Below are 106,540 nucleotides of genomic sequence, written 5' to 3' on the forward strand. Positions count from 1 at the left end.
GTCCTAAATGGGCTTTAACGAGTAGTTTTACCAGTGGGAGCGAGTAGTCTTTAACTACTCATTCGTGACCACTAAAAGGAGGATTAAATTGAGAGATCAGATTTTAACTACAGTGCTTTTAATACCAGGCATTTTGCTTGGCCTTACTTTTCATGAGTTTGCCCATGCATATGTTGCTGATAAATTAGGAGATAAAACTCCAAGATTCCAAGGAAGACTAACACTCAATCCTCTTGTGCATATTGACGTAATAGGATTTATTATGATATTGATAGTTCATTTTGGATGGGCAAAGCCGGTTCAAACTAATCCTAGCGCTTATAAAAATTATTATAAAGATGACTTAAAGGTTTCAATAGCTGGACCACTAGCAAACTTGGTAATAGCCTTTCTATCTGCCTTAGTTTTAGCACTATATATTAAACTTAATATAAATTTAAGTCCAAATTTAAATACAATAATCTACTCTATATTATATTTATCTGTGGATATGAACTGCATGCTGTTTGTATTAAATTTAATACCAATACCTGGTTTTGATGGTTTTCATATATTAAGAGATCTATTTCCAAAGCTGTTTTATAATTTCTCTGACAAAATATATCAATACCAATTTATTATTATGATAGTTTTCCTTGTAAGTCCATTATCAACATACATTATTCAAAAACCAGCCGATTTTATTGGCAATTTAATAATTAATATCGTAAGCAGGATTTAACATGGAAACTTGGATTATTTTAAGCAAGTTATTTATAATAATATATATTTTGTTAAAGGCCTTTTTTATGGCGAATGCCATTAATTCATCCTTTATACTAGTATTTTTATGTTATATATGCATAACTATGTTTATGTATATAATTAAGAACAGGCCAATGAAGATTTTATTGGCTTTTTGTTCTTTAATATTATTATTTATAAGTTATAAATTTATAAATAATTTATTTATTTTGCTAATTCCTTTAGGACTTTATGAAGTATTCTCTATTTATTATAAGAATTTTATGATTATAGCACACATATTAAGTATTATACAGATTTTTTTCCTAAAGGAAAGTTTTATCCCCGAATATATTTTAATATTGCTGTTAAGCTGCCTTATTAATTTACTTTCCATTAGAAGCTATAAAAAGATAAATGATTTATTGAAGACGGGAAATGAACTTAGGGATAAGAATTATAATTTGAATTATAATTTGAGCAAAAATTTAGATTATAAGAATCAAATAAAATATATGTCCCAGTTAGAAGAGAGAAATAAGATTGCCCAGGAAATACATGATAAAATTGGGCACACTATTGCTGGAAGCTTAATGCAATTAGAGGCAGCCAAAGTTTTACTTCAAAGGGATAAAACCGAAGCAGAACATATACTGCAAAATTCTATAGACACCTTAAGGGTTGGAATGGATAATATAAGAGTTACCTTAAGAAATGTTAAGCCTCCTATAGAGCAGCTTGGAATAAACAAAATCAAACTTATTTTAGATGAGTTTATGCTTTCTAGTAATATTATTGGAGTATTATATGTTAAAGGGGACTTAGAGATAATTACAAACCTGCAGTGGAAGGTTCTGCAGGAGAATATTTTAGAGGCTTTAACAAATATAATAAAGCATTCTAAGGCCACTAAGGTAAGTGTAAATATCGAAGTATTAAATAAATATATTAAGTGTGAAGTTAAAGACAATGGAATAGGTGCAAATAAGCTTATTAAGGGTATTGGAATAATTGGCTTTGAAGAAAGGACAGAAGGTGCTGGTGGTAAAGTTATTATAGACGGGTCAGCTGGATTTTCTGTTATTTTTTTATTGCCAGTTAAAATTTAATTCTGTTGAAAGGTGTGATTATTTTGGCCATAAGGCTTTTAATTGCTGACGATGATTCACTCATAAGAGAAAGTTTAAAAATTATTCTAAGCATGGATGAAGCCTTTGAGGTGGCAGCTTGTGTAGAAAACGGCCAAAAGGCAGTGGAGTATTGCTTAAATGATAATATAGATATAGCCTTATTAGATGTACGAATGCCTGTTATGAATGGAGTACAAGCAGTAAAAGAGATATCCTTAAAAACTAAGACAAAAACAATAATATTAACAACCTTTGACGATGATGAATTCATTTTTGAAGCAGTAAAAAACGGAGCAAAGGGTTATCTTCTTAAGAATAATTCTCCTGATAGAATAAAAGAAGCAATAAATATGGTTTATGCAGGAAATTCTGTAATACAAGATATTGTCTTAGAAAAACTTAAAGAAGGATTAAATGTAAAGAAGAGAAAATTTGATGAAAGCTTATTTTCTGAAAGAGAACTGCAAATAATGAAACTAATTTCAAAGGGCTTTTCTAATAAGGAAATTTCAAAGAGTCTTTATATCTCTGAGGGGACAGTTAAAAACTATATCACTTCTATTCTAGACAAAACAGGACTTTCTCATAGAACACAAATTGCTATTTACTATATGGGATAATGGCATCCATATGATTAATTACTTATATGACTTTCGTCATAGCTAAAAGTGACTTCCTACACTTACTAGGAGGTCTTTTTTTATATATTATAATATTATAGTTTATTTAATGAGGTGGTTTATCATGAAGATTTTACAAATAGAAGGCTTAGTTAAAATGTTTGGGGACGTAGCTGCAGTTGATAAGGTAAATTTTAGTATTGAAGAAGGGGAAATCTTTGGACTTCTAGGACCTAACGGTGCAGGTAAAAGTACAATTATAAATATTATAGCTGGACTTCTTAATATGAATTCTGGAAGTATTGAAGTCTTGGGGCAAAACATTAGTAAGCATGGTATAGACATTAAAAGAAATTTAGGGGTAGTACCTCAGGATATTGCAATTTACGAAGATCTTTCGGCCTTTGAGAATGTGAAGTTCTTTGCAAGTCTTTATGGTCTTAAAGGTAAGGAATTAAGGGAAAGAGCTGAGGAAGCACTGGATTTTGTGGGGTTAAAGGACAAATTAAAGGGCCTGCCTAATGCGTTCTCTGGTGGTATGAAACGAAGACTAAATATAGCTTGTGCTATTGCCCATAGACCAAAGCTAATAATTATGGATGAACCTACAGTGGGAATAGATCCTCAGTCAAGGAATCATATTCTGCAGTCAGTTAAAAGGCTAAACGAGATGGGCTGCACAATAATATATACTTCACACTATATGGAGGAAGTTGAAGAAATCTGCACTATGGTAGCGATAATGGATCATGGTAAGGTAATAGCAGAAGGAACAAAGGAAGAATTAAAGTCAATAATTACAGATTCTAATACAGTTGCAATTACTGTAAGTGATGCTTCTAAAGTAAGAGAAGAAAAGCTTAAAGAAATACAAGGAGTAAAAACAGTAGAAATAGATGAGAACACAATAAAAATAAGCAGTGAAAAAGAATTAAATAATCTAGATAAACTTATTTTATATTTTACTTCAAATAAGATTAATATCAAAAATATTGAAAGTAAGGTTCCAGATCTTGAAACGGTATTCCTAACCCTAACTGGCAGAAAGCTGAGGGATTAGGATATGAATATAATAAAAATAATAATAAAAGATATAAAACACAACTTAAGAAATAGAGGAGCTATGATACTGATGGTGCTGTTCCCCATTGTATTAATGAGCATTTTAGGCTTAGCTCTTTCAGGGGTTTTCGAAGGAGAAAAAATTAATTTAGATACAAAAGTAATATATTCTAGCACGGGTAATGGAAATTTAGAAAAGGCTTTCGAAGGTTTTGAAAGCAATCTAAAGAATATAGGCGTACAATTTGTGAAAACAAATAGCGAAGATGAAGGAATTAAAAATGTTAAAGATGCTACTTATAACGCCTATATAAAAATTGATGAAAATGCAAATAAGTTGACTTTATACAAAAATAATAGATTTGATTTTTCAGCAGGGCTTATTGAAAGCTCCTTAAGTTCCTTTGTAGACAGATATAATTTATATTATGAAATCTCAAAGGTGAATCCATTGGCTTTAAATGAGATAGTAAGCAGCAAAACAAATTCAGAACTTGTAAAAACAGTAGGCCTAGAAAAGAATAGAACACCTAGAGCAAAAGATTATTACGCAGTTACCATGTTAACTCTTATAATATTATACAGCTCCATGACAGCTTCCTATGGGATTACAAAGGAGAGAGTAAGAAAAACCTATAACAGGGTGCTTATTAGTCCAATAAATAGATATGAGTTTTTTATAGGAAAATTATTTGGAAGCGTCATATTAACAATATTCCAAATGATTGTTGTAGTATTATTCAGTAAATATGTTTTAAATGCATATTTAGGGGAGAACATGCTAACATTCGGATTAATTATATTATCCGAGATAATTATGGCTGTTAGCTTAGGACAAGGGATTGCCTTCTTAGTGAAAAATGAAACAGCTGTAAGCGGGCTTTTAAATGCTATAATCCCTATTATTGTACTACTTGGCGGTGGGTATTTTCCACTTGAACAGTTTGGAAGCAATATACTAACAACTGTTGCAAAAATTTCACCATTGAAATGGATCAATGATGCACTATTCAAAGTAATATATGGCAATGACTTTAGTAAGGTACTTCCAGCCATTCTTATTAATTTAATGGTAGCAGTAGTTTTCTTAATGGCAGCTTCAATAAAATATAGAGAGGAGAAAGTGTCTTGAGAAATTCAATATTAGTAGCTATAAATACCTTAAAGATGATATTTTTAAAGAAAAGTAACTTAATAGTCATTTTAATAATACCTATAGCTAGTGTCATGATTTCCCTAGCACTCTATTCTAATGCAGGATCAAGAAATATTAGATTGGGAATAAGTGATGAGGAAAATTCAGTATTATCTAGAAATTTAATAGAAGACCTAAAAGGGAGCGATAAATACACAATTACAAATATAAGTAGTAGCAATATTAATAGTTCAGTGGTAGATGGAAAAGTAGATTGCATTTTAGTAATTCCTAGTGATTTCAGCAAAAGTATTTATAACAAAAGTTTTAAGGAAATTCAATTGATCACTTTGAAAGGAGAAGATACTACTGTCTGGATAAAAAACAGCCTGGAAATATATATCCAAAACCTTCTTGACATTAGTACAGCTTCAAAAGGTAATATTGAAGCCTTTAATAAGATTTACAGCCAATATAAAAATAATGGTGTACTTATAGAAAAAGCTGCGGTTAAGGATCAGTTTCGTAGTAAAGCAGTTACCTTACAGAGTTTAGGGTTTTTGGTAATGTTTATGATGCTTGGTGCAACCACAACCTCTAATTTAATTTTAAAGGAAAAGAGAGATAGGACCTATTATAGAATACTCTCCTCTCCAGTTAATTCTAAAAACTATTTAATTGGGAATATGCTTGCTAATTTATTAATTATGGCCATACAGGCTTCAGTGGTTGTATTATTTACGGTTAAAATATTTAAGGTTGAAACCTATGTGCCTTCTGTAGAGCTTATTTTAATTTTACTATGCTTTGGACTTGTAGCCATTGGTCTTGGAATCTTAATTGTAGCCTTTACTGAAGATACTTCTCAAGCAGGTGGATTGTCCACACTTATAATTACACCAACCTGCATGCTTGGAGGATGTTTCTGGAATACTAATTTGATGCCCACAGCCGTTCAAAAGGTATCTAACTTTATGCCACAAAAATGGGCTCTTTCAGCAATAACTAAGCTTCAAGCTGGAAATAGTTTTAGTGAGGTATTGATAAATATAGCGATTTTACTTGCCTTTGCCTGCACCTTTCTCTTAATTGGAATTTACAAGTTAAGAATTAATAAAGAAATAAAAACTTTTATTTAAACTTACTCGCTTCCGTTCAAACTACTCGTCAAAGTCCATTTAGACCTTTGGCTACGCCCACTGGGAAATCTGACGCACTCGTTCCCACTCGTAGATTGCCCGTAAAAGGTCATTTAGACCTTTTACCTCTTTTTTAAAAAATAAATAGCTTTGATGCAAAATATTATATATAATAAAGTATGAAAAAACATAAAATATTGAACTAAATATATATTACTGGAGGATCTATGAGACTAAGGAAGAAATGGTGGGCAAGGCCTGAACTAGAAAGCAGCGAGTATTTTATTACAAAGCCAATGGAATACTGCGGCTCTTGGAATCAGGTTTTTGGAAACAATAATGAAATACATTTAGAATTAGGTTGTGGAATGGGAGGCTTTATAAGCCAAAAAGCAAAGCTTAACCCGAATAATAATTATGTAGCTATAGATTTGAAGGATGAGGTTTTAATAAATACATTAAAAAAAGTATTAGATGCTGAGGTCACAAATGTAAGAATTATTCCACTAAATATTCAGCTAATAGAAGGAGTATTTTCAAAGAACGAGATTTCAAAAATATATATTAATTTTTGCAACCCATGGCCTAAGGATAGGCATAAAAAGCGAAGATTAACACATACAAGATTTCTTACGGAATATAAGAAATTTCTAAAACCGAACTCCGAAATATGGTTTAAAACAGACGATACAGAGCTTTTTGAAGAATCTATAGAATACTTTAAAGAATGCGGCTTTGACATTAAATATTTAACCTATGATCTTCATAACAGTGATTTTACTGAAAATATAGTAACAGAATACGAAGAAAAGTTTACTTCAAAGGGTATGAAGACTATGTTTTTAATTGGAAAGCTGAAGTAGTCTAATTAAGACACTTATCTATGTCATCAATAATCATTTAAGTATAGTTCATCCACATTAGAGTCCAATAAAGGATTACAGTGTGGATTTTTTTTACATAATGACAAATGTCATTATTAAAAAGTAATTTATCTACCCTTTTTAAATACTTCAGATATATGACTAAATATAGTAACTGGTTTAATATAGTAACTTTTTGTATATAATTACCGTATTAAAATGTGCTTATGAGTTAAAAAAATTTTTTTTTTAATGTTAAAATGTTTTAAAAGAGGGGATTAGATTGAAAGGAAATGCAATTGTTATAGCTGCTATCTTTATGTTTATACTTGGAGGCTGCGGCAAGAGTCAATTAAGTCCAACAACCAGCAGTAGTAAAGGTGAGCTATCAAAGGATGTTTACTATACTACTAGTGGATATTCAGCTGAACTAAGTGATAACTATCTGGTAGTGCAGGAAAAAGGTCTTAGAATAATAGACTTAAACACTAAAAAAATTATAAAAGAAATTGAAATACCGAATAATTATGTGTTAGGTTATGACATAGACGGCACAAAGGTTGTATGGTCTGCTTTTAATAACAAATCAGAAATTGGAAAAGATCCCTATTATGATGAAACTGCTAATTCCAATATATTTTTATATGACATCAGTACGGGAAGCACAAGGCAAATAACAACAAATGCTTCAGGACAGATTATGCCTAAGGTATGGGGTGATTATATAGTTTGGCAGGATAATAGAAATGATAGTGTTAAAGATATGAATCCTGAATGGGATATATATTTATACACCATATCCTCTAGAGAAGAAAAATTAATATCGACAGCACCCGGAATACACACTAATCCAAGTATAAATGATAATAAAGTTGTGTGGGAAGACGGAAGAAACTTTAAGGGCAAGAAAGAACTGAGATGGGGAGGTAATGTACCTGAAAATAATACGGATATTTATATGTATGATATAAAAACCGGTAAAGAAGAAGCTATAGCCACAGGAGCCCTTCAGGAATGTAATCCAACAATATATGGAAATTATATCGCCTGGGAAGATAGAAACACAAATGGCTTTGTAGCAGAAATATACCTCTATGACTTAAATAAAAAAGAGAAAATTAGAGTTACCAAGGATAAATTTAACCAGTCCCAGCCTAAGCTCTTTGATAAGTATCTGGTTTGGACAGATGAAAGAAACGGAACTTCTACTAATGATGTTTATGCAAACGGCAAAGAACCTAATTCTGATATATTCCTATATGACATTGAAGCAAGAAAAGAATATCTGATGACTGGAAAAGAACCGCAGATAATGCCTGCAATATCCGAGAACTATTTAGCCTATATAACATCTAGGCAGGTTAATGCTGAAGTACAAGTAATAAAATACAGATGATTTTTAATTATATACAAAGGGTATGCCAAATGTGATGGTATACCCTTTGTTTTAAATATAAATTTATTTAAATATTATTATATTAATCTACTATATACTTAGGTTCTAATTTAATAGGTTGATAAGATAGCTTTGCCTTCCTTAATCCTTCTTTACCTAGGTCTTGTTCTCTGTTTATAAAGGGAACCTCAGAAAAGTAATTTTCAATAAAGGTTTTATTTATATATGTATATAATCCATTAATTTCAGCATCAGCTTTTTCTATATGAATAATGGCCATATTCTCATTTATTTTTTCGCCTATAGTAAAGGCAGAAAGCTTATCAGCCACATAAACAGCCATACCGATAAAATCAAGCTTATCTTTATTTAGTAAAATTTCCTTAATAGCATTGAGTTCAAATTTTAAATAGCCCTTACAATCATTTAATTTACACCACTTACAGGCCGCATTAATACAATCTTCGATGTTGTTTCCATTTATCTCTTCGGCACGGAAGCTATTATTTTTAATAAAATTATTATAGTGATTTTTTTTACCATGTAGTTTTTTACCGGAAAGAGAAATTAGCTTTGAACTTTCATATATATAATCAAAGTTAGCTCTGTCTTCTTGGACAGTGAATTTTTCACCATATATTTCCTTAAGATCTTCTATAAAAGGAGCTTCTGCATCTCTAAATAAATATTTCAAATTTAAACAAGTCTTTTCATTTTCTAATGTATCAACAATAGTCCTTAAATTTTCTTTTGTATATCCAATTGGTTGCATAAAGTGATAGTCACTATAAAAATCTTTCTTTTTAATGATTAGTGCATCCTTATAAATAGCATATTGGATATCTAAACCATCTCGCCAAATAAATAAATTTGTATAGGAATATTCGCAGGTTAAAAAGTTATAGGGCTTTAAATATTTATCAAAAAGTTCCTTGTCCTCAAGAGTTAGAGGCTTAAAATCTAGCATATTAATCCTCCTTGCCATGCTAATTCTACACGTAACAATTATTAATTGTTACGATCCTTATTATGTTTGTTCTATACGCAGCAATATTAATTATTAATTAAATTGCATCTATTATTAGCTATAAATAATAATTATGTTTTCATACTAATTATAAAATATATTAAAAAAGTTTACAAATTTTATATATGGATAATTTATTAACAATTATATTATTATCTATTACTATATAAGTTATTATTTATTATTGGATTAAGACTTAAATAAAAACTGTGTACTGTTGACAACACAAGTAAGATATAATAAGTTTAAATTAATAATAATTTTACAGATATATTTTACATTTAGTTATTTATAACTAGAGGAAGAATGGGCTGCAAAGTATCTACCATTCTTCATTTATAATTTATTATTAAAGACAAGGAGCAAAAAAATATGATAAAGGTAGTAGCAAGAAAATTAGTTAATGAAGGTAAAATCGAAGAGGTCAAAGCCTTATATGAGCAATTAGTAGAGGAATCCAGAAAAGAGAAAGGCTGCATAAAATATGAGTTATATCAAGACGAAAGTGATCCTCGGGTGCTAGCTGTAATAGAAGAATGGGAAAGTAAGGATGCCTTAAATAAGCATAAGAAATCAGAGCATTATACAACATTAGTTCCTATGATAGGTAAACTTACAGCAAATAAGCCAGATATCAATATATATAATAAAATAATCTAGAAACTAATGTGAGCAAGACAAAAAACAATTTAATAAATTAATTTAGGAGCAAAAATGAATATCTATCTTTTAAGGCATGGAGAAACTGAGGAAAATAAAAATAGATTTTATTATGGAAAATTAGATGTTAGCTTAAATGACAAGGGAAAAACACAAGCTCTTAAAGCTAGGGAATTTTTAGAAGAAGTAAATTTTAATAAAGTTTATACAAGTGAAAGGCTAAGAACAAAAGAAACTGCAAGCTTAGTTGCTCGTAAAGGCTTAAATAAATTTGTTGCAGATAAAAGAATAAATGAAATGGATTTTGGTGAGTTTGAAGGGAAAGACTATAAAGAAATTCAAAAACTTTATCCTAAGGAATATGAATCCTGGAGCCGTGACTGGAAGGAATTTTCACCTCCAGGGGGAGAGAGCTATTTAGAGGTTTATAATAGGGTAAAGGAATTCATGGAAGAGCTTTTAAGGGAGCAAAGTGAAAATGTTTTAGTAGTAACTCATGGAGGCATAATTAGAACAATTTTATGTTATGTACTTGGGGGAAACTTAGAAAACTTTTGGAAATTCAGCTCCAAGAATTGCGATATAAGTTTAATAAAGTATGAGTATGGAAATATTTTCATAGACAGTATTACTCATATGAAATAAGGGGTTGGAGATTTTGATTAAGTATTTTAACAATTTTTTGCTTATGCTTCAGTTTTTAACAAGAATTCCTGTAAATATAAATTTAGAATGTAAACAAGATAATTTTAAGAAGGCAGCCTTTTATCTGCCTATAATTGGATTAATAGTCGGTGGTATTGAATGGACAGCCTATTATATATTAAATATTTTTCTGCCAGCAAACATAAATGCAGTATTAGTTTTTATTATGTCTGTGCTAATTACAGGTGCCCTCCACATAGATGGATTAGGAGATACCTGCGATGGCTTTTATGCCTTTAAGGGCAAGGACAGAATAATTGAAATAATGAAAGATAGCAGAATAGGCAGCTATGCTTGTATTGCTATAGTTGTGGATATACTATTAAAAGTATCCTCGCTAACCTATATAATTGAAAATAAGCTAGGATTTATTATTATTTTGGCCCCTATAATTGGAAGGCTTTCTATAATATTTATTTCTTTAATAGGAAAGACTGCTAAAAGTACTGGCTCTGGTAATCTATTTATTGGGAATATGAGTAGAACAATAGTAATCTTTGCTGCTTTACTTTCTTTTGTAATTAGTATAATACTTATTGGTGTTACTAATTCTGCAATCATTTTTTTAATTTCCTTTATAGTTACTGTATTAGTAAATAAGTATAGTGAAAGCAAAATTAACGGTATTACTGGTGATCTTCTTGGTGCCAATAATGAATTAGTAGAAATCTTTGTACTTATTACATGTATAGCTGTAAATGTATTAAGCAAAAGATAATATAATGTTATATTATTAATATAACCGACTTAAATTTTATAATTATTTAACTGGAGAATAACAAATGAAACTAAGAAAAGTTAGAGACTTAAGTTTAGTTGATTTAGATAATAAAACAACCTTGGTAATTGCCTGTGACAGTTGTGGAGGCATTGGCATGAAGGAAGGAGATGCTTTAAAGGTTCCGCCTTTATTCGTTGGAAAATTTGCAGCCAGAGTACCTCTACTAGAAGTTTTAAGTACAGGAGCTGAGGTTATGGTTATTACTAACAATGTATGCAATGAGATGGAACCTACAGGTAAAGAAATGATTAGAGGTATTAGTGAAGAACTAGCTGAAGCTTATATTGATGATGCTGTGCTTACAGGAAGTACAGAAGAAAATTTTAAAACTATTTCTACTGCAGTGGGTGTTACAGTAATGGGATTAGTGCCTAATAATCTATTAAGGGTAAATACAGCTGCGGCGGGTTCTTATGTTATAAGCATAGGGCTTCCTAAAGTAGGAGATGAAATTAATTACCTTAAGGATGATGAAATTATTACATATTTACACTTAAAAACCTTGCTTGGTTTAAATTATGTATATGAAATTATACCAGTTGGTTCAAAAGGAATTGCTTATGAATGTGAGCAAATGGCTTTATATAACAATCTTAAATTTAATTTTGAAAAAAATCTTAATGTAAATATACAAAAATCCAGCGGACCTGCAACATGCGTAATAGCAGCTGTGAAAGCAGATTCTATTGGTGAAATTAATGAAATTGTACCAAATGTAAATATTATAGGAAGGCTGATGTAAATGCTTAAGAGTAAGGTAGCTCTCATAACAGGTGGCTCAAGAGGTATTGGAAGGAGCATAGCTATAGAACTAGTTAAAGCTGGTGCTGCTGTAGTTATAAGCTTTAGTAAGAACGAAGCAGAAGCTGAGGAAACTTTAAAGCTAATAAAAGAAATTGGAGGCTTTGGAAAGAGCGTTAAAGGAGATGTAAGTATATATAAGGATGCAGCTTATATGATTGATTTTACCATTAAGAGTTTTGGTAGTATTGATATACTGATAAATAACGCAGGAATTTCTCATGTAGGCTTATTTATGGATATGCAGGAAAGTGAGTGGAATAAGCTTTTTGATGTGGATTTAAAGGGAGTTATAAATTGCTCTCATTATGCACTGCAGCACATGGTAAGACAAGAAAGGGGAAATATAATTAACATTTCTTCAATATGGGGTAGTTCTGGTGCCTCCTGCGAAGCAATATATTCTGCAGCTAAAGGTGCCGTTAATAGCTTCACTAAGGCACTAGCAAAGGAAATGGCTCCTTCTAAAATCAGGGTGAATGCCATTGCACCAGGGGTAATAAATACTGAAATGAATAATTGGCTTACAATGGAAGAAAGAAAAGACTTAACACGTGAAATTCCTATGCAGCGCTTTGGAAGTCCGGAGGATATTGGTAAACTGGCAGTATTTCTAGCAAGTGATGATGCCAATTACATAACTGGCCAAATTATAACTGTAGATGGCGGCTTTATATAATAATTGATTTCTAAAAGAAGAAAATATAATCCACAGCAATATAATATATACATTGCTGTGGATTTTGTTTATTTTACATCTATAAACAAATTTACCTGTTTCTCAATACCATAATTTATAGAGGTTTTAAAGCAATAGCTGCTGCCTTCAAAATCAAAATCATTAAAATAAAGTTTTATATTCTGGTTGCTATTTTGTGAAACTAATATGTTACCTGAATCATTTATTGATGGATAAAAGGCTACATTATTTCCATTTTGTAAAGAGGCATTACTTAAATTCATGCTTATATCTTCGCTTGTTTTATTGCTTATACCTATATCCAATATAGAAGTACTGTTTAATAACTCTATGCTGTTTACAGTAATATTTATTTTAGAATTATCAATGGAAGCCTTGGGATCTAAGGTAAAAAGGAGGTGAAAGTTCTCAATATTAGGTTTAGACTTATCCTTATTTTTACCTTTACCTTTTCCATTACTATTATTGCCTTCGTTATTATCATTATTATCATTACTTTGAACATCATTAAGAGTAGTCGGACTATTTTTGTATAGAATTCCTCTAGTTATAATATCTTTATCTTGAACTGATTTAGTATTTTTTGTTCCATTATTAGACTCAGCTATGTTGGCTTTGTTACCAGCATTATTTGCTGAGGAGCTTTTAAGATTCTTGGTATTTAATAAAAAATAGGTAGTACTTAAAACTATAATTAAAAGCAAAATTCCAGCAAAAAGTATTGGAAGCTTCTTATTATGCTTAGTCTTAATTAATTGAGTTTCTAAAATGGTCTTGTCCTCTAAATTAGGAGGAGAAATATATTTAGTTTTTATGTAATCATCCATTAAAAGCATTTCCTTAAACTCAGCCATGGACTTAAAGCGATTTTCAGGTATTGCAGCAGTGGATTTATCTATAAGCTTAATTAACTTTACATCTTGGATTTCCCCCTTTTCAAAAAGAGTCTTAACATCTTCAGATGACTTCAATGTTTTTCCAGAAGCTAAGTAATAAAGGGTAGCTCCTAAGGAATAAATATCCGTTTGAATATTTGATTGAACGTTATATAGCTGTTCTGGAGCCATGTAGCCCTTAGAACCTAACAGCAAAGTATCCTTATCTTTATTCTCTTTGTAAGTCCTAGCAATTCCAAAGTCAACAAGTACAACTTTTCCATCCTCTTTAATCATAATGTTTGAAGGCTTTAAATCCCTATAAATTATAGGAGGAGTAAAGCTGTGAAGATACTCTAAAATATTACATAGCTGCAGTGCAATGGCTTTAACGCTTTCTGAAGCTAGTGACCCCTTTTCTTCAACTAAATCCATTAGATTCTTACCATCTATGTAGTCTTCAACCATGTATAAATTATCATTTTCATAGAATATGTCTATTATTCTTGGAATTCCAGGATGATTCAAATTTTTTAAAATGTTAGGCTCTGCTAAAAAGTCTATTTTATCCTTCCATTCACTTAGAACTTCCTTAATTGCCCAAAGATTACCTAAGCGATTATTTCTGCACAGATATACTACGCCCATACCGCCCTTTCCTAGAATATCTATTATCTCATATTTTCCATCCAGGATATAACCTGCATTTAGCATTGTAATCACCTCAAATATATTACAAAGTTCATATAAAAGTGTATAGTTAAAAAGAAATTTTATCTACAGGAAATTTATAGTATAAAAAGTTACAACTTATTCCACATTTGAATAATATAAATAATAAGGACTGGAATATAAATTTATATAGGGAATATTTTATTGTAAATGAAAATATAGAAATATTATAACATATTAAGAAAGGAGTTGGACTGTATTGGGACAAAGAAGAAAACCTGCGGTGATTTCAGATGTAAAAGTAGAAAGCCCTGGTCTAAATCTCACATATCCTAAAGTAAGTGAGCTAAAGCATAAAAGCGCTGAAGCCGGAATTAATAGATATATTAAGAAGGAAGTCCATAGAATACTAAAGGAAAATGGCTATGGAAGTGATGAAAATAAAAAATTTACTGGAGGATATTTAGTTAAGCTTAATAAAAGAGGAACTTTATGTATTATAATGGAAATTTTTATTCATATAAAGGGTGAAGCAAGGGGTACAACTATTAGAAGACCAATTAATGTAAGCTTGAAGGATTCTAGAGTCTATCACATTGATGACTTATTTTCTAGAAGGATTAAGAAATATAAATTTATAGGTATAATTAATGAATTTATTAAACAGCATATTAAAATGAAAAATATAAATCTTACAAAAGAATTTGAAGGGATTAAATCAGATCAAGACTACTATTTAACTGAGGACTCTCTGGTAATATTTTTTGAAATGGGTGAATATACAGCAGTTGAATTTGGATTTCCAGAGGTTACTATTGAGTTTTCAAGTATATTAGACATTGTAAATAATAAAGGACCTATTGGAAGATTGTTAAGAGATAATGATGATAGTATAAATGAAGAAACAGCAGACGAATAATTGTCTGCTGTTTAAAATTTAGAGTTTTCTATCATCAATATTATTAAGATAAGCTTCTATATTGCCAATAACTGAAGCAATGCAGCCATTTTCAAAAGGGGAAACTAAATCAGCAAGTTTAACTAGTTCTAAAAATGATGCACTTCCACCAGCCTTACATAGTCTTAAATAATCAGACCAAGCCTTTTCTCTATTTTCTGAGGCCTTATTAAAAAATTGGAAGGCACAAATTTGGGCTAAGGTGTAATCTATATAGTAAAAAGGTGATTCGAAAATATGTCCCTGCTGATGCCACCATCCGCCTTTTTCAAGGTATTCATTTGTTTCATAATCTCTATGAGGCAAATATTTCTTTTCAATTCTTCTCCAGGCTGCTTTTCTTTCCATAGGAGAAGCATCAGGATTTTCATAAACAAAATGCTGGAATTCGTCTACGGTAACACCATAGGGTATAAATAACAGGGCTTCAGATAGATGAAAATATTTATACTTATCTACCTCTTCCTTAAAGAATAAATTCATCCACGGATAGGTGAAAAACTCCATACTCATAGAATGAATTTCACAAGCTTCATAGGTAGGAAAGTTATATTCTGGAGTTTCATAATTTCTGCTGCTGTAAACTTGAAAGGCGTGACCAGCCTCATGAGTTAAAACATCAACATCACCAGAGGTTCCATTAAAGTTTGAGAAAATAAAGGGAGCTTTGTATTTGCTTATATAGGTGCAGTAGCCGCCTCCAGCCTTACCTTTTTTGCTTACGAGGTCCATTAAATTATTTTCTACCATGAAATCAAAGAATTCCTTAGTTTCAGGGGAAAGCTCACTATACATTTCCTTGCCTGAGTTTAATATGAATTCAGGATTACCATGAGGCTTAGCATTCCCACTATTAAAGCAGAATTTTTCATCATAATATTTTAAAGAATCAAGGCCTAGCCTTACTCTTTGTCTATCTCTAAGCTTTGTAGCTACAGGAACTATATAGTCTTCTACCTGCTTTCTAAAGTTAGCTACCATTTCAGCATTATAATCTGCCCTAAGCATGCGGGCATAGCCAAGCTCCACAAAATTTCTAAAACCAAGCTGCTTAGCTATTTTATGTCTAACTTTTACAAGCTTATCATATATGCTATCAAATTTTTCTTCATTATCTCTCATGAAGCTGTACTTAGCTTCACTTGCATTTTTTCTCATAGCTCTTTCTGTAGACTGCATAAAGGGGGATAGCTGGGATAAGTTTCTCTCCTCACCTTCAAACATGATTTTTGCAGAGGCTATAAGCTTTGTATATTCGCTGGAAAGCTTATTTTCAATTTGTAAATCTTCTATTATTTCAGGAGAAAATGTTTTAAGTGTCAGCTCAGCAATTGTAAAAAGCTGTTTTCCCCATTTATTTTCAAGCTCTTTTCTAAATTTAGAATTAATAAGAGCTCCGTAAAAATTTGATGTTAGACCTTGATACATTGGCATGGTTTCATCAAAATAATCCTGCTCTGCATCATAAAATTTATCAGTGGTATCAATAGTATGTCTTATACTTACGATTTGAGCCATTGAATCAAAATCACTTCTAAGCTTTGTTATTTTCTCCATTATAGAGTCCTGCTCTTGAAAGCTGCCTGCATTATTAAATGCCTTAAGAAGTGTGTTAAAATTCACATCAATTTTCTTTATATCCGGACGAATGTATTGATAATCATTAAATTTCACTTTAAGCACCTGCCTTTAAAAATAAATTATATTACAATTATATGTTTCTTAGGATAATTTTACAATATAGCCTTGGCTATAGCATAATTTTTATATTTGCATCCTATATTAAAATAGAGTAATTAAAGGTGGGAGAAAGTTTGGGATTTTTTAAAGTCAAAAACAAAAGGAGTTTATTAAGTCTTCTTATAATAATAGTATTTACAGAATCAGCTTTAATATTAAGCGCTTATTTAGCTATATTCAAAATTAATACCTACAGTAATCTAGTAAAGCCTGTATTTGCACCTCCTATGTGGGTATATGCCGTTATATGGCCATTTGTTTATCTTGTTATGGGGTATGCAGCCTATAGAATATGGATGCTTAGAAAGCAGGAAAAATATATAGGAAGAGCTGTAAGGCTATATTTTATTCAATTATTTTTAAACTTCATTTGGCTAATTATATTCTTGAGATTTAGATTGGTGGGACTTGCTTTTCTCATGCTTATGCTGGCAATTGTATTTGTGATGCTTACAACCTTTGAATTTTTCAGGCTAGACAAATTAGCTGGCTTAGTTATGATACCTTTTATAGCTTGGCTCTGCTATGCTGGAGTTTTAAATTTTTCCTTTTGGATGCTGAATAATATGTAAGATCATTTACTGAATGTTGTTGCTGTATAATAATTTTTCAGATATTTCCACTACAATTAAATGAAAATTTAATTATACAGCAGTTAGTTTAGATTTACTTAATTATTATTATTTATATGCTCTTTATTATACCTTAGATTATGGAAATTCAATGATTGTCATTCTTAAGCTACAATATTTCTTTTTCCGTTAATTGATTTATAATGATTTAGCTTTACTAAATAAAAATCAGATTTAGTAATATTATATAAGTCTTCATAAACTATGACTAGATCATAGCTATAATCTTGTGATATAAAATATTTCTGACATTTTATTAGATAATTTTTAGCTTTATTTAAGTTATTTACCATACAATATGTATGACCTATCATAAAATAAACACAATTTCTATACACATCGGTAAGTTTGCTAAATTCAATATTTGTATATAAGTCTAATATTTTTTCAAAATCACCAAGATTGAAATATACAGCCATTTCCTCAACTAAAAATTTGTTCATTAAAATCATGTTATAAATAAATTCAGCTTTACATATTCTTATTGTATTTAGTGCTTCAGAATATTGCTTAGAATACCTTAAAATATTTAAATAGTTGATATAACACCTTCCAACCTCTTCAGCATTTCCAGAATATTTCAACAAATAAATACTCTTGTATATATGTGCTCTTGCATTATCATATTTACTTATATTGTAATAAGCTTTGCCTAATGACCAATGAATATAAGGCATTACTGTAATATTTATGTTTTCTTTGCTTAAAGTGGTAAATTGTTCAAGCACTGAAATAGTTTTGTTAAATTCATCTAAGGAATTCAAAACATAACCAAGATTATTATTTATATAATAACTTATTGTTGAAGTTAATTGATTATACTCTAAAAGATATTTTTTAGCTAGATAAAGATATTGCTTTGCCTTTAAATAATTAGAGTTCTGTAACATTATTTTACTAATAGTATTTAGAGAAATAGAAAAGTTAATTACCTCTGCTTCTTGTATATTAGTTGAGCACTTTAGGTATTTATTTATATATTTTTTTAAAAGTTTAATTGAATTATTATAGAGGCCTAAGTTGTAATAAGACATACCTACATAAAAGTCTTTATAAGAATCTATAAGTCGTACATAGCTATTTGAACAAAATTCATATAATTTTATAATTGCATTATATCTGCAATTATGATACAAATTTGAAATTAGAGAATCATTAGAAACCAATGTGGAGCTATTTTTAGGTATAACATAATCAAAAGAATTAAAAAAATAATTTATAGGTATATTTAATTTTTTTGCTATATATTCTATTTGACTTATGCTAGGCACAATAATATTGTTTTCAATTTTACTTAATATAGTTCTGTCCATATAGTCTCCACAAAAGTCACTTTGTGTAAGTTTTGCTTTATGCCTTAGAGTCTTTATAATAATACCTATATTCTCAATCATATGTTCCTCCAATATTTTTTAATAGTTTAAGTTTATCAAAAAAAAGTCTGAATGTTAACATTTGTTAAGGATTTTTTGATACTATAAAATATTTGCATGCTTTGTTTAATTTATAATTAAAATAAATGTGCAATATATTCACAAATATTTACTTGATAAATACTAATGGTATTATCTTTATGATTTATAGATATTAAACAATATAAATTTACAAAAAGAGCTATAAATTGATATAAATACATAATTTAAAGGTTTATGGTGTACAAGCTGTATGATACATTTATATTAAGAAAATTAATAGGAGGAAAAATTATGAGAAAGATTTTATATTTAATTTTAAGTTTAATAATATTTGTTAATTTTGGAGTAAATTGTGTAGTACATACCAATAAAAACTATGTAGTGGATGAACCCCCACATATATTCATAATATCTAATAATAATATTTGTAGTTAAAGCTATATGAAACAATTCAATTAAAAGATTAGTTTAATAATTATATATTAAAGTTCATCAGAAACAATCAATATATTTTATAGGAAAACTTTCTTTCAAAAATACTAATGAGATCAGGCTATTCAATCGTGAATAGTGTAATAGTTTATTATTGGCGCCATTTAATAATAAATATTAAATATGAAGGAAGTGTTATAATGAAAAAAAGCAAAATAATTACGAGTCTAGTGATAATATCTCTTGTTTTATGCACGGCAATTCCTGTATTTGCATCAAGTACAATTTCAAGACAATCTATCTATCTACAATATTCTAATACTTCAGCTTCGAATTGCGATTCTTATGTTACAGCTGTTAATACTGGAACTATACATGAAGATCACCTGGTTAGTTATGCCTCTCCGCTTACATTTAAAGCTAATTTAGAATTTAGAACTGCATGGTATAAACCAAATGATGTAAGAGATACATCTTACACTGCTAATGGAGGGTGGAACCAATCGTCCTGTAATGCTGGAGAACAATATAGAACTTATGTATATGTAACAGGTTATGATGGTACTTATACCTATGAAGATACTAATTATACAAATTAATAGTTATTGATTTATTTAAATAGTGGCAATCTATCAATATAGTTTGCCACTATTTATAAGAAAGTTAGGTGAAAGACTTGAAAAAAATTAATGCGTTAATTAAATATGAATTCATTAACATTAGAAGAGGCCTATTAATATGGATTATGTTAATAATTTATGCTTTTGGAATTCAACAGGTCTTAAGCAGTATGTTTACTTTTGGACAACATTCTCTAACGTTAATTGGTCTAATTAAAGATTCATGGCTTCCAATAAATTTTATTATGATTCCATTTTTGCTTATAAGCCTTAAAGTAGGAGAAAGTGAAAATGAGATTTTTAAATCCATGGACATCTCACCTAAAGATATTATATTAAGTAAATTAGCTGTTATGTTAATAATTGAAGGAATTATACTTGCTGCTAATATAGTTTTAGTAACTGTAGTAGGGGCTATATGTAAAGCTTCTATGGGATACTTTTTTTATCAAAGTACAGGATTTATTATAAACACTATTCTTACTCTTGTTGTTTGTAATTTTTTAGGGCTATTTATAGGACAAGTCATAAGTAAAAATTTTGGAGATATAATTGGATATATTACTGTTATAATCTTGTTTTTACTTCTATGCAATTTTTATAAACTCTCAAACGTTATTTTACCTCTTTTTAATATAAGAACTTTTCCAGGAAGCTTTGAAGTTATTAGTTATGATACAAGTTATGAATATCATATTATTTTTTGGTTAATATTATCCTTTACTATTTTTATAACACCCTATGTTTACAAATATAGAAAAATTAAAAGAAACAGACATTTCTTATTTAAAATTAGTGCAATTATACTAGCCCTGATATTATGTGTAGGTCTAGGTATAAAAATAAACTCTATGAAACCTAATCTTTATACTATTGGAGCAAGAAGAGAATTTGAATCTGGAAAAAATGAGTTTGATACATTTTTTGGTAATGTTGATTGCGGTTATTATATTGATAAATATAATATGTCTTTAAAGTTTGATAATAAATTAAAAAATGATTGTAATATGGAAATAAGAATAAATAAGAACGGAATTAGATCAGTGGAGCTAGGTTTATATGAGAAGCTAAATATAACTGATATAGAAGTAGATGGAAAGAAACTAAATTTTAATAGAAATAAAAATAACTTTATTGCAAAACTCAGCAGAGAATATAATAATGGAGATATATTAAACATGAAGGTTGCTTATGAAGGTGAAATTAATACTATATGGCTGCAAGGGAAAAAAATTTTCTTTCAAAGAAATAACGTAATGTTTCTAGCAGATGTGTTTGAGTGGTATCCAAAACTCAATGACAGCTCTGAAAAAGAATATAAACTCAGAATTGATTACAGTGGAAAAAACAAATTATATTCTAATCTAAAAGAAAACAACAAGGATGGTATATATAATTTTACAGGAAAAGATAAAGAAATCTTTTTAATAAGCGGAAATATGACCGAGAGAAAATACAAGAACTTTATATTTATTGGAAATGAAGAATATGTAAAAAGCAATGAACAATGTGACAGAGTAATAAGTGATATAAAAAGGGAAAATCTAACTAATGTTGAAAAGGTAATATTTTCACCTATTATTCCAGGGGGAACAAAGATGGAAAAATACTATGATAAAGATTATCTTTATTCATTTGATTAATTAGTGAGGGGCAGCGGTTATGAATAATTTAAAAGTTACTAATTTGAAATATAAATATGGAAAGACAGAAGCTCTTAAGGGTATATCCTTTGAGGTTAATGAAGGTTTAATAGGAATTTTAGGACCCAATGGTGCAGGTAAAACTACTGCAATGAAGTTAATAACAACTCTATTTTCGCTGCAAGAAGGAGAAATATATTTAAACGACATGGAGTATACGAAGAATTTAAAAGAAGTAAGAAGAAGTCTAGGTTATCTTCCACAGGACTTTACTACTTATGGTAATTTAAAGGGCAGGGAGTTTTTAGAGATTATTGCAAGCTTAAAATTAGACTCTAACAAGAAAAAAATTAGCAGCCATGTTGATGAAATAGTAGAAAAGTTAAATATGAATGAGTATATAGATAGAAAGGTTAAAGAATACTCAGGGGGTATGAAGCAAAAGCTGGGTTTTGCACAAGTTCTAACTGGAGATCCTAACCTCATAGTTGTTGACGAGCCTACCGTAGGACTTGATCCAGAACAGAGAAATACTATTAGAGAACTTTTCCCTGTAATAAGCAAAAATAGGATTGTACTTGCCACCACTCATATAGTAGAAGATATTGAGTATTACTGCAGCTACTTATTAGTAATAAAGGATGGAAAATTAATATATAGTGGAACAAAAGAGAATTTTATAAAGGAAATTGAAGGCACGTTATGGGAAGCAGATATGGATGCCGAAACTTATATTAAAGTGAGGGAAAAAAATATAGTAATAACCACTTTGCAGAATAAGGATTACTTTCATATTAAATATATAAGTAATGAAGCCTTAACTAATAATTCTGTATGTGCCAAAGTTAATCTACAGGATGCATATATTGCTCATAGCAATAGGGCACAAAAGGTAAATAGCTATGATTAAGTTTCATTTAAGGATTCTTAATAATATGCTTCTTAATAATTTATTATATATAATCTGCATTTGTGTTTTAGGAGTAAATATTATAGTAAGGTTAAAGCCTGAAATTATTGTGGGAAATGCAAGTAATTACAGCAATAATTTTATAACAAAGATAGTGCCGGTTGCTTTATTTAAGTTTTGTGATGTATATTTGCTTATTTTATTTATAATATTAATTTTTTTCTATATAGGCACAGATTTTAAAAACAGCATGGAAGAAATAAGCCTAGCAATTGGAGGATGTAAATCCAATAAATTTATGTTTAGAAAACTGATCTCACTATTAGTTGTTTATACTGTTTTATATTTAATATCCTTTACTAATATTTACACTTTGTATATAAGTAAAGTTGGTGGAATGGGTAATCTTATATCCATTAAGGAAATAATATTATATTCTTTGGTAACAAATGTATTTATCATTTCACTAAGCTTATTCATTATATATATTTCACGGGATATAGCAGTAAGTACTTCTATAATAACTTCTTATTACCTAATTGAGGAGGCGCTATGGAGATGTAAGATAACACAGACAAAGGGTATCCTTGGACATATTTATCAATATAGTGATTATGGAAAAGGTGAAATTTTAAAAGTTAAGTTATTTTATGTTTTTATTTCCATTATACTGCTTATATTTACGTATAAAATTTCAGAAAGAAAAAAATTTGTACTTGATCTTTTTCAAAATAAAGGATGAAAATATATTTTAAAATATTGCAAATTAATGGTAAAATAGGGTTATTAAAAGAATTTTGGGGGTAATTCTTATGGTAACTTTTGAAGATGTTTTATCAGCACGAGAAAGGATAAATAAATTTATATATAAAACTCCTCTTGAATTATCTTATAGTTTAAGCAATGAACATACTAAGATATTTTTAAAACTTGAATCACAGCAAAGGTTAAAAAGCTTTAAAGTAAGGGGAGCTTTAAGCAAAATGACTTGGCTTTCAGAGGAGAGTAGAACAGAGGGTGTCATTGCAGTATCCTCCGGAAATCATGGTGCTGGAGTAAGCTTTGCTTCATATATGTTAGGAGGAATAAAAGCAAAAATATTTGTTCCTAAAACTACTCCAAAGGCAAAACTCACCAAGATAAAGTATTATGGTGCAGAAGTAATAGAGACTGGGGAAAACTATGATGAAGCTCATAAGGAAGCTGAGGAAGCAAGAAAAAAAGAAAAGCTTACCTTTATTGACCCTTGCTCAGATATTCAAGTTATAGCAGGGCAAGGCTCTATAGCATTTGAAATACTTGATGAAAATCCAGATATTGATGTAATAATTGCTCCAATAGGCGGGGGTGGTCTTATTACAGGTATAAGTGTTGCAGCAAAGCACTTAAAACCATCGATTGAGATAATTGGTGTACAAACTGCCGCTTGTCCAGCCATGGTTGCAGCTTTAAGAGATAAGCAATGTTACTTCGATTATAAAAGTGAGGAATCTATCTGTGATGCATTAGTTGGTGGAGTAGGTGAAATTCCCTATGAAATGGCAGCTAAATGCATTGATGACATAATTGTAGTAAATGAAGAAACAATTAGAAAAGCAATTGTTCAGCTTATTGAAAAGGATAAGGTAATAGCCGAACCAGCGGGGGCTGCATCAGTAGCAGCAATCATTGAAAACATGGAAAGATTTAAAGGGAAAAATGTAGCTGTAGTAGTATCAGGTGGCAATTTAGATGAAAGGCTTATGTATGAGCTTCTAGGCTATAAATATAATTAATATTAAATAGAACAAACAAAAAATATGTCGTTTTATGTCTATTTAACACTTGACTAAGCTAAAGTATTGATGCATAATAATACATGTCAGTGAAAAGTTAATAACAAGGGTAGAGGCGCGAGGCTTAATAGTACTTCTGTGGAGGCAAGCACAGAGAAACAGCAGGAAAGGAAGCATCGCCGAAGCATACAGCTTATGCTTTAAAGCTGTATAGCTGGTTCTGTATATAATATGTACAAAACTGTCACAATTATATTGTGGAGAGCTATCATTCATGGGAATAAAAGTATGTGTTTTTTGCGTGTTTTAAGGCCTTGAGTGTTTTGCTCAAGGTCTTTTGTATGCTTATCCTAAACTTGTACAAGCTATTCTGGCAAAACTTTAAACTTTATTGGAGGCTAAACAATATGGAACAAAACACAAAGTTAAAGAAGGAATTAGGATTAGTAATAGCTACCGCGCTTGTTGCAGGAAATATTATGGGCTCAGGTATATTTATGCTTCCTGCCACCTTAGCATCAACCTCTGGACCAGGGGCAACCATTTTAGCATGGATTATAACTGGTTTAGGCTCAATCTTTTTAGCACTTTCCTTTGCAAGGTTAAGCAGAAAAATACATAAGACTGGTGGGCCTTATGAATATTCTAAATTAGCCTTCGGTGATTTCATGGGCTTCATAAATGCTTGGCTTTATTGGAATGGCTCATGGATAGGTAATGCTGCAGTATTAATTGCTGTAACCAGCTATGCTGGAACCTTATATCCCACTATAGGAAGCAATCATTTAGCTTCATTTCTATTTGCAAGTTTAATACTTTGGATATTTACATTAATCAATGTTATAGGGGTAAAACTAGCAGGTAAGGTTCAGACTACTATAACTATATTTGAAATTGGATTATTTTTATTTTTTATAATATCAGCTGCGCTTCACTTTAAAATAGGTAATCTTACTCCTGCATTTCCAAGTGGAAAGGGAATTAGTACATTGCCAGCCGCTGCAACGGCTACTCTTTGGGCTTTTATAGGCTTTGAAAGTTCATCCATAGCTGCTGGGGAAATCAAAAATCCTGAGAAGAACGTAGCTAGGAGTACAATAATTGGAATTTCTATAGCAGTGGTGATGTATATGGCAATTAATATATTTGCAATGGGTGCCATGCCACAATCTGCTTTAGCTAAAAGCAGTGCACCAATAGCAGAAATTTTGTCTCAATATTTTGGCAATGGAATAATTAAACTCATAACTGTTGGTGTTGTTATTTCTATATTAGGAACTACAATAGGGTGGCTGCTTTCTACAGCTAGAATAGCATATGCTGCAGGCAAAGATGGAATGTTTCCAAGCTTTTTTGCAAAGATAAGTAAAAATGGAACACCAAAGGTTTCTTTAATTGTTAGTGCAGTATTAGTAAATATACTTTTAGCTATGAATTATCAAAAGAGTTTAACAGCTGCTTTTAACTTTGTTATATTACTTGCTACATTATCATATCTGCCTGTTTATGCATTTACTGCTGCAGCCGATATGATGCTTATAGTTAAGAGAGAAAAGAACTTTAATTTTTTAAGTTTTGTAAAAAGTGCTTTTGTACCATTAGTTGGTTTTATATATGCTTGTTGGACAATTTATGGTTCAGGAGCAGAAACAGTAATGTATGGATTCTTACTTATGTTAGCTGGCATTCCTTTCTATGTATATATGGCCTTTAAAAATAAAGAAAAAATAAACAGTATAAGAAGCTATGAAAATGCAGCTTAAACATAAAGCAGGAGTTATTTTAAACTCCTGCTTTAAAATTATGTTAATTCATTAGCCATTGCAGTTACATCAGTTTTAAGTTTTTGAACATCTGCATCTGGAGCATCCTTAGTGGTATACCATCCCTTTTGTTTCATTGCATCAAAAACCTTATATTGTGTATCTTGAACATTTCTGAAATTATTTACTAAGGTATTTCTAAGATTTTCACAGGAAGACTCAGTAATTCCAGTACTATAAGCACTGACAACTTGTTTCTCAGTTGCTAGTAAATCATGCATTAAATCCTTTTCGCTTAATTTATTATTCATAAATTTATTCCTCCATATTAACGTTTTTCATTTTAAAAGTTATTGAAAAATAATTATTGATGTGAATCTAAATATGTTTTCAAACTGTCAAAGTTCTGTTTGTGAATTCTGCTTGCTTGAGTGCATAAATTCTTAAGTGATTGATCCGTACACATTTCTGCGTATTCATTGCATTTTTTAGTAAGTAGAGCTTCATAACCGATTTGATCTTGTATTACCTTTAAGTTATTGCTTTCAATTTGCTTATTTTGATTATTAGTTGCTGCTGTATTAGTCATTAATATTTCCTCCTTTATTTATCTTAAGGCAAATTCATGCCGACAATATTATTATTTGCATATAAAACTTAATTATGTAGAAAAATTAATAAAAGTGCTTAGCTTTAACCAAGGGTTAATGTCTTATAAGGTATTTGAAGTATAAAAATTATGAAATTATAAGGTATATTATACTGTTTTAAATAGTCATAGAAACTTAATGACTTGTTTAGAATTATTTAATACTTGTCCTACATATAATATGTTATAATAATTTCATCAATTATATATTTGAAAGCATTATTTCTATATTACTAAATAATTGCAGTAAAATATCTATAGGAGAGTGTAGTTAAATGTTTTTTATAAATAGAGGTAATTCTAGCTTTTTAATATTAGCGTTAGTTATTTTGGTTTTCTTAGTTTTAATTAATTTTCTGCCATATATTTTATTAATTGGCGGTATAATGTGGATTGCTAACTATGTTTACAAGAAGTTTAAAAATAGGAATCTAAGAAAAGACCCTAAGGTAGATGTGAAAAATGGCAGTTTTGACACAAGCAAGAATGATGAGTTTAAGACTGCAAATGTAATAGATGTAGAATATACTGAAGTGAAATAATGTTTAAAAGGATAGCCATAAAGGCTATCCTTTTTTGCTGCGCATTTTATATTAGAATATAAGTTATGCATTAAATTAATAAATATATAATTAAAAAAGAAAAGGTCACACTAAGAATTATAAATTCTATTGTGACCTTTAATTATTTTAATTACTTTTTAGCTTCTATATTGTTTGGCTTAATATTATTTAATATCTCTTTCCTTATTTTTTGTGACTCTGGAGAAAGCTCAGCTTCTTGATTGTTAGTTAAAGATAGTTTTTCGCTTAATAAAAGTGTTACTAGGCTTTCAAAGGCATTAGGTACACCCTTACCATCTTCTCCAGCTGCAGAAGTTATTATAGTCTTTGGAACTATATCTACCTTTGAGGTTTTAATAGCATCTGCAAAATTATTCATTACATCCTGAACAATCTTAAATTGTGAGCCACCATAAGCATTTACTTGTTCCCTTGCTGCTATAGCCTTAGAAATACCCACTCTAGCTTCTCTATCTGCATCAGCCTCACCAACGCTCTTAATTTTGAAAGCTTCTGCCTCACCGGTCTGCTTTAAGGTATAAGCTTGAGCTTCAGCTTGTTGTTTAACTCTGTAAGCCTCAGCCTCAGCCTGTTGTTTAACCTTATAGGCATCCGCTTCAGATAATCTTTGAATCTTTTCAGCATCTTGCCTTGATTTCATAAGATCTGCCTTACCTTGGTTCTCTTGAATTCTAATATTAATATCAGACTCAGTAAGAGAAGTCTGCTGCTTTGCTATGGCTTCAGCTTCTTTTAATTCCTTTTCCTTTTCTGCAGCCTTTTGTTGGTTTGCATAAGTTTCAAGCTGCTCCTTTGCTATTTGTCTTGAACGAAGCTGAGTTAGAATTTGTTCGATGTTGGTATCTGTCTTTGAACTGGTTGGAGTGCCTATGAGCACTTCCTCAAGCTCTAGGTTATAATGAGAGAATTTTGCTTTCATTTCAACTGAAGATTGATTTTGTATTTCATTTCTTTGCTGAATAAGCTCAATAAGTGTCTTTGTTTGACCAATATTTTTAAAATATGCAGAAACCATTGGGTCAAGTGTCTGGTCAACAAGCATCTTAATATCACCAAATCTTTGAATAACCATAGGAGCCTTTTTATAGTCAATGTGAAATACAACTGAAAGTGGTAATGATGGTTCAAATGCATCCTTTGTAATTAGGTTAACTTCCTTAAGGTTTTCATCATATCTATGATTTCCACTTTGATTACTTATCCATTTAAGGATTACATTTGTGGTAGGGACTTGAATAATGCTTCCTGCATAGGTGTTAAATGCGTATTTACCAGGCATTAATGGATCACTCCATACACCTCTGTAGCCCTTTTGAACTAACTCTCCATGCTTATAGTCATCTCCTGAACTATCTGTACCCTTAGCCCCTGTGTAAGAAACAACTACTCCAACATATCCTACTGGAATAACAGTCTTTTTAATAAATTCAACAGTAGCAAAAAGCCTGTTTATAAAGTAGGTACCATCAGCTAGTACTTGATATTGTCGACCTCTATAACCACCAGCTCTTAAGAATTTTTCTGGGTCTTGGAAGTTATTATGGTAATTTTCATCTGAATGTTCATCACCAACTGTAGGTGAAATAATGTTATCCTTACCGAGGGAAGGACCATCGTGAACAGTAACTATACCAACTAAGTCTGTTTCACCTTGAATAACTATTGGTTCAAAGCCATTTCGTTCTCTTATTTTCTGGGCCATTTCCATAATTGCCCTTTGTTCCGCATCATTGCCCATTGGAAGGTAATAGGTTTTGTTTTCTGTAATTATTATAAATTGTGCAAGGTTAAAGGCATAGGTACCTTCACGGATTATACCTCTTTGAGGACCCTTTTGACCTCCATTTTCAATAAAGGCCGTAACATTTTGGAAGTTGTTACATTCAGGTACAAGCTTACCTAAAGTCTGAATAGGCTCTAGTGGCTTGCCATCCCTTGCAAATACATAGGCAATTTTACCTTGAGGTATAGTAACTAAAGGAACTTTGTGAACTTTATAAATAAGCGGACTTAAAAAATGGATACCACCTCTGACTACTACTGGTTGATAACCAGCTTCGCCCTTTAAAGCGATGATCTGCTCCTTTAAGGACCCCTTACTTGACCACCATTTCTCAATAATAGCAACCTTATCATTTGGGATGATTTTAATACCAACCACCCAAAGTATAATAAGAAAAGCTATAATTATTATGCCAATCCTAATGAGCAAGGCTATTAATTCTGGACTTAAACTCATAGTTTTTACCCCCATCCATATTTTATTTTAATATTCATTGTACATTTATTATTATATAATATGGTATTTAATAACTCAATAACCGTTTTAGATTAAGATTTGATATGCTGGTTAGATTTTATTATAACTTACTAATTTATCGCAGATTATCATAAAATTGCTTCATAAATCGCAAGGGGGTAAAATCAAAAATGTGATTAAAAGCTGATGCTTTTAATCACATTTCTTTATGCTATTCCATTTTCGTTGAAGAAGGACTTATAGGACATATCTGTTTTTAAAATATGTCCTACAATCCAATCGAGGATAAAGGCAAGTATATTTGTCATAACAAGTTTTTGCTTGGTTTCTGCATCTATTTTTTCTAGTCTTAAAATTTCATTAATAAAGTTTTCATGTTCTTTTTTATGATTTGAAAAGTCAGCATAGTTAATTTTCATCATAAGCTTTTCTTCATAATCAAAGTGATATAGTGTATAGTTTTTTAATTCAATAAAAGTATTCATTATTTCATCATAATGATCATATCCGTCGTTTACCGCTAAAATAGAAGAAACTTTTTCTGCTAAATAAAATAGTTGTCTGTGCTGATTATCAATTTCAGCTACGTTTACACTAAACTTATCATTCCATTTTATCATGAAACCACCCCCAATTTATTACATAATTATACCATAAGAGTACAGCAATATAACGTAATATGTAGAAGGATTAAAAGAAATTTCATATCATGTCATATTTTCAAGTGAATTCATAATGATTTTACTGTAAATGATATTAACTTAATTGTAAGAAAAAAAGCACAACCATTTCGTTGTGCATTTTTTAATGTTTTGATCTATTTAATTTTGATCATTGTTATTACCGTTATGCTTATTGTCATTTTGGTTATTCTTGTTACTTGAATTAGAGTTGGAAACTTCTTTTGAATTAATATTTTTATTCTTATTTTTATTACTATTACCGTTATTATTGTTATTATTGTTATTATTTTGTTTGTTTGTATCACGGTCTTTATTATTACCATTTCCATTTTGATTGTTTTCAGTTTCCTTGAATTTTGGTTTCTTCTGATCTGAATTTTGGGATTTATCATTTGTTTTATTAATACTGCTTGTGGTAATGTTTAGTTTTATGTTATCAGACTTTGCTTTTTCCTCAAATTGTGAAATATTAAAATCATTAATAGACCTGCTGCTATCAATGTCTATATTTACTGTATTAGCATTATTGCTTTTATCTCCATTGATAAAGTTGTCTTTTTTAGCTTGAAGAACTAAAGTGTTAAGTCCATCATTTAAAGATTTATTTTGTACCTTAAGTTCTGAAAGTACCTTTTTTCCATCCTCGTTTAAGGGAGTTGCCTTAATTATTCTATTCCATCTATTTAGGTCTAATTTAATTGAAGGATTTATATCTACGACTACAGAAGCTACTGGAGTATAATAGGCGTAAGCTGTGCTGCTGCACAAAACTATAAATGTAAGTGTAGCGGCGGTAATTGCATATTTATAGAAGGGGATATCCTTAACTATCTGGCCAGTATAAACTTCCCCAACTTTTGGAGGGGTTTTACTAATCTTAAGTTTTAAAAACTCCCCTGAGCTTGTCATAACACAAGCATGATTTTTATTAAGCTGCATAACGATACCTGTATTGCTACTCATTTCTTTCACCTACCTTTATATTTAAATAGGACTTTATGTAAGGATAATCATTACTGGAGAGTATTAGGATTAGAATTAAAATATATCTTCTCCACTTTTCAATAAGCTTTCTATTACTACCTGTAAGAAGTATTATTTCTTTAACGGGCAGAAGCTTCTTATTCTTAATATAGTCTAAAATATGCTGTTCATTAACACATTTAAAAGCTATATTAAGTAGAGAATCTCTCGTATCTTTATGTGATGGAGAAGATTTTATTAAAGTACTAAAATCAAGCTTATATTCAGTTAGCTCCTTAGAGAATAAAGTTATTTCTTCGGATCTTCTCATATTTTCAGAATCTATATTATATTGAGTCATAGAGTTTTTATTATCTATAAAATCTTTAGTCTCATCATCTTCGTCAAAAACAACATAGGGAACCTTACTTGCCTTTCTAAAGTAATCAATTAATGCATTTTTAATAAGTACCTTGGCATAACTATAAAAGTTTCCCTTATTTTCATCATAGGTATTACAGGCGTTGTTAAAGGCTATTAGAGAGATAGAGAGTTCATCATCATTTTCAAAATACAGCTTTCTCTTACATATATTGTAGGTAGTATTATATATGAAAGCTTTACTCTGGGCTATAAATTCATCTCTGTTATTTTGAGATAGCTGCACTAATTCCATTAAATCACCTCTCTCTGAAACATATACGTATAATTGTTTATATTTAATAGGGTATCACATAAATTGTTATTTGAAAATTGTTAATGATTTCTACATAGAAGGTAATGAAATTTAATAAAGAAGGATGAAATTACAGAAGATTTAGTTTTCACAATTTTTGAAAATATTTCTTGACACATTTTAAAATTTATAATAATATATATATGTAAGCTGTTATTAAGCTTAAAATTGGTGTTTATTTATTAAATGAATGTGAATTTGAATGTGCAAAACCAAGAGCCCATCTGGAAACAGATGGGCTTTTAGTACACTTTAAATATTATATCTATATAATAGAAATTCAGAATAAAAGTGAGTTTATATATAAGATAAAAGCAGTTTTCATTGCTTTCTTTTTTTATTAACAAGAATTTAATTTAACCTTTTGTATAATACTTTTAAAAATAGTAAAAATATGGTACAATATGAGTACTGTTATTAAATAACTATTAAAATAAAGAAAATATAGAATATTCGGTAATATATTTTTTATGAAAAATTATTATGGTTTTGAGGGAAGTAAATAAAATGAGAAATATTTTAATTGTTGAGGAAGGTAGACAAGCTTCTGGGGAAAAACTTCTTGGTGAGATAAAAAAGATAATAAATTGCCCTATAGGTGGCTATTGTATTCATATTAAAAGGGATGAAGAAAATAATAAAATTAGAGAGTTTGATTTAGTATCCCTATACAGTAACGAAAAAGGGAACATTTTTTACAAAACAAATGATGCTGCAGGTACAGCTAAGTTTAATATAGAGGTTTTTAACACTAAGGGAGTGGAATTTTTACAAGAAAGTTTAAATCATGGAGAAGTATTGATTTTTAATGAAATCGGTTATTTGGAATCAAAGGCAGAAAAGTTTACAAGGGAAGTAATCAAGGCATTAAATAGTGAAAAGGTAGTTATTGCACTGCTTAAAAAAGTGAACTGCGATTATATCAATTATATAGCTGCAAGAAAAGATGTAAACATTTTTAATGTTTCAGAAGATAATAAGATTTATGCAAAGGAAGGTATAATTAAATTATTAAAAGAATGGGAAATACCAATTAAAAATAATGCTTAACATTTAATAAAGAATGAGGTGCTGCTAAAATTGTTGGAAAATGATAAAGCTCTTTTAAAGGAAATAATTAAATTAAAGCCAGTGCTTTGGGAAAATAGTAAATTGATAAAGTCTGAAGAAGCTTTAAAAAATATTGATGTAAGTATAGAAGAGATATATGAGGCAGAGGCAAGATTAGAAAGGTTTGCTACCTTAATAAGAAGATTTTTCCCTGAGACTGAAGATGGAATAATTGAGTCACCGCTTATGAAGATAGAAGGTATGAAAGAGAGTTCAGAGAAATGCTATAATTCTAATATTAATGGTGAATTATATTTAAAGTGCGACAGCCATTTAAAGGTTGCGGGCTCTGTAAAAGCTAGAGGAGGAATATATGAGGTTTTAAAATATGCAGAAACCTTATGCCTTACAAATAGAATGATAACAAAAGAATGTGATTATTCTATAATGGCAGAGAAAAGCTTCAAAGATTTTTTTTCTAAATATACTATAGCAGTAGGATCTACAGGTAATCTTGGCTTGAGCATTGGAATCATGTCTAGAGCCTTAGGCTTTAACACAGTAATTCATATGTCAAAGGATGCTAAGGAATGGAAGAAAAAGCTTCTTAGAGAAAAAGGTGCAGCAGTTATTGAATATGAAGAGGATTATTCCAAGGCAGTAGAAGAAGGAAGAAAACAGTGCAGCAAGGATCCTAATGCTTACTTCATAGATGATGAAAATTCCAAGGACTTATTTTACGGCTATACAACTGCTGCCTTAAGACTTAAGAAGCAGCTAGATGAGCAGAGCATTAATGTAGATAATAAGCACCAATTATATGTTTATCTTCCCTGTGGTGTAGGTGGTGCACCAGGAGGAATAACTTACGGTCTAAAAGCATTTTTTGGAGATAATGTTCACTGCTATTTTGTAGAGCCTACCCATTCGCCTTGTATGTTGTTAGGCTTAATGACTGAAAAATTTAGTAAGCTCCATGTAAGGGATTTTGGAATTGACAATATTACTGATGCTGATGGACTTGCAGTAGGGTCACCTTCAGAGCTTATTTCAAATATTGTTAAAGAATTAATTGATGGAGAATTTACCATAGAAGATGATGAACTTTATAAACTTTTGGCCTTACTTAAGGATAGTGAGGGAATAAAAATTGAACCTTCTGCAGCAGCAGGACTTTTAGGGCCTTTGCTAGTAAAGGCTAAAGATACCTCCACCCATATAGCCTGGGCAACAGGGGGATTATTTTTGCCGGATGATATATATCTAAAATTTTGTAATAAAGGTAAGAGTCTCCTTAATAAGAAATCCTAGTGTTCCTTATAAATAAAATACTTTTATGTCTTATATAAATATATTATAATTAATTTAAAACTTAGGATAAGTGGGGGGGAATTTTATGTATCATTTAAAAAACTATATGGAGATTTTAGTAGATGAAATATTACCAGGTATGTTAGTAAATGAAGAAGAAATATGCAAATGTGACAGATGCATACTTGACATAAAAGCTATAGCCTTAAATAGACTTACTCCAAAATATATAGTAAGTGACATTGGAGAAATATACAGAAGATATGACGATATAAGTAAGCAATTAGAAATTGATGTAATAGAAGCTATTATGAGATCTATTGAGCTTGTAAAGAAATTCCCAAGACATGATTAAATGGTGTAGAAGGAGTTTAATAAAACATCATTTATAAAAATTATTTTAAAACATTTTATTAGATTTTAAAAAAGAAGAGCCGTCTTTTAATACATCTCAAAGGTTATAATATTCTTACCTTTTGGATGAACTTAAAAGAGGCTCTTTTTTTAAACGCTGATTTTCAAATAATGATATTGTTTTACAGGCCAGGAAGTCCTGTATGGTATGTTTAATGCTTCAAAGGAATGATGAGAGACTAGGGGCATCCCTTCAGAAAAACCTGTAACAATTGTAGAATGAAAGATCATTCCATTATTATCTTCAAAAAAAATCACATCTCCAAGTTCCAACTGAGAGGGACTTTGTACTTCTAGTCCCTTAGGTCCGGCATAATTATTAGCCTTACCGATTTTTAAATACCAGTAGAGAGAATGGGCTACAGCCCATGAAACTGACCAGGTATGGTTTTTTGTATTTGTACTACCATTTCTATTGTACCACCAAGAGTGATTTGGCATGTAAGTCATAGGTGCGCCGCCAGCCCTTAGACATTGGGAGATAAAGTTAGCACAGTCTCCGCTTGTATCATTAATAAGTGGAAAATATCTATAATTTGGATTAGGACTTAATGCATAGGTTTGGGCATAGTTAACGGCATTTTCTCTTGAATACTTATTTTGCCTTAATTGATTGTATGAATTTACCACTTTATCACCTTACAAAGATTTATAATATTTATTTTATGTAATAAATGCAAATTTGAACTCTAAAATTTAGTAAAATATTAAAACCTGTAATATATGTTACGGATTTAAATAATAAACTTTGATAATATATTACCTGTAGTCAGAAAGAATAAGCGAAATGCTTAATTAAAAATAACAAGTAAAAATATTTTATTATATTATATGGAGGTTTTATTAATGAGTATGTTTTGTTATCAATGCCAAGAAACTGCTGGTGGAAAAGGATGTACACTTAGGGGTGTTTGTGGTAAGACTTCAGATTTAGCAAATCTTCAAGACTTATTAATCTATGTTTTAAAGGGAATTTCAGTAGCTAATGTAAAAGCAAGAGAGCTTGGGGTTAACACTAAAGAAACTGATAAATTTGTATTTAATGGTTTATTTATGACTATAACTAATGCTAATTGGGACAAAGCTAGATTCTATGATGAAATAAAGGCAGGTCTTAAATTAAGAGACGAAATCAAAGCTGCTGTAGCAAATGCAAGTGGAGTTATTAAAAGTAATTATGAAGGATTAACATGGACAGGCTTATCAGAAGCTGAACTTGATGCAAAGGCTGAATCAGGAGACGTAAGTATTCTTCAAACAAAGGATGAGGATATAAGATCTTTAAGAGAATTATTAACTTATGGAATAAAGGGAATGGCTGCTTATGTAGAGCACGCATTTAACTTAGGCTATACTGATGATACCGTATTTGAATTTATGGAAAAGGGCTTAGCAGCTGCAACAGATGATAAATTAGGTGTTAATGAATATGTTTCATTAGTTTTAGAGTGTGGAAAATATGGTGTTGATGCCATGGCATTACTCGATAAAGCAAACACAACTACCTATGGTAATCCTGAAATAACAAAGGTTAATATTGGAGTTAGAAACAATCCAGCAATACTTATAAGTGGTCATGATCTAAGAGATATGGAACAATTATTAGCTCAAACAGAAGGAACAGGAGTAGATGTATATACTCATTCTGAAATGCTTCCAGCTAACTACTATCCTGCATTTAAGAAATACTCACATTTTGTAGGTAATTATGGAAATGCTTGGTGGTTACAGGATAAAGAATTTGAAAGCTTTAATGGAGTAATACTTATGACTACTAATTGCATAGTTCCTCCAAAGGCTTCTTATAAAGATAGAATGTTCACAACTGGTGCTACAGGAATAACAGGCGTTAAGCACATAGATAAAAAAGCAGATGGTATTAAAGATTTTTCAGAGCTAATTGCACTTGCAAAAACACTTCCAGCTCCTACAGAAATAGAAAAGGGAGAAATTGTTGGTGGGTTTGCACATGCTCAAGTTCTTGCACTTGCTAATCAAGTTGTAGAGGCAGTTAAGACTGGTGCTATTAAGAGATTCTTTGTAATGGCTGGCTGTGATGGAAGAATGAAGAGTAGAGATTACTATACTGAGTTTGCTGAAAAACTTCCAAAGGATACAGTAATTCTAACAGCTGGTTGTGCTAAATATAGATATAATAAGCTAAATCTAGGAGATATTAATGGAATTCCTAGAGTATTAGATGCAGGACAATGTAACGATTCTTATTCTCTTGCAGTAATTGCATTAAAATTAAAAGAAGTATTTGGGCTTGATAGTGTTAATGAACTGCCAATTTCTTATAACATTGCTTGGTACGAGCAAAAGGCAGTAATAGTATTACTTGCTCTACTATACTTAGGAGTAAAGAATATACATTTAGGACCAACACTACCTGGCTTCTTATCATCAAATGTTACAAAGGTTCTTGTAGAGAACTTTGGAATTGGTGGAGTAACAAATGCTGATGATGATATGAAAATGTTCATGGGTGCATAATTCAAATTAATTTATAATAGCTTAAAATAGGAATACTTGAAATTACTAATTTAAGCTTAGGAGGCTGAAGGAACTATTAATTCCTTCAGCCTCCTAAGTTTTTTGCTAGTAATTTAGCTAAAAATTTTGTTTAGCAATTAATGAAGATTTAATTAAATTTTAATAATTAAATTTTAAAATATGCACATAATAAAACGGTAAATTATTCTAAACTCTAGGAGGTATTATTATGAAGTTTAAAAAAATAGCAGCATTATCTATAGTTTTATCTTTAAGTTCAAGTGCTGCTGTACATGCTGAAGCCTTATTGCCTTTTGGAAATAAGGCAGATACATCAGAAAAAAATGTAGAAGATGGTCATAAGCATCATATGGGCAAGGGCCATTCTGGTATATTTGAAGCAGCTAAACAAATGGGTATAAGTCAAAACGATCTAAAAGAAGCAAAAAAGAATGGAAAGAATTTTTTTGAACTGGCAAAGAAAAAGGGATACTCAGAAAAAGAAGCTAGAGATTTCATTATTAAAACAAAAAGGGAAATGGTTCTAAAAGCTGTTTCTGAAGGAAAAATAACAAAAGAAAAAGGGGATGAAATTATTAAAAAAAGTGAGGATAAAATCTCAAAGTGGGACGGAACCTTTAGATCACATAAAGAGCAGAAGGAGCCTCAAATACAAAAAAGTACAGCTTAACGGTTAATTAGTTTATAATAAAGAAAGCTATAAAAAAGCTTCCCAGTAAATAAATATATTCACTGGGAAGTTTTCCTTCAAATTTATTTAATTTTGGGGTTAGGGAGATATCTTTGGGGGGATGTTAAGTATCTTCTTGAAATTATTATTACATATAAATATTTGGTTGTCAATAATAAAATATATCAAATAATATTAATTATTATATAGTTTACAATTTGTTAATATTTAATAGAATGTTCTAATAAACTTTAGAAAACAGTATAGAAAAATAAAATTAGTATTGAAATATGTATAAATATTTTTTATTAGACATAATTTTAAAAAAGTGTTATTATATTTAAGGCAATTAAATTATGGCTCCTTGGTCAAGCGGTTAAGACACCACCCTCTCAAGGTGGTATCAGGGGTTCGATTCCCCTAGGAGTCACCAAGTCAAAAACACCAACGTTCTCAAGAGATTAAACGTTGGTGTTTTTATTTATTCCCACACTTTTCCCACATTATAATATAGCTCAGTCATTCATAAATTTATTTTTATTTGAATAACCTATTAATAGTTAATTATTTATCGGAGGTTATGAATGGGGTACTATGTTAAAGTAGAACCTAATGTGAAAATTTATGTTGAGGATCTTAACCCTGAGAGCAAAAAGACAATCTTGTTCCTACACGGTTGGCCTGGAAGCCATAAACTGTTTGAATATCAATTCGATCAACTTCCAAAGAAGGGATATAGATGCATCGGAATAGATACAAGAGGATTTGGAAATTCTGATAAGCCCTGGACTGGCTATGGATATGATAGATTATCAGATGATGTTCGGTGTGTGGTAGAAGCACTTGCATTACATGACTTTACTCTCGCAGGACATTCAACAGGGGGAGCAATGGCTGTTCGATACATGTCCCGACATAAAGGACATGGTGTATCTAAGCTTGTTCTTATTGATGCAGCAGCTCCTACTGTTATTAAACGTCAAAATTTCCCATATGGTTTAGAAAAAGAAGATGTAATCAAAATTATTCAGGGAACATATAATGATCGTCCAAAAATGCTGAGAGATTTTGGTGACACATTTTTCTTTCAGTATATAACTGAAGCATTCTCTGATTGGTTTTTCCAATTAGGATTACAGGCGGCAGGATGGGCAACTGCTGCTATTGCAAATACTTGGATAAATGAAGTACTGTTTTCTGATTTAGAAACTATAAATGTTCCAACTTTAATTATTCATGGTATTCATGATAAGATTATTCCATTTGAGCTTGGTGAAGTACAAAATCAAGGTATTAAAAATTCAAAACTGATACCATTTAATTACAGCGGTCATGCGACATTCTATGACCAGCGTGACAAATTTAACGAAGAAATAGTCAAATTTATTGAAGAATAAATTATTCAATAGAGTATTTAATGAAATATTGAAAGTTAATAATGGATTTTGAATACCGTATTATTCTGAAATGAGTACTACGGTATTCTTATTAAAAATTATTTTAACTTCATGATGTATTTATCTAATTTTCAATAAATATAGTTACAGAATATACCTGTCTAGTATAATGTATACATTGACTTGAGGCTCGTTTACATATAAAATCAAATTCTGTATATATCTTTTATAAAACTTGGGGCACAAAATTAAAAAAGGATGGTTTAAACATGCAATTAAAAAAATCAATCAGCAGTGAGTCAAATGTTCCTAAGCAATTAAAGAAAGAAATAGGACTTTTAGAGGCTATTACAGTTGTAATTGGAGTAGTAATAGGATCAGGTATATTTTTTAAGGCATCTTCAGTATATAAAAGTGCAGGAACACCAACTTTAGGAATTTTAGCTTGGATTATTGGCGGATTAATTACTATGGCTTCAGCTCTAACTGTAACAGAAATAGCAACAGCCATACCAGAGACTGGTGGAATGTTTGCTTATTTAAAGGAGTTATACGGAGAAAAGAGTGCTTTCTTATTTGGGTGGATGCAGACGTTAATATACGTACCTGGAGTTGCAGCTGCATTATCAATAGTATTTGTAACACAAGCAACTTATTTTATTCCTTCCATGTCTAATATTCAGCAAAAAATATTAGCAATATTTATGTTGTTTTTCATTATGATAATAAATGTAATTTCTACAAAATTAGGCAGTAAAGTACAACTATTTGCAACCTTTGGAAAGCTAATACCGATTTTTGTAATAATTGTTTTTGGTCTACTAAAAGGTACAGCAAGCAGTTTACCTGCAGCTTCACAGGCTGCAACTTCAGTAGGGGCAGCTGGATTTGGAGCTGCAATTCTTGGTACACTTTGGGCTTATGATGGCTGGGCTGGAGTAGGTAACATTGCTGGTGAACTTAAAAATCCTAAAAAGGATTTACCAAAATCTATAATTTTAGGTCTTTTCGTAACCATAATTGTTTATATATTAATAAATATTGCAATAGTAAAAGTTATGCCAATTAGCGCGGTAATTGCATCTACAAAACCCGCTTCAGATGCAGCAATAATATTATTTGGTAAAGGTGGAGCCGCCTTAGTTGCAGCAGGTATTATGGTTTCTATCTTTGGAGCCTTAAATGGTTACTTAATGACAGGAGTTAGAATTCCATTTGCTATGGCACAAGATAAACTATTTCCTTTTCCTAAGTTCTTTGGAAAAGTAAATGATAAATTTCAAACTCCATTAAATTCATTTATTTTTGAAATAATTTTAGCTTGTTTTTATGTTTTAAGCGGATCCTTTGATACCCTGACTAATCTTGCAGTATTTGTTATGTGGATTTTCTTTGTAATGACAGTTGCAGGGATCTTTATTCTAAGAAGTAAGCATAAAGACATTGATAGACCTTATAAAGTTCCTCTCTACCCTGTAGTTCCTTTAGTAGGGATAGTAGGAGGTATTTATATTTTAATAAGTACTTTAATTACTGATACTAGTTCCTCACTTTACGGTATAGTAATTACTTTAATAGGTTTACCTGTTTACTTTTATGTAAAGAAGAAAATAAAATAATAAATGATAAAAGAGGTGCCGCCCTATAGACAGGATATAATTTGTCTATAGAGCGGCACTTATTATTATAGTTGAGATTTAAATTCTAAATATTCATCATAATCCATTCTTTTATCGATAATACCTTCATTTGTAATTTCTATAATTCTATTTGCTATAGTTTGTACAAATTGATGGTCATGAGAGGCAAATAAAATAACACTTTTATAATCTATAAGCCCATTATTTACTGCAGTTATTGATTCTAAGTCAAGGTGATTTGTTGGCTGATCAAAAATTAGTGCGTTAGCGCTTGAAAGCATCATTCTAGAAAGCATGCATCTAACTCTTTCTCCTCCAGATAGTACCTTGGCTTCCTTTAAGGCTTCATCTCCAGAGAAAAGCATTCTTCCAAGAAAACCTCTTAAATAGCTTTCAGATTTTTCTTCTGAGAACTGCCTCATCCAGTCAACAAGATTTAAAGCTACATCATTAAAGAATTCATTATTATCTTTAGGAAAATAAGCTTTTGTTATGGTAATTCCCCATTTATAGCTTCCGCTGTCTGGTTCCATTTCTCCAGCTAATATTTTAAATAGTGTAGTTGTGGCAATTTCGTTTTCAGAAGCAAAGGCTATTTTATCTCCTTTAGCCATGGTAAAACTTACATTGTTTAATAATTTTACTCCATCTATAGTTTTACATAAGCCATCTACAGTTAAAATATCATTTCCCACTTCTCTTTCAGGCTTAAAACCCACAAAAGGATACCTTCTGCTGGAAGGCTCAATATCATCAATAGAAATTTTATCAAGGAGCTTCTTACGTGAAGTTGCCTGTTTGGACTTAGATGCATTTGCGCTAAAACGTGCAATAAATTCTTGAAGATCCTTTATTTTTTCCTCTTTCTTTTTATTTTGATCCTTTGCCAGTTGAAGAGCTAATTGGCTAGACTCATACCAAAAGTCATAGTTTCCAACATACAGCTTAATTTTACCAAAGTCCACATCAGCCATATGAGTACAAACCTTATTTAAAAAGTGTCTATCATGGGATACCACAATTACCGTACCCTCAAAGTTTATTAGAAATTCTTCAAGCCAATTTATTGATTTTATATCAAGATGATTAGTAGGCTCGTCTAGAATTAAGACTCCTGGATTACCAAAGAGAGCCTGTGCTAGCAAGACCTTAATCTTTTCAGAGCCACCTAAATCAGACATTTTCTTATTGTGAAGGTCCATACCAATACCTAGACCTTGAAGCAGGGTTGCAGCTTCAGCTTCAGCTTCCCAGCCGTTAAGCTCAGCAAATTCACCTTCAAGCTCAGAAGCCTTAATTCCATCTTCATCTGAGAAATCAACCTTAGAATATAACGCTTCTTTTTCCTCCATTATCTCATAAAGTCGTGCATTTCCCATGATTACAGTTTGAAGTACTTCATATTCATCATACTCAAAATGATCTTGCTTTAAAACAGACATTCTAACGCCTTTATCTATACTTATCTCACCTGAATTAGGTTCTATTTCACCAGATAAAATTTTTAGAAACGTACTTTTACCGGCTCCATTAGCGCCAATAACACCATAACAATTTCCTGGAGTGAATTTTATATTTACATCTTCAAATAGTTTTTTATCTCCATATCTTAATCCAACATTAGTTACTGTTATCAATTTATTTCCCTCCTGTATTCTTATTCTCCACTGAAAGATTATTAATCTTTCAGCCTCCTGCATTCTTGATACTGAGTAACCTGTACTCAACCATTCCAATAAGCTAGGTTACCCGTAAAAATCCATTTAGGACTTTTACCTGTAGATAAGCATTATTCATGCTTATGCTCCTTGTATTCTTTTGTACACACAAAGTGAAATTATAACATAAATTTGTTAAGTTTTCATTATATTTATGGAATTTTAGATAAAGTTATTATATGGGAATATGGAAAAACTTAAAAATAAAGAACCATTGAGGAATTCAACAGCTCTTTAAGAAAATTTTATTTCATAAAATCAGGTTTTGGCATTACAAACAAATGAGGTTCTTCAAAACGATCTTGAACAGTTCTTAAAGCTTCACCAAATCTTTGAAAATGAACGATTTCTCTTTCACGTAAAAACTTTAGAGGCTCTATTACATCAGGATCATCAGCGAGGTTAATTAAATATTCATAGGTTGCTCTAGCCTTTTGCTCAGCAGCTAAGTCTTCTGTTAAATCAACAATTGGATCACCTTTAGACTGAATGTAGGCTGCTGTCCATGCAGCGCCGCTTGCTCCTGCTGGAAAAATCCCTCTACCATGATCTACATAGTAAGGAGCAGCTCCTGATTTCTCTATTTCTTCTAAAGTTGCATTTCTCATTAATTGATGAACCATGGCTCCAACCATTTCTAAGTGCGCAAGCTCTTCTGTACCAATATCATTACAGGTAGCAATAGCTTGAGGAGTAACCATTGAATATCTCTGACTTAAGTATCTAAGTGATGCACCTAGTTCACCATCGGGCCCGCCATATTGGGCAATTATAATCTTCGCCATTTCTGGATTTGGATTCTTAATTTTTACTGGAAATTCAAGCAGCTTTTCGTATGTCCACATATATTACTCCCTCCCTTATATCCTAAAGTTGGCTTCATATTCCCATGGCCATGGTTCTTTTATCCATTGCCAAGGATATGGGCTGTATGAATCATGCTCACCAATCATTCCAAAGCATCTTTCATACTCCTGCTTAAGCATTAAGCCTTCTTTTACATAACCATTGTATTTTATAAGAGCTTCACGGTCAGATGGATGTGTGTTTAAATATAAAGAGAGGTCCTCTACCATGAAATTTACAGCGGTTATTTGTTTTAAAAGCTGAAATTTATCCATTTTCAGTTACCTCCTTTATATATTACCCAGTGGTCTAGTTTTCTTATCTTTTCCTTCATAAGGACTATAAAGCTCTGGAAAAACTGTACCGTTACTAAGAGCCTCTATGGGAGAGAAGATTGTGCATAATTTTTGATAAGGAACATAAGCAGCAGCAAGTCGTACATTTCTAATAACTGTTTCCTGTGGAATACAGTTATTTTTAGGGTTAAAGTTCATCTCCTGCATTTGGTACATACTAAAATCCGGTTTTTCATCATGAGCCATGTTTATTTTCCTCCTTTAAAGTTGCTCACATAATATCAGTATATGTTTATAAATAAGCTTTGTCACAAGGGTGATATAAATTTAGCAATAATAAAAGTAGAGTTATATTAATGATTATTAATAATTTCATGTAAAAATAGCAGAGGGTTTACAACAAGCTAATTGGTAACTGGGCTTCTTCTAATTTTTGATTTGCAACCTTAAGTCTTAATAGTGTACCTATTATAGAAAAAATAAAACTTATTATAATAATCATATTTGGTCTTATAGATTCATTTGAATTACCAGCCTGTATTTCCTGCAGTACTTGATTTTTTCTTAGTACGGCAACTTTCAAGAATATTAGGTAAGAGAGTACAGATAGTAAAATTGAATAAATTGCAATTTCAGTAGTTTTTATGGTAGTTTTTTGTGATTTTGCTGCTAACCCCTCCTCCTTTTGAAGCTCTGCCTCTTTACCTTTATTACCGGATTCAATACCTAGTAAACTTGATAAGATAAAAATTGCTTGAGCTATATTTTCAGAATCAATTAAATCAAATGCTGTAGGCATATTTTCACCCCCTTTATTTATAATATTAAAAGAGTTGTAACATGTTAATTAACTTTTTATAAAAGAGAAGCCCTATTATAAAAAATATTTTTATAATAGGGCTGATTTTTTATTATTATTTTACTGCAGTTATTATATAATTACTTAATATTTTTCCTTTTGTTTAAATTTATCTTAGAAGAGGTATCTTTCTTTTTTTCAAAGGCCTTGTGGAAATGAGGGGCAGTTAGCTTGCCAAGGTGTACTTCTTTTATATCAATATTGATTTTGAATTCTTTTTCATATTTTTTAATTGTGCTCAATTCCTTTTGAGTTACTATGGAGATAGCTTTACCAGTTTCATTAGCTCTGCCTGTTCTACCAACTCTATGAATATAATCCTTAGAATGAGGTGGTAAATCCAGATTAAAAATGTGAGTAATTTCTTTTATATCTAGACCTCTTGCTGCTAGGTCCGAGGCTACCAATATTTGCAGCCTCCCGCTTCTAAAGTCCTCCATCGCCTTTTGGCGTTCCTCTTTAGTGGCTTTACCATGTATTCCATAAGCTTTAAAGTGATGATATCTAAGCTTTAAAGTAGTTATTTCTGTCTCATCACTTTTATTTATAAAAACTATTGCTTTGTTAGGCTTTTCGGCAGCAATTATTTTTCTAAGGGTCTCCATTTTGTCTCTTTGTTCTGCTAAAACATACATATGTTCTATATTTGGATTAATATCAATATTATCACTTATACGAATAACTTCAGGCTCTTTCATTAGACTTTGGGCTGCGCCTATAACACTATCATCGATGGTTGCTGAAAATAACATAAGCTGCCTGTCTTTTAGGGTCGTTTTGATAATATCTTTTACTGTACCCAAATTTTTCTCATTAAGAAGCCTATCACCTTCATCAATAACAATGGTTTTTATAGTATGTGCACTGATTTTTTTGATTTTAATAAGCTCAAAAATTCTTCCTGAAGAGCCTACTATTATATGTGGTTTTTCTCTTAATTTTTCCACTTGTCTTTTTATATTCACATCTCCAATAACTGCTAAAGAAGTAATGGGCATATTGGAATCCTCAGCTAAGGTTTTAATTACCTTATCTATTTGCATAACAAGTTCATGTGTAGGTGCTAGAATAATTGTATGCATCTCTTTTTTTTCGCTTTCTATTCTTTGAAATATAGGCAGCAAATAAGCTAAGGTTTTACCACTTCCTGTTTGTGATTGACCAATAATATCTTTATTTTTAAGTGCTATTGGTATTACTTTTTCTTGAATTTCTGTAGGTGTAGATATATTTTCCTTTTTCAATCCATTTATTAAATTTGAATTAAGTCCTAGATCATCAAATGGTATTAACATAGTTGGTCTCCTTTATATAATCAAATTTCAAAGTATTACTAATTTTATACTTTGGAAGTTATTTTGTCAAAATACTTTAATTATTATTTTTACTCCCCCCTTAAAATAAAATCCATGGTGCGTATATAATCTTGAATGCGGACGTAGGTGGCATAACAATTAATAATTGTTATGTGCATATTAGGAATACAGGAGGGAAAATATGAAGCGGAAGCTTGCGGTAATACTATTAGTATCAACTATTTTACTATCAGGTTGTTCTGGTATAGGCTTAAAATCTAGTAATGCATCAGGGAACAATGCTTCAGGAACTCAGAGCACTCAAACAGACCAAAGAGTACAGGTTCAAACAAATTTTAACGCTATTAAGCCTGGTACTGTTCCAAAACTTTCAGGAGTTCAAAATGCACAGGTAAATGTTAAAGTAGACTCCACCTTGAAAGATTTAGATAGTACATTAAAATCAATTCAAGATGCTAAAGATATCGATTATAATTCGGTAAATTAAAAGGAGGTAAAAGTCCTAAATGGGCTTTTACGAGTAATTTGCGAGCGGAAGCGAGTGATCTTAAATTACTCAGTGTTCCGACTAAAAGGAGGAATTAACAATGAATAAAAAGAAAATACTTTCACTAGTTTTATCAATACTTGTAGTTTTACCAGCTACTGCTTATGCAAAGGGTAATAATGATTCAAAGGGTAATACAGGAAAAGGGCAGCAAGTTGTCCAAAAGCACAGCGATAACGAAGACAAGGATCAAGAAAAAGATAATAATAAGGAAAATGATAACGAGAATGATAATAAGGATGCAGTAAAGGTACAAGAACATAAACAAGAAGCTGCGCAAAATCAAGCTGCAAAGAAACAGCAAATTGAGCAGTTTAAAACTGACATGAGAGCAAAGCATGCTCAAATGGCTGATTTAAGAACACAAACTAAAGCACTAAGAAGCCAAGTAGAGCAAAAAAGAGAGCAGCTTCAGGCTATTATAAAAGATATAGAAGAAGGAAATAAAACACTTTCACCTGATATGCTAAAATCTCTTCTTGATGCAGCACAAAATCTTAAACTCGATACTAAGCAAGTTAAAGCTACTGCAGAAATAAATAATGAAGTAGCTGACACTCAATCAAAGGTTAGCGGTAAAGATTTTAATAATGCTTTAGCATCAATGGATAAAGTTATTTCAAGACTTCAACAAAGATTAGCTGCATTGAAACAATTAAATAGTGATTTGGATGCAGCACTTGCTATAGCAAATCAAGCAGTTGTACCTGCGCCTACTACATCAACAGACTCTACTAGCACAGCAGGAGTGACATCAACAACTACAACTGATTCCAATACAACAGCACCAGCAACATCAACAACTACAACTAATTCCAATACAACAGCACCAGCAACTTCTACAAATACAACAACTACAACTTCAAACTAAAAATATAAAGTTAGAAAATTAAAAGCACAGGTTCACTGAAGTTTTAATATTAAAGTAGACATGAAGAAAAACATGTCTACTTTTTTAATGCTACAATTTAGGAAAAAGGGTGTGGTTATAATGAGCAGGCTTTTAATTTACATTTAAAAGATTTCTTATACAAATATCTGTGATAAAAGTCTATAGAAAACTATTGTATAATATAATTTACTATTTAGTGGATACAATAAAGCTAACTGATGTGAATTGGTGAGTAAAGGTTGGTATACAAGGAGGATAATGAGGTGCTTAAAATAAAAAATTCCACTTCAGATATTGATATAGATGAGGAAATTGCCATTATTAAAGTTATAGTAAATGATACAAAGGATATCTTTGAAAAGCTTGGCTACAGATCATTAGAGGATAGAGTCCTGAATGAAGGCTTTGAAACCTATATTGTGAATTCTATAAAAAACTATCCACTTAAAAGCAAGGTAAGTCTAATTATTAGCTTTATGAAGCAGGATGATTATATAGATATTTCTTCAATAAAAAAAGTTATACATACACATTTTAAATATAAGGCAGAAGAAAAGAATTTAAGTCTTAAAGAACATTTTAGGCAGTGGATGACAAATATGACAATAGGACTTTTATTTCTCATACTATGCATAATATTAGTAGAAGTTTTAGAGAGATTTTCTGATACCAATGTTGTTAAGATAATTAAAGAAAGCTTGCTTATTATTGGATGGGTTGCGTTATGGGAGCCTATTACATTTATATTGTTTGGATGGAGAACTGAAAAAAGAAGTATATATTATTATGAAAAATTAAGCCAAATAGATATTTATAATGAAAAGATAAAGTAAAGGGATGCTGCGAATTGAATTTGAAGCACCCCTTTAAATCTATTATTGAAAAACATTTGTCAAGCTTGAAGTAAACTACTCTTCAAGCATTAAACATATTTAAGGTAAAAGATTTTTGATAGGGCTCAAAGGACCTAAGACATATAATATTTCATTGTATGGAATTTTAATTTCAAAGTTTCCAAAATAGTAGGGTGTGAATTCATATATTTTGTAATAAAGTACAAGTGAGTCAGGGGTTAGATAGAATTTCTGATTTTCTGTAATACCTTTATAAGGTGCGATTAGAGGCACCCCCATAGACTTTACTTTTTTTATTGCAATATCACTTAAAATCCTTGTATAATATACTTTTTGATTAAAAAGGTCAGAAAATTCATAGGTTTCTCCTGTCTCTAAATTAGCGGTTATAGAACCAAAATAAGTCATTCCATGAGCTGCATGGTTTTCGTAAATATATAATTCAAAAAGCATGCTTATGAGGCCCTTTTCATTTAAAGGTACCTTATAGTCACTTACTACATCTGTTAAATCTTTCTTTTCCTTAACAAGGGCGTGTTCAGTAAATAATGAACCTTCTAGAGAAACGATGGAGTCATTTATGGCATCTTCTGCAACTTCATTTTTAAGCTCTTTAATAAGTGGATATTTTAATTTAAACTCAGCTGGAGAAAGTATTTGCTCATCAAGACCTGCAGAAATATTATCTTTGACTATATCCATGCTCACGTTCTCAGGATATCTGAAGTAAATCATGATAAGATCCTTTCTTAAATTGCTATAAATTATAATATGATTGAACCTTTATAACTGTGAAATGGGAATATGAATATTTCAAAGTAGAAGGAAAGTAAAAGGCGGTACAGAATAAATACTGTACCGCCTTAATATCTACCAGGATAAACTTAAGGTATAATTGTTGCCAGATGTTAAAAGTTCAGTTTTAAAACCTTTATTTAAAAGAAATTCCTTTATTCTAAAATATAATTCTTCAATGAATGCAGAATCCTTCAAAAATTCCAAGGTTACTTTAGTATCTCCATTTTTACTTGCAGCTTCAATAAAATCATATATATCTTTTACATATGAATTTACAATTTCAGAAATATCAGCATCTGAGCTGCTTAAATACAATGGATAACCAATACTTGGCTTAAATTCACCATCAGCTAGAGTTTTAATAATTAACTTGTTGAAGTTAAAGCAATTTCTGTATAATTCTTCAACATCATTAGCATATCTTTCTAGAAAGGTTTCTTTTATATATTGATTAGGAACTGAAACAACAATATTTTCATTCTCTAATTCAGCAGTTTCAATAAAAGAAAGCCATGCTGTATAAATAACTTCATTATATTCCTGCTTTAACACTTCACTTATCTGATTATTTAATTTTGAAATACTCATTTCAAGCCCCCTTAATTACCAAATTTAGATTTTTGTAATAAATTTAATACATCAAACGAAAAATGAAATGTGAAATAATTCATCCTTCATAATATATATTATATGTATAAAAATTATAATGGTCAATGGGTAAAATGAATTATTGACAATGTAAAATTGTAAATTTTATATTACCAAATTATTAAATCTTAAATTAGTTATTAAAGCAATTGCAAATCAGCTACAAATAAATTTCCAAATATGGCTCTATCAATAAAATATGAAACAAACTATTTTACAACTTGCAAAATCAAGTTTTTCTTATTATATATATATACTCAATATTTAAGGAATTATAATATATCAAATAGATTTTCACCTAATTTTACGAAGCTTTGAAGAGTTAGTAATACCTTGATATCCATTTTTGCATTGCTGTTTAATAAGGATTTTGCTTCCTCCTTATTGATTAATATAGCTTCAATATCTTCATCATCTTCAAGATACTTTTTTGAAATGACTCCTTCACAACTACAATATACCATAGCCACTGATTCGTCTGTCATTCCGGCAGAAATATAAACTTTACTCTTTGTATTTTGGCGATCTATTTGGATTAAGGATAAACCAGTTTCTTCCTTCAATTCTCTTCTGACAGCAATTTCAAAGGTTTCGTTTTTATCTAAAAGACCAGCAGGAAGTTCATAGACATAATCATTTAAGGGAACTCTAAATTGTCTTATTATTACAAGACATTTGCTTTCCTTATGTAAGGCTGCAATAATAACAGCATCAATATTTTCATCCTTACCATTAAAATATTGAGCTTTTAAAGTTTCAAAATCTTTTCTAGAAGCTACCATCCAATGCTTTATAGCGCCTTTTTTATTTTCATACTCAGCATCATACACACTCAAAAATTTTGTTGCTGTAAGAGGAATGAGTTTTTTTATTCTATTCATAATGACCTCCATCATTTATTATTATTACCATTAAGGTTTTTAATATTTATAAAATCTTAATCTTACTACAGACAATAAATATTGTTAAGACTTATTACATAGTACTTCTTAGGAAACCTTTACCTATAATTATACTAATTTTAATTGCTGTTAGGCAATCTTATATAATTTTATTGAAAAAGCTGTATCACTATCATTATATAAAGTGTATCTATTTAGGTTCATTTTTAAAAAATAAAGAAGCTTTTTTTTAATAAATTATTCTAATCCTTTAAAAACTTAGTGAAAAAATATATTAAATATGTACTATTAATGTGAAAAATTACAATAAAATGACCTTTAAAATTGATTTTTGTTGAATTTTTCACAAATGGGGCAAAACATTAAGCCATTAACAAGTTGGCAATTCATATCATTCATTTCCATTGATTTTAGATGTTTATTCCATTAAAAATATAAAAAAGCTGCGATGTAAAAAGCTCAAAATAATAGCTTAAAAATTTTAAAATTAATATTAAACAATGGTTTTTCTACTTAAAATAGAAGCACATTGTTAAACTAATATTTAATTAGCCATATATTGAAATAAAATATTAAAAGAATTAAAATTAATAATGTGTTAATAAATATTATCATATTGAAACTGTATCATTTTTTTCTTTCAAAATTTTGATACAGATAAAAATATTATTTATGAAAGGGGAGCATAAAATGAATCAAGATTTTGGCACCTTAGGTATATTTTTATTAGGCGGAATTGCATTCGGCTTTATAGTTATTATAACCAATTGGTTTGTAAGACCAAAAAGGCCAAATTCGGAAAAGGAAAAAACTTACGAATGTGGGCTTGATACACTTGGACCTACTTGGGTACAATTCAAAATAAGTTATTTTCTATACGCACTAATATTTGTAATATTTGATGTAGAAACAGTTTTCCTATACCCATGGGCAGTTGCATTTAAATCAGTAGGACTTTTCGCTTTTGCTGAAATGTGTATATTTGTAGCAATTCTTGTAGTAGGCCTATGGTATGCATGGAAGAAAGGAGCCTTAGAATGGAAGTAAACAATAAAGAGACAGCGCTAGATAGAGAAGCAGAATTTGATAAAGAAATTGAAGAGCTTATAGCAGATAACCAAGACGCTAAATATTTTATGGCTAATAATGTAGCTTTTACAACTGTAGAAAAAGCCATCAATTATTGCCGCTCAAATTCTTTGTGGCCAGTTTCCTTTGGACTTGCATGCTGTGCAATTGAGATGATGGCATCTGGTGATGCTAGATATGATATATCAAGATTTGGATATGAGGTTTTCCGTCCATCACCTCGTCAAGCAGATGTTATGATTGTTGCAGGAACTGTAACAGATAAGATGGCTCCGCTTTTAAAGCGTCTTTATGAGCAAATGCCAGAGCCAAAGTATGTTATAGCTATGGGAAGCTGCGCAATTTCAGGAGGACCTTTTGCTGATTCATATTCCGTAGTTCGTGGAGTAGACGAGTTAGTACCTGTAGATGTATTTATCCCAGGATGCCCTCCAAGACCAGAAGCTTTAATTGATGGATTCTTAAAACTTAAAGAAAAGTTAAATAAGCCAGAGATTGTGAAGGTGAAGAGAAATGGTTGATATTAATAATCTACTGGAAGAATTAAATAAGCATTTTAATGGACAGATAGTACTTTCAGAAAATGGACAGGCAATTTATGTAACTAGAGAAAATATAGTTGAAGCCCTAAAATTGTTAAAGGAAGAATTGGGATTTGGAAGACTTGCAGATATTACCTCAGCAGATTATGAAGACCACTATGAAGTTATCTACCATTTATTAAATGTAAAAGCAGAACTTCTAGCTGTAAAGGTAAAACTTCAAAAGGATGACATGGAAATTCCAACCATTACTCCCGTATGGAAAGCTGCTGATCCTCAAGAAAGAGAAATTTATGACCTTATGGGAATAAATTTTAAAGGTCATGGAAATCTTACAAGAATTTTGTGTGTAGATGATTTTGTAGGACATCCGCTTCAAAAGAGCTTTAAGCTTGATAAAGTCAACAGATTTTAAGAAATGAAAAGAGCTGAACAATTGATAATTGTTCAGTGAAAAAAGAAATGCTAGGAGCTGAACAATTAATAATTGTTCAGTGCAGAATAAGGAACGCTGGGAGGGTTTCAAATGTCTTTATTAGAAGAAAATTTTGAGACACAGGAATATCAAATAAATTTAGGACCACAGCATCCTAGTACTCATGGAGTATTCAGGGCGCTGCTTACCTTAAATGGTGAGTATATTGTTAAATGTGAAAATCACATAGGATATCTTCATAGAGGAATGGAAAAATTGGCAGAAGACAGAACCTATGCTCAATTTGCAGCTCTTACCCCTAGAATTGACTATTTAGCTGGTGCACTAAACAATTGGGGCTATGTTATGGCTGTTGAGAAGCTTATGGGAGTAGAGGTGCCTGAAAGAGCAGAATATCTTCGTGTAATAGTTGGTGAACTTCAAAGAATTGCAAGTCATCTTATAATGATTTCCAGTACTCTTATTGACTTGAATGCTACTACAGGCTGGATGTACGGCTTTACTGCTAGAGAATATACACTAGATTTACTAGAAATGATTACTGGTTCAAGAATGACTCCTAACTACTGTATTATTGGCGGTGTTATGGATGATCTTCCAGAAGGATTCGTAGAAGCCTTCGAGAAAAACCTTCCTATAATAGAGGAAAGAATAAAGGATATTGATGGCCTAATTACAGGAAATGAGATTTTCCAAGGCAGAACAAAAGGTATCGGTGTTATTACTAAAGAAATGATTGAAAGGTACTGTATAACTGGACCAAATGTAAGATGTGCAGGAATACCTTATGACTTAAGAAAAGTTGCTCCTTATAGTGTTTATGATAAATTTGATTTTGAGGTTCCAGTACTTCAAAATGGAGACAGCTTTGATAGATACTATATGCGTATCCTTGAAATACGTGAAAGTATTAAGATAATAAAGCAGGCTCTTGCAAATTTACCAGAAGGACCTATTATGGCAAAGGTGCCAAGAATTATAAAGCCTCCAATAGGAGAGACATATTGTCAAATAGAAAGTTCAAAGGGTATACTTGGATTTTATTTAGTTAGCGATGGAAGTACTAAACCTTATAGATGTCACGTACATTCCCCTTCTTTTGTTAACATCGGTGTTTTCCCAGAAATTGCAGTTGGGCAGACACTTCAGGATTTTGTTGCTACCTTGGCATCCTTTGACATATGCCTGGCTGAAATTGATCGATAAAATTTTTAAAATTTGGCTTTTGAGAAGGAGAATTTTAAATGGATGTATTAAATAATATTTTTATAAGTGGTGCGAAACTAATACAGAATATTTTAAATGCCATAGGTATTCACGGATTTTTCTCAACTTTGATTATGGATGTAGTTTATTTTGTAGCAGTTGCAGCTGTAGTTACCTTTAATATCATTATGATATTATGGGTAGATAGACGTGGTGCCAGCTTTTTTCAAGAAAGAGTTGGTCCTAATAGAGTAGGTCCCTTTGGCCTATTGCAGTCAATGATTGATGCTGTAAAGCTAATAGGTAAGGAATCCATTATTCCAGAAGCTGTAGATAAAACCGTTTACAAAGTGGCTCCAATTATTATTTTTACAGTAACTATAATGCTTTATGCTGTATTGCCTTACGGAAAGGGAATGTCAGCAGTTAATATTAATGTTGGTATTCTTTATTTTACAGCAATTTCATCCACTTCAACTGTTGCTATCCTAATGGCTGGCTGGGGTTCAAATAATAAATACTCACTTCTTGGTGGAATGAGGACAGTTGCTCAGATTATAAGCTATGAAATACCACTTTGCTTTTCAATGATTGGTATAGTTATGATAACAGGAACTCTTAATTTAAATGATATTGTAGCTTCACAAAATGGTCTTTGGAATATAATAAGACAACCTGTAGCCTTTATATTATTTGTTATTTCAGCACTTGCAGAACTTAATAAATCCCCATTTGATATGATGGAAGCAGAACAGGAAATTGTAGCTGGTTATCATACTGAATACACTGGAATGCGTTTTGCATTATTTTTCATGGCTGAGTATGCAAATTTATTTGTAATGGCTGGATTAGGAGTTACTTTATTCTTAGGTGGCTGGCAGGGACCAATATTACCATCTTGGCTTTGGTTTATGCTTAAATCCTACTTTATGATTTTCATCTTCTTGTGGCTTAGATGGACACTTCCAAGAGCAAGAATAGAAAAAATGATGCAATTTAACTGGAAGGTTTTGATTCCAATTTCTATAGCTAATCTTTTTGTTACAGGTTTAGGAATAAAACTTTTTCAATTAATTAGATAGTTTGGAGGTGTGATTACATGTATGGTTTCGGATTGTTAAAGGGACTTAAAATAACAATGAAAAAATTCTTTCAAAAGAAGGTAACTCAGCAGTACCCAGATGTTCAGCCTGACTTACCCGTGCGTTCTCATGGTTCCTTTAAATTTGATTTTGATAAATGTATATCTTGTAACATGTGTGCAGATGCCTGCCCGAATAGTGTTATAAGAGTTGATTTTACTAAAGACGAGAAGGGTAAAAGAGTTCTTCAAAAATATAACATGAGTCTTGGATATTGTCTATTTTGTGGACTTTGTGTAAAGGCTTGTCCAAAGGACGCTATAAACTTTTCTACTGACTTTCATATGACCTGCTTTGACAAGGTTGATACCAGCTATTATTGGAGTAAACCGGAAGAACAAGGTGCTAAGGAAGAAATTGCAGTAGACTCTCCTGCAGAAACTGCAGAGAAAGGTTTGGAGGTGTAGGCATGGTTGCTTCAATAATATTTTATATTGTAGCTGCATTAATAATTTTTACAGCACTAAATATGGTACTTTCTAAAAACTTAGTACACAGTGCCTTATTTATGGCTGCTACCTTCATGTTAATAGCTGTGATTTATGTACTTTTAAATGCTGATTACTTAGCTGTAGTACAAGTTATGATATACGTTGGTGCTATTTCTATACTTTTAGTATTTGGTGTTATGCTTACTAAAAGAACATATATGGATGACAGCAGTCGACTGAATAGATATAGTAAATATGCAGCTGTAGTAGCAGTCCTAATATTTGCTGTATTTGTAAGAACAATTATGGTTACAAATTTTGTTCCAAGCGGAGGCAAGGCAGCAGAATCTACAATCGCTGCAATCTCAACACTTCTATTAAATGATTATTCAATTGCCTTTGAAGTTTCAGGTGTTCTGCTTTTAGCAGCTACCATAGGGGCAATAGTAATAGGGAAAGGAGTGAAGGAAACCAAATGATAACTTTGTATCATTACTTAATTTTAGCGGCAGCACTTTTCTCTATAGGACTTTATGGAGCTGTTTCTAAGAAGAACGCTATTGGAGTATTTATGGGTATCGAATTAATGCTTAATTCAGTAAATATTAATTTAGTAGCCTTTAATCACTTTTTAAAACCAGAGGTACTTGCTGGACATACCTTTGCAATATTTATTATAGCTGTAGCAGCTTGCGAAGTTGCAGTAGGGCTTGCAATTATCTTATCCCTATATCGCCACAGAAAAACAACAACTGTTGATGATATTGATTTATTAAAATGGTAGATTACTATAAGGAAGGTGAATATTAATGGCTCTTAATGCGTTGCTTTTAACACTTTTACCGCTTATATCCTTTGTAGTAATTGTGTTCATTACTAAAAAGCAAAAAATGGTCAGCGCTATTATAGCATTAGCAGCGATAGCAGCTTCTGCTATTCTATCTATAAACATATTTATTAATGTGCTTAAAGATAAAACCCCAAAGGAGTTTTCTGTGGATTGGCTTAACATTCCTTCCATTGGATCTTTTAAGGGACTTCATATACAGATGGGTATTCTTATTGACCCACTTTCAGCTTTAATGCTTGTTATTGTAACTTTTATAGCTACGTTAGTAATACTCTATTCATTAGGATATATGAAAGGTGATACAAGTTTTTCTAGATATTTTGCATATATCTCACTTTTCGTATTTTCAATGCTTGTTTTAGTAATAGCAAATAACTATTTCCAGATGTTCGTTGGCTGGGAATTAGTTGGACTTTGCTCCTATCTATTAATTGGCTTCTGGTTCCACAAACCATCAGCTGCAGATGCCAGTAAAAAGGCTTTTATAACAAATAGATGGGCAGACTTTGGATTTATGATGGGTATCATCTTATTATTTGTTCATTTTGGTACCTTTAACTTCGGAGAATTAGCGACATTAATACCTGGTTCTAAAGGAGCAGGAATAGCAATTATAGCAGCACTTGTATTTATTGGACCTGTTGGTAAATCTGCTCAATTTCCATTACATGTATGGCTTCCTGATGCAATGGAAGGCCCAACCCCAGTAAGTGCTCTTATCCACGCAGCAACAATGGTTGCAGCAGGCGTTTACTTAATAGCTAGAGGATACATTCTATTTGAAAGCGTTCCACAAGTTTTAACAGCTATGGCTTATATAGGAGGCTTCACAGCAATATTTGCAGCTTCAATAGCACTTGTACAAAAGGATATTAAAAGAATACTTGCCTTTTCTACATTAAGTCAGCTTGGCTATATGGTTATGGCAATGGGAGTGGGTAGTCTTTCAGCTAGTATGTTCCACTTAACTACTCATGCATTTTTCAAGGCATTATTATTCTTAGGTTCAGGTAGTGTAATTCATGCAATAGAAGAACAGGATATTTTTAAGATGGGAAATCTTAAAGAAAAAATGCCTATTACAACATGGACCTTTGTTATAGGGTCACTTGCATTAGCTGGTATATTCCCGCTAGCAGGTTTTTGGAGTAAGGATGAAATTTTAAGTGCAGCTTTAAGCAGTGGTCATACAGGTCTTTATGTTATAGGAACTATAGTTGCCTTTATGACTGCTTTCTACATGTTTAGATTAATATTTATAGCATTCTTTGGTAAAAAACGTTCTGATATACATGCTCACGAATCAAGCTGGGTTATGACACTTCCACTTATAATACTTGCTGTTTTATCAGTAGTTTCAGGTTTTGTTAATTCTAGCTGGTTCTATAACAGCTTTGGACAAAGCTTTAGTACACTAATATTCTTTAAGGAAGCAGAAGTACCTCACGTAAACATGGCAGTAGCAGGAATATCAACAATAGCTGCGCTGGCAGGAATACTGACGGCTTACCTTATTTATATTAAAAATGCTGTAAATACAGAAAAACTCGCAAAAAAATATCATGGTCTATATAATCTTCTTTATAATAAGTTTTATATTGATGAAATATATGGCTGGGTATTTAACAGCATAATGTTGGCAGCTGGAAAAGTATTTGACTGGATAGACCATAAGGTTATAGATGGAATCTTCGATGGATTTGCAAGACTTTTGGGATATACAGGAAAGAAGACACGTGTAATGCAGACTGGATATTTACAAAGCTATGCTTTAGTAATATTTACAGCAGTGGTTATAATAGTAATAGTTATGTCCACTCCTTTATTAGGAGGTGTGTTTAAATAATGGGATTTCATATATTGTTTCTTATATTTTTAGCTCCAATTATTGGTGCAATCCTCTTATTATTTGTACCTGAAAAAAATGATAAATATGTTAAGGTAATAGCAGCTATAGCTGCATCCGTTGCTTTAATTTTGTCACTTGTAGCTTATTTTAATTACGATAAGGCAGCAGGGGGAATGCAGTTTGTTGAGAGTTATTCTTGGGTTAAAAGCTATGGAATAAACTTTATACTTGGTGTAGATGGCTTAAGTATGCCAATGGTACTATTAACTGCAATAATATTATTCAGTGGAGTATTTGTATCTTGGAAACTTGATAAAAGAGTTAAGGAATTCTTCTTTTATATGCTTGTACTTGTAGGTGGAGTATTTGGTGTATTTATGACAGGTGACCTATTCTTAATGTTCTTATTTATGGAAATGGCAGTAATTCCAAAGTTTATTCTTATAAATGTTTGGGGAAGTAAGAACAAAGAATATTCAGCTATGAAATATACACTATATTTACTTGGCGGAAGTGCTGTTGCATTAATAGGTGTAGTAGCAGTTTATGCTTATGCAGGAAGCCAAACTGGAACATATACAATGGATTTAGCAGCTCTTTCAGCTGTAAAATATGATGTTAATTTTCAAAAGGCTATATTCTTTATGTTAATGCTTGGTTTTGGAGTACTAGTTCCTATGTTCCCACTTCATAGATGGACACCAGATGGACACTCAGCTGCTCCAACAGCAATCAGTATGCTTCTTGCTGGTGTTATAATGAAGCTTGGAGGCTATGCATTAATACGTATTGGACTTAACTTCTTCTCACAGGGTGCACATTTTTGGGCCCCAGTAATAGCGGTACTTGCTACAATAAATGCTGTTTATATTGCCTTTGTTGCTATGGTTCAAAAGGATATAAAATATATGATTGCAAACTCATCAGTAAGTCATATGGGATATGTGCTTATAGGTATTGCTTCATATAATGCAGCATCACTTAACGGAGCAGCAGCTCAGATGTTTGCACATGGTATCATGGCAGCACTATTCTTTACATTAATAGGTAATTTATATGAAAAATCACATACTAGGATGATTGCTGATTTTGGAGGACTTGCTCATCAAATGCCAATACTAGCTTCAGCTTTCATGATTACTGGACTTGCATCACTAGGTCTTCCTGGCACCTTCAACTTCATAGCTGAGTTTTCAGTTTTCGTAGGAGCTATACAGGTTTACCCAGTGTTAGCTGTTATATCAATATTTGCTATAGTAATAACTGCTATATATGTTTTAAGAGTTATTCAGCAGGTATTCTTTGGTCCACGCAATGCTAAATGGGATCATTTAGAGGATGCAAAAGGTGTAGAGTTAATTCCAATTGTCCTATTAGGAAGCATTTTAATAATACTTGGATGTTTCCCAAGTCTTATTATGGACATGTTTAACAGTGGAATAGTTCCAATAGCTCAGAAATTTATTTCTTTAAGTATAGGGGGGCTGTTCTAATGAATTATAATGCAATTACGCTTGAAATTCTCGTAGCTATACTTGGCATAGTGCTTCTTGCTATAAGTCTTATATTACCCAAAGGCAAGAAAACAGTAATAGGATATATTTCTGCAGCAGCACTTCTTGTTATACTAGCTATAAGCTTTATTTATAAGCCTTCAGAAGGTATAAGCTTTATAAAAGGCATTTATGTAAGTGACAGTATTTCAACTTATTTTAAACAGATATTCATCATAGCTGCAGCATTAGTTACCTTAATGTCTGTTAGCTATGTAAAGAACCTAACAGACAGTAAAAGTGAATTCTTTGTTTTACTTATATTTGCTCTTTTAGGTATGATGGTAATGGCATCAGCTAATGATTTTATCACACTTTATATTGGTCTTGAGCTAATGTCTATTTCCTTTATAGTATTAACTGCTTATGATAAGAAGAATATTAAGTCAACAGAAGCAGGTATAAAATATGTACTTTTAAATGCAATGTCCTCTGCCGTTTTGTTATATGGTATGAGTTTAATTTATGGAATAAGCGGTTCCCCTGTATTTTCAGATATAATTGCCTTTATGAAAACAGGATCAGCTCAGCCAATAGTTGTTGTTGGAGGCATCCTTTTAATAGCCGGCTTTGGCTTTAAAATATCTGCAGTACCATTTCACATGTGGTCACCAGATATATATGAAGGAGCACCAACTCCAATTACAGCATTTTTAGCTGCAGGTTCAAAAATAGCTGCTTTTTCAGTAATGATAAAGCTATTTATGCAGATAATGCAGTATTCCTATAACACAATGGTCGTTTTAATAATTGTATTGGCAGTATTATCTATATTAGTAGGTAATATAATAGCAATTCCTCAGACTAACTTAAAGAGAATGTTAGCTTACTCAAGCATAGCTCATGCTGGATATATTTTAGTGGGTTTAGTTTCTTACACTAAGGGTGGAATAAGCGCAATGCTTTATTATTTACTGCTTTATGTCTTTGCTAATATTGGGGCCTTCGCAGCAATAACGGCCTTTACAAATCAAACTGGCAAAGAAGACATTAAAGATTTTAGTGGTATGTGGAAGCGTTCACCGTTTCTTTCTTCCATACTCTTAATTTGTTTATTATGTTTAGCAGGAATACCGCCTACAGCAGGTTTTGTTGGAAAGTTCTTCTTATTCTCAGAGGCAATTAAGCAAGATTACCTATGGCTTGCCTTATTTGCAATGTTAATGAGCGTAGTTTCAATGTACTATTACAGTATTGTAATAAGAGTAATGCTTATGAATGATGCAGAAGATCCTTCTCCAATAAAGATCCACAATTCCTTAAAGGTAGTAATGGTAGTTTGTATAATAATGATATTAGTAATGGGTTTGTTCCCTGGACCAATTTCTAATTGGACAACTACAGTTGCTAATACTTTTATAAAATAATATAAAATTTAATGATGGCAGCCAAATGACTTAGTAGTTATTTGGCTGTTTTTTTTATTTTTCCTTGACATTGAACATATGTTCGCATATAATATAAATATAGAATATTTCAATTAATAATACATAAATAAAGTAATACAACTTGAAGAGATTGAATATATATTAATATTAACTTAAGGAAAAGGGGAGTATGTTATGAGAAACAGTAATTTAAAAGGTATAGCAATGAACACAAGGGATTTAAAGGATATAGTTAATTTCTTCAGCAGTAAAGGAATGTCACCAACAGTAAAAGAATTATGCGGCAATAAGCTGGCTTGCTTGTTTTTACAGCAGTATTATAGTAGAAACATAGCCTCTTAACTGGCACATAAATATAGATATAATTAAAAATTTAGCAGCCTTAATTAATGAATGAAGGTTAAAATATAAGTAGGTCTTAGTGTGAAATCTTATGGTTTTACACTTTTTTAATTTTCATTCGTAATATATAAATAATGATAGGGTAGGTTTGAGTTAATATATATAGACATTACAAGAAATTAAGCTCATAAGGACATAATATGTATTTATAGATACTAGTATTATTTGAGCACTTGTGACTATAATCTTATTAAAGAAGGTGACAAAATGAAATTTAAAAGAATTATTATCATGACAATTTGTTTTGCTTTTTTTATATGTTCAGGCTGCAGTATAATAAAGAAACCAATACAAAATAGCAATCCAGATGGCAATAATGATTCCTCTATAAATAATAATACATCGAATACAACACCAAGTAATGAAGCAGTAGAGAATAATACTTCAGATAGTATTGAAGAACAAATAAGTAAGATGAGTTTATCAGAAAAAGTAGGCCAATTAGTTATAGCTGGAATTGATGGATATACAAATGATGAACATTCCAGCCAACTTATTGAAAAGTATAAGGTGGGAGGCTTTATACTACTGGGGCAGAATATTAAGGACACTAATCAAGCACTAGCTCTAATAAATTCCTTAAAATCCTCTAATTCAAAAAATAAAATACCTTTATTCTTGGGAATAGATGAAGAGGGCGGCGGAATAACCAGAATGCCGGCGGAATTTTCTAAATTACCAACAAACAAAGCTATAGGACAGAAAAATAATAGTAATCTTTCATATAATATTGGCGGAATATTAGGAGAGGAACTAATGGCCTTTGGACTCAATCTGGATTTTGCACCCGTGTTAGATATAAATAGCAACCCCAAAAACCCTATAATAGGAGATAGAGCTTTTGGATCAAATGTTAATATTGTTAGCACCCTTGGAATATCTACAATGAAGGGGATACAAGGTAAAAATATTGCATCAGCGGTTAAACATTTTCCGGGACATGGAGATACTTCAGTTGATTCTCATATAGGACTCCCAATTGTAAATAATGATTTAAACAGACTTAAAAATTTTGAACTTTTACCTTTTTCAAGTGCAGTAAAAAATGGAGCTGATATGGTAATGGTAGCACATATACTGCTGCCCAAAATTGACAAAGACAATCCAGCTTCTTTCTCAAAAACTGTGATTACAGATGTTTTAAGAAATTATTTAAATTATAGAGGTGTAGTAATAACCGATGATATGACCATGGGGGCCATAGTTAAAAACTATAATATTGGTGAGGCTGCAGTAAAATCTTTAATGGCTGGTACAGATATTATTTTAGTTTGTCATGATTTTGATAAAGAAACTGCTGTAATAGATGCAATAACCAAAGCTGTAGAAAATAAGGTTATTTCAGAAAAAAGTATTGATGAAAAGCTTACTCGAGTATTAAAATTAAAAAGGAAATATAATATGAATAACGATAAAGTCAGTTCTGTTGATGTGAAAGGGATAAATAAGAATATTGATAACTTACTAAAAGCTAATTTTAAATAGAAATGACTTAATATATTTACGAAAGAGGAAAAAAATGAGTTCTAAAATTCATAATGAAAAGAGTTTTATTTTATCAAAAACACTAGTATTAATTATGGCAGCTGCTGGAGGTATTGTAGTAGCAAATTTATATTATGCGCAGCCACTGCTTTCTGAAATAGCTAGAACCTTTAAGGTATCTGAAGGAAGTATTGGAATCGTTGCTATGTTGACTCAAATGGGTTATGCAACAGGTATGTTTTTTATTTTACCCTTAGGTGATATAAGAGAGAGAAGAGGACTAATTGTATTAATGCTATATTCGGCTGCTGGTGCTCTATTACTAATGTCTATGGCCTTTAATTTAAAAGTATTATTGTTTGCAGCCTTTGCAGTAGGCTTTACCTCAGTGGTTCCTCAATTAATTGTGCCACTTGCAGCTCAGCTGGCTAATCCTAGAGACAGGGGTAAAATTATTGGAACAGTAATGAGTGGACTCTTAATTGGAATATTGCTGTCACGTACCTTCAGTGGAATAATAGGGGGAGCTTTTGGCTGGAGGGTGGTATATATTATTGGCACTGCATTAATGATACTTCTTGCAACCCTTCTTAAAGTGACACTGCCAATTACTAAACCTACCTCATCAATTCCATACAGTGAGCTTATAAAATCCTTATGGGAAATACTTAAATCAGAAAAGGTGCTAAGAGAAGCTTCTATAAATGGAGCAATGATGTTTGCAACTTTTAGTGCCTTCTGGACTTCGCTTATTTTTTTATTAGAAAGTCCTGTTTACAAATTAGGCCCTCAGGCTGCAGGACTATTTGGGTTAGTAGGCGTAGGCGGTGCCTTGACTGCTCCCTTAGTTGGAAGGTTAGCTGATAAGAAAAGCCCAAGATTCACTGTTGGAATAGCAGTTGTAATATCAACTTTGGCCTATATATGTTTTTGGGCACTAGGCTTTAAAATATGGGGACTAGTCATTGGAGTAATTTTCTTAGACCTTGGAACCCAATCAGGGCTAGTTTCAAATCAATCTAGGACTCAGGCCTTAGATGCAGAAAAGAGAAATAGGATAAACACAATTTTCATGGTTTCATATTTTTTAGGAGGATCCTTAGGTTCTATATTAGGAGCCTACAACTGGGCACATTATGGGTGGACCGGAGTTTGTATTACTGGACTTATATTTCAATTGATTGCAATTATAGCGCATATAACAAGAAGATAATAACATTATTATAATAATTTTAAGAAATAAGAACCAAAAGCTTAAGAAATGAAATATATTCCTTTATTTTTCATTTCTTAAGCTTTTGGTTCTTTTCTTTTGACGCCTATTTTAATAGGGTATAGATTATCATCACGCTAAATAATATAAAGCTTTTCAATAATTATTTATCGAAGAACAATAAATAATTATTGAAAAACCTAATATATTGTAGTATGATAAAGGTACAAAATATTGGAAGAGAAAAAAGGAGTATTAAAATGAAAGAAAATAAATATGAAACTATGGGAAAATACTTAATAGTAACCTTAAACTTACTTATTACATTTGGAGTATTGGCCTTATTCGATATAATAATAAGAACCTCCGCAAAAACCATAAACACTAAGGTAATGGTAAATTGTTCCTTGTTCTTTATTGGTACAGCCTCTTTGTTATTTATTCTTATAAGCCTAAGAAAGATCTTAAAAGCTGTAATAAAGGAAGGGCCATTTAATATGTGCAATGTAAGAAACCTAAAAAATATAGCAGTGAGCTGTTTTGTTATAACAGTATGTTATTTAGTGAACTTTTTTTATAATAATCAGCTTAGCAGCTTTGCTTTAATAAATATAGATGCAAAAGGAATACATACCGATACAGAATTTTTGATTTTTTTCTTTGCAGGTTTTTTTATTCTCATACTTGCACAAATCTATAAACAAGCAGTAGAGGTTAAAGAAGAAAATGATTTTACAATATAAAGATAATATAATGAATAATCTAGAAAGAATGTAGTGTCTAGACAATTAAATTGTTTAGTACATGAATGAATATAGGAGGAAACATGGCTATAATTGTGAACTTAGATGTTATGATGGCAAAGAGAAAAATTTCCTTAAATGAACTAGCTGAAAGGGTAGGAATTACTAATGCTAATCTATCCATTTTGAAAACTGGAAAAGCAAAGGCTATAAGATTTTCCACATTAGAAGCAATCTGCAGGGAACTAGATTGTCAGCCTGGAGATATATTGGAATTTAAGGGACACGACAATTAATAATTGTTGTGTTAAAAGTCCTAAATGGACTTTTACGGGTAATCCAGTCCATGGCAATGGACGAGTAAGATTACACCGAGGGAGGAAGGAACACAAGGAGGTATAGGTAATGTTAGAAGAAGAAAAAAATATGGAACTTAATGCAAAAGAAGGTTTGTATTATATTATATTTTCTTTAATACTAGGGATAGTCTTTGATAGACTTTTTTTCAAGGTCGGCATTGGCATATCACATTTTATATTTCTTGCTTTATGTATGAGTTTTTTTATTTGGTCATTAAGAAAGAGTATAAAAATCGAGAAAAATCTAGGATGGTTTCTGCTTATTCCAATTTCTTTACTTTCCTTTAGTTATACTTTATATACAAATGTTGTATTCATGCTATTAAATCTAGTAATAATTCCATTTCTTATGGTGGTAAGCTCTATATTAATACAAAAGCCAGAATTAAAATGGGATAAATTCACCTTTATTTTCTATATGGTTAAAAAAGGTATTATAAATGTATTGGAAAGTATAGGTAGTCCATTTGCTATTATAAGAAAACTTATAGTTAGAAAAGAAAAATCAAAGAATAAGACTATCAGAAATCAAATATTAATAGGGCTTGTAATATCTGTCCCCCTTCTAATAATAATTTTAGGCCTTTTAAATAATGCTGATATGGTCTTCAGCTATTATTTAAATAATATAACAACTATATTTGATAATATTAATTTAAATAATGTACTACCTCATTTGATCTTAATTATAATAATAGCCTTTTATCTATTTGGCTATGTGTGGGGCTTTAAAAAAGAAGATAAGGATTATGAAAAGATTTTAAACCTAGAGAATATTGGAGTAGAAGCTTTAATAATAATAACTGTATTAGTAGTACTTAACGTGCTATATTTGTTATTTACAATAATTCAATTCTCCTATTTATATGGGGGAGGAAATATGGATCTTCCAGCAGGCTTTACCTATGCTGAATATGCAAGAAGAGGCTTTTTTGAATTAGCAGCTGTAACTTTTATTAACTTTATAATAGTGCTTTGCTGCTTAAAATACATGAAAAAAGAAAATAAGAAACTAGTAACCACCGGTAATATCTTATTCTCATTTTTAATATTATTTACCTTAAATATGCTTTACTCAGCGAATTTTAAATTAAGCCTATACGAAGGCAGCTATGGCTATACCTATTTAAGAGTATTCGTTCATCTCTTCATGCTGCTGCTTTTTATACTTTCAATCATTGCATTAATTGGTATTTGGTATAGAAAGCTTCCAATAGTAAAGTGTCTTATAGTAATAACGCTAATAATGTATACAGTAATAAATTATATAAATATAGATGCCTTTATAGCTAAGAAAAATATAGAAAGATATAATAATACAGGAAAAATTGATATTTCCTATTTAACTTCACTTTCCTATGAAGCCGTACCATATCTTGTAGAATTAAGAAATGCAGAGGACCCAAATATGAGAGCTGCTATTGACAAGAAATTAAATAATATGAAGGCTGAAATATTAAGGCAAAAACATCTAAGTGAATTTAACTTTAGCAGAAGCAGAGCAGAAAAGCTTATAAATGTCATTGGCAAATAAAAAGTGCCGCCAAAGAGGCGGCACTTTCTTATATTAATGATTTCCTGCCCTAAGATAGGCTCTATCCAATTCCTTATCCTTTTGCCGTTTCCAGGCGTGCAGTACCAAGGCTATGGTAACAACTCCATAGGAAACAAACATTCTAAAATACTCTCCAATCATAGCTTGACCTGTTAGGTTCTTACCTGCCATAGGCATAACTACAAACATTAAATGAAATAAGGCAGTACCTATAAAGGCATTTGGGATAGTTGCTTTACTTACAGTTGCACCACCTACCAGTAAGGCTGCAGCTGCAAATAAGGCCGCTTGGTCTGCACCGTTATAAGTATTTAGAGTACCTATATTCTGAAGATAAATAATTTGACCAAAACCTGCAATTACTGTAGAAAAAATAATTGAATGTATACGTGTTTTATCTACTTTTATGCCTGCAGTTTCTGATACAGACATGTCCTGCCCTACGGCTCTCATTTCCTGCCCAAGCTTTGTTTTTCTAAACCATACTGTAAATAGGCATATTAAAACAACAATTAAGTAGGTTCCAAGAGGAACGTTTACTCCACCAATTTTTATTAATAAAAGCTTATCAAAGCCACTTGAAACATCTAAATTAATTGCATTTCTAATGCCGTAGCCTCTTGATAAAAGCAAGGTTTTGCTCTTTATTGGTATTAAGGAACCACATATATAGAGCAGGAAGAATTGATATATACCAGAAATAAAAAAGCCAAGCATCATAGAAGTTATCATTTCACGGCCTTTTGCACGATTTAAAACGGCACCTCCAAAATAGCCAAGAAGAATAGAAATAGGGATACTTATTACCATAGCTAAAATTAGTCCTGGAGCTCCTTTAACAGCCCAATCAGTTACAAAAACAAGACCAATTTGACCTGCCATGGCACCTAGAATCATTCCAAAGTTGATTCCCATACCAGCCATAACAGGAAGCAGCAGGGATAGTACTAGGAAAGAATCTCTAGAAAGACGGGTTACTATCTCTCTAACTAAATATATTCCGCTATATTTTGAAAGTGGGATGGCAATGGCGCTAATAAATAAGAATAAAAGTGGAACAGCACTGCTTGTCAAAAACTTTTTCATGGATTGCTTATCAAATTTCATATTTCTACCTCGCTTTCCTAGTTAGTGCATATACTATTAGTCCGTTTGTTACTATAATTCTAAGTACTTCTGAAACGTCAATACTGATTGCACTATTAATTACAGAAGGTGTCATTGTAAGTACTCCTTGAAATAATAGAGTTCCTATAATTACATTTGCAATAGAGGCCTTATTAATTGAGGCACCACCCAGCAAAATGGCAGCTACAGAAGGGAATACAAAGGATAGAGGAGTATTATACATCTGTATAAAACCAAAGCTCTGCTGATAAATAATTATTCCAATAGCAGCTATTACTGTGGAAAAAACAACGGATATAGTTCTCATTTTATCTACATTTATACCCGAGGCCCTTGCAAATTCTGGGTTGGAACCTACTGCAGTTATGGCAGTACCAATTTTTGTTCTAAAGAAACCCCAAACCAAAAAACTCATAAAGGCAAATAATAATATCATACCTGTTGGAATTGTAAAATTGTTATTTATTTTTATTGCAAGAAAATCACTGATTTGATGAAACCAGTAGTTTTGAACGCTAATAGTAACACGAAGACCTTCTCCTTTAAAGCCTTGTACACTTGCAGGGTTTCTAAAGGGAAGTATAACCCAAAGTATATTCATAAAAAATACAAAAGAATATCCTACATAGGTAGCAATAATCATCTCATCGCCCTTAACTCTATTTAAGAGCTTTGCATAGCCATAACCAAGTACAGCTGCAATAACCGCTGCTATGCCAAAGGCAGCTGATATTCCCTTAAAACCTGTAAGATTATACTCTAGGCTCATTACAGCACCACAAAGTCCTGCAATTAGTCCTACAGGAATTCCAAAGTTTAAGCCGCAGCCAGACTGTATCATAGGCACCATAGCTAAAACCATAACAGCATTCATGCCAAAACGAACAATAACGTCATTTAGAGACATATCTGTCTTTACACCAAAGAAAGGTCCTGCAATAAATAGTGATATTAAGAATAAAAAGATTATAATACGAGGCCATCCGAAATTCTTTATAAAGCCTTTAACGCTGCTCATTGCTTATCTCTCCTTCGCTTAATTGATATTCCCCAGACATTAAAAGTCCAAATTCTGCAGCTTCAGCAGTAGGAGAAAGAATGCCAGAAACTTTACCTTCACTAACTATAGCAATTCTATTACATATAGACTTTAGTTCTTCAAGTTCTGAAGATACCATAACAATAGTAGTATTATTTTCAGCATTGTATCTTCTCAAGGAATTAAGTACCAGTTCCTTCGCACCAACATCAATACCTCTTGTCGGTTCTGATACAAATAGCAGAGTAGGTTCAAGTGCAAAAGCTTTTGCTAAACAAACCTTCTGCTGATTACCACCTGAAAGCTGCCGAGTATGCTGCTTGACGCTTGTACACTTTATTTCCAAGGCCTTTATATAGCTTTCAGCACATTCTCTCATAGCCTTATCATCACGCCATTTTATTAATCCACCTAAATATTTCTTAAGAAACTTATTTTGCACCTGCATAGCATTAAAGGCAATATTCCAATCAATAGGCTCGTCCAGCAGCAGACCAACACCTCTACGGTCCTCTGAAACAAAGGCTATACCACTTTCTAAGGCATTAAAGGTGGAATTAAGCGGCAGCTTTTTGCCGTTAAATATAACTTCCCCATCGGAAGGGATAATACCTATTATGCCATTTGGAACTCCAAGCTTACCTTGACCTGCTAGACCTCCTATTCCAAAGATTTCACCTCTCTTAACGCTGAAGGAAACATCCTTTACTGTTTCTCCAGGCATATCTACCCAAAGATGATTAACTTCTAATATAACATCTTTGTTATTCTCAGTTAGATCAATTGATTTTGCAGTCTCAGTTTTTCTAGTTTCAACATTTCTTCCTACCATCCATTCTGCAATTTGTCGTACATTTATTCCAATGGAGGGCTTTTCAACAACAACTACTCCATCACGTAAAACTACAATGGTATCGCAGACTGAGGTTATTTCAAAGAGTCTGTGAGAAATAAAGATAATTGAAACACCAAGGTCAGCAAGCCTTCTCATAGTTTTTAATAATATATCAGCTTCGGTTTCAGTTAATACAGCAGTAGGTTCATCTAAAATTAGAAGTTTAACTTTCTGCCTATCTATTTCTCTTGCTATTTCAATAAACTGCTTATGTCCAACAGGCATTTCAGATACGAGGGTATCTGGATTAAGTTGAACTCCTAAGGTTTCTATAGCCTTTTCAGCACTTTTTTTCATTGCCTTTATATCAAGGGTTTCAAGTTTCTTTCCTAGGATTTTTGAGATTATATTTGATTTAGTTTTTTCCATATTTAACAATATATTTTCAGTAGTGGTAAAGCCAGGTATTAAGGAAAATTCCTGGTGTACCATTCCAATTCCAGCTTCTAAAGCATCAATAGGACTTTTAAAGTTTAACTTTTCTCCATCAAAATAGATGTTTCCTTCATAGCCTCCAGTTTCTGCAATTACAGACATTCCAAAAAGAATTTTCATAAGTGTTGATTTACCAGCACCATTTTCTCCTACCAGACCAAGAATTTTACCTTTTTCTAAGGTAAAATTTATATCTTTTAAAACCTTATTACCTTCAAATTGTTTACTTACACCTTCAACTTTTAATAATACATTTTCATTTGACAATTAATTCACCTCTTAATTTAAGCAAATATGAAATAAGGTTATAAGAAACGGCCTTTTATGGCCGCTCCTTATGTGATTTAAAATTATTTTATATTATTATATTTTTCAGGAATAGTTTCTTTTGTCTGTCCAAGATAACCTTGACCAAATACATAGGTGTCTTGGTATACCATAATATGATTCTTTTTCTCAGTTCCGGTTGCTACATCAACATAAGCTGAGCCGTTCCATTTAGCACCAGGAGTATATTTTTCAAAACAAGCCATTAAATCATCAAAGGAATCCTTTTTTGCTTTTCCTTCTACTACTCTCTTACCAAATTCAGCAAGAGCAACTGTAGTTGTATAGTTAAAGGAATAAGCCCAAGTTCCCATTCTCTTAGCTCCACCTTTAGCTACAACTGTATCTTCAACCTTTTTAAGTATTGCGGGCCAATTTCCAGCTTCAGCTTTAAGATCTATACCAAAAGCACCAGGGTAACCCATAATTGGTGATGGTAGGTCTGGTTCAACAAATATAGCACCTAGAGCTGCAACTTCTTTTAATAGAGGCTCAGTTTGAGCATCGTTAGTGCAGAAGAAAGCTGTATCCTTGCCATATTTTTGTACCCATGCTGGCATATGTTCAAGTATAAACTGCTGTGCTCCTGGTATTCCAACGTCACTCATTGGGTCTGGAGCTGTTTCAAAATAGAAATTAAGTCCTAAATCTTTACAAGCCTGTTCCATAATAGCTCTTCTTCTAGATAAAAGTTCAATACTCATGTGTCTTGGGAAGGAAATGTGAACAAAGTTCTTTGCTCCCATTTTCTTAGCTGCTAGAATCATTAAGTAACCACGTTTTACGTTATCAGCATCTACAACTAAATCAGAAGCTGCTTCAATCATGTTTGTATCTTCCTGTGGGATACCAGCTAAAAGAAGTATATCAGGTCTTAATTCTCTGATTTTCTTAAAAGCTGCAACTGTTCCTGGAACTGATTGATTTACTACTATTGCCTTCATATCTGGGTCATCTGCAAGTCCTACTATCTGAGAAATGGTTGTTTCAGACTCCTGCATGAAATTATCAGGATAGGTTACGTGCTTAACTATTCCACCATTAGCTACATCGCCATATTCCTTAATAAAGGCTTCAGCGCCTCTTAGCTCGTCTTCAGACTGAGCTACAGTACCTGTAACTATTCCTATGTGGAATTTCTTGTCTGCAGGTTTCGCTGGTGTAGCATTTGTATCAGCTGCTTTTCCACAGCCAACTAAGCTAAGCACCATAATAGCTGAAAGAATTAATGATAGTGTTTTTTTCAAATTTTTCCCCTCCTAAAGATTTAATATTATAAATTTCAAAGTAATTTACTATTTGAACTTCACAAAACCTGTAGGTACAACAGGATATTGTTTGTACAAATAGCGATTTACTAATGAATTTATTTAGTTGAAAAGCTAAGCTTTTCTATACTAACAAAGAAATTATTATATTATATTTAATGACACTAAAATTATTCGAGAAAATGTAAGAGTTTCCTATTTTTATCACATATTTCTCTGTAAATAATTCAGAAAAATAAAAAAACTCCCAATATTAGAATAATTGAACTAGGTTAAATACAATTATTCTAAGTTAAGAGCTGATTAATAAAAGCTATTAAATTTGATACAATAACAAGCTTCTTTTAAAAACTATGGTAGAAATTATAAAAGATAATTAAATTTTGCTGGATGAAAGAATATATTTGTTTTTAGGCCTTCCTATTTGCCCGTAGATAGGGAGAATTTCTATAGTTTTATTTTCTACTAAATATTGAATATATCTATGTACAGTTTGATAGGCAAGATGCAGTGCCGCAGCAATTTCTTCTATGGTAAGACCTTCACTTTGTTCTTTTAGATAATCGCATATAATATTTAAAGTGGCAGGACCAATACCCTTCTCAATAAATATTATGGCCTTATCTTCAATATATTTTTGCTGTATTTCATTTATTTTTAAATTGATTTTTATTCTAGAAATCAGATCCGGGGATTTAATGGGTTTAATGGCGAAATCTGTGGCACCAACAGCCATGAATTTTTCAGCAATTTCCTGTCTTTCATCAACAGTAAGTACTAAAATTGAAATTGAACTATCTAATTGACGTATTTTCTTAACTGTTGTTAAACCATCCCAATCTGGCATATGGTAGTCAACTATGGCTAAGTTTATTCCTTTATTTTTGCATAGTTCATAGCCGTTAGCACCACTGTGGGCAATAACCGGTTCATAACCACCATGTAGACATATTTCTTTTATAGTATATTGAATATCAGGTTCATCATCTATAATAACTATTTTCTTTTTGACGGGCATTTTATTCACTTTTATCATCTCCTTGTTTTCGTCTACTCAATTAATGCTTTAAATGCAGGAAGATATATAGTAACAGAAGTTCCCTCATCTACAGCACTAATAATGTTAATTGTACCTTCATTATCCTCTATAACCTGTTTTACAAAGGAAAGTCCAAGTCCTGAGGTATTATTTGTAGAAAAGCCAATATCCCATATTCTCGGTAAATCAGCTTCCTTAATACCTATACCATTATCAGATACAAAGATGCATAGCCCATTATCAAAGGGTTTTACCTGAAATACAATATGCTTAAAAGGTTTCTTACAAGGGGTAACAATGGCATTTTCCAAAATATTAATAACTGCTCTAGCTACCCTAATTTTATTTACATATATAACAGGAAGCTCCTCTTTAATGTCTATATCAATTTTAATAGTCTCATCTTCAAGGGGCAGCTGGGCTCTTATATAACTTATTAAATCAGATGAATTTATCTTTTGCCTTGAAGTATCATAAAGAAAACTTGAAATCATCTCGTTCATTTTACTTACAGAGCCTTCGATTCTTTCACTGTATTCAATAAGCTTTGCTGTATCCTTTGAAATTGCAAGCAGGGAATTTAAGCCTTGAATTGTTACGAGAGGAGTTTTCAAATCGTGAACTAAGGACTTTATTTCCTTTTCTATTCTATTTTCAATTATTTTTGCCTTCATAGTTTGTAATTCCTTTTCATTTTCATAATTTAATTTAATAATTTTTAAATTATTTAAATAACTTCTAAATAAAGCAGAGGTAATGAAAGCTGAAAATATAAAAGGAAGAAAAAAGGCAAAGCCAGTGAAATTTAATACCGATGAAGAATGAAGGTATAGGCCAGTAAGCTTTATGCTGCTGGGAATATCACCTTCGCCAATAAAATAGCTTGAAAATAAGGGCATAATGTTTATCCACTGAAAGGCAAAAAATACTTGTATTGAAACAATAGAAATATGGAGAAAACTGTTTTTTTCATAAAAAAACTTTGCAAATATAAATAAGCTTAAAATTATAGGAAGTATAGTTGAAACTATTTCCCAGGACATATTAAAAACATAAGAGTTTAGAACCTGTAAAAAAACAATTAAAAGAAAGGTTATAATATATAAGATTGTGTTACTAAAACGAAATCTAAAGGGTGTATAAAACACTATAAGCAGGCAGCCTAAAAATAAAGCAGTATTTTGCAAGGTAAACAAAATACTGATATAAGCGCTAGCAAGCACTAATAAACCGCTGTCACCGGCATTTATGGCCCTTCTTATATTATAGATAATATTAAACCAATAAAAATTTGAAAAGAAAGGGAAAAAGAACCCGAAACAAATAAATATAATAATTCCTATAATAATAACATCATAATATTTAATATTTTTATTGTTCATAAAAAACCTCTATGTACACCCTTTAAATTTGAATCTATCTATAAGCTGAGGCAAAAGGTTCTGATAGATTATTAACCCCGTTTATAAGAGTTAAAGGAATTGAGCTTTTCTTAGCCAGTTTCGAAAGGAAACCATCATAATCAGCGTCTTTTGTTCCAATTAAATAATTACTTATAGGAACAATAAGGTTTAAGAGCTCTTCGCTTTTAATGTCGCGACGTTCCTTTCCTCCAATATATATTGATATTACTGCTAGCTTTTTTTCTGAAGCTTTTTTTAACAGCTCAGTAATGCGGCTTTTTTCATTTTCATAGCTTATGCCGCTAAGCTTTTCCCCTTGAGAGCTATAGCCTACTACAAATACAATGGAGTTTATTCCATCTAAATCTGTTGTATTTGCTTGAGGCATGAAGTAGCTGTGTATCATAAGTTTATTAGAAATATCATTAAGTATATAGGAATCTGTACTTTGTCCAGCACTGGTTATTAGAGCATATTCCTTAGCAATAGGCATAGGAAGGCTAGGGAGTAAAAGAACATTTACTTCGTTTCTTTTATTGAAATTAAATTTATAAATACCAAGAACTACTAAAATAGCAGCTAGTGTTAACAATGTAAAAGCTTTTAATTTCATTTTTATAATCCTCGACTATCATGGTTTTATATCTACTTTTTCTAGAGATTCTACTCCAGTTATGTAGGGTGAATAGCCAACTACTGATCTATTAGCTGCTAGTAATGGCATAGTGTGAGCAAGTGGAATGGAGGGCATATCAATATTTACAGCTTCTAAAAGTTTTCTATATAAATACTCTCTGAAGGCTAAATCTGTAGTTTCCCTAGCTTGATTTAAAAGCATGTCAATATCCTTGTTTTTATAGAAGGAATAATTGCTTGCCATACCAGGCTTAGCGTTATCTGAGGATAATAAAGTATAGAGAAAATTATCAGGATCTATATTATCTCCAGTCCAGCCAATTAAAGCTAATTCATGTTCACCATTTTTGATTTTGTTTAAATATTCATCCCAATTAAAGGTTTTTATTGTAACTTCAATATTTACCTTATGAAAACTAGCCTTAAGAAAATCTGCCACTTCAAGAGGTTTAGGAAAATAGTTTCTTGAAGTATTCATTACCCATAGAGTAGTTTTAAAACCATTTGGAAATCCAGCTTCTTTTAGAAGCTCCTTAGATTTTTCTATATTATATTCACTTGGTGCTATACTTTCATTAAAACCCCAAAGTACAGGTGGAATAAGTGTTTTTGCGGGTTTTGCTATATTATTAAATGCTGTCTTAATTAATTCATCTTTATTTATTGCATAGCTCATAGCACTTCTTATTAGTCTATTATCAAAGGGAGCTTTTTCGTTATTTATAGCTAAATAGCCTACATTAAAGCAGGGTCTATAATACAAACTAAGATTAGGGTCATTTTCGATTACTGAAGTGTCATCAGGTCCTAGGTTATCTGCAATAAGTATCTTTCCTTCCTTTAATTTTTCTAATCTGTCACTGCTTGAAGGAATCACTACAAATTCCACCTCATCCACCTTAGCAGGGGTATTCCAGTAATTATTATTGCGGGAAAGAATTATATTATCATTTGGCGTCCAGCTTTTAAAAGTAAATGGTCCAGTACCAATAGGATGCTTGTACACTTCCACACCGTAGGTTTTGATTGCTTCAGGGCTTTCAATAGCAAAAACAGGCATTGCAAGTGTGCTTAAAAAGGGTGCAAATGGTTTGCTAAGCTTTATTTCTACAGAATATTCAGACACTGCTTTAACACTTTTTATAAAGCCAGGAAAGCCTCCAAATACATAATTCCAATAGCTGAACTCACCATCGTGATAGGGGTTGCTGGTGTTCATCCATCTCTGAAAGTTAAATACCACAGCAGCGGCATCAAATTTAGTGTTATCATGAAATTTAATTCCTTGCCTAAGGTTAAATATCCAGCTCAGACCATCCTCGCTGGACTTCCAATTTGCTGCTAAGCTTGGTATTATTTCTTTGCCATCCTTTTCATATTTAACTAAGGTCTCAAAAATATTAACCGTAACTTTAATGGAATCCATATCTGTTGTATTAGCTGGGTCTAAGCTTAAGGAATCGCTGGCGCGGCCTATAGTGAGTCTTTTAACTTTATGCTTTTGTATATCATTAGCCTTGATGATATACATTACTAAAGAAGTGAAAAAAATTATTAAAATAAAAAGTACAAGAAATACCTTATAATGATTTTTCACTTTTTCTCTCCCCCATTTGTTCTATAACTTTAATTTTAGCTTAAAATATGTAACAAATCAAACTATTTAGAAAAATGAATAATAAAGTTTTATATTAATCATTGAGAATATTGCTTAAATATCTATTTTTAAAATAATAAGATTTTATGTTATTTAAGTGTTAAAAACATAGAGGAAGTTATCATAAGGTAGACTAAAAAACTTTTTAATTATATAATTATTTAGATAAAAGTACATAGAAAGGTCGGTAAAATTATGAGCAAACCAAAAGTATTTATAGCAGAAAAAATTCCAGAAGAAACAGAAAAATATATTGCAGAATACTGCGATTATGAAATATGGAATAAGGAAGATAAGATTCCTAGAGAAATATTATTACAAAAACTTGCAGATAAAGATGGCATAATGCTTACTGGTAATAAAATCGATGAAGAACTATTAAGTCATGCTCCAAATTTAAAAATAGTAAGTAATATTTCTGTTGGCTACAATAATTTTGATATAGAGGCTATGAAAAACAGAAAGGTTATAGGAACAAATACACCTTATGTTTTAGATGATACTGTAGCTGACTTAATATTAGGACTTATGTTATCAGCTTCTCGTAGAATTGCAGAGCTAGATAGGTATGTTAAAGATAATAAGTGGGTTAGCAGTGACGGAGAAAATCTATTTGGATTAGATGTGCATCATGCTGTACTTGGTATTATTGGAATGGGAAGAATAGGAGAGGCTGTTGCGAAAAGAGCTAAATTCGGCTTTGACATGGAAGTTATGTATTACAATAGAAGTAGAAAATTAAAAGTAGAGGAGAACTTAGGGGTACAGTATACTGACTTAAATTCATTACTTGAAAAATCCGATTTTATAGTCCTAATGACTCCCTTGACAGTGGAGACTCGCCATTTAATAGATACTGAAGAATTTAATAAAATGAAAAGTACTGCCATATTTATTAATGCATCTAGGGGACAGACTGTGAATGAGAAGGCATTAATAGAGGCCTTAGAAAACAAGAAAATCTATGCTGCAGGACTAGACGTTTTTGAGAAAGAACCAATTAATAGTGATAATAAGCTGCTTAAAATGTCAAATGTAGTTACTCTTCCACATCTTGGATCAGCTACAGAAAAGACACGTATTGATATGGCAAATATGGCAGCAGAAAACCTGGTTAAGGGAGTTATAGGTGAGATACCTAATAATATAATTTCAGAACTGAAATAATATAATATTATGGCGGGTGTATTTAAATAAAAGGGGGAAATAAAATGATATTTTATTTTACAGGTACGGGAAACTCTTTACAAGCAGCTAAAAATATAGCAAAACATAATGATGAAAAGTTAATTTCTATAGCAAAAATAATGAATGATAAAAATTCTTCCTATGATTATAATTTAGCTGAAGAGGAAAGTATAGGTTTCGTTTTTCCTATATACTCTTGGGGTCCCCCTAAGATGGTGCTGGAATTTATTAATAAGCTAAAGCTAATTAACTATAATAGTAATTATATTTATACTGTTGTAACATGTGGTGCCAATATAGGAAATACAATGAAAGTTATGATGTCTACCTTAAAGAAAAAGAATCTAATATTGGATAGTGGCTTTTCAATTGTAATGCCAAATAACTATATTATTATAGGTGATGTGGATTCTAAAAAGGCAGAAGAGAAAAAACTTTTAGAAGCAGAGGAAACCTTGAATAATATTAATGAAGTTATAAAGAAAAAAACAAAGGGAGTATTTAAAGTTAGTAAAGGATTTGTACCATTTCTATTAACAGGAGTAATAAATCCATTATTTAATAAAGGAGCAATTGATACAAAAAAGTTTTATGCAAATGATAGCTGCACAAGCTGTGGCATTTGTGAAGGAGTATGTAATTGCAATACTATTAAAGTTGACAAGAAACCTTGCTGGGGCAGTGAATGCAGTCAATGCTTAGCCTGTGTGCACCTTTGCCCTGTTAATGCGATTCAATATGGAAAAGGAACTGAGAAAAAAGGAAGATATAAAAATCCTAATATAACTGTTAATGAACTGAATAAGTTTAAGAAATAATTAACTTATGAAGTTATAAATGAATATGCACGTTTAATATGAACTAAGTGATAAAATTTCACCTAATTAAATATTTTTGTGGAAGTAGAGGTATTTATGGAAGAGTATATGCAGTTTATATTAGAAGCATGGGAAGAATTTACTGAAAAAGATAATATTAATCCAAAGGTTAAGAAGGACATTGCGGAATCCTGGAAGCGATGTAAAAGATATAAGGTTGACTACATGAGTGGTCTTGGGAATGATATATACAAGGTTCCAATAGAAACAAAGGTTAAGGAAAATGCTGAATTAATATCTACGGCTCATCCTATAATGAAAAATTTATATTCTATTGTAGCAGGATCAGGGTTTGCCATAATACTATCCGATAGAGAGGGCTATATAATAGACGTTATTGGTGATGAAGACATTATGCATCGTGCAAATGAACTGAAGTTTGTAAAGGGAGCACTCTGGACTGAAAAAGCAGTGGGTACTAATGCAATAGGTACAGCTCTTTACCTTGATAAGCCTATACAAACAATAGGAGCAGAGCATTACGGAATTAATCAGCATTCTTGGACTTGTTCGGCAGCACCAATTCACGATGAAGATGGTACAATAATTGGCTGCATTAATATGTCAGGGATTTATTATAAAGCCCATTCTCATACTTTAGGCATTGTAACCTTGGCTGCCGAGGCAATACAAAATCAACTTTCTCTACTTATTTCATATAATCTTTTAAATATTACCTTTGATTCAATTTCAGAGGGAATGATTGTTACTGATAAAAATTTCAATATACAAAGAATAAATGACAGATCAACAAGCATTTTAGGTGTAACCAAGAATGAAATACTTAGAATGAATATTTTAAATATGCTTAAGGGCATAGATTTAAATGAGATAAGAAGTAATAGCTATAGAAGCTTTAGTAATGTAGATTGTGATATTTATATAAAGGATAAAAGAATTAAATGTATTATTAACACTGTACCATTGATGGTAAATGAGAAGCTTGAAGGTGTAGTAATTACATTTATTGAAGCTAAATATGTTCATAAGCTAGTTAATAAAATGATTGGCTACAAAGCTTCCTATAGATTTGAGGATTTTATAACCGGTAATGAAGAAATGAAAAAAGTTATAGAATTTGCAAAAAAAGCATCTAAAAGTGATTGTAATATTCTTATAGAAGGTGAAAGCGGTACAGGAAAAGAACTAATTGCTCAATCTATTCATAATTACTCCAAAAGATGTGAAGGACCTTTTGTTGCCATAAACTGTGCTTCTATACCAAGAGAGCTAGTAGAAAGCGAACTATTTGGCTATGATAGAGGTGCTTTTACTGGAGCAGTAAAGGAAGGCCATCCTGGAAAATTTGAACTTGCAGACGGAGGCACTATTTTTCTAGATGAAATAGGTGAACTTCCATTAGACATACAATCAAAACTCTTAAGGGTGTTAGATAATAATAAAATTTCTAGAGTTGGCGGAACCTACGAAAAAGAATTAAATGTAAGAATAATTGGAGCCACAAATAGAAAGCTAAAAGAAGAAATAAATAAGAAAAATTTTCGTGAAGATCTTTATTATAGGCTAAATGTAATGAATATAAAAACCCTTCCTCTATACAAAAGGAAGGAAGACATTGAACTGCTTTCAAAGCACTTTGTTAGAAGTTTAAACAATAAAAATAAACAGGGAAATAAGGTTATAAGTGAAAAATACATTGAAGCCTTAAAGGAATATAATTGGCCTGGAAATGTACGTGAGCTTAGAAATACTATAGAGAGAGAATATTATCTTAGCGAAGGTAATACAATAAGTGGTAATTATTCTGAAGAAAAGACAGCTGATAAAGAGAGAGACAATTGGAATATAAGAAATAAAATTGAAGATGAAGTAGATGAAATTCTAACTTTTGATATTTTAGAAAGAAAAAGCATAGAAAAAGCCTTAAAGTACTGCAGTGGAAATATAAATAAGGCAGCTGAACTTTTAAATATAAGTCGTGCTACAATATATAGAAAAATCAAAAAATATAATATTAACAATCTATTGTATCAATATGAGAAAAATCCATTATAATATCTCAATTTGATACAAGATAAATGTATCAAATTGAGATACAAATTATGAAAAGCCTTATTTAAGGCTTTTTTATTTTGGCATGGAAATTGCTAATAGTATATGTGAATATATTAACAAGATTGATAAAAAATTATTTATACAGGAGGATTTATTTATGAAGGCAGCATTATGGTATCAAAAGAAGGACGTTAGAGTTGAAGAAATTTCAGAGCCAAAGGTAACTGCAGGATCTGTAAAAATTAAAGTAAAATGGTGCGGTATTTGTGGATCAGATTTACATGAATATTTAGCAGGACCTATTTTTATTCCAGTTGGACAACCTCATCCTCTAAGTGGTGCAACAGCTCCAGTTGTTTTAGGCCATGAGTTCTCAGGAGAAGTTGTAGAAATCGGAGAAGGAGCTTCAAAATTGAAAGTTGGAGATAGAGTAGTTGTTGAACCGATCGTAGCTTGCGGAAAATGTCCAGCTTGCAAAGAAGGAAAATATAATATTTGTTCTTCTTTAGGCTTCCATGGGCTTTGTGGAACTGGAGGCGGTTTAGCAGAGTATACAGTATTCCCAGAAGAATATGTGCATAAAATCCCTGAAAGTATGTCTTATGAACAAGCTGCTTTAATTGAGCCAATTGCAGTTGCGCTTCATTCTATAAGAATTTCTGGCTTTAAGACAGGGGATACAGCTTTAGTATTAGGTTCAGGCCCTATTGGACTTGCAACAATTGAATGCTTAAAGGCTGCAGGGGCAAGTCTTATAGTAGTACTTCAGAGAAAATCTGTTAGGCAGGAATATGCAAAAAGAGCTGGTGCAGATGTAGTTCTAGATCCTAATGAAGTTAATATAGCTGATGAAGTTAAAAAACTAACAAACGGGGTAGGTGTTAATGTATCTTTTGAAACAACAGGAGCAAAGGTTGGTTTTGATACAGGAATTAATAGTTTAAAACATGAAGGAGTTATGGTTGTAACAAGTATATGGGAGGATGAAGTAAGCTTTAATCCTAACCTATTAGTATTTTCTGAAAAGAAAATAGTAGGAACCTTAGCCTATAGACATGAATTTCCTGCAACTATTGCTCAAATGAAGGATGGAAGAATAAAGGCAGAGGGATACATTACAAAGAGAATAGCACTTGAGGATATTGTTGAAGAAGGCTTTGGAGCCTTAACTGGACCAGAAAAGAAGAAACATGTAAAAATAATTGTTACTCCAGATAAGAGTCTTTTATAATATTTAAAATCTAAGCAAGGTAAAACTATTGAGAACTAATTTTGAAAATTGACTCTTAATAGTTTATTACCATTTATTCGCAAATCAAATTATGGAGGAATATATATGTTCGAAATAGTAAAGAAGACAGTTTTAGCTAATCAGATATATTTGATGGAAATAAAAGCACCAAGAATAGCTAACTCAGCTAATCCAGGACAATTTTTAATTGTGAAAATGGATGAAAAGGGTGAAAGAATTCCCTTAACAATATGTGATTATGATAAGGAAAAAGGTACTGTAACAATAGTTTTTCAAACTGTAGGTAACTCTACCAATGAAATGGCAGATTATGAAGAAGGAGGATTCTTTACTGATGTGGTTGGACCCCTTGGAACTCACTCAGAATTTGTAAATGAAGAGGCAGAAGCTTTAAAAAAGAAAAAAGTAATTTTTATTGCCGGCGGTGTAGGAACTGCCCCGGTATATCCACAGGTTAAATGGTTATCAGAGCATGGAGTAAAGGCAGATGTAATAATAGGAGCAAAAACTAAGGATCTAGTTATCTTAGAGGAGAAAATGAAGGCAGTAGCAGGAGAGGTATATGTTGCAACTGATGATGGTTCCTATGGCTATAAAGGACTTGTAACTAATTTATTAAAGGAACTTGTAGAAAAGCAAGGGAAAAAATATGATGAGGTTATTGCTATTGGTCCAATGATAATGATGAAGTTCGTTTCAAGGCTAACAGAAGAATTAAATTTAAAAACTATAGTAAGCCTGAACACCTTAATGGTGGATGGAACAGGAATGTGTGGAGCATGTAGAGTCACAGTAGGCGGAAAGATTAAGTTTGCTTGTGTAGACGGACCTGAATTTGATGGACATCTTGTAAATTTTGATGAGGCTATGAGAAGACAAACTATGTATAAATCTGAAGAAGCAAAATCTGAATTTAAAAAAGAACATGCAAATGAAGGCGGTCATAAATGCAGCTGTGATGCAGTGTAACTTAAAATATATTGACATATACAATATGGAGGAAGTAAATATGGATAGAATGAAGAGAGTGCCAGTATTGGAACAAGATCCAAATCTAAGAAGAGCAAACTTTGATGAGGTATGCTTAGGTTATACAGAAGAAGAAGCTGTAGCCGAAGCTTCAAGATGCTTAAGCTGTAAGAAGCCCTTGTGTGTTACAAAGTGTCCAGTTACAATTAGTATTCCAGAATTTATACAATATATAAAAAACAGAGAATTTGAGGAAGCTGCAAAGGTTATTGCAAGATCAAGTGCACTTCCTGCAGTATGCGGAAGAGTTTGTCCGCAGGAAACTCAATGTGAAGGAAAATGTGTGCTTGGCATAAAAGGCGAAGCAGTAGCAATTGGAAAACTAGAAAGGTTTATAGCTGATTGGTCTAGAGAAAACAATGTTGATTTGTCCGAAACTTTGCCTAGTAACGGCAAGAAAGTTGCAATTATTGGAAGCGGCCCTGCTGGACTCACCTGTGCAGGAGATTTAGCAAAGCTTGGCTATCAAGTTGATATATTCGAAGCTCTGCATGAGCCTGGGGGAGTTTTAGTTTATGGTATTCCAGAGTTTAGACTGCCCAAAAACACCGTTGTTAAGCATGAAGTAGAAAATGTTAAAAAATTAGGTGTAAATATTGAAACAGATGTAATTATTGGAAAGACATTAACTATAGATGAGCTTATAGAAAATGAGCATTACGATGCAGTTTTTATTGGTTCAGGAGCAGGACTGCCGAAATTTATGGGTATCCCTGGAGAAAATCTAAATGGTGTTTTCTCAGCAAACGAATTTTTAACTAGAAATAATTTAATGAAGGCCTATAGAGAGGATTATTCCACTCCCATAAAAGTAGGAAAGAAGGCGGCTGTAGTTGGTGGAGGAAATGTTGCAATGGATGCTGCAAGAACTGCTTTAAGACTTGGAGCTGAGGTTCACATAGTATATAGAAGAAGTGAAAATGAACTTCCTGCTAGAGCTGAAGAAGTTCATCATGCAAAAGAAGAGGGAATTATCTTTGACCTTCTGACAAATCCAACAGAAATAGTAGCTGATGATAATGGATGGGTTAAAGGAATGAAATGTGTAAAGATGGAACTAAGTGAGCCTGATGCATCAGGCAGAAGAAAACCTGTAGAAATTCCTAATACTGAGTATTTTCAGGAATTTGATACAATAATCATGTCACTTGGAACATCACCAAACCCGCTAATTGCTTCCACAACAAAGGAACTTGATATAGACAAGAGAAAATGCATTGTTGCTGAAGAGGAAACAGGACAAACTACAAAGGAAAAAGTATTCGCTGGTGGAGATGCTGTCACTGGAGCTGCCACAGTAATATTAGCAATGGGAGCAGGAAAGAGAGCTGCTGAAGCTATTCACAAGATGCTCTCTTAAATTAAATCTAAAACACAGGCGATTTTATAAGGCTTATTAGTATTTAAGAGTTAAACCTAGAAAATGATTTATATTTTCTAGGTTTTTTATGTGAAATGATTTGTGTAATTATGAATACTAAATTATAAAATCAGTTTATGATATTAAATATGCAATATTGTACTTCGTGAATGAAAATACATACAATCCTTCATAAACTGCAAGATTATAAACTAGTAAATTCAATAATGAATTCAAAAATTCAATAAATCTACAATTGAATTTTTGTGATAACGTATTCATATGCGCTGATATGAGCCAATTTGATAAAATTAATTAAAAGAGGAAACAATGAAAATATAAATTGCAAAATATTTTAAATTTCATTCATTTTTTCAAAAAATGATATTGACAATATTCAAAATTGCATTTATTATTATTTATAAAATACGAGTCACGGTTAATACATAGGACTTTTGTATTTTATTTGACATAATTGGAGGGGGTAAAATGAATAGTATTAAGAAGATTGTGTCTCTGGCCATGGTAATGGCTATGACAGTCAGCTTAACAGCTTGCGGTGGGGGAAAAACTGCAAGTACAGGTGCTGCTGGAGACACATCAAAAGCTTCAGGACAAACTCTGAAGGCTCAATTAGATGTTGAAGTGGCATCAATGGATCCTCAAGTTGCAACAGACGGTACTTCGTTTGAAGTTATTGCAGATGTTACAGAAGGCTTATATTCTCTTGACAAGGTAGGTTCACCAGTTTTGGCCTTAGCAAAGGATGCAAAGAAAAGTGCTGATGGACTAACTTATACCTTTACACTAAAGGATGCTAAATGGTCAAATGGTACGCCTGTAACAGCAAAAGACTTTGTATTTGCCTGGAGACGTCTTGTTGATCCAAAAACAGCCAGTGAATATGCTTTTATAGCTGGTGTAGCAGGTATTAAAAATGCAGATGATATTGCTGCAGGCAAAAAGAAAATAGAAGAATTAGGTGTAACAGCTAAAGATGATAAAACTCTGGTAGTAGAACTATCACATCCAGTTACCTTCTTTGAATCATTAATGGCTTTTCCTTCTTTCCTTCCAGTAAATGAGGCATTTTGTAAACAAGCTGGAGGTAAATTTGCAACCTCACCTGATACTATTTTAAGCAATGGTCCATTTAAAATTAAATCCTATGAACCAGCTGCAACGTCAATAGCACTTGAAAAGAATCCGGATTACTGGGATGCAGCAGAAGTTAAACTTGGGGGTATTCAATATCAGGTAATAAAAGATGCACAGCAAGCTATGCTTTCCTATAAAAATGGAGATGTAGATGTTGCTAATCTTCAAGGAGAACAAGTAGATCAGTTTAAAGCTGATCCAGAATTCCATACAATTCAAGAGGGCTATTTATGGTATATTTCTCCTAACCAAAAGGTTGCCGGACTAGAAAACTTAAATCTACGTATGGCATTAGCATTATCCTATGATAAGAAGGCAATAGTTGACAACATATTGAAGGATGGTTCTACTCCAGCAGACTTTGCAATACCTGCTTTACTAGCAACAGGTCCTGACAAAAAAGACTTCCGTGCTACTACTGGAACTTATCTTTCTACTGATAAAGCAAAAGCTGTAGATTACTTCAACAAAGCAAAACAGGAACTAGGGAAAAGTTCCTTCACATATACTTTAATTGTTGAGGATACAGAATCTGCTCAAAATGTAGCTCAATTTATTCAGTCAGAAATTCAAAACACTCTTAAAGGCGTTACTATAAAAATTGAAACTATGCCTAAGAAAAATAGACTTGAAAGGATGAGACAAGGTCAATATGACTTAGGCTTAACTAGATGGGGACCAGATTATGCAGATCCAATGACTTATTTAGATATGTGGATTACAGGAGCATCTAACAATTCTGGCAAATGGTCTAATGCTGAATATGATGCTATCATTAAATCTGCAAAAGATGGAGAGCTTTCTCTAAATCCTGAAAAGAGATGGGAAGCATTAAAGAAGGCTGAAGGAATGGTAATGGATCAAGCAGTAATATTTCCAGTATATCAAAAAGGAAGTGCTGTTTTGATAAAGAAAAATGTTTCTGGAGTAGAGTACCATTCGGTTGGTATACCTAGAATTTTAAAAAATGCCTCAAAAAATTAAAACTTTATAACCATTATTATTTATTACAGTGGTTAGCTTATAACCACTGTAATTTCTTTAGAGGTTAAAGTCCTAAATGGACTTTAACGAGTTATTTGCGAGTGGGAACGAGTAAGTTAAATTACTCAGTGTTCCGACGAAAGGAGGAAAAGGTTGAAAAAGTATTTACTTAAGAGAATCGCAGTTTCCATAGCTACGTTACTTGTAATTTTATTGATATTATTCTTAATGCTTCAGTTTATGCCAGGTTCACCATTTAATGATGAAAAATTATCAGCAGATCAAATTGCATTATTAAATGCAAAGTATGGGTTAGATAAATCAGTACTTATAAGATTTATAACCTATGTTAAAAATATGCTTACAGGAGACTTTGGTGTTTCTTATTCCATTTCAAAAAACACCCCTATTTCATCTCTGCTTCAAACAAGGCTGCCAATATCACTGCAGATTGGGGGACAATCAGTCTTACTAGGAACTATAATTGGACTAATTTTAGGAATAATTGCCGCCTTAAAGCACAATACAATTTGGGATACTCTTACTACAGTAATTTCAGTAATAGGTGTGAGCCTGCCTTCCTATGTATTTGCACTTGCTTTATCTTATTCTTTAGGGTACAAACTTAAGTTGTTTCCATTATTATATTCAAACGACATACCATTTAAATCCTCAACCCTTCCAACTGTGGCATTATGTATGTTTACAATTGCCACAATAGCTCGTTTTACAAGGACGGAAATGCTTGAGGTGCTGGATTCGGATTATATACTATTAGCAGAAAGTAAAGGAATTAGCGGCTTTAAGCTGATTTTTAGACATGAATTAAGAAATGCCTTAATCCCAATTATTACAGTGTTAGCACCTCTAGTGGTTGGACTCATGACAGGAAGTCTAGTTATTGAAAAGATATTTTCAATTCCTGGAATAGGAAGTCTTTTAGTAACTGCCATACAATCCAATGATTATAACGTTATCGTAGCATTAGCCTTTATATATAGTGCAATGTATATTGGTATTATGCTTGTAGTAGATGTGCTGTATGGTATTATTGACCCAAGAATTAGACTGGCAAAGGAGGTTAATAGCTAAATGGAGTTTTTAGATAATGATTTTGAATTAGTCGGTGAGGAAAATTTGGCTCATGTTGATAACAACTATGCTAGTCAACCATTCTTTAAGGATGTTTTAAATCGATTTAAAAAGAATAAAGGGGCTATAATAGGTTTAGTTTGTATTATATTGATTACATTTATGGCCATTATCGGAGTAGGGCTTAGTGGACATACCTATGATTCACAAATTATATCACAGCAAAATCTTGCACCGAGAATTCCAGGACTTGAGAAACTGGGAATCTTTAATGGAAGTGAAAAGCTGCAGACATCCACAGGAGTAGTTAAAGTAAATAAATATATATCTTCAGATGGGAAGAAAACAGGACTTGAAAATGTGTATTATTGGTTTGGATCTGATATTTTAGGTAGAGATATTTTTACTAGGACCTGGATGGGAACTCGAATTTCACTTTATATCGCATTTATTGCTGTACTAATAGATATGGTTATTGGTTTAAGCTATGGACTTATATCTGGATATTTTGGGGGAGCAATTGACAATGCTATGCAGCGTTTTGCTGAAATATTAAACGGTATTCCAAATCTAGTAGTTGTAACACTTTTAATTTTAATTTTAAAGCCTGGATTATTAACAATTACCTTTTCTATTATGATTACAGGATGGATAGGCATGAGTCGTATTGCAAGAGCCCAAATGCTGAAATTAAAAGAACAAGAATTTATACTGGCTTCAAGAACCTTAGGAGCAAAAGATTTCTTTATAATATTTAAAGAAATTCTTCCGAATATATTGGGACAAGTTATTACAAACACCATGTTTTCAATACCTAATGCCATATTTACAGAGGCATTTTTAGCCTTCATCGGACTTGGCGTACCAGCTCCAATGGCTTCTTTAGGGTCACTTATAAGTGATTCCTTTAAGTCCTTTACAACACATCCATACATGATAGTACCTCCAGTAGTGGTGCTTGCAATATTAATGTTAAGTTTTAACATGCTGGCTGATGGCATACGTGATGCCTTTGATCCAAAGATGAAAGAGATGTAGGAGGTTTTATAAATGGGAAATGAAAAAGTATTATCAATTAGAGATTTATCTATTTCCTTTAAAACCTCAATGGGTAAGGTAAATGCTATCCGTGGGGTGAAATTGGATTTATATAAAGGAGAGACCTTGGCTATTGTTGGTGAAAGCGGCAGCGGTAAATCAGTTACAATGAAAGCAGCAATGGGCATATTAAGCAGCAACGAGGAAATAAATTCTGGTTCTATAAAATTTTCATATTATAGAGATAAGGAAAAGGTTGAGGTAGATATTTTAAAGCTATCTAAGAAGGAAATGAGAACAAGAATTAATGGAAAGCGTATAGCAATGATATTCCAAGACCCTATGACTTCTTTAAATCCAACCATGAACATAGGGGCTCAAATTATGGAGGGTATGATTTGGCATTATAAAACCCATAAAAAAGAAGCTTATAAAAAAGCAGTAGAATTATTAGAACTTGTGGGTATTACGGATGCAGAGAAACGTATGAAAAACTACCCTCACCAGCTTTCAGGAGGAATGAGGCAAAGAGTAGTTATTGCTATAGCACTTGCTTGTAATCCGGATTTGTTAATCTGTGATGAACCAACAACTGCCTTAGATGTAACCATACAAGCTAAAATATTAGAGCTTATAAAAGATATTCAAAAGAAGTTGAATATTTCTGTTATATATATTACACATGACTTAGGTGTAGTAGCAAAGGTAGCTGATTATGTGGCTGTTATGTATGCTGGAAAAATAGTGGAAAAAGGCACAATAGATGATATATTCTATGATCCGAGACATCCTTATACTTGGGGACTCTTGTCAGCAATGCCTGATTTAGATACAAAAGACGATAAGCTTTATACAATACCAGGAACGCCTCCAAATCTAGCTTGTAAAGTTGAAGGAGATGCTTTTGCTCCAAGAAACATATATGCCTTAAAAATAGATAGCCGCATGGAACCCCCAATGTTTAAAATTTCAGATACCCATTACGCTGCAACTTGGCTTATGCATGAAAAAGCACCTAAGGTGGAAATGCCAGCCGAGCTTAAAACCAGAGTAGACAGAATGCTAAGGGAGGCTAAAGAAAATGGAAGATAAAAAGCCTTTACTGGAAGTAAAAGATTTAAAACAATACTTTAAAATAAGCAGGAAATTTACTGTAAAAGCTGTAAATGGAGTTTCTTTTGAAATATATCCAGGGGAAACTTATGGTCTTGTTGGAGAATCTGGAAGCGGTAAATCTACTATTGGACGTTCTATAATTAGGCTTTATGATCCAACAACAGGTACAATAAATTTTGATGGAGTGGACATCACCCATAAATTATCTGAAAAGGAAAACAAGCATTTGAGAATTAACATGCAGATGATTTTCCAAGATCCTATGGCCTGCTTAAATCCTCGTAAAAAGGTATTAGATATTGTTGCTCAAGGATTAGATATTCATCATTTATATGAGAGCAAAGAAGAACGACAAGAAAAGGTATATAATATTCTTGAAAAGGTTGGACTTTCAAAAGAACATGCCTCAAGATATCCTCATCAGTTTTCTGGTGGTCAAAGGCAGCGTATAGGAATAGCTAGAGCTCTTATTATGAACCCAAAGCTAATTATTGCAGATGAAGCTATTAGTGCCTTAGATGTATCTATTCAAGCACAGGTTGTAAATTTAATGAAGGATATACAAAAGGAAACAAATACTGCATTATTATTTATTGCTCATGATTTATCAATGGTTAAATATATTTCCAACAGGATTGGAGTACTTCATTTAGGACATTTGCTCGAAACTGGAACAACTGATGAAATATTCTCAAATCCAATCCACCCATATACAAGGTCTTTATTATCTGCTATTCCACATCCAAACCCAATTGTGGAGAAAGCAAGGATATCTGAGTCCTATGATTATGAAGCTAGTGGAATAGATTACACAAAAGGAGTAAATCAGCATGTTGATGGAACCCATTATGTGCTGGCAACTGAAGAAGAATTTAATAATTGGATAAGAAAATGAAGAGCTCAGATTGAGAGCTTTTCATTTTTTTATAAAGAGGCTATTTACGCCTTTTTTAAATTGTAAGGTTATTTTGATTAATGACAATAAATTAATAAAGTAATACTAACTACTATTTATGCATTTAGTAATATTTTATATGTTATAATAGAAAAAATGAATATGTAACTATAATTTTATTTACAGGATTTTAAAGGAGAAATTATGTTTACGCCAATTAAAAGCACAAAGGTATATGAGCAGGTAGTTCAACAAATTAAACAGATGATTATAGATGGAACTTTAAAAAAGGGAGATAAGCTTCCTACTGAAAGAGAACTATCAGAGCAGCTTCAGGTAAGCAGGGCTTCTATAAGAGAGGCTATAAAGTCACTGGAGGTTATTGGACTTCTTGAAGCAAGGCAGGGAGCAGGCAATTACATAAAGGAAAACTTTGATCAGGTTTTATTTGAGCCTATATCTATGATATTTATGCTGGAAAGCAGAAATCCTAATGAGATTGTTGAGCTTAGAGAGGGACTGGAACTTGAAGCCGCAGCCTTAGCTGCTAAAAATATTGACAAGGCAGAACTTGAAGAAATAAGACTTTTAGTAGATAAAATTAAAAATAGCGAAGATGAGGAAATTACTGCAGCTTATGATAAAAGCTTTCATTATGCCATAGCTAAAGCCTCCAAAAATGTTTTAATTATGAGTGTACTTAATGTTATTTCAAGTTTAATCGATGAAGTTATAATAGATTCTAGAAAGAAAATTCTATCTGTACAAGATAACAAGGAAAAGCTAAATAATCAGCATGAAATGATTTATATTTCTTTAAAAGATGGAAATGAAAGTGAAGCCTATGAGGCAATGAAGGGACATTTTAAGCTGATTAAGGACTATTATTGTATTTAGAATTTAAAATTAATAAGAAATTAGGAAGAAAATCTCTTTGGGGATTTTCTTTTTTATTAAAAATTAAATGTTTGATAAAAAAATAACAAAATTATCTTGTAAACGATATTATCTATAATATATTTTTCAAATAAATTTATGAAAGCTTTAATTTAGAAGGTGTCTCGAAGGAGCTGAAAAAAATTAGATGTTAATAAAATAACTATTGTAGAAATGTTCAGATAATAATGCTAGTATAAAATTAATAAATTGGTAATACCATCATACCATATTGTAAGATATATTTTATAAATACTTTAAAGTATATATTATATAGATCTAAATTATTATTTTACTGTAACACCACTTGAATTTTGGGAGGAAGGATAGCATTGAATATTATAGTTTGTATTAAACAGGTGCCTGGCACCACAAAGGTAGAAGTAGATCCAGTTACTGGAGTTTTAAAAAGAGATGGAATAGATTCTAAAATGAATCCCTATGACCTATATGCCCTTGAAACTGCAGTAAGACTTAAGGAACAAACAGGTGGAAGAGTTAAGGTTATAAGCATGGGACCTCCTCAAGCTAAGGAAATAATTAAAGAAGCTTTTACCATGGGAGCAGATGAAGGTATGCTTATATCTGACAGAAAATTTGCAGGGGCTGATGTACTAGCTACCTCCTATACAATATCTCAAGGAATAAAAAAGCTTGGTGACTATGATATTATAATCTGCGGAAAACAGACTACTGATGGAGATACAGCTCAGGTTGGCCCAGAAATGGCTGAGTATTTAAATATACCTCATATAGCTAATGTAAGGAAAATAGAAGAATTGAATAAAGAATCCATGATAGTTGAAATGGACATGGGAGACACCATTGAAGTTTCTGAGATAAAATTTCCTTGCTTAATAACAGTAGACAAAGGAATATTTGAGCCAAGACTTCCCTCTTATAAAAAGAAGCTTTCTACTAAAGATAGAGAAATTACGGTAATTAGCTTTAAGGATTTAGAAGATCAGGATGAAAAAAAATATGGATTAAATGGTTCACCTACGCAGGTTGAAAGAATCTTCCCGCCGGATATAAATAATGACCGTGAAATGTGGTCAGGAGATGCTGAGGAATTAAGTGATAAAATTATGGATAAGCTTAAGGCTTTAAAGCTTGTGTAAGTGCATAAAAATAAAAATGCACAGACTAAGGCGTATTAGGAGGTAAGTTTGATGGGAATGTTAATTGTTAATCAAAATAAAATTACAAATGCAGAAGAACTTGTTAAAATATGCCCCTTTGGAGCAATAGAAAAAAGTGAACAGGGGATTACAATAAATGCTGGCTGCAAAATGTGCAAGCTCTGTGTAAAAAAGGGACCAACTGGTGCTGTAGAATTTGTGGAAGAGGAAGTAAAATCAATAGACAAAAATAAGTGGAAGGGTATAGCAGTTTTTGTAGACCATTTAGAAGGCGATATTCATCCTGTTACCTTGGAACTAATAGGCAAGGCTAAAGAGCTTGCTGCAAAGATTAATCAGAAGGTATATTGTGTATTTATGGGCTATGATATTACTCCAAAGGCAGATGAACTGCTTCATTATGGAGTAGATGAGGTTGCAGTTTATGATTATTGTGAGCTTAAGCATTTTACAATAGAGCCATATGCTGCAGTATTTGAGGACTTTGTAAATAAATATAAACCTGCAGCTATATTGGTAGGTGCTACAACAGTAGGACGCTCCTTAGCTCCTAGACTAGCTGCTAGATTTAGAACAGGACTTACAGCAGACTGTACAGTACTGGACATGAAGGAAAATACAGACCTAGTGCAAATAAGACCAGCCTTTGGTGGAAATATAATGGCACAAATAGCTACTCCAAACAGCAGACCACAGCTTGCTACAGTTAGATACAAGGTAATGACTGCACCAGAAAGAAACAGGAAAACATCAGGTAATATAACTATTTGCAGCTTAGAGAAAGAAAAGCTAACTTCAAATATTAATGTGCTAAAGGTTATTCCAAAGGTTAAAGAAAGAGGTATTTCAGATGCAGAAATAATTGTAGCTGCAGGAAGAGGCGTGAAGTCAGAAAAGGATCTTGAAATGATTAAGGAGCTTGCAGAAATTTTAGGAGCAGAACTAGCTGCAACAAGACCTTTAATTGAAGCAGGCTGGGTAGATGCTAAGAGACAGGTAGGCTTAAGCGGAAGAACAGTTAGACCAAGGCTTATAATAACCTGCGGAGTATCAGGAGCAGTTCAATTTACAGCAGGTATGAACAACTCAGAATATATCTTTGCTATAAACAAAGATGAAAAGGCTCCTATTTTTAAGACGGCTCACTATGGAATAGTTGGAGATATTTATGAAATAGTACCTAAATTAATTGAGGAAATTAAGCAGGGAAAGGAGATTTTTCATAATGCAATATAAGAAAATTGATGCAGCAGACATAGAATATATTGTATCTGTTATAAATGATAAAGAAAGAGTATTTGTAGGGGAAGAAATAAATGAGGATTACAGCCACGATGAATTAGGTGCTGTTAAAAAGATGCCTGAAATAGTAGTTAAGGTATTAGAAACTAAAGAAGTTTCAAAAATAATGAAATATGCCTATGAACACAGCATCCCCGTAACTCCAAGGGGTTCAGGGACAGGCCTTGTAGGTGCTGCAGTACCTATTCATGGTGGAATAGTTATAGATTTAAGTGCCATGAATAAAATACTTGAAATAGATGAAGAAAACTTAACATTAACTGTAGAGCCTGGAGTTCTTCTTATGGAAATATTAAAATTTGTACAGGAGCATGATTTATTCTATCCTCCAGATCCAGGTGAAAAAACAGCCACTATAGGGGGAAACATAAATACTAATGCAGGCGGTATGAGAGCAGTAAAATATGGGGTTACAAGGGATTATGTAAGAGGACTGGAAGTTGTTCTTCCTAATGGAGAAATCTTAGAGCTTGGAGGCAAGGTGGTTAAAAACAGCTCAGGCTACAGCATTAAAGATCTTATAGTAGGCTCAGAAGGAACCTTAGGTATAATTACAAAGGCTGTACTAAGACTGCTGCCGCTTCCAAAAAAAGCTGTAAGTTTACTAATTCCTTTTCCAAGCCTTGAATCAGCTATTGAAACTGTACCAAAAATAATAAAATCTAAATCTGTACCAACAGCTATAGAATTCATGCAAAGGTCAGCCATTGTTGCTGCAGAAGAATTTTTAGGTAAAAAATTCCCTGACAGCAGCTCTGATGCATACTTGCTTCTGACCTTTGACGGCAACAGCAAGGAAGAAATTGAAGCAAACTATGAAAATGTAGCAAATATATGTCTAGAAGCAGGAGCACTAGATGTATTTATATCAGACACTGAAGAAAGACAGGAATCCATCTGGTCTGCAAGAGGAGCCTTCCTTGAGGCAATAAAAGCTTCCACTACAGAAATGGACGAGGTAGACGTGGTAGTTCCAAGAAACAAAGTGGCGGAATTCATTAAGTTTACTCATGAGCTGGAAAAGGAATTTAATATAAGAATAAGAAGCTTTGGACATGCAGGCGACGGAAATCTTCACATCTATATTTTAAGAGATGCATTAGATGAGGAAACTTGGAAGAAAAAGCTTTTAGAAGTTATGGAATATATGTATAAAAGAGGAAGAGAGCTAAATGGACAAGTATCAGGAGAGCACGGCATAGGCTTTGCCAAGAGGCCATACCTTAAGGAATCACTTGCACCAGAATTAATTACAGTAATGAAGGGAATTAAGATGGCCTTTGATCCAAAGAACATACTTAATCCGGGTAAGGTCTGTAACTAGTATTAATTCTATTATATTAGAAACATAAAAAGCAAAAGTCGTATTTAAAAAGTGCGGCTTTTGCTTTTTTATTTACTTATGCCGTAATTATGGCGACTCTATTAAATTTTATATTGCTTTTATTGTGCAAGCAATGAACCAGAAATAGTGGCATTAGCTACTGCACCAGGTGTTTGAGGAGCAGGTATTCCTTGTGCTCTTAAAGAAGCTTCAATAAGAAGTGCCCAATAGGATAAAATTCCTGCTATAAGAGCAGTAGATGAACTAATAAGCTTTAGGTTATTTGCGAAGGTAGTAACTCCGGGGGCAATCTGCTGTTCATTAGCTTCTTGAATTGCTGCTATTTTAATTAAATAGTTTGAAGCAAGACCTATTGTAGCTGCAATAATATAAATACTATCTTTTTTAGATGTAACCCTGTTTAAATTGTTAATTACTGAAGAAATTAAAATTAATTCACTTGCTAATGCTGCTGTATTTGCTGATCTAGCAGTTGGAGCTGGATTAGGCCTTGGGTTTGCTGCGTTTGTCTCCACTAGGCGCCCCCTTTTTGATTATTATCTATTATATTATTATATTTAGTATGTAATCTATTGGATACAATAATAAAGCTGTCTTTAAAACAAATAAGCACTAGAGCAATTTCTAATAAAAAGCCCTAGTGCCTATATTTTTTTAGTTTTAAATTCTAGCATTTAAGAATCTCCTTAAAATAGTATTGTACATTGGACTAATCCCTGCCTTCCATAATTTATTTAGAATAATCCTTTAGTAATACTTATTACACAAAAATCGCTAACTTTTCCTTCTGAATCTATACACATCATTGGCTTTTCGCTGAAGCTTGATAAAATCTTTTTTGCTTTACTTTCTTTCTTAACTTTATTTGATTTCATAAAATCAACTCCTTTAATGATTATTATGAATTTTTGTTACTATTATAATATAATATTATTTTAATATTGTCAATATTATTTATTAAATAATATTTATTATTATTTATATGTTAAAATATTAATTTATAAACTTATGTGAAATATAATAATTCATTACAGCCAAATAAGATAATTGCTTTGGAAAAATCATAAAAAGAAGGAGTCTAAAACTCCTTCTTATCTATAAGGCTATCATTCTATGCTCATTACTAATCCTGAAAGTATGAATAAATTTATGGACGTTGCATCTACATTCTATATCCTTAGGGTCTAAACAGCACTTCATTTTAACTATAAGCTCTACTGCTTCATCTTTAGTCAAACCTATTCTTCTAAAAGGTTTACCGCCTACTTTTGCACTTATATTCTCGTAAAAATAATACTTATTGCATTTTTCACAAAAGGTAATATAAGAACGTTTTGGATCTCCCATAGAATTTGTATTTACTATACCAGTAACAAATTTGTCTTCAGAACCACAAGCAGAGCATTTATACATATTTTTTCCCCCTTATTTATTGACATGGATTGTTACAAAAATAACAATGTGCTATACTACTAAAAGAATAATACAGCATAAAGGCTATTTATTTATAATATATGCTATACATATATAAAAATCAAGTGAAATATTCAGAAAATTTAAAAAATAAACTTGATTTTGTTTTAATAAATAACTAGGCAGTTTAATTAATTTAAAAAGAGTAATATAATTATCTTCAATGAGAGAATAAAAATAAGGAGAGGATTTTAATTGAAGTATATTGCTTTTCTTAGGGGAATAAATGTAAGCGGCAAAAATAGCATAAAAATGGCAGCTTTAAAAGCTATGTTTCAGACTCTAGGCTTCAATAATGTAGAAACGTACATCCAAAGCGGTAATGTGATTTTTGAATTCGATGCTTGCGATACAGTGAGTTTAGAAGTAAAAATTAAAGAAGAGATAGATAAAACCTTTGGATTTCATGTAGAGACAATTGTACGTACAATGGAAGAACTAATAAATATAATAAGCAATAATCCATTACTTGTAGAAGCTAACATAGAAATCGATAAGCTCCATGTAACTTTATTGCTTAATAAGCCAGAAGAAGCTATAGAATCTTTAAATTTAAAGAAGGAAGAAAATGAGAAATACATAATTCGAGGGAAAGAGATTTACTTATATTGCCCTAATGGGTATGGAAATACTAAATTGAATAATACTATCTTAGAGAAAAAATTGAAGGTTGCTGCTACAACAAGAAATTGGAAGACAATGAATAAGCTTCTGGAAATGATGAAATAAATAAGGAGTGTTCCTATGGCACAAAATTATAATAAGCCAAGCAAAGAAGAACTAAAAGAAAAGCTTAATGAGCTGCAGTACAAGGTTACACAGGAAAATGAAACAGAAATGCCCTATAGAAATACCTATGATAATCATTTCGAAAAAGGTATATATGTGGACATTGTATCTGGTGAACCTCTTTTTTCCTCAACAGATAAATATAATTCCGGCTGTGGCTGGCCTGCATTTACAAAACCTATAAGCAGAGAGTTTATAAAGGAAAAATCTGATTTCGGCTATAATATGCATAGAATTGAAGTTAGAAGTAAAAATGCTGACTCTCATCTAGGCCACGTTTTTAATGATGGACCTATGAAAGAAGGCGGCTTGAGGTATTGTATCAATTCTGCAGCTTTAAGGTTTATTCCTTTGAATAAAATGAAGGAAGAGGGTTATGAGGAATATATTCCATTAGTAGAAAATAAAAAATAGATTTAAGCGAAAGAATCTATAGATATAAACAGGATTATATCTATAGGTCTTCTCTATTTTTATAATTTAAAATTAATTTGCTTTAGTATAGGACCATATAAGATATATAAACATATACTGATATATTAGAGGTGATGTTTATATGAGCAAATTAAGAGTTATGTTTTTTAAGAAAGGCTATATAGAGCCATTATATACTGTAAAGGACATATCTGAGAGAAGTGTGAAGGAACAAAAAGAACTACTTCCTGTAGAACGGGGCTATGAGGACTTAGATACTGCTGCTGATGCGGTAATTATAGACATGTATATGAATTCTGATAAATTAGAGCTTAAGGATGGACTTTATAAAATAAACAGCAGAAGGTTTAAAGCAACTGAGCCCAGAGCATTATGGATAGAGGTGGAACTGCTGGAAACCTGGGAAAGAAAATCTGTAAGACAAAGAAAAGGAAAAGAGTAACATGAATCAAAAAGGCTTTAGCTATTTCTAGAGCCTTATTTTATTTATATATAAATTTTATTCTAAATTTAGTAAATAGGAAAAAATTAGATTTCTAGATATGAATGAAACTAGCGATTATATAATGACACAGCCCTTTGAATTACCAGGCTTTTGCATAATCATAAATCTTAAGTAATAGATTATATTATGGGAATTTTTAACATCAAAATACAAATTAAAAATTACTTAAATTTATTAATGTTGAAGGGAAAATAAAAGCTATGGACAAAAATAATAGGGTTGAGTTAAAAATTCTTAAGATAATACTTTTAATTTACATTACATTGTGCATAATAATAGCCGGATTAAATTATGGCTATTCAAGCCATGCTGCTCCACAAGCATCGGCATTTATAAATTGGCTTTGGCTTTTTTATGAAAACTGGGTAAAAACCTTGTTTATAATTATAGGAAGTTTCCTTACTATTAGAGTTATTGGAACGTCTAAAAGAACATTGATGAGGAAAAGAAACTTAATTGGCTTTATCACTGCAGCTTTAATCGTGCATATAACTGCACCAATTCTTCTTCATAATGAAGAACTTTATTTTTTCACAATGCCTCTGCCCTGGACAACAACTCCCATTCAGCTTTTATTTTCTAAAGCACCCTTTTATATGAGTCGCTTTTCAATTTGGGGTGCTGATGGCATATCTGCAGCTCTCATATTTTATCTTTGCTACAGTATAATTGTCTTAGCTGGAACCTTATTATTTGGAAGGCGCTGGCAATGCTCCACAATATGTTTATTTAATGGTTTTCTTCAGAAGTATTTGACCCTGCAATTCCGCTGATAGGGAAAGATAAGAAATTAACTTCTAAGGGACTTAAGGTTTTTTCTCTAATAAGATGGGCATTACTTTTATTTTCTTTATTTTTTAACTTATGGTGGATTATGCTTCTGTCAGGTATGGAATTAACAAGCGGTGTTCAGATAATCAGTAAAATTGAAAATTATAAATATCTTAGCTCAGAACTTTTGGCTGCAATGTTTTTCTGGGTTGCATTTATTGGAAGGGGTTATTGCTATTATTGTCCATTAGGAACAGTGTTAGCTTTCTTTGGGAAAATTGCTGGGCAGGAAATTGTTACAAATAAGTTTAAATGCATACAATGCAGCCAATGCAATTTAGCCTGCCCAATGTCCATAGACATTAAGATTAAGGCTAAAGAAGGGAAGGCTGTAAGCAGCAATCGTTGTGTAGGATGCTGCCACTGTGTGGATGCTTGCCCTACAAGAACACTGGATTATTCAACAAAATATTTAAAGTGGAGGATCAATAAAAGAGAAAATTGATACTATTATAATTATAAAATAGTGATAAAATAATAATATTAAAAGTTTCAGTATTATGGAGGTAAAACAATTGAACGAAACATTACAAATTATAAGAAACAGAAGAAGCATAAGAGCTTTTAAAAATGAACAAATTAAAGAGGAAGAGCTAAATGAAATTATAGAAGCTGCTATATATGCACCAAGTGCTTCAAATAAACAACCTTGGCACTTTACTGTGGTTCAAAACAAGGAACTTCTTGATTTACTAAATAAAAGCTTCAAGGAGCTAGCAAAAAAATCAGACAATGATTATATTAAAAGAGTTGGTGATAATGAAAATTATCATGTGTTTTACAATGCACCAACTGTAATAATAGTCTCTGGGGATGAAAATAACAATTATGCAGCTGTTGACACAGCAGCAGCTGTAGAAAACATGCTTTTAGCTGCAGAAGCACAAGGTATTGGTGGCTGCTGGATTGGATTTATAGCTTATGTATTTAATAGTGAAGAAGGTAGGGAATTTTCTAAGAAATTAGGAATTCCAGAAGGTTATAAGCAAATACATGCCGCAGCCCTTGGTTACAAAAAAATTAATAGAACAATTGCACCAGCAAGAAAAGAAAACTCAGTAAATTACATAAGGTAAAAGACAATATGCTTTAATAATAATTTAATATAAAAGGATTTGTGTAAATTCAAACCTAGCAGGTATAATTATATCTTCTAGGTTTTCTTTTTCTGTAAATTAGAGATGTACTTATCCTTAGGCAAATTGTTACAAAGCATTACTATATTAATGTGATATAATATTATTTAGCAGTTTAACAATACAAAGGGATTGATTTTATGAAAAGTAAATTAAAGGATTTTGTAGAAGAACTGGCTATGACAGAGGTAACTAAAAATGTTTATAACCAGTATTCCTATGAAATTGAAGAAAATGAGATAAGAAGAAAAAATCTTCTAGTATACCTTGAGTATATGCATAAACAAAAACCAGAAGTTCTACTTGTTGGTGAGGCTCCGGGATATAGAGGCTGCAGGTTAACAGGAGTTCCATTTACAAGTGAATACCTTCTTATGAATAATATGAAGGGAATGAAGGTTTTTGGAAGAGAGGCAGGATATAGATTGGCCTCAAATAAGGAGAAGCTACTTAAAGAAGCTACTTCCACAATAATATGGGATACTATAGTAAAATATAATATAATGTCCTTAGGGTGGAATGCCTTCCCCTTTCATCCACATAAGGAAGGTAACTTTGAAAGTAATAGAACTCCACTAAAAGCTGAACTTGCCATAGGAGAAAAGCCGCTTATAAAAATAATTGAGATCTATAATATAAGAAAGATTGTAGCAGTGGGCACGAAGGCTGAACTTACACTTGCAAAACTAAATATTAGCTGCTTAAAGGTAAGACACCCTGCTCAGGGCGGTAAAAATGAATTTGTAGAGGGATTAAGAAGAATAAAAAGCATGGAACTATAATTTATATGAAGTTAAAAGAAATGCTAATAGAAAAAAGATATTTAAGGAGCAGATATCGTAATGAATAGAGAAAGTATTTATAAAAATTATATACCAGCTCTTAAAGCTGAACATGAGATTAAAGCTGGCTGCCTTTGGTTTATATTCTATTTGGATAAGCTATTGGTTGAAAATAATGACAATAGGATTAACATTCCTTATGCAAACAGCCTGAAGGAATTAAATATCATTCCTGTTAGAAAACAATATCTAGGAACTTTTAAAGGGCACCCTTGTTATTCTGTAGAAGTATCACAAAATACAGCTGAATTTGGTGAAATGTCTTTAATTGGCCTTCGTGAATTATATGGACTTGTAGAAGAGGACATGTTTCTTCTAGCTGGTAAGGCACTTCAAATAGTTAATTGGGATAAAACTCATCAGTTCTGCGGGAGCTGCGGAACTGAAACCTATACTTTGGAGGGTGAAAGAGCTAAGAAGTGTCCTAAGTGCGGTCATTTAAGCTATCCAGTAATTTGTCCAGCAGTAATAACTGCAGTTATGAAGGATAACAAAATTCTTTTGGCACATAATCGTAATTTTAAGGGAAATATGTATGGTCTTATTGCAGGTTTTGTTGAGGCTGGAGAAACACTTGAGGAATGCGTTGCTAGAGAAATAAAGGAGGAAGTTGGACTAAAGGTTAAGGAAATAAAGTACATTGAAAGCCAACCTTGGCCCTTTCCTAATTCCTTGATGCTTGGTTTTACAGCGCAATATGAAAGTGGAGAAATAGCTGTAGACGGAATAGAAATAGACGATGCAAAGTGGTTTGACGTAAATACCCTTCCAGGTCTTCCTTCAGAAATCAGTATTGCTAGGAAAATTATTGATTGGTATATAGATAAATTCAAAGAATAGTAGATAATATTAGATACACGGGAGGGATTTTATTCTGCAATATATAAAACTGCCTAGAATAGGGCTTTATTGCTATTGAATAAAAGAAAATTTATTAAAATATAATGAGGAAATTGAATTTTGCAGTAGAAAGGTAATAGAAAAAAATATGGATGGAACTAATAGAGCAAATATAAAAATAGGATCAAAGGTTTTGGTTGTACAAAAGCAAGATCAACGGACAGGCAAGCTAACAGAAGGAATTGTAAAAAGAATACTTACAAATTCACCAAATCATCATCGTGGTATAAAGGTTATGCTGGAAGATGGTATTGTGGGAAGGGTGCAGGAATTAAAACTATAAAGGTAATAAAAAATAATAAGGAGCTAAAACTTTAATGAAAAAACTTAAAATAGATTTAGAATTACTTTACCAATCCTTTATGTTCGAAAATGAAGATTTATGTAAGGAATACCTTGACACTAATACAGGGGAGATAATAAATATTCCCGAGGAAATATTTAAAGTTACATCAGGTAAAGCAGATGAGAAGGATTTAGATGATTGGCAGATGGAACTTTTGGAAGAAGCCTATGCTGTTGCAGAAGATAAAATGGGACGATACATATTAATACAAAATATAGACATTTCCTACTTAAACGGGGCAATTGAAAATTTTGTTGAGCACAATATAGCTTCTGAGGATTTAAAGAATAAGCTTTTAAACGTACTCTATGAAGAAAACCCATTGAGAAGTTTTAAAAATGTACTAAGTGATTACCCAGAAGAAATAGATCAATGGTATGATTATGAAGAGCAAAAGGGAAAAGAATATGTTATAGACTGGCTTAGAGAAAGAAACATTCAAATAGTATATCCTATTTAGATGCTGCTATCTACTCACCAAGTGCTCAAATAAACAGCCTTGGAACTTTACAGTAATTCAGAACAAAGAACTTCTTAACTTGCTTAATAATAGCTTCAAGGAGATAGCAAAGAAATCTGACAATGATTATATTAAAAGAGTTGCTGAAAATAAAAACTTTCGTGTAGAGCAAATTAGGAGTTCAAAAATGAACTCCTAATTTTTCTTTATATAGCAATCATCCTATTTTCATTACTAGTTTATTTATTTTTATAATAGAAAACAGCAAGCTGAGTTCTGTCTCTTAAGTTCAACTTTTCTAAAATGGTAGTTAAACTGTTTCTAACGGTGCCCTCGCTTAAAAACAGTTTACTTGCTATTTCTTTATTGTTAAGTCCTTCTGCGAGAGCGGTAATAATTTCTAGTTCCTTTTCAGTAATACCAAAGGCTGAAAAATCGCTTTTATTGATGCTGTTTATTAGAGATGGAATTTTGGTAACAATAGCCTCGCCAAAAACGCTTTGTCCAATATATACTGCCTCTAATGAGGGTACAATACTTTCGAAATTCTGCTTAATAATATAGCCCTTAGCACCAATCTTCAGTGCTTTAATTATATATTCATTATCTGAAAATGTAGTTAGAAATAGTATTTTTGCGTTTTTGTCACTTCTTAAAATTGCCTCTGCTGCCGCTAGCCCTGTCATAGTTTCCATTCGAATATCCATTAGTAAAATATCTGGTTTTAAACTATCATAAAGCTCAATAGCTTCCTTTCCATTGCAGCCAAGACCAACAACGGAAATACGGCCATCTGCTTCTAATATAGTTTTCAGGGAAACGCAGACTAATTTATCATCATCAACCACTACTACTCTCATATTATCTCACCTCATTCTCTCGAAATACTTACTTTTTCGGTATTGAAATAAAGATTCTAAACCCTTTGTTTGTACTGACATTAATGTTGCCCCCTATAGAAGCCACTCTGTCAGTCATGTTTTTTACTCCTATACCATTTTCACTATCATAGCTGCTTTGTGTACCATTGTCTTCAATAACCAATTGATAAAGTGCAGGATGTTCCCTAATTGTTACAGATGCATTGGTGGCATTAGAATGCTTTGATATGTTTGACAAAGCTTCCTTTGCTACTGCAATAAAGCAGTATTTAATATTCTTATCTATATTTGTTTCAACTTCATAATCAAATTTCACAGGGCAAAATTCAAAGCTATGTAATAATTTCTCTAATTCAGTTTGAAGGTCAATTGCTTTCTCATGCAAATCATGTACGCTGGCACGTATGCTGTCCATGGCTTCTGAAAGGGTATTTTTTATTAAAGACAAGCTTTCTTTTGTAGTTTCATCTTTATTGATAGCAAGCAGTGCACCAATTTGTAATATGGATCTAGAAAGTAAATGTCCCACATTATCATGAATATCCCTTGCTATTCTGTTTCGTTCGCTTAAGGTTGCAAGATTTATTTCATAGTCTTGTTTTTCTAGAAGCTCCTTATTTTGTTTTTCAAGCTGCATTGATATTTCCTTAGCATTATCACGAAGTTTACGATATTCTTTTTCCATATTTTGAAGAGTAATAGTACGGAATTTTAAAATATAGGAGGCCATAATAAGGGCTGCAATTAACCAATTAGAGATGAAGAGAGTCTGACTATTATCATATATAAGCGGCAGGAAGGCTAATACCCATATCCATTGCATTTTAAGAAATATTACGTCATAACACAAAACAGGAATAAAAAATAATAAAGCTGGTTTAAAAAAGCAAAGAATTATATAAACAGCAAATACAGCTATTGTAATAGGTTCATTTTCCAAGTAGCTCAAGAATGCACTTAGGATTATGGCAATTAGAATTGGTACAATCATGTATAGGTTATCTGCATTAGGTATATATATTACTGAGCAAATAACAAAAATAATAAGTTTATCAATTAACTTTTTCATTTTACTACCAACCTTTATTTGTAAAAATAGTAATCACATATAAATACTAGCACGTTATATTACAGTTCTCAAGCGTATTGTTACATTTGTCATGGTGAGCTTGGAATATAATCACTTAAAAATTACCATTAAATTTATTATGATTAATATATGTAAGGTAAGCTTTGTTATATCAATTATGGGAGGTTACTTATGGTAATAAAGGTAAAAAATCTAGTAAAAAGATATGCTGATTTAGTAGCTTTGGATCATTTAAACTTAGAAGTAGAAGAAGGAGAAATCTTCGGCCTTTTAGGTCCTAACGGTTCAGGTAAAACTACTGCAATAAATTGTATATTATCACTGTTAAAATATGACAAAGGAACTATAGAAGTTTATGGCAAACCTATGTCACCAGATGCTTATGATATTAAGCGTAATATAGGTATAATCATGCAGAATGTTGCAGTTTTCGAGGAATTGAATGTTTATGAAAACATTGATTATTTCTGTGGAATGTACATTACAGACAAAATAAAGCGTCGTGAACTTGTTGAGGAAGCTATTGATTTTGTCGGACTTAATGATTACAGAAAGTTTTATCCTAAGAAGCTAAGCGGTGGCTTACTTAGAAGGTTAAATATAGCTTGCGGTATTACACATAAGCCCAAACTAATTATCCTGGATGAACCAACAGTTGCAGTTGATCCTCAAAGCCGAAATAATATATTGGAAGGAATACAAAGGCTTAATAAAGAGGGAGCCACAATTGTGTACACTTCACACTATATGGAGGAAGTTGAACAAATCTGCACCAGGATCGCCATTATGGATAAAGGAAAGATAATAGCTACAGGCACCAATGAAGAACTAAAAGGTATGATAAATTCTGGTGAAAAACTTACAGTTGAAATTTTTAAATTCGATAAAAGTATTTTAGAGGGTATTAAAAATCTTCCACATATAATCTCTGCAGAGCTTAATGGCAATTTGCTTGTGGCCAAATCCAGCAGAGGTAAAAACAATCTAGTTGCACTCTTGGACTTTTTCAAATTAAAGAATGTTTCAGTTGGTAAGATATACTCTGAGCCACCTACCTTAAATGATGTATTCCTAGAAATAACAGGTAAAGAGCTTAGAGATTAGAATGCTCGGCTAAAGGAGGTTAAAGTCCTAAATGGACTTTAACGGGCAATCTACGAGTGGCAACGAGTGCGTCAGATTGCCCAGTGGGCGCAGCCAAAGTCCTAAATGGACTTTAACGGGCAATCTACGAGTGGCAACGAGTACGTCAGATTGCCCAGTGGGCGCAGCCAAAGTCCTAAATGGACTTTAACGGGCAATCTACGAGTGGCAACGAGTACGT

General features: G+C 31.8%; 109 protein-coding genes, 1 tRNA gene and 1 riboswitch. Of the genes, 77 read left to right on the top strand and 33 right to left on the bottom strand.

What is annotated here, in order from left to right; translation table 11 throughout:
* Positions 1–88: 88 nt before the first annotated feature.
* The 8 genes from ACJDUH_RS04100 to ACJDUH_RS04135 all read left to right on the top strand — a co-directional run bounded on the left by ACJDUH_RS04100 (position 89) and on the right by ACJDUH_RS04135 (position 8,068).
* A complete protein-coding gene (locus tag ACJDUH_RS04100) occupies positions 89–721 on the top strand; it encodes a site-2 protease family protein (RefSeq protein WP_406763884.1) in 633 nt (210 codons plus the stop codon).
* A 478-nt stretch (positions 722–1,199) separates the two neighbouring features.
* Positions 1,200–1,832, top strand: coding sequence for a sensor histidine kinase (locus ACJDUH_RS04105; protein WP_406763885.1), 633 nt, complete (start codon positions 1,200–1,202; stop codon positions 1,830–1,832).
* 23 nt (positions 1,833–1,855) lie between these two features.
* Entirely contained in the window at positions 1,856–2,473 is a 618-nt protein-coding gene (locus tag ACJDUH_RS04110) for a response regulator (RefSeq protein ID WP_406763886.1), read from the top strand.
* 124 nt (positions 2,474–2,597) lie between these two features.
* Positions 2,598–3,533, top strand: coding sequence for an ABC transporter ATP-binding protein (locus ACJDUH_RS04115; RefSeq protein ID WP_406763887.1), 936 nt, complete (start codon positions 2,598–2,600; stop codon positions 3,531–3,533).
* Between the two features lie 3 nt (positions 3,534–3,536).
* On the top strand, positions 3,537–4,667 hold the full coding sequence (locus tag ACJDUH_RS04120; protein WP_406763888.1) for an ABC transporter permease: 1,131 nt from the start codon (positions 3,537–3,539) through the stop codon (positions 4,665–4,667).
* Positions 4,664–5,809 carry an ABC transporter permease gene (locus tag ACJDUH_RS04125; protein ID WP_406763889.1) on the top strand — a complete coding sequence of 382 codons (1,146 nt, stop codon included), beginning with the start codon at positions 4,664–4,666 and terminating at the stop codon, positions 5,807–5,809. Before ACJDUH_RS04120 ends, ACJDUH_RS04125 begins: the two co-directional genes overlap by 4 nt.
* A gap of 227 nt (positions 5,810–6,036) precedes the next feature.
* Complete coding sequence (gene trmB / locus ACJDUH_RS04130; protein WP_406763890.1) at positions 6,037–6,672, top strand: tRNA (guanosine(46)-N7)-methyltransferase TrmB; 636 nt, start codon at positions 6,037–6,039, stop codon at positions 6,670–6,672.
* A gap of 283 nt (positions 6,673–6,955) precedes the next feature.
* A complete protein-coding gene (locus tag ACJDUH_RS04135) occupies positions 6,956–8,068 on the top strand; it encodes a TolB family protein (RefSeq protein ID WP_406763891.1) in 1,113 nt (370 codons plus the stop codon).
* An 82-nt stretch (positions 8,069–8,150) separates the two neighbouring features.
* Here ACJDUH_RS04135 and ACJDUH_RS04140 read toward each other — a convergent pair whose 3' ends face one another.
* Positions 8,151–9,035, bottom strand: a complete 885-nt coding sequence (locus ACJDUH_RS04140) for a DUF2156 domain-containing protein (protein ID WP_406763892.1) — start codon at positions 9,033–9,035, stop codon at positions 8,151–8,153.
* 432 nt (positions 9,036–9,467) lie between these two features.
* Between ACJDUH_RS04140 and ACJDUH_RS04145 the strand changes: the two genes are divergently transcribed.
* The 5 genes from ACJDUH_RS04145 (at position 9,468) to ymfI (ending at position 12,721) form a co-directional block, all read left to right on the top strand.
* Complete coding sequence (locus ACJDUH_RS04145) at positions 9,468–9,755, top strand: putative quinol monooxygenase (protein ID WP_406763893.1); 288 nt, start codon at positions 9,468–9,470, stop codon at positions 9,753–9,755.
* Positions 9,756–9,809: 54 nt separating this feature from the next.
* Positions 9,810–10,400, top strand: a complete 591-nt coding sequence (gene cobC, locus ACJDUH_RS04150; RefSeq protein WP_406763894.1) for an alpha-ribazole phosphatase — start codon at positions 9,810–9,812, stop codon at positions 10,398–10,400.
* Between the two features lie 43 nt (positions 10,401–10,443).
* A complete protein-coding gene (cobS, locus tag ACJDUH_RS04155) occupies positions 10,444–11,178 on the top strand; it encodes an adenosylcobinamide-GDP ribazoletransferase (protein WP_406765009.1) in 735 nt (244 codons plus the stop codon).
* Between the two features lie 64 nt (positions 11,179–11,242).
* Positions 11,243–11,983 (top strand): AIR synthase related protein, encoded by a 741-nt coding sequence (locus ACJDUH_RS04160; RefSeq protein WP_406763895.1) that lies wholly within the window; start codon positions 11,243–11,245, stop codon positions 11,981–11,983.
* Complete coding sequence (ymfI, locus tag ACJDUH_RS04165) at positions 11,984–12,721, top strand: elongation factor P 5-aminopentanone reductase (protein WP_406763896.1); 738 nt, start codon at positions 11,984–11,986, stop codon at positions 12,719–12,721. It begins immediately after the preceding gene.
* 68 nt (positions 12,722–12,789) lie between these two features.
* Here the strand turns inward: ymfI and ACJDUH_RS04170 are convergent, their stop codons facing one another.
* Complete coding sequence (locus tag ACJDUH_RS04170; RefSeq protein ID WP_406763897.1) at positions 12,790–14,331, bottom strand: serine/threonine-protein kinase; 1,542 nt, start codon at positions 14,329–14,331, stop codon at positions 12,790–12,792.
* A gap of 217 nt (positions 14,332–14,548) precedes the next feature.
* Between ACJDUH_RS04170 and ACJDUH_RS04175 the strand changes: the two genes are divergently transcribed.
* A complete protein-coding gene (locus tag ACJDUH_RS04175) occupies positions 14,549–15,208 on the top strand; it encodes an RsiV family protein (RefSeq protein WP_406763898.1) in 660 nt (219 codons plus the stop codon).
* Positions 15,209–15,226: 18 nt separating this feature from the next.
* On the opposite strand, the gene ACJDUH_RS04180 is transcribed toward ACJDUH_RS04175, so the two are convergent.
* A complete protein-coding gene (locus ACJDUH_RS04180; protein WP_406763899.1) occupies positions 15,227–16,921 on the bottom strand; it encodes a M3 family oligoendopeptidase in 1,695 nt (564 codons plus the stop codon).
* Between the two features lie 140 nt (positions 16,922–17,061).
* Between ACJDUH_RS04180 and ACJDUH_RS04185 the strand changes: the two genes are divergently transcribed.
* A complete protein-coding gene (locus ACJDUH_RS04185) occupies positions 17,062–17,559 on the top strand; it encodes a TspO/MBR family protein (protein ID WP_406763900.1) in 498 nt (165 codons plus the stop codon).
* A 164-nt stretch (positions 17,560–17,723) separates the two neighbouring features.
* Here the strand turns inward: ACJDUH_RS04185 and ACJDUH_RS04190 are convergent, their stop codons facing one another.
* On the bottom strand, positions 17,724–19,013 hold the full coding sequence (locus tag ACJDUH_RS04190; protein ID WP_406763901.1) for a hypothetical protein: 1,290 nt from the start codon (positions 19,011–19,013) through the stop codon (positions 17,724–17,726).
* Between the two features lie 312 nt (positions 19,014–19,325).
* Here ACJDUH_RS04190 and ACJDUH_RS04195 point away from each other — a divergent pair, with 312 nt between their 5' ends.
* The 7 genes from ACJDUH_RS04195 to ACJDUH_RS04225 all read left to right on the top strand — a co-directional run bounded on the left by ACJDUH_RS04195 (position 19,326) and on the right by ACJDUH_RS04225 (position 26,177).
* Positions 19,326–19,469, top strand: coding sequence for a hypothetical protein (locus ACJDUH_RS04195; protein WP_406763902.1), 144 nt, complete (start codon positions 19,326–19,328; stop codon positions 19,467–19,469).
* Positions 19,470–19,666: 197 nt separating this feature from the next.
* Complete coding sequence (locus tag ACJDUH_RS04200; RefSeq protein ID WP_406763903.1) at positions 19,667–20,065, top strand: hypothetical protein; 399 nt, start codon at positions 19,667–19,669, stop codon at positions 20,063–20,065.
* Positions 20,066–20,211: 146 nt separating this feature from the next.
* The gene (locus tag ACJDUH_RS04205) at positions 20,212–21,729 is read left to right on the top strand and encodes a hypothetical protein (RefSeq protein WP_406763904.1); all 1,518 of its coding nucleotides are present in this window, start codon (positions 20,212–20,214) and stop codon (positions 21,727–21,729) included.
* Between the two features lie 19 nt (positions 21,730–21,748).
* A complete protein-coding gene (locus ACJDUH_RS04210; RefSeq protein ID WP_406763905.1) occupies positions 21,749–22,639 on the top strand; it encodes an ATP-binding cassette domain-containing protein in 891 nt (296 codons plus the stop codon).
* 109 nt (positions 22,640–22,748) lie between these two features.
* Positions 22,749–23,381 carry a hypothetical protein gene (locus ACJDUH_RS04215; RefSeq protein ID WP_406763906.1) on the top strand — a complete coding sequence of 211 codons (633 nt, stop codon included), beginning with the start codon at positions 22,749–22,751 and terminating at the stop codon, positions 23,379–23,381.
* 70 nt (positions 23,382–23,451) lie between these two features.
* Positions 23,452–24,414 (top strand): threonine ammonia-lyase, encoded by a 963-nt coding sequence (locus ACJDUH_RS04220; RefSeq protein WP_406763907.1) that lies wholly within the window; start codon positions 23,452–23,454, stop codon positions 24,412–24,414.
* A 102-nt stretch (positions 24,415–24,516) separates the two neighbouring features.
* Positions 24,517–24,690, top strand: a riboswitch (Lysine riboswitch).
* 131 nt (positions 24,691–24,821) lie between these two features.
* Positions 24,822–26,177 carry an APC family permease gene (locus ACJDUH_RS04225; protein ID WP_406763908.1) on the top strand — a complete coding sequence of 452 codons (1,356 nt, stop codon included), beginning with the start codon at positions 24,822–24,824 and terminating at the stop codon, positions 26,175–26,177.
* Positions 26,178–26,215: 38 nt separating this feature from the next.
* On the opposite strand, the gene ACJDUH_RS04230 is transcribed toward ACJDUH_RS04225, so the two are convergent.
* Entirely contained in the window at positions 26,216–26,488 is a 273-nt protein-coding gene (locus ACJDUH_RS04230) for a spore coat protein (RefSeq protein WP_406763909.1), read from the bottom strand.
* 53 nt (positions 26,489–26,541) lie between these two features.
* Entirely contained in the window at positions 26,542–26,766 is a 225-nt protein-coding gene (locus tag ACJDUH_RS04235; protein ID WP_406763910.1) for a hypothetical protein, read from the bottom strand.
* Positions 26,767–27,101: 335 nt separating this feature from the next.
* On the opposite strand from ACJDUH_RS04235, the gene ACJDUH_RS04240 reads away from it, so the two are divergent.
* Positions 27,102–27,368 carry a hypothetical protein gene (locus ACJDUH_RS04240; RefSeq protein WP_406763911.1) on the top strand — a complete coding sequence of 89 codons (267 nt, stop codon included), beginning with the start codon at positions 27,102–27,104 and terminating at the stop codon, positions 27,366–27,368.
* A 151-nt stretch (positions 27,369–27,519) separates the two neighbouring features.
* Here the strand turns inward: ACJDUH_RS04240 and ACJDUH_RS04245 are convergent, their stop codons facing one another.
* From ACJDUH_RS04245 to sigI, 4 genes are all read right to left on the bottom strand, one after another.
* The gene (locus tag ACJDUH_RS04245) at positions 27,520–29,649 is read right to left on the bottom strand and encodes an SPFH domain-containing protein (protein ID WP_406763912.1); all 2,130 of its coding nucleotides are present in this window, start codon (positions 29,647–29,649) and stop codon (positions 27,520–27,522) included.
* Positions 29,650–29,876: 227 nt separating this feature from the next.
* Positions 29,877–30,290, bottom strand: coding sequence for a bacteriohemerythrin (locus ACJDUH_RS04250; protein WP_406763913.1), 414 nt, complete (start codon positions 30,288–30,290; stop codon positions 29,877–29,879).
* A 201-nt stretch (positions 30,291–30,491) separates the two neighbouring features.
* The gene (locus ACJDUH_RS04255) at positions 30,492–31,316 is read right to left on the bottom strand and encodes an anti-sigma factor domain-containing protein (protein WP_406763914.1); all 825 of its coding nucleotides are present in this window, start codon (positions 31,314–31,316) and stop codon (positions 30,492–30,494) included.
* Entirely contained in the window at positions 31,309–31,992 is a 684-nt protein-coding gene (gene sigI, locus ACJDUH_RS04260) for an RNA polymerase sigma-I factor (protein ID WP_406763915.1), read from the bottom strand. Before sigI ends, ACJDUH_RS04255 begins: the two co-directional genes overlap by 8 nt.
* A gap of 567 nt (positions 31,993–32,559) precedes the next feature.
* Between sigI and ACJDUH_RS04265 the strand changes: the two genes are divergently transcribed.
* The 3 genes from ACJDUH_RS04265 to ACJDUH_RS04275 all read left to right on the top strand — a co-directional run bounded on the left by ACJDUH_RS04265 (position 32,560) and on the right by ACJDUH_RS04275 (position 34,768).
* Positions 32,560–33,102, top strand: a complete 543-nt coding sequence (locus ACJDUH_RS04265) for a nucleoside-triphosphatase (protein WP_406763916.1) — start codon at positions 32,560–32,562, stop codon at positions 33,100–33,102.
* A 30-nt stretch (positions 33,103–33,132) separates the two neighbouring features.
* Positions 33,133–34,413, top strand: a complete 1,281-nt coding sequence (locus ACJDUH_RS04270; protein ID WP_406763917.1) for a D-serine ammonia-lyase — start codon at positions 33,133–33,135, stop codon at positions 34,411–34,413.
* Positions 34,414–34,498: 85 nt separating this feature from the next.
* Positions 34,499–34,768 carry a late competence development ComFB family protein gene (locus tag ACJDUH_RS04275; RefSeq protein ID WP_406763918.1) on the top strand — a complete coding sequence of 90 codons (270 nt, stop codon included), beginning with the start codon at positions 34,499–34,501 and terminating at the stop codon, positions 34,766–34,768.
* A gap of 149 nt (positions 34,769–34,917) precedes the next feature.
* Here ACJDUH_RS04275 and ACJDUH_RS04280 read toward each other — a convergent pair whose 3' ends face one another.
* Positions 34,918–35,457: an amidase domain-containing protein gene (locus ACJDUH_RS04280; protein ID WP_406763919.1), complete on the bottom strand. Its 540-nt coding sequence runs from the start codon at positions 35,455–35,457 to the stop codon at positions 34,918–34,920.
* A 216-nt stretch (positions 35,458–35,673) separates the two neighbouring features.
* Between ACJDUH_RS04280 and hcp the strand changes: the two genes are divergently transcribed.
* From hcp to ACJDUH_RS04305, 5 genes are all read left to right on the top strand, one after another.
* Positions 35,674–37,323, top strand: coding sequence for a hydroxylamine reductase (gene hcp, locus ACJDUH_RS04285; RefSeq protein WP_406763920.1), 1,650 nt, complete (start codon positions 35,674–35,676; stop codon positions 37,321–37,323).
* Positions 37,324–37,552: 229 nt separating this feature from the next.
* Complete coding sequence (locus tag ACJDUH_RS04290; protein ID WP_406763921.1) at positions 37,553–38,014, top strand: DUF2680 domain-containing protein; 462 nt, start codon at positions 37,553–37,555, stop codon at positions 38,012–38,014.
* 358 nt (positions 38,015–38,372) lie between these two features.
* Positions 38,373–38,447, top strand: a tRNA-Glu gene (locus ACJDUH_RS04295).
* A gap of 151 nt (positions 38,448–38,598) precedes the next feature.
* The gene (locus ACJDUH_RS04300) at positions 38,599–39,411 is read left to right on the top strand and encodes an alpha/beta fold hydrolase (protein ID WP_406763922.1); all 813 of its coding nucleotides are present in this window, start codon (positions 38,599–38,601) and stop codon (positions 39,409–39,411) included.
* Positions 39,412–39,680: 269 nt separating this feature from the next.
* Positions 39,681–41,030: an APC family permease gene (locus tag ACJDUH_RS04305; protein ID WP_406763923.1), complete on the top strand. Its 1,350-nt coding sequence runs from the start codon at positions 39,681–39,683 to the stop codon at positions 41,028–41,030.
* Between the two features lie 65 nt (positions 41,031–41,095).
* Here ACJDUH_RS04305 and ACJDUH_RS04310 read toward each other — a convergent pair whose 3' ends face one another.
* The 6 genes from ACJDUH_RS04310 to ACJDUH_RS04335 all read right to left on the bottom strand — a co-directional run bounded on the left by ACJDUH_RS04310 (position 41,096) and on the right by ACJDUH_RS04335 (position 46,065).
* Positions 41,096–42,688: an ABC-F family ATP-binding cassette domain-containing protein gene (locus ACJDUH_RS04310; RefSeq protein WP_406763924.1), complete on the bottom strand. Its 1,593-nt coding sequence runs from the start codon at positions 42,686–42,688 to the stop codon at positions 41,096–41,098.
* Positions 42,689–43,014: 326 nt separating this feature from the next.
* A complete protein-coding gene (locus ACJDUH_RS04315) occupies positions 43,015–43,614 on the bottom strand; it encodes a manganese catalase family protein (RefSeq protein ID WP_406763925.1) in 600 nt (199 codons plus the stop codon).
* 15 nt (positions 43,615–43,629) lie between these two features.
* Positions 43,630–43,890, bottom strand: a complete 261-nt coding sequence (locus ACJDUH_RS04320) for a spore coat protein CotJB (protein WP_406763926.1) — start codon at positions 43,888–43,890, stop codon at positions 43,630–43,632.
* A 15-nt stretch (positions 43,891–43,905) separates the two neighbouring features.
* Entirely contained in the window at positions 43,906–44,157 is a 252-nt protein-coding gene (locus ACJDUH_RS04325; RefSeq protein ID WP_406763927.1) for a spore coat associated protein CotJA, read from the bottom strand.
* Positions 44,158–44,305: 148 nt separating this feature from the next.
* Positions 44,306–44,710, bottom strand: coding sequence for a hypothetical protein (locus tag ACJDUH_RS04330; RefSeq protein ID WP_406763928.1), 405 nt, complete (start codon positions 44,708–44,710; stop codon positions 44,306–44,308).
* A 140-nt stretch (positions 44,711–44,850) separates the two neighbouring features.
* Positions 44,851–46,065 (bottom strand): DEAD/DEAH box helicase, encoded by a 1,215-nt coding sequence (locus ACJDUH_RS04335; protein WP_406763929.1) that lies wholly within the window; start codon positions 46,063–46,065, stop codon positions 44,851–44,853.
* Between the two features lie 202 nt (positions 46,066–46,267).
* Here ACJDUH_RS04335 and ACJDUH_RS04340 point away from each other — a divergent pair, with 202 nt between their 5' ends.
* The 3 genes from ACJDUH_RS04340 (at position 46,268) to ACJDUH_RS04350 (ending at position 48,358) form a co-directional block, all read left to right on the top strand.
* Positions 46,268–46,573 (top strand): hypothetical protein, encoded by a 306-nt coding sequence (locus ACJDUH_RS04340; RefSeq protein WP_406763930.1) that lies wholly within the window; start codon positions 46,268–46,270, stop codon positions 46,571–46,573.
* A gap of 100 nt (positions 46,574–46,673) precedes the next feature.
* Positions 46,674–47,504, top strand: coding sequence for a hypothetical protein (locus tag ACJDUH_RS04345; protein WP_406763931.1), 831 nt, complete (start codon positions 46,674–46,676; stop codon positions 47,502–47,504).
* A gap of 284 nt (positions 47,505–47,788) precedes the next feature.
* Entirely contained in the window at positions 47,789–48,358 is a 570-nt protein-coding gene (locus ACJDUH_RS04350) for a hypothetical protein (protein WP_406763932.1), read from the top strand.
* Between the two features lie 99 nt (positions 48,359–48,457).
* Here the strand turns inward: ACJDUH_RS04350 and ACJDUH_RS04355 are convergent, their stop codons facing one another.
* The 3 genes from ACJDUH_RS04355 to ACJDUH_RS04365 all read right to left on the bottom strand — a co-directional run bounded on the left by ACJDUH_RS04355 (position 48,458) and on the right by ACJDUH_RS04365 (position 50,706).
* Positions 48,458–49,081 (bottom strand): DUF3298 and DUF4163 domain-containing protein, encoded by a 624-nt coding sequence (locus tag ACJDUH_RS04355; protein WP_406763933.1) that lies wholly within the window; start codon positions 49,079–49,081, stop codon positions 48,458–48,460.
* Between the two features lie 168 nt (positions 49,082–49,249).
* Positions 49,250–49,765: a DnaA N-terminal domain-containing protein gene (locus ACJDUH_RS04360; protein ID WP_406763934.1), complete on the bottom strand. Its 516-nt coding sequence runs from the start codon at positions 49,763–49,765 to the stop codon at positions 49,250–49,252.
* A 332-nt stretch (positions 49,766–50,097) separates the two neighbouring features.
* Positions 50,098–50,706, bottom strand: a complete 609-nt coding sequence (locus ACJDUH_RS04365) for an NUDIX hydrolase (RefSeq protein WP_406763935.1) — start codon at positions 50,704–50,706, stop codon at positions 50,098–50,100.
* A 711-nt stretch (positions 50,707–51,417) separates the two neighbouring features.
* On the opposite strand from ACJDUH_RS04365, the gene ACJDUH_RS04370 reads away from it, so the two are divergent.
* The 17 genes from ACJDUH_RS04370 (at position 51,418) to ACJDUH_RS04450 (ending at position 66,949) form a co-directional block, all read left to right on the top strand.
* Positions 51,418–51,774, top strand: a complete 357-nt coding sequence (locus ACJDUH_RS04370; protein WP_406763936.1) for an NADH-quinone oxidoreductase subunit A — start codon at positions 51,418–51,420, stop codon at positions 51,772–51,774.
* Complete coding sequence (locus ACJDUH_RS04375; RefSeq protein WP_406763937.1) at positions 51,765–52,337, top strand: NADH-quinone oxidoreductase subunit B; 573 nt, start codon at positions 51,765–51,767, stop codon at positions 52,335–52,337. Before ACJDUH_RS04370 ends, ACJDUH_RS04375 begins: the two co-directional genes overlap by 10 nt.
* On the top strand, positions 52,330–52,773 hold the full coding sequence (locus ACJDUH_RS04380) for an NADH-quinone oxidoreductase subunit C (protein ID WP_406763938.1): 444 nt from the start codon (positions 52,330–52,332) through the stop codon (positions 52,771–52,773). The genes ACJDUH_RS04375 and ACJDUH_RS04380 overlap by 8 nt, the downstream gene beginning before the upstream one ends.
* A gap of 111 nt (positions 52,774–52,884) precedes the next feature.
* Positions 52,885–54,000: an NADH-quinone oxidoreductase subunit D gene (locus ACJDUH_RS04385; protein ID WP_406763939.1), complete on the top strand. Its 1,116-nt coding sequence runs from the start codon at positions 52,885–52,887 to the stop codon at positions 53,998–54,000.
* 38 nt (positions 54,001–54,038) lie between these two features.
* Positions 54,039–55,082 carry an NADH-quinone oxidoreductase subunit NuoH gene (gene nuoH / locus ACJDUH_RS04390; RefSeq protein WP_406763940.1) on the top strand — a complete coding sequence of 348 codons (1,044 nt, stop codon included), beginning with the start codon at positions 54,039–54,041 and terminating at the stop codon, positions 55,080–55,082.
* Between the two features lie 17 nt (positions 55,083–55,099).
* The gene (locus ACJDUH_RS04395) at positions 55,100–55,549 is read left to right on the top strand and encodes a 4Fe-4S binding protein (RefSeq protein ID WP_406763941.1); all 450 of its coding nucleotides are present in this window, start codon (positions 55,100–55,102) and stop codon (positions 55,547–55,549) included.
* Between the two features lie 2 nt (positions 55,550–55,551).
* A complete protein-coding gene (locus tag ACJDUH_RS04400; protein ID WP_406763942.1) occupies positions 55,552–56,052 on the top strand; it encodes an NADH-quinone oxidoreductase subunit J family protein in 501 nt (166 codons plus the stop codon).
* The gene (gene nuoK / locus ACJDUH_RS04405; RefSeq protein WP_406763943.1) at positions 56,049–56,357 is read left to right on the top strand and encodes an NADH-quinone oxidoreductase subunit NuoK; all 309 of its coding nucleotides are present in this window, start codon (positions 56,049–56,051) and stop codon (positions 56,355–56,357) included. Before ACJDUH_RS04400 ends, nuoK begins: the two co-directional genes overlap by 4 nt.
* Positions 56,358–56,382: 25 nt before the next feature.
* A complete protein-coding gene (gene nuoL / locus ACJDUH_RS04410) occupies positions 56,383–58,269 on the top strand; it encodes an NADH-quinone oxidoreductase subunit L (RefSeq protein ID WP_406763944.1) in 1,887 nt (628 codons plus the stop codon).
* Positions 58,269–59,765 carry a complex I subunit 4 family protein gene (locus ACJDUH_RS04415; protein WP_406763945.1) on the top strand — a complete coding sequence of 499 codons (1,497 nt, stop codon included), beginning with the start codon at positions 58,269–58,271 and terminating at the stop codon, positions 59,763–59,765. Before nuoL ends, ACJDUH_RS04415 begins: the two co-directional genes overlap by 1 nt.
* Positions 59,765–61,192 carry an NADH-quinone oxidoreductase subunit N gene (locus ACJDUH_RS04420; protein WP_406763946.1) on the top strand — a complete coding sequence of 476 codons (1,428 nt, stop codon included), beginning with the start codon at positions 59,765–59,767 and terminating at the stop codon, positions 61,190–61,192. Before ACJDUH_RS04415 ends, ACJDUH_RS04420 begins: the two co-directional genes overlap by 1 nt.
* Positions 61,193–61,387: 195 nt before the next feature.
* Positions 61,388–61,555, top strand: a complete 168-nt coding sequence (locus ACJDUH_RS04425) for a hypothetical protein (protein ID WP_406763947.1) — start codon at positions 61,388–61,390, stop codon at positions 61,553–61,555.
* 267 nt (positions 61,556–61,822) lie between these two features.
* Positions 61,823–63,100, top strand: coding sequence for a beta-N-acetylhexosaminidase (gene nagZ, locus ACJDUH_RS04430; protein WP_406763948.1), 1,278 nt, complete (start codon positions 61,823–61,825; stop codon positions 63,098–63,100).
* 34 nt (positions 63,101–63,134) lie between these two features.
* The gene (locus ACJDUH_RS04435) at positions 63,135–64,313 is read left to right on the top strand and encodes an MFS transporter (protein WP_406763949.1); all 1,179 of its coding nucleotides are present in this window, start codon (positions 63,135–63,137) and stop codon (positions 64,311–64,313) included.
* Positions 64,314–64,573: 260 nt separating this feature from the next.
* Positions 64,574–65,056, top strand: a complete 483-nt coding sequence (locus ACJDUH_RS04440; protein ID WP_406763950.1) for a DUF2975 domain-containing protein — start codon at positions 64,574–64,576, stop codon at positions 65,054–65,056.
* An 83-nt stretch (positions 65,057–65,139) separates the two neighbouring features.
* Positions 65,140–65,352 carry a helix-turn-helix domain-containing protein gene (locus ACJDUH_RS04445; RefSeq protein ID WP_406763951.1) on the top strand — a complete coding sequence of 71 codons (213 nt, stop codon included), beginning with the start codon at positions 65,140–65,142 and terminating at the stop codon, positions 65,350–65,352.
* A gap of 109 nt (positions 65,353–65,461) precedes the next feature.
* Entirely contained in the window at positions 65,462–66,949 is a 1,488-nt protein-coding gene (locus ACJDUH_RS04450) for a DUF4153 domain-containing protein (RefSeq protein WP_406763952.1), read from the top strand.
* A 33-nt stretch (positions 66,950–66,982) separates the two neighbouring features.
* On the opposite strand, the gene ACJDUH_RS04455 is transcribed toward ACJDUH_RS04450, so the two are convergent.
* From ACJDUH_RS04455 to ACJDUH_RS04490, 8 genes are all read right to left on the bottom strand, one after another.
* Positions 66,983–68,077, bottom strand: coding sequence for an ABC transporter permease subunit (locus ACJDUH_RS04455; RefSeq protein ID WP_406763953.1), 1,095 nt, complete (start codon positions 68,075–68,077; stop codon positions 66,983–66,985).
* Between the two features lie 4 nt (positions 68,078–68,081).
* Complete coding sequence (locus ACJDUH_RS04460) at positions 68,082–69,116, bottom strand: ABC transporter permease subunit (RefSeq protein WP_406763954.1); 1,035 nt, start codon at positions 69,114–69,116, stop codon at positions 68,082–68,084.
* A complete protein-coding gene (locus ACJDUH_RS04465; protein ID WP_406763955.1) occupies positions 69,103–70,734 on the bottom strand; it encodes a sugar ABC transporter ATP-binding protein in 1,632 nt (543 codons plus the stop codon). The genes ACJDUH_RS04460 and ACJDUH_RS04465 overlap by 14 nt, the downstream gene beginning before the upstream one ends.
* 83 nt (positions 70,735–70,817) lie before the next feature.
* Positions 70,818–72,041: a DUF3798 domain-containing protein gene (locus ACJDUH_RS04470; protein WP_406763956.1), complete on the bottom strand. Its 1,224-nt coding sequence runs from the start codon at positions 72,039–72,041 to the stop codon at positions 70,818–70,820.
* 397 nt (positions 72,042–72,438) lie between these two features.
* A complete protein-coding gene (locus ACJDUH_RS04475) occupies positions 72,439–73,080 on the bottom strand; it encodes a response regulator (RefSeq protein WP_406765010.1) in 642 nt (213 codons plus the stop codon).
* A gap of 32 nt (positions 73,081–73,112) precedes the next feature.
* Positions 73,113–74,483, bottom strand: coding sequence for a sensor histidine kinase (locus ACJDUH_RS04480; protein WP_406763957.1), 1,371 nt, complete (start codon positions 74,481–74,483; stop codon positions 73,113–73,115).
* Positions 74,484–74,517: 34 nt separating this feature from the next.
* Positions 74,518–75,117, bottom strand: coding sequence for a DUF6305 family protein (locus ACJDUH_RS04485; protein WP_406763958.1), 600 nt, complete (start codon positions 75,115–75,117; stop codon positions 74,518–74,520).
* A gap of 18 nt (positions 75,118–75,135) precedes the next feature.
* Positions 75,136–76,737, bottom strand: a complete 1,602-nt coding sequence (locus ACJDUH_RS04490; protein WP_406763959.1) for an ABC transporter substrate-binding protein — start codon at positions 76,735–76,737, stop codon at positions 75,136–75,138.
* Between the two features lie 255 nt (positions 76,738–76,992).
* Between ACJDUH_RS04490 and ACJDUH_RS04495 the strand changes: the two genes are divergently transcribed.
* The 15 genes from ACJDUH_RS04495 to ACJDUH_RS04565 all read left to right on the top strand — a co-directional run bounded on the left by ACJDUH_RS04495 (position 76,993) and on the right by ACJDUH_RS04565 (position 95,507).
* Positions 76,993–77,964, top strand: a complete 972-nt coding sequence (locus tag ACJDUH_RS04495; protein ID WP_406763960.1) for a 2-hydroxyacid dehydrogenase — start codon at positions 76,993–76,995, stop codon at positions 77,962–77,964.
* A 44-nt stretch (positions 77,965–78,008) separates the two neighbouring features.
* Complete coding sequence (locus ACJDUH_RS04500; RefSeq protein ID WP_406763961.1) at positions 78,009–78,803, top strand: EFR1 family ferrodoxin; 795 nt, start codon at positions 78,009–78,011, stop codon at positions 78,801–78,803.
* Positions 78,804–78,899: 96 nt separating this feature from the next.
* A complete protein-coding gene (locus ACJDUH_RS04505; RefSeq protein ID WP_406763962.1) occupies positions 78,900–80,879 on the top strand; it encodes a sigma-54-dependent Fis family transcriptional regulator in 1,980 nt (659 codons plus the stop codon).
* Positions 80,880–81,036: 157 nt separating this feature from the next.
* Positions 81,037–82,110 carry a 2,3-butanediol dehydrogenase gene (locus ACJDUH_RS04510; protein WP_406763963.1) on the top strand — a complete coding sequence of 358 codons (1,074 nt, stop codon included), beginning with the start codon at positions 81,037–81,039 and terminating at the stop codon, positions 82,108–82,110.
* A gap of 105 nt (positions 82,111–82,215) precedes the next feature.
* Positions 82,216–83,100 (top strand): sulfide/dihydroorotate dehydrogenase-like FAD/NAD-binding protein, encoded by an 885-nt coding sequence (locus ACJDUH_RS04515; RefSeq protein WP_406763964.1) that lies wholly within the window; start codon positions 82,216–82,218, stop codon positions 83,098–83,100.
* Between the two features lie 40 nt (positions 83,101–83,140).
* Positions 83,141–84,520: an NADPH-dependent glutamate synthase gene (gltA, locus tag ACJDUH_RS04520; RefSeq protein WP_406763965.1), complete on the top strand. Its 1,380-nt coding sequence runs from the start codon at positions 83,141–83,143 to the stop codon at positions 84,518–84,520.
* 489 nt (positions 84,521–85,009) lie between these two features.
* On the top strand, positions 85,010–86,662 hold the full coding sequence (locus ACJDUH_RS04525) for a peptide ABC transporter substrate-binding protein (RefSeq protein WP_406763966.1): 1,653 nt from the start codon (positions 85,010–85,012) through the stop codon (positions 86,660–86,662).
* A gap of 153 nt (positions 86,663–86,815) precedes the next feature.
* The gene (locus ACJDUH_RS04530) at positions 86,816–87,754 is read left to right on the top strand and encodes an ABC transporter permease (protein WP_406763967.1); all 939 of its coding nucleotides are present in this window, start codon (positions 86,816–86,818) and stop codon (positions 87,752–87,754) included.
* A complete protein-coding gene (locus ACJDUH_RS04535; RefSeq protein ID WP_406763968.1) occupies positions 87,755–88,792 on the top strand; it encodes an ABC transporter permease in 1,038 nt (345 codons plus the stop codon).
* A 12-nt stretch (positions 88,793–88,804) separates the two neighbouring features.
* Positions 88,805–89,884, top strand: coding sequence for an ABC transporter ATP-binding protein (locus ACJDUH_RS04540; protein WP_406763969.1), 1,080 nt, complete (start codon positions 88,805–88,807; stop codon positions 89,882–89,884).
* Positions 89,874–90,803 carry an ABC transporter ATP-binding protein gene (locus tag ACJDUH_RS04545; RefSeq protein ID WP_406763970.1) on the top strand — a complete coding sequence of 310 codons (930 nt, stop codon included), beginning with the start codon at positions 89,874–89,876 and terminating at the stop codon, positions 90,801–90,803. The genes ACJDUH_RS04540 and ACJDUH_RS04545 overlap by 11 nt, the downstream gene beginning before the upstream one ends.
* A gap of 204 nt (positions 90,804–91,007) precedes the next feature.
* Positions 91,008–91,700: a FadR/GntR family transcriptional regulator gene (locus ACJDUH_RS04550; RefSeq protein WP_406763971.1), complete on the top strand. Its 693-nt coding sequence runs from the start codon at positions 91,008–91,010 to the stop codon at positions 91,698–91,700.
* 371 nt (positions 91,701–92,071) lie between these two features.
* Positions 92,072–92,860 (top strand): electron transfer flavoprotein subunit beta/FixA family protein, encoded by a 789-nt coding sequence (locus ACJDUH_RS04555; protein WP_406763972.1) that lies wholly within the window; start codon positions 92,072–92,074, stop codon positions 92,858–92,860.
* Positions 92,861–92,911: 51 nt separating this feature from the next.
* Positions 92,912–94,117, top strand: coding sequence for an FAD-binding protein (locus ACJDUH_RS04560; RefSeq protein ID WP_406763973.1), 1,206 nt, complete (start codon positions 92,912–92,914; stop codon positions 94,115–94,117).
* Positions 94,107–95,507, top strand: coding sequence for an FAD-binding oxidoreductase (locus ACJDUH_RS04565; protein WP_406763974.1), 1,401 nt, complete (start codon positions 94,107–94,109; stop codon positions 95,505–95,507). The genes ACJDUH_RS04560 and ACJDUH_RS04565 overlap by 11 nt, the downstream gene beginning before the upstream one ends.
* A 119-nt stretch (positions 95,508–95,626) precedes the next feature.
* On the opposite strand, the gene ACJDUH_RS04570 is transcribed toward ACJDUH_RS04565, so the two are convergent.
* The 3 genes from ACJDUH_RS04570 to ACJDUH_RS04580 form a co-directional block, all read right to left on the bottom strand.
* Complete coding sequence (locus ACJDUH_RS04570; protein ID WP_406763975.1) at positions 95,627–96,043, bottom strand: hypothetical protein; 417 nt, start codon at positions 96,041–96,043, stop codon at positions 95,627–95,629.
* A 219-nt stretch (positions 96,044–96,262) separates the two neighbouring features.
* Positions 96,263–96,403: a hypothetical protein gene (locus ACJDUH_RS04575; RefSeq protein ID WP_406763976.1), complete on the bottom strand. Its 141-nt coding sequence runs from the start codon at positions 96,401–96,403 to the stop codon at positions 96,263–96,265.
* 220 nt (positions 96,404–96,623) lie between these two features.
* Positions 96,624–96,941, bottom strand: a complete 318-nt coding sequence (locus ACJDUH_RS04580; protein WP_406763977.1) for a hypothetical protein — start codon at positions 96,939–96,941, stop codon at positions 96,624–96,626.
* A gap of 255 nt (positions 96,942–97,196) precedes the next feature.
* Here ACJDUH_RS04580 and ACJDUH_RS04585 point away from each other — a divergent pair, with 255 nt between their 5' ends.
* The 10 genes from ACJDUH_RS04585 (at position 97,197) to ACJDUH_RS04630 (ending at position 103,245) form a co-directional block, all read left to right on the top strand.
* Positions 97,197–97,730 carry a DUF1697 domain-containing protein gene (locus tag ACJDUH_RS04585; RefSeq protein WP_406763978.1) on the top strand — a complete coding sequence of 178 codons (534 nt, stop codon included), beginning with the start codon at positions 97,197–97,199 and terminating at the stop codon, positions 97,728–97,730.
* A 15-nt stretch (positions 97,731–97,745) separates the two neighbouring features.
* Positions 97,746–98,204 carry a peptide-methionine (R)-S-oxide reductase MsrB gene (gene msrB / locus ACJDUH_RS04590; protein WP_406763979.1) on the top strand — a complete coding sequence of 153 codons (459 nt, stop codon included), beginning with the start codon at positions 97,746–97,748 and terminating at the stop codon, positions 98,202–98,204.
* A gap of 142 nt (positions 98,205–98,346) precedes the next feature.
* A complete protein-coding gene (locus ACJDUH_RS04595; RefSeq protein ID WP_406763980.1) occupies positions 98,347–98,667 on the top strand; it encodes a hypothetical protein in 321 nt (106 codons plus the stop codon).
* Positions 98,668–98,930: 263 nt separating this feature from the next.
* Positions 98,931–99,503: a hypothetical protein gene (locus tag ACJDUH_RS04600; protein ID WP_406763981.1), complete on the top strand. Its 573-nt coding sequence runs from the start codon at positions 98,931–98,933 to the stop codon at positions 99,501–99,503.
* Positions 99,504–99,619: 116 nt separating this feature from the next.
* The gene (locus tag ACJDUH_RS04605; protein WP_406763982.1) at positions 99,620–100,006 is read left to right on the top strand and encodes a 4Fe-4S binding protein; all 387 of its coding nucleotides are present in this window, start codon (positions 99,620–99,622) and stop codon (positions 100,004–100,006) included.
* A gap of 70 nt (positions 100,007–100,076) precedes the next feature.
* Complete coding sequence (locus ACJDUH_RS04610; protein WP_406763983.1) at positions 100,077–100,637, top strand: nitroreductase family protein; 561 nt, start codon at positions 100,077–100,079, stop codon at positions 100,635–100,637.
* A 200-nt stretch (positions 100,638–100,837) separates the two neighbouring features.
* The gene (locus ACJDUH_RS04615) at positions 100,838–101,479 is read left to right on the top strand and encodes a uracil-DNA glycosylase (RefSeq protein ID WP_406763984.1); all 642 of its coding nucleotides are present in this window, start codon (positions 100,838–100,840) and stop codon (positions 101,477–101,479) included.
* 60 nt (positions 101,480–101,539) lie between these two features.
* Positions 101,540–102,379, top strand: a complete 840-nt coding sequence (nudC, locus tag ACJDUH_RS04620) for an NAD(+) diphosphatase (RefSeq protein ID WP_406763985.1) — start codon at positions 101,540–101,542, stop codon at positions 102,377–102,379.
* 148 nt (positions 102,380–102,527) lie between these two features.
* Positions 102,528–102,722, top strand: a complete 195-nt coding sequence (locus ACJDUH_RS04625) for a YwbE family protein (protein WP_406763986.1) — start codon at positions 102,528–102,530, stop codon at positions 102,720–102,722.
* A 34-nt stretch (positions 102,723–102,756) separates the two neighbouring features.
* A complete protein-coding gene (locus ACJDUH_RS04630) occupies positions 102,757–103,245 on the top strand; it encodes a UPF0158 family protein (protein ID WP_406763987.1) in 489 nt (162 codons plus the stop codon).
* 239 nt (positions 103,246–103,484) lie between these two features.
* Here the strand turns inward: ACJDUH_RS04630 and ACJDUH_RS04635 are convergent, their stop codons facing one another.
* Together ACJDUH_RS04635 and ACJDUH_RS04640 are read right to left on the bottom strand one after the other, a co-directional pair.
* Positions 103,485–104,105, bottom strand: a complete 621-nt coding sequence (locus ACJDUH_RS04635) for a response regulator (RefSeq protein ID WP_406763988.1) — start codon at positions 104,103–104,105, stop codon at positions 103,485–103,487.
* Between the two features lie 28 nt (positions 104,106–104,133).
* Positions 104,134–105,195 (bottom strand): sensor histidine kinase, encoded by a 1,062-nt coding sequence (locus ACJDUH_RS04640; protein WP_406763989.1) that lies wholly within the window; start codon positions 105,193–105,195, stop codon positions 104,134–104,136.
* 192 nt (positions 105,196–105,387) lie between these two features.
* Here ACJDUH_RS04640 and ACJDUH_RS04645 point away from each other — a divergent pair, with 192 nt between their 5' ends.
* Positions 105,388–106,320: an ABC transporter ATP-binding protein gene (locus ACJDUH_RS04645; RefSeq protein ID WP_406763990.1), complete on the top strand. Its 933-nt coding sequence runs from the start codon at positions 105,388–105,390 to the stop codon at positions 106,318–106,320.
* The last annotated feature ends 220 nt before the right edge of the window (positions 106,321–106,540 follow it).

It is taken from the genome of Candidatus Clostridium radicumherbarum (assembly GCF_045310525.1).
GTDB lineage: Bacteria > Bacillota > Clostridia > Clostridiales > Clostridiaceae > Clostridium_AT > Clostridium_AT radicumherbarum.

Coding starts and splice junctions, on each gene's coding strand:
- ACJDUH_RS04115 (WP_406763887.1), top strand. CDS start 2,598: ATGAAGATTTTACAAATAGAAGGCTTAGTTAAAATGTTTGGGGACGTA.
- ACJDUH_RS04120 (WP_406763888.1), top strand. CDS start 3,537: ATGAATATAATAAAAATAATAATAAAAGATATAAAACACAACTTAAGA.
- trmB (WP_406763890.1), top strand. CDS start 6,037: ATGAGACTAAGGAAGAAATGGTGGGCAAGGCCTGAACTAGAAAGCAGC.
- ACJDUH_RS04140 (WP_406763892.1), bottom strand. CDS start 9,035: ATGCTAGATTTTAAGCCTCTAACTCTTGAGGACAAGGAACTTTTTGAT.
- ACJDUH_RS04145 (WP_406763893.1), top strand. CDS start 9,468: ATGATAAAGGTAGTAGCAAGAAAATTAGTTAATGAAGGTAAAATCGAA.
- cobC (WP_406763894.1), top strand. CDS start 9,810: ATGAATATCTATCTTTTAAGGCATGGAGAAACTGAGGAAAATAAAAAT.
- cobS (WP_406765009.1), top strand. CDS start 10,444: ATGCTTCAGTTTTTAACAAGAATTCCTGTAAATATAAATTTAGAATGT.
- ACJDUH_RS04160 (WP_406763895.1), top strand. CDS start 11,243: ATGAAACTAAGAAAAGTTAGAGACTTAAGTTTAGTTGATTTAGATAAT.
- ymfI (WP_406763896.1), top strand. CDS start 11,984: ATGCTTAAGAGTAAGGTAGCTCTCATAACAGGTGGCTCAAGAGGTATT.
- ACJDUH_RS04170 (WP_406763897.1), bottom strand. CDS start 14,331: ATGCTAAATGCAGGTTATATCCTGGATGGAAAATATGAGATAATAGAT.
- ACJDUH_RS04190 (WP_406763901.1), bottom strand. CDS start 19,013: ATGATTGAGAATATAGGTATTATTATAAAGACTCTAAGGCATAAAGCA.
- ACJDUH_RS04195 (WP_406763902.1), top strand. CDS start 19,326: ATGAGAAAGATTTTATATTTAATTTTAAGTTTAATAATATTTGTTAAT.
- ACJDUH_RS04200 (WP_406763903.1), top strand. CDS start 19,667: ATGAAAAAAAGCAAAATAATTACGAGTCTAGTGATAATATCTCTTGTT.
- ACJDUH_RS04205 (WP_406763904.1), top strand. CDS start 20,212: ATGTTAATAATTTATGCTTTTGGAATTCAACAGGTCTTAAGCAGTATG.
- ACJDUH_RS04210 (WP_406763905.1), top strand. CDS start 21,749: ATGAATAATTTAAAAGTTACTAATTTGAAATATAAATATGGAAAGACA.
- ACJDUH_RS04220 (WP_406763907.1), top strand. CDS start 23,452: ATGGTAACTTTTGAAGATGTTTTATCAGCACGAGAAAGGATAAATAAA.
- ACJDUH_RS04225 (WP_406763908.1), top strand. CDS start 24,822: ATGGAACAAAACACAAAGTTAAAGAAGGAATTAGGATTAGTAATAGCT.
- ACJDUH_RS04230 (WP_406763909.1), bottom strand. CDS start 26,488: ATGAATAATAAATTAAGCGAAAAGGATTTAATGCATGATTTACTAGCA.
- ACJDUH_RS04235 (WP_406763910.1), bottom strand. CDS start 26,766: ATGACTAATACAGCAGCAACTAATAATCAAAATAAGCAAATTGAAAGC.
- ACJDUH_RS04240 (WP_406763911.1), top strand. CDS start 27,102: ATGTTTTTTATAAATAGAGGTAATTCTAGCTTTTTAATATTAGCGTTA.
- ACJDUH_RS04245 (WP_406763912.1), bottom strand. CDS start 29,649: ATGAGTTTAAGTCCAGAATTAATAGCCTTGCTCATTAGGATTGGCATA.
- ACJDUH_RS04250 (WP_406763913.1), bottom strand. CDS start 30,290: ATGATAAAATGGAATGATAAGTTTAGTGTAAACGTAGCTGAAATTGAT.
- ACJDUH_RS04255 (WP_406763914.1), bottom strand. CDS start 31,316: ATGAGTAGCAATACAGGTATCGTTATGCAGCTTAATAAAAATCATGCT.
- sigI (WP_406763915.1), bottom strand. CDS start 31,992: ATGGAATTAGTGCAGCTATCTCAAAATAACAGAGATGAATTTATAGCC.
- ACJDUH_RS04265 (WP_406763916.1), top strand. CDS start 32,560: ATGAGAAATATTTTAATTGTTGAGGAAGGTAGACAAGCTTCTGGGGAA.
- ACJDUH_RS04275 (WP_406763918.1), top strand. CDS start 34,499: ATGTATCATTTAAAAAACTATATGGAGATTTTAGTAGATGAAATATTA.
- hcp (WP_406763920.1), top strand. CDS start 35,674: ATGAGTATGTTTTGTTATCAATGCCAAGAAACTGCTGGTGGAAAAGGA.
- ACJDUH_RS04290 (WP_406763921.1), top strand. CDS start 37,553: ATGAAGTTTAAAAAAATAGCAGCATTATCTATAGTTTTATCTTTAAGT.
- ACJDUH_RS04300 (WP_406763922.1), top strand. CDS start 38,599: ATGGGGTACTATGTTAAAGTAGAACCTAATGTGAAAATTTATGTTGAG.
- ACJDUH_RS04305 (WP_406763923.1), top strand. CDS start 39,681: ATGCAATTAAAAAAATCAATCAGCAGTGAGTCAAATGTTCCTAAGCAA.
- ACJDUH_RS04315 (WP_406763925.1), bottom strand. CDS start 43,614: ATGTGGACATACGAAAAGCTGCTTGAATTTCCAGTAAAAATTAAGAAT.
- ACJDUH_RS04320 (WP_406763926.1), bottom strand. CDS start 43,890: ATGGATAAATTTCAGCTTTTAAAACAAATAACCGCTGTAAATTTCATG.
- ACJDUH_RS04325 (WP_406763927.1), bottom strand. CDS start 44,157: ATGGCTCATGATGAAAAACCGGATTTTAGTATGTACCAAATGCAGGAG.
- ACJDUH_RS04330 (WP_406763928.1), bottom strand. CDS start 44,710: ATGCCTACAGCATTTGATTTAATTGATTCTGAAAATATAGCTCAAGCA.
- ACJDUH_RS04335 (WP_406763929.1), bottom strand. CDS start 46,065: ATGTTAATACCATTTGATGATCTAGGACTTAATTCAAATTTAATAAAT.
- ACJDUH_RS04340 (WP_406763930.1), top strand. CDS start 46,268: ATGAAGCGGAAGCTTGCGGTAATACTATTAGTATCAACTATTTTACTA.
- ACJDUH_RS04345 (WP_406763931.1), top strand. CDS start 46,674: ATGAATAAAAAGAAAATACTTTCACTAGTTTTATCAATACTTGTAGTT.
- ACJDUH_RS04355 (WP_406763933.1), bottom strand. CDS start 49,081: ATGGATATAGTCAAAGATAATATTTCTGCAGGTCTTGATGAGCAAATA.
- ACJDUH_RS04360 (WP_406763934.1), bottom strand. CDS start 49,765: ATGAGTATTTCAAAATTAAATAATCAGATAAGTGAAGTGTTAAAGCAG.
- ACJDUH_RS04365 (WP_406763935.1), bottom strand. CDS start 50,706: ATGAATAGAATAAAAAAACTCATTCCTCTTACAGCAACAAAATTTTTG.
- ACJDUH_RS04370 (WP_406763936.1), top strand. CDS start 51,418: ATGAATCAAGATTTTGGCACCTTAGGTATATTTTTATTAGGCGGAATT.
- ACJDUH_RS04375 (WP_406763937.1), top strand. CDS start 51,765: ATGGAAGTAAACAATAAAGAGACAGCGCTAGATAGAGAAGCAGAATTT.
- ACJDUH_RS04380 (WP_406763938.1), top strand. CDS start 52,330: ATGGTTGATATTAATAATCTACTGGAAGAATTAAATAAGCATTTTAAT.
- ACJDUH_RS04385 (WP_406763939.1), top strand. CDS start 52,885: ATGTCTTTATTAGAAGAAAATTTTGAGACACAGGAATATCAAATAAAT.
- nuoH (WP_406763940.1), top strand. CDS start 54,039: ATGGATGTATTAAATAATATTTTTATAAGTGGTGCGAAACTAATACAG.
- ACJDUH_RS04395 (WP_406763941.1), top strand. CDS start 55,100: ATGTATGGTTTCGGATTGTTAAAGGGACTTAAAATAACAATGAAAAAA.
- ACJDUH_RS04400 (WP_406763942.1), top strand. CDS start 55,552: ATGGTTGCTTCAATAATATTTTATATTGTAGCTGCATTAATAATTTTT.
- nuoK (WP_406763943.1), top strand. CDS start 56,049: ATGATAACTTTGTATCATTACTTAATTTTAGCGGCAGCACTTTTCTCT.
- nuoL (WP_406763944.1), top strand. CDS start 56,383: ATGGCTCTTAATGCGTTGCTTTTAACACTTTTACCGCTTATATCCTTT.
- ACJDUH_RS04415 (WP_406763945.1), top strand. CDS start 58,269: ATGGGATTTCATATATTGTTTCTTATATTTTTAGCTCCAATTATTGGT.
- ACJDUH_RS04420 (WP_406763946.1), top strand. CDS start 59,765: ATGAATTATAATGCAATTACGCTTGAAATTCTCGTAGCTATACTTGGC.
- ACJDUH_RS04425 (WP_406763947.1), top strand. CDS start 61,388: ATGAGAAACAGTAATTTAAAAGGTATAGCAATGAACACAAGGGATTTA.
- nagZ (WP_406763948.1), top strand. CDS start 61,823: ATGAAATTTAAAAGAATTATTATCATGACAATTTGTTTTGCTTTTTTT.
- ACJDUH_RS04435 (WP_406763949.1), top strand. CDS start 63,135: ATGAGTTCTAAAATTCATAATGAAAAGAGTTTTATTTTATCAAAAACA.
- ACJDUH_RS04440 (WP_406763950.1), top strand. CDS start 64,574: ATGAAAGAAAATAAATATGAAACTATGGGAAAATACTTAATAGTAACC.
- ACJDUH_RS04445 (WP_406763951.1), top strand. CDS start 65,140: ATGGCTATAATTGTGAACTTAGATGTTATGATGGCAAAGAGAAAAATT.
- ACJDUH_RS04450 (WP_406763952.1), top strand. CDS start 65,462: ATGTTAGAAGAAGAAAAAAATATGGAACTTAATGCAAAAGAAGGTTTG.
- ACJDUH_RS04455 (WP_406763953.1), bottom strand. CDS start 68,077: ATGAAATTTGATAAGCAATCCATGAAAAAGTTTTTGACAAGCAGTGCT.
- ACJDUH_RS04460 (WP_406763954.1), bottom strand. CDS start 69,116: ATGAGCAGCGTTAAAGGCTTTATAAAGAATTTCGGATGGCCTCGTATT.
- ACJDUH_RS04475 (WP_406765010.1), bottom strand. CDS start 73,080: ATGCCCGTCAAAAAGAAAATAGTTATTATAGATGATGAACCTGATATT.
- ACJDUH_RS04480 (WP_406763957.1), bottom strand. CDS start 74,483: ATGAACAATAAAAATATTAAATATTATGATGTTATTATTATAGGAATT.
- ACJDUH_RS04485 (WP_406763958.1), bottom strand. CDS start 75,117: ATGAAATTAAAAGCTTTTACATTGTTAACACTAGCTGCTATTTTAGTA.
- ACJDUH_RS04495 (WP_406763960.1), top strand. CDS start 76,993: ATGAGCAAACCAAAAGTATTTATAGCAGAAAAAATTCCAGAAGAAACA.
- ACJDUH_RS04500 (WP_406763961.1), top strand. CDS start 78,009: ATGATATTTTATTTTACAGGTACGGGAAACTCTTTACAAGCAGCTAAA.
- ACJDUH_RS04505 (WP_406763962.1), top strand. CDS start 78,900: ATGGAAGAGTATATGCAGTTTATATTAGAAGCATGGGAAGAATTTACT.
- ACJDUH_RS04510 (WP_406763963.1), top strand. CDS start 81,037: ATGAAGGCAGCATTATGGTATCAAAAGAAGGACGTTAGAGTTGAAGAA.
- ACJDUH_RS04515 (WP_406763964.1), top strand. CDS start 82,216: ATGTTCGAAATAGTAAAGAAGACAGTTTTAGCTAATCAGATATATTTG.
- gltA (WP_406763965.1), top strand. CDS start 83,141: ATGGATAGAATGAAGAGAGTGCCAGTATTGGAACAAGATCCAAATCTA.
- ACJDUH_RS04525 (WP_406763966.1), top strand. CDS start 85,010: ATGAATAGTATTAAGAAGATTGTGTCTCTGGCCATGGTAATGGCTATG.
- ACJDUH_RS04535 (WP_406763968.1), top strand. CDS start 87,755: ATGGAGTTTTTAGATAATGATTTTGAATTAGTCGGTGAGGAAAATTTG.
- ACJDUH_RS04540 (WP_406763969.1), top strand. CDS start 88,805: ATGGGAAATGAAAAAGTATTATCAATTAGAGATTTATCTATTTCCTTT.
- ACJDUH_RS04545 (WP_406763970.1), top strand. CDS start 89,874: ATGGAAGATAAAAAGCCTTTACTGGAAGTAAAAGATTTAAAACAATAC.
- ACJDUH_RS04550 (WP_406763971.1), top strand. CDS start 91,008: ATGTTTACGCCAATTAAAAGCACAAAGGTATATGAGCAGGTAGTTCAA.
- ACJDUH_RS04560 (WP_406763973.1), top strand. CDS start 92,912: ATGGGAATGTTAATTGTTAATCAAAATAAAATTACAAATGCAGAAGAA.
- ACJDUH_RS04565 (WP_406763974.1), top strand. CDS start 94,107: ATGCAATATAAGAAAATTGATGCAGCAGACATAGAATATATTGTATCT.
- ACJDUH_RS04575 (WP_406763976.1), bottom strand. CDS start 96,403: ATGAAATCAAATAAAGTTAAGAAAGAAAGTAAAGCAAAAAAGATTTTA.
- ACJDUH_RS04580 (WP_406763977.1), bottom strand. CDS start 96,941: ATGTATAAATGCTCTGCTTGTGGTTCTGAAGACAAATTTGTTACTGGT.
- msrB (WP_406763979.1), top strand. CDS start 97,746: ATGGCACAAAATTATAATAAGCCAAGCAAAGAAGAACTAAAAGAAAAG.
- ACJDUH_RS04595 (WP_406763980.1), top strand. CDS start 98,347: ATGAGCAAATTAAGAGTTATGTTTTTTAAGAAAGGCTATATAGAGCCA.
- ACJDUH_RS04600 (WP_406763981.1), top strand. CDS start 98,931: ATGGACAAAAATAATAGGGTTGAGTTAAAAATTCTTAAGATAATACTT.
- ACJDUH_RS04605 (WP_406763982.1), top strand. CDS start 99,620: ATGGAATTAACAAGCGGTGTTCAGATAATCAGTAAAATTGAAAATTAT.
- ACJDUH_RS04615 (WP_406763984.1), top strand. CDS start 100,838: ATGAAAAGTAAATTAAAGGATTTTGTAGAAGAACTGGCTATGACAGAG.
- nudC (WP_406763985.1), top strand. CDS start 101,540: ATGAATAGAGAAAGTATTTATAAAAATTATATACCAGCTCTTAAAGCT.
- ACJDUH_RS04625 (WP_406763986.1), top strand. CDS start 102,528: ATGGATGGAACTAATAGAGCAAATATAAAAATAGGATCAAAGGTTTTG.
- ACJDUH_RS04630 (WP_406763987.1), top strand. CDS start 102,757: ATGAAAAAACTTAAAATAGATTTAGAATTACTTTACCAATCCTTTATG.
- ACJDUH_RS04635 (WP_406763988.1), bottom strand. CDS start 104,105: ATGAGAGTAGTAGTGGTTGATGATGATAAATTAGTCTGCGTTTCCCTG.
- ACJDUH_RS04640 (WP_406763989.1), bottom strand. CDS start 105,195: ATGAAAAAGTTAATTGATAAACTTATTATTTTTGTTATTTGCTCAGTA.
- ACJDUH_RS04645 (WP_406763990.1), top strand. CDS start 105,388: ATGGTAATAAAGGTAAAAAATCTAGTAAAAAGATATGCTGATTTAGTA.